This window comes from Paraburkholderia sp. Tr-20389 (assembly GCF_017104565.1).
In the GTDB taxonomy this organism is placed as follows: domain Bacteria; phylum Pseudomonadota; class Gammaproteobacteria; order Burkholderiales; family Burkholderiaceae; genus Paraburkholderia.
In genome coordinates, this window is record NZ_JAAGPD010000022.1 from 1 (window position 1) to 115,343 (window position 115,343).

Below are 115,343 nucleotides of genomic sequence, written 5' to 3' on the forward strand. Positions count from 1 at the left end.
GCAGCGCGGCTTCGAAGGGCTTGCGGTCCATCACGAACAGCACCTGGCCTTCCTTGACCAGCGAGCCTTCGTCGTACAGGCGCCGTTCGAGAAAGCCGTCGACGCGCGCGCGGATTTCCACTTCGCGCGAACTCTGCGTCTGCGCGGTGAACTCGAAGTCGACGGGGGTTTCCTTCTGCGCGACGGTGACCACCGTCACTTCGACGGTGGGCCGTGGGGGTTCGGTGGGGGCTTTTTTACAGGCGGTGAGGGACAAGGCGGACACGAACACCGCCGCCACCGCAAAGCGTGATGCCAGCGGCCGCGCGGCAAGTATCGACGGGTGTCGAAATGTCCATCCCATGACAAATCTCCGCAACTCGAAACGATTGCGTCCGCCAGCGCTTGCACGGCGCGGCGGACTAACGGGTGGCGCGCCAGGCGAACTGGCGAGTCCAATGCAATCCAGTGTGGAATCGGGACAAGTCAAAGACAATTGGACCTTGGTCCAATACCCCGTTTGGCGACGATGGTCTTGCGCATAAGCGCCTGCGCACCGGTGTCCAGGACCGTTCGCGCGTAAGGGCAACGCGCTCATAGCGGCGCAGCGATGCCGAGCACGGCACACACTGTCCTGATGAACAGCACGTCGTTGAAGGGCTTGCGCAGATAGGCACGTGCGCCCGCCGCAAGCGCGGCTTCTCGCACGCCAGCGTCGTCGTGGGCCGTGATGAAAATGACGGGCGCGCCGCTCCCCGCCAGCCGGCGCTGCACCTCGATGCCGTTCGAGCCTGGCATCTGCACGTCGAGGATCACGCAGTCGGGACGATACGAAGGAGTGGCCGACAGCACGTCGAGAAACTCGTCGCCACTCGTGTACGTATCGGCTGCAATCCCGACTGAACGCAACAGACGCCTGATTGCCCTGCCCACCGACGCATCGTCGTCGACCACGACGACGAATGATTTGTCTGTGCCCATTCCGATTAGCCCATTGAGCCGCCACGTCCACGCGGACGATGCGTGGGCGTCTCAGCAATAGACTATGAGACTGCGGGCGTCGGTGGTATTGGACCTTGGTCTCGTATCCGCTGGGCTGCGGGCTGGCACGCGACAGCGGATGCATCCGCGTGCGGCCCGACGGCACGGTGCGCGTTGCTCGCGACGGCCACCTTGTCGGCGATACGCACCAGTTCGGCAAGCGAGCCGACTTCCATCTTCTGCATCACGCGCGCGCGATGCGCCTTGACGGTTTTTTCGACGGTGCCCAGTTCGCACGCCACCTGCTTGTTCAGAAGACCGAGCACGATCAGATTCATCACTTCGCGCTCGCGCACCGTCAGGCGTCCGACGCGGCTGCGCAACTCATCCAGTTCGTGCATCGACTTCGATACTTCGGCGGAGCGCACGAGCGCCTGATCGATGGCGCGCAGCAGGTCGTCGTCGCGCACCGGCTTCGTGAGGAAATCGGTCGCGCCGGCCTTGATTGCACCGACCGTCATTGCGATGTCGCCGTGTCCCGTCAGGAAGATGATGGGCAAACGGGCATCGAGTTCACGCTGCAGTTCGAGTCCGCTCAGATCCGGCAACTGCACGTCGAGCACCACGCACGCCGGCGTGCGCTCGACACACCAATGCGCGAGGAATTCACGTGCCGAACCATAGGCCTCGACCTCGTGCCCCGCCGATCTGACGAGCCGCGTGAGTGCGCGGCGCACCGAGGCGTCGTCGTCGACGACATAGACGAGCGCGGCAGACGGGTTCATGACGCCGCCTGCGCAGCGCACGCGCTGCCCGCTTCGCGCGCTGCGGGCAGCGCGACATAGAACGTCAAGCCCTGATCCGGGTTGTTCTCGGCCCACAGGCGACCGCCATGCATCTGCACGATCGAACGGCTGATCGACAGCCCGAGACCCAGGCCCTGCGGCTTCGACGTGACGAACGGCTTGAAGATGCATTCGAGCCTGTCGTGCGTCAGACCATGTCCGCGATCGCGCACGGCAATGCGTACCATGCCTTCACGGTCGGGTTGCGCAAAGAGCGCCACCACGCGATCGCGCGAGCCGCATTCGCTTACGGCATCGAACGCGTTGAGCAGCAGATTGAGTAGCACCTGCTGCAGTTGCACCTTGTCGCCGCGCACGGGCGGCAGGCCGTCGTCGATCACCTGCGACACATGGATGCCGCGCGCGACGGCATCGCCATGCACGAGCAGCGCGACGTCGCGCAACAAGCCGCCTGCATCCAGACTGACGAGTTGCTGCTGCTCGTCCTTCTTCACGAACGCGCGCATCCTGCGGATCACTTCGCTTGCGCGGCCGCTGTCGTCGACGATGTCCTTCAGGATGTCGCGCACTTCGGCGAGATCGCTCGGCTCCTGATCCATGAAGCGCTGCGCGGCCTGGCCGTTGCTGAGAATCGCCGTCAGCGGCTGGTTCAGTTCATGCGCGAGCGACGCGGCGAGTTCGCCCATCGTCGACACGCGCGTCAGATGCGCCAGTTCCCGACGATTGCGTTCGAGTTCAAAGCGCTCGGTCATATCGGTGATGAAGGCGACTGTCGCGATGCGCCCTTCGTAGCGGATCGCACTCGTCGCGATTTCGACGGGAAACTCACTGCCGTCGCGGCGCCGCGCGCGCAAGCTGTGTGTGCGTGTCGACACGGGACGGCCCGCGTGCTGCGACGTGCCGCCAGACGCACTGTTTTGCTGCGAAAGCGCGGGCGCGACCATGCCGACGCATGCACCAGCCAGCACGCCGCGGCGGTAGTCGAAGAGCCGTTCGGCTTGCGCATTGGCGAGAACGATCACGCCATGCTCGTCGAACACGACTGACGCGACAGGCAAGCATTCGAATACATCGGCCAGGTCATTCATCGTGCCTGGCTGCCGACGCGGAAAGCTGAAGAATCCGTTTGCGCTCTGCATCCTGCTCACGCGCGCAAGCGGATTCGTGATGCGCAACAGCATAGGCAATACGGATACGCCGTTGCGCATGGGCATAGAGCCTGCGGTGCGTTCGGGCGCGATGCGGCGCGGATGCAGCGACCACCAGACAGCGATTGCAGCCACCGCGACTGTCAGAGCAGAAATAGCGATGTGCATGACTTACCGTTCCTCAAGACGTTCGCACTCGAACTGTCGCGACCACGTGCGCACGCCTTCGTTGTTGTTAGCAACTCAACCGGGGGCGACGGCGCGGGAATGGGGCGCGCGACGCCTCTGCCATTACGCGTGAAACCGTGACAACGTCTTGTACTGATGCACTGGTTGGTCGCCGAGGTCAATGACTATGACGGAAAATGACCGATAAAGCGGAGACTGGCCAATCTTCATATGGACTGCGAAGTTCGACCAAGGTCTTTTTTATCAACAATTACTGGCGACTTTTTACTTGTTCGCACCATGCGAGGAGGAAAAAAGTGCAACTCCATCCTATGCACAAAGTAAGGCTTAGTAAAGCTTCAAGTCGACCGGCGACGAGAAACTGATGGAGGCGTTCATGTCTGGTGAAGTACTGGTATGAGACAACGCTTGTTCACGTAAGCGTTTTAATGACGGAGTTCGAGGCGAGACCCGAAACGATCGTTCGCTTGAATCTTGAATGATCGCCCCGGGCGTTTGGTGAGATGGTGAAGTGCTACCTCATGCGAAATCCGATGGCCCTTGTGATGGCACGCCTGGCGGCGGATCGTCGTCGCCTATCGGATCGTCTGGAGCTTTATCGTCCGTTTTGGGTTTTTCCGGCAATGGCTGATCCAGGCCCGGTTCGACAGGCGTTGGGATAGCGTCGCCGATCGGTTTATTGAGCTCGTTCGGCGGGATCTCAGCCGGATCTTTCGGTTGTGTGCTTTCCTCGCGATTGGGGTTCGTCATCGTGACTCCAATTGTGGTTGGGCAGACGCAACGAGTCACGCAACGACCGTACCAATGCATTTTGTGCAGCTGCGTTCAGCGACGCGCGGAATGCGCGCTGCGCCTCTATGACATGCGATGTGCGAACGAACATCCGCTCAGCGCTTGCGAGGATGAGGTAGAGGAAAAGCTGGAGCGTGGCACACACGCCTTGTAAATTGCGACACCGAGAGGGCTTGTGCCGAACGCGAGCGAATACCTGCGCGGGAAAAAGCAGCACAAACGAAAACAGGCCCCGAAGGGCCTGTTTCGCTTGCATCTGGCGGAAAGGGTGGGATTCGAACCCACGATACGGTATAACCGTATACCGGATTTCGAGTCCGGCGCATTCGACCTCTCTGCCACCTTTCCAGATTCTTTGACTTCCCACCAAGGTGGTCTTGTCGCGTCACACTAAGCGGGTCGTTGCTTGCGTGAGACGAAGATTATAGAACACCTGTTTTCGATTTCCAAGTCCTTTTTCGAAGAAACTTCAAAAGGACTTGGAAGGCCCGAAAGCCGATCAGTCGGCAGCCTTCACTTCCAGACGTTCGACGCCGCCCAGATACGGACGCAGCGCGGCCGGAACCGTCACCGAGCCATCGGCGTTCTGGAAATTCTCCAGCACGGCGACGAGCGTACGGCCGACAGCCAGCCCCGAACCGTTGAGCGTATGAACGAGTTCAGGCTTGCCCTGCGCGTTGCGGAAGCGCGCCTGCATCCGGCGCGCCTGGAACGCTTCCGTGTTGGAGCAGCTCGAGATCTCGCGATAGGTGTTCTGCGCGGGCACCCACACTTCGAGGTCGTAGGTCTTCGCCGCCGAAAAGCCCATATCGCCCGTGCACAGCGTGATCACGCGATACGGCAGTTCGAGCTTCTGCAAGATCGTCTCCGCGTGCGTGACCATCTGCTCGAGCGCGTCGTACGACGTGTCGGGCGAAACGATCTGCACCATCTCGACCTTGTCGAACTGATGCTGGCGGATCATGCCGCGCGTGTCGCGGCCGTACGAGCCCGCTTCCGAGCGGAAGCACGGCGAATGCGCCGTCAGCTTGATGGGTAGCTCGTTCGCATCGACGATGCTGTCGCGCACCGTGTTCGTCAGCGAAATCTCCGACGTCGAGATCAGGTATTGCGTGACGGTATTCTCGCCGCCGCCCTTCTCGACACGGAACATGTCGTCGGCAAACTTGGGCAACTGGCCCGTGCCGAACAGGATCTCAGGATTGACGATGTACGGCGTATAGACTTCCGTGTAGCCGTGCTGCTGCGTGTGCGTGTCGATCATGAACTGCGCGAGTGCGCGGTGCAGGCGCGCGATCTGTCCACGCAGCATCGTGAAGCGCGCGCCCGACAGCTTCGCGCCCGTTTCGAAATCGAGCCCGAGCGGCGTGCCGACGTCGACGTGATCCTTCACCTCGAAGTCGAACTGGCGCGGCGTGCCCCAGCGGCGCACTTCGACGTTGCCGGCTTCGTCGTTGCCGACGGGCACACTTTCGTGCGCGAGGTTCGGCACGCCGAGCAGCAGATCCGACAGGCGCTTCTGAATGTCTTCGAGCTGCACCGCCGACGCCTTCATCTCGTCGCCGATACCACCTACCTCGGCCATCACCGCCGACGTGTCCTCGCCCCGCCCTTTCATCGCGCCGATCTGCTTCGACAGACTGTTGCGCTTTGCCTGCAACTCTTCGGTACGGGTCTGGATGGCGCGGCGTTCGGCTTCGAGCGCGGAGAAAGCCGCGACGTCGAGGATATAGCCGCGATCGGCGAGGCGTTTCGCGACGCCGTCGATGTCTTTGCGCAGCAGCTGGATGTCAAGCATGGGTGGGGGCGACAGTTCGTTGGTTGAATGGGCGATTTTAGCGCACCGGCGCGGCTGGCCGGCTGCATTGTCGGGTCGGGCGCAACGTGCGCGTCAGCTTTTCTTGCGGTTCTCGCTGCGCCATTGCGCATCGAGGTCGGCGAGGCGCGCGAGCTTCTCGCCGATCTTGCCTTCGAGCCCGCGCGGCGTCGGCTGATACCAGCGCGGCTCGCGCATGCCATCGGGCAGATAGGTTTCGCCTGCGGCGTACGCGTCCGGCTCGTCGTGCGCATAGCGATACTCGTGGCCGTAGCCGAGTTCCTTCATCAGCTTGGTCGGCGCGTTGCGCAGATGGATCGGCACCGCACGCGACTGGTCCTTGCCGACAAAACTGCGCGCCGCGTTGTACGCGTTGTAGCCCGCGTTCGACTTCGGCGCGACGGCCAGATAGATCACCGCCTGCGCGAGCGCCAGCTCGCCTTCGGGCGTGCCGAGGCGCTCGTAGGTTTCGGCAGCGTCGAGCGCGATGCGCGCGGCGCGCGGATCGGCGAGACCGATGTCTTCCCACGCCATGCGGACGAGACGCCGCGACAGGTAGCGCGCATCCGCGCCGCCGTCGAGCATCCGGCAGAACCAGTACAGCGCGCCGTCCGGGTTGCTGCCGCGCACCGACTTGTGGAGCGCGCTGATCTGGTCGTAGAACGCGTCGCCGCCTTTATCGAAGCGGCGCAGGTTTTCGGAGAGCGCGCTCGCGAGCAGCTCGCCGTCGATCTCCGTTTTCTTCTGCTGGGCCGCCGCGCGCGCAACGATCTCCATGTTGTTCAGCAGCTTGCGGCCGTCGCCGTCGGCGGAACCGATCAGCGCGTCGCGCGCTTCGTCCGTGAACGTGAGGCCGCCCAGTTCCTGCTGCGCGCGAGCCAGCAGTTCGCGCTGCTCGTCGGCATCGAGACTTCTGAGCACGTAGACGGCCGCGCGCGACAGCAACGCGCTGTTCACCTCGAACGACGGGTTTTCCGTCGTCGCGCCGACGAACACGAACAGCCCCGACTCGACGTGCGGCAAGAATGCGTCTTGCTGGCTCTTGTTGAAGCGATGCACTTCGTCGACGAACACGAGCGTCTGGTGACCGTTCGCGCGATGGATCTGCGCGGTTTCGACGGCTTCGCGGATGTCCTTCACGCCCGACAGCACCGCCGACAGCGCGATGAACTGTGCATCGAACGCGTCGGCCATCAGGCGCGCGAGCGTGGTCTTGCCGACGCCCGGCGGGCCCCAGAGGATCATCGAATGCGCTTCGCCCGATTCGAACGCGACGCGCAGCGGCTTGTTCGGGCCGAGCAGGTGCTTCTGTCCGATCACTTCGTCGATGGTGCGTGGCCGCAGGCGCTCGGCGAGCGGGACATTGGCGCGGGTTTCTTCAAACATGGCGTTTTGGGGATAATCTCGGCTTTTCGGGTATAAACCGTCACGATGCACAGCATGCACCGCCTTGCACGCGACGGCCTGCCCCGGAACGGCATGCAACCGCGCCAAACCGTCATCCGGCGTGCGGCGGCACATGCAGAGTTGTGCATTATGACAGCCGCCGGGCGGCGAGGCCCGCGGCAGACGTCATAGGCGATATCTGATGGTGCGGTCCGCAAGACGCGTACCGTGCGACATGGCAACAAGACGGCTGAAACGACAGCCGACACGACAACGACAGACAGGAAGCAGATTCGATGGCTCAGGATCCAATCGCCGGCGAGACCGGTTCGACCTACGCGCCGCTCAAGCCGGTGTCGGATGCGCGCCGCGCGTTCAAGACGGGCGACGCATTCGCTCTATGGTTTTCTCTCGGCATCGGCCTGCTGGTCGCGCAGGCAGGTGCGCTGCTCGTGCCCGGCCTCTCGCTGCCGCACGCGCTGCTGGCGATTCTGATCGGCAGCGTGATCGGCGTCGTGCTGCTCGCGCTCGCGGGCGTGATCGGCACGGACACGGGGCTCGCGGCGATGTCGTCGCTGCGACCGACGCTCGGCGTGCGCGGCGCGTCGATTCCCGCCGTGCTGAACATGGTTCAACTGGTCGGCTGGGGCTCGTTCGAAGTGATCGTGATGCGCGATTCCGCCGATGCCCTGTCCAAACAGGCGTTCGGCTTCTCGGCCCCGCTCGTCTGGACGTTGATTTTCGGCGTGCTCGCGACGCTGCTCGCGATCAGCGGTCCGCTGTCGTTCGTGCGGCGCTTTCTGCGCACGTGGGGCATCTGGCTGCTGCTGGCGGGCGCCGCGTGGCTCACTTACAGCCTGCTCGTGCAGCATGATCTGGGCGCGCTGATGCGGCGTCCGGGCAACGGCGAAATGTCGTTCGGCGGCGCGATCGATCTGGTCGTCGCGATGCCGCTGTCGTGGCTGCCGCTGATCGCCGACTACACGCGCTTCGGCCGGAAAGCGGGCGAGACGTTCCGCGGCACGATCCTCGGCTATGGCATTGCGAACATCTGGTTCTACTCACTCGGCGCGGTCTACGGACTGGCTGCGGGCGGCGGCGACGCGCTGCTCACGACGGCGCTCGCACAGGCAGGTGGCGGCCTCGCGCTGCTGCTGGTGCTGATCGACGAAATCGACAACGCATTCGCCGACGTGCACTCGGCGGCGGTGTCGACTGGCACGTTCTGGACGCGTGCGAGCGTCCCGCTGCTGTCGGCCGCGTTCGGCGCGCTGTGCACGCTGATCGCGCTCGCCGTGCCGATGGCGAAGTATCAGAACTTCCTGCTGCTGATCGGCTCGGTGTTCGCGCCGCTGTTCGGCGTCGTGCTGGTCGATCACTTCATCGTGCGCAAGCGCCGTATCGAAGTCGACGCGCTCGCCGATACGCAAGGCCGCTACGGCTACTCGGGCGGCTGGCACATGAGCGCGTTCATCGCGTGGGCGATCGGCATTGCGGCCTATCAGGCGATCAACCAGTGGCTGCCGAATCTCGGTGCGACGCTGCCGGCACTCGTGATCGGCGCGGTGTGCTATCTCGCGTTCGTGTCCGCGCGCAAGCAGGCGTACGCGTAAGCGCTGTTGTGCGAGACCTTCAGGCCGGCGTGCGTTCGTACGCCGGCCATTGTTCGAGCGCGATTCTCACTCGCTCGATCACCCCGTCCCAATCGCCTGGCTGCGTCTGACGGAACAGACGTGTGCGCGGATACCACGGCGTATCGTCGCGATCGTGCAGCCAGCGCCAGCAGCCGTCGTAGCGCGACAGAATCCACGTCGGCGTATTCAACGCACCCGCCAGATGGGCGATCGAGGTATCGACGGTAATCACGAGGTCGAGTTGCTCAATGATCGCGGCGGTGTCCGCGAACTCGTGGACGTCGTGCATCGGATCGAACGGGCGGAATTCCGGCGGCAGTGCGTCGATTTGCGGCTGCGTCAACGCGCCTTTTTGCAGACTGACAAACGTGATGCCCGGCACGCGCAGCAACGGAAGATATGCGCGCGCGTCGAGCGAGCGACGGCGGTCGACAGCGTTGATCGCCGGTTGATCGGGGCGCGGGTCGCCGGCCCAGACAAGGCCTACCCTGCGTTTGCCTTCGGGCAACCGCCCTTTCCATGTGGCCGCGTAAGCCGGCGGCACGCGCAAATAAGGCGTCACGCCCGGAATGCTCGCGAGCGTCGTACCGAGCCGATGCGGCAGGCTCATCGTCAGGCACACATAGTCGTGATCCGGAATGCCGTGTTCGCCGTCGAGCGGTACGCATGCGTCGACGCCCTCGATAGTCTCGAACAGGCTCCGCAGCGCAGGCGAACACGCGACGCTCAGCTTCGCTAGACCCAGCGCCTTGAGCATCGGCAGATAGCGGCAGAATTGCAGACTGTCGCCGTGCCCCTGCTCCGGCCACACGAGCAACGATTTTCCCGTGAGCGGCTCACCGCGCCAGACCGGAAAATCGACAGGCGGCGGTGCAACCTTGCGCGCCGGCCATGTGGGATCGAAGCGTGTTTCGAACAGTGCCCATCCCTCTTCAAGACGCCCCACGTTGAGCAGCAGATGCGCGAGGTTGATCTTCACCTCGAAGTAGTCGGGCCGAAGCGCGAGCGTGTGCCGGTACGACGCTTCCGCTTCGACGAAACGATGCTGCATCTTGAGCACCACACCAAGATTGAAATGCGCCTTGGCGTCGCGCGGATTGAAGGCAATAGCGCTTTTATACGCAGCCTCGGCTTCGGGCAAGCGCATCTGCTCCTGATACAGCACGCCAAGATTCACGTAGAAATCGCCGTCGTCGGGCTGAAGTTCGAGCGCACGCAGATAGGCGGATTCTGCCTCGTCCGAACGGCCGAGTTGCGCATGGAGCCGCCCGAGATTCACGTAAGCGCCTGCGTGCGTCGGCGAAATCGACAGTGCCTTGTGATAGCAGGCCTCGGCTTCCTCCAGACGGCCCGATTCTTTCAGCACGACCCCCAGATTGTTATACGCGTCGCAGTAATCGGGCTTCAGCGCGATTGCGCGCCGCCAGTGGCTTTCCGCATCGTGCGGGCGATCCAGCGACAGGCAGCACGCAGCCGCCAGGTTGAAAACCTGTGCATCCGCGATGTGCCCAGTCAGCAACGGTTCGAGCAATTCGAGCGCTGCATCGAAGCGTGAACTGCCATAAAGGGCGACTGCGGATGAAAAGCGATCGGCTGCGGCCTCGGGATTCTGCAAAGCGCCGTACATGACTTGATCCTGCGGAAACGTATTAGGAAGGAGTGCCGGCGCGCTTTACGATTTATCCAGGAATTCTGGTCAACATCGCGCCGAGGCCTTTGTAGCGTACCGAGGCAAGCAGTCCGTCTCTAGCTCACTATTCTTAAAAATACTGGCGCGGCGGCAATCTCGACCTTCGATGATGAGAAACAAAAACGCCCATAACGGACGTTATGGGCGTTTTCCGAACGATTCTGCGAACCGTCCTTGCAGATGGCGCCACGCAGACGCCAGAGCGAAAAATTACCGCGTCGACGGCCGATACTCGACGCCCGGCAGCACGCACAGCAACTCGAACGCGAGATTCGCTCCGAGCAGCGCCGTCGTGCCGAACGGATCGTACGGCGGCGCCACCTCCACCAGATCGCAACCGACGATATTCAGCCCGTGCGCGCCGCGGATGATTTCGAGCGCCTGCGGCACCGTCAGCCCGGCGATCTCCGGCGTGCCCGTACCCGGCGCGAAGGCCGGATCGATCCCGTCGATATCGAACGTGATGTAGACGGGGCCGTCGCCCATCTGCTCACGCACGCGCGACATCAGCGGCACCAGCGACTGGTTCCAGCACGCCTCCGCCTGCACGACCTGGAAACCCTGATCGCGGCACCAGTCGAAGTCTTCCGCCGCGTAACCCGTGCCGCGCAGACCGATCTGCACGACACGGTCGCAATCCAGCAGGCCTTCTTCGACTGCCCGGCGGAACGGCGTGCCGTGCGCGATCTTCTCGCCCATCATCGTGTCGTTGACGTCCGCGTGCGCGTCGACGTGAATCAGGCCGACCTTGCCGTATTTGCGGTGGATCGCGCGCAGGATCGGCAGCGCGATCGTATGATCGCCGCCCAGCGTGATCGGCTTCGTGCCGTGTTGCAGGATTTCGTCGTAAGCCCGCTCAATGCGGCCGATCGAATCCAGGAGGTTGTACGGATTGATCGCAACATCGCCGATGTCGGCGACACGCAGCGAATCGAACGGTGCGGCGCGGGTTGCCATGTTGTACGGACGCAGCAGCACCGATTCCGCGCGAATCTGACGTGGGCCGAAGCGCGCACCCGTGCGGTTCGAAGTACCCAGATCGAACGGCACGCCGACGAAACAGGCATCGAGCCCCTCCGCCGAGCCGACGTTCGGCAGTCGCATCATGGTGGCGATCCCGCCCGAGCGCGGCATCGCGTTGCCCGACAACGGCTGCGGCCGTTCGGTCAGGTCCGGGGAAACGAAATTCGAGGAAGTATTCATCGTGGTTCGCCAATGAAAAGCACAGCGTCTTAAAAAAGCGTTGGATCCAGCCGCCGCAAAGCGCACGACGCCGGGGCATTTCTTATTTTTGTGCAGTTCCGGCGAAGATAAAATGCCGACAGAAAAAACTTCACATCGATTCGCACCGATGTATCCTGCCGTATGTTCTCGCAACTGACCGATCTCGACCTGCGCCTGATCCGCGTGTTCCTTGCCATCGTGGACGCGGGCGGCGTTTCGCCTGCACAGGCTACCTTGAATGTAGGACAGTCGACCATCAGCACGCAATTGTCGACGCTCGAAACGCGCCTGGGCTATCGGCTGTGCGAGCGCGGCCGCAGCGGCTTTAGCCTGACCGCGCGAGGCGAGCAGTTCGTCGAAGCGGCGCGCGCGCTGCTGTCCGCCGTCGATGCATTCGGCGTGCAGGCGCGAAACGTCGGACGAAAGCTGGTCGGCACGCTCGGAATCGGCATGATCGGGCATACGCCGGTGTCGGAAAGTGCGCGTATCAGCGATGCAATCGCACGGTTTCGCGCCCGAGACGAATCCGTGCGATTCTCGATTCTGGTCCGCTCACCCGGCGAACTCGAAGAATTGCTGCTGAGCGGACGGATTCAGATCGGCATCGGCTATTTCTGGCATCGCGTGCCTTCGCTTGAGTACACCGAGATTTTTTCCGAGGAACAGTTCGCGTATTGCGCGAAAGGGCATCCGCTGTTCGCTGAGGCAGGCAACGTCTCACCCGTCGACGCCGCGCAACATGAATGGGCGTGGCGCAGCTATCCGCTGCCCGAAGCCGAAGCATCGGCGACGCCGCACAACGTCACCGCCGTCGCCGACAACATGGAAGCCGTCGCGATGCTCGTGCTGTCGGGGCATCACCTCGGCTATCTGCCGGGGCACTTCGCCGCGCCGTATGTGAAGGAAGGTTTGCTCGCTGCGGTGAACCCGCAGCAGATGGGCTACCGCGTCGCGTTTCATATGGTCACGCGCACGCGGCAGCATCGGACGGAAATCGTCGACGCGTTTATCGACGATATGAAGGCCGCGCATCCGTCGCCAGGCCTTCAGTCGTGAGAGGCGCTTAGCCGTTGATCACGTCGGCGCCCTTCGGCACCGTGAACTTGAACGCGTCGGCGGGCAGCGACGGGTTCTTCTGGATGTTCGAGAATTTAAGCAGCGTCACGTTGCCGAACACGTCGTGCAACTCCATTGCTTCGAGGTTGCCGTCCTTGAAGCCGATGCCGACGCGCTGAAACTGCGTGTCCTTCGATTTCGGAATCAGTTCGAGCCAGTCGATGCCTGCCTTCACGCCCGCGTCCTTCAGCGTGAAGTTCTTGTCGAGATCGTTGCTGCCGAACAGGATTGCGGCCGGGCTTGCGCCGAGCGCGCCGCCGAGCTTGCGCACCGTCACCTGGTTCAGATCCTTGTCATAGACGTAGAGCTTGTCGCCGTCGGCTTGCAGCAACTGTGCGTACGGCTTCTCGTAAGCCCAGATGAACTTGCCCGGGCGCGCGAACGTGAACGAGCCGCTCGACACCTTGTTCTGCGACGCGTTTTGTGTAGACAGCACGCCGCTCGCCTGTTGCTGCGCGTTGCTCGGCGCGCGCACTTCCGTCTGCACGAACTCGCCGCGCGCGGAATGCACTTGCGAAACAAATTGCTTCAGTTGCTCGGTGCCGCTTGCGAATGCATGCGACGCGAGAAGCATCGTTGCGCCAAAAGCCAGCGCGCGCGTCAGATTGCCAAGACGGATCCTGGACCCAATGATTTGCAGCATGTAGTTTTCTCCCTTGTGGCGTTCGAGCGGCAAGCGTCAATCCGTCTCGCGCGCCGGCACCAGAATTTCGCGGTTGCCGTTCGACGACATCGCCGACACCAGCCCCGACTGCTCCATCTGTTCGAGCAGACGCGCAGCGCGGTTGTAGCCGATTCGCAGATGCCTCTGCACGAGCGAGATCGATGCGCGACGATTCTTGACGACGATTTCGACCGCCTGATCGTAGAGAGGGTCGGACTCGGTGCCGCCCGCTCCGGTTCCCGCGCCCTCGGCGGAACCTTCGTCGCCTTCGCCCGACACGCCGCCTTCCAGCAGCCCTTCGATATAGTTCGGCTCGCCCTGCTCCTTAAGTTTGTCGACCACGCGATGCACTTCGTCGTCGGACACGAATGCGCCGTGCACGCGAACGGGGAGACCGGAGCCAGGCGGCAGATACAGCATATCGCCCATGCCGAGCAGCGATTCCGCGCCCTGCTGGTCGAGAATGGTGCGCGAGTCGATCTTGGACGACACCTGGAATGCCATCCGCGTCGGCACGTTGGCCTTGATGAGGCCGGTGATCACGTCGACGGACGGACGCTGAGTCGCGAGAATCAGATGGATGCCCGCCGCGCGCGCCTTCTGTGCGATTCGCGCGATCAGTTCTTCAACCTTCTTGCCGACCACCATCATCAGGTCAGCCAGTTCGTCGATCACCACGACGATATTCGGAAGACGCGACAGCGGTTCAGGATCGTCCGGTGTCAGGCTGAACGGATTCGGAAGCTTCTCTTCGCGCTTCGCCGCTTCGTCGATCTTGTTGTTGAAGCCCGCGAGGTTACGCACGCCGAGCTTGCTCATCAGCTTGTAGCGGCGCTCCATTTCGGCGACGGTCCAGTTCAGCGCGTGACCGGCCTGGCGCATGTCCGTGACGACAGGACACAGCAGATGCGGAATGCCTTCGTAGACGCTCATTTCGAGCATCTTCGGATCGATCAGGATCATTCGCACCTGATCCGCGCTCGCCTTGTACAAGAGCGAGAGAATCATCGCGTTGATACCGACCGACTTGCCCGAACCCGTCGTGCCCGCGACCAGCAAGTGCGGCATCTTCGCGAGGTCCGCGCACACCGGCTTGCCGCCGATGTCCTTGCCGAGGCCCATCGTCAGCGGCGAACCGGCGTCGGCGTAGACGGCCGAGCCGAGAATCTCCGACAGCCGCACCGTTTGACGACGCTGGTTCGGCAGTTCGAGCGCCATGAAATTCTTGCCCGGAATCGTTTCGACGACGCGGATCGACGTCAGCGACAGCGAGCGCGCGAGGTCTTTCGCCAGATTCACGATCTGACTGCCCTTCACGCCGACTGCCGGTTCGATTTCGTAACGCGTAACGACGGGACCCGGATACGCCGCGACCACGCTCACATCGACGCCGAAATCCTTCAGCTTCTTCTCAATGAGTCGCGAAGTGAATTCGAGCGTGTCGGCGGAAATGGTTTCCTGGGTGGCGGGCGCGGGATCGAGCAGCGAGATCGCGGGCAGCGTGGAATCGCCAGGCAGGCTTTCGAACAGCGGCACCTGACGTTCTTTCTCGACGCGCTCCGACTTCTCCGGCTTCGTCACGGGCGGGACGATCATCACCGGCTCGTGTTCCTCGATCTTCACGCGGCTCTGTTCGACCTTGCCTTCGCGCTTCACGGCGGCGGCTTCGCCGAGCTTGCGGTCACGGCCCGCTTCGCGGCGCAGCTTGGCGAGCGTCACGGCGTTGATGATCGAATCGCCGACCTTCTCGCACACGGAGAGCCACGAAAAACGGAAGTACAGCGACAAGCCGATGCCCAGCGCAATCAGCAGCGCCAGCGTGCCGCCCGTGAAACCCAGCGCGTGCGACACGCCCTTCGCGACCGCCTCGCCGATCACGCCGCCCGGCGCGCGCGGCAACTGCACTTTCAGCGACCACATGCGCAGCGCCTCGATGCCGTCGCACGCGAGCAGCACCAGCACGAACGAGAACACGTCCGCGAGCCAGCTGTTGTCGCGCGGCGCGTCTTCGGCGGGTTCTTCCTGACGCGTGATGCGCTTGTAGTTCGCCGAGATGCGGCGCGCCAGCAGCACGATCCACCACCAGGCGGACAGTCCGAAGAGCAGAAGGAGGATGTCGGAGGTCCAGGCGCCGACGCGGCCGGCCCAGTTCGAGATGTGATCGACGGCTGCCGCGTGCGTCCAGCTCGGGTCGCGGCGGCTGTAGCTGATCAGCGCCATCACAAGGAAAACGCCGAGCGCCACCTGGAGAATCCAGCGGATTTCGGTGAAGAGGCGCGACATGCGGTGAGGCAATGCCTGCGCGTTCGCGGAGTATGGAGCTTTTGCCATTGAGCCTGTTGCGTGTGGCGGCCTGCAGCGGTTTGGGGTGCCGGTTTCAGTTGCCCTTCATTCGCCTTCCGGGACTGACTCAGGTGCCGACGATGTCTGCCGGCAAGCCGCCTGTCGTTCGTTGGCGACTATTGTAAACGCACTGTTGCGCCCAAGGCTGTAAATGACGGTAACGGTGGCCGGACGGCCAGGAATGTCGTAAATCCCATACGTTTTGCGGCCAATCCAGGCCTGTTTCCGGCATTTTCGGCTCCGAACGCTTCTTATCCGTTCGACATCGGCTATCGGGTTGATCGTAAAGCTTCATGAAGCAGCGGTTTGCCCTGCCCTTTATAATACGGCGCTGATACCCAACTAACGTGTCAAGCAGGTTTTCCGGCTCGACGCCAGTACCGCCGGTCATGGCAATTGCTTCCTCGCCGCAGACCGACGCTTTTAACGGATTTCGATCATGCCCGCTTCCTCGACCAAACACGCGAAGGTTCTGATTCTCGGTTCCGGCCCTGCCGGTTACACGGCGGCCGTCTACGCGGCGCGCGCCAACCTGTCGCCGCTGCTCATCACCGGCCTCGCGCAGGGCGGCCAGCTGATGACCACGACGGACGTGGAAAACTGGCCCGCCGATGCCAACGGCGTGCAAGGTCCGGAACTGATGGCGCGCTTTCTCGAGCACGCCGAGCGCTTCAACACCGAGATCGTGTTCGATCACATCCACACGGCCAAGCTGGACGAAAAGCCGATCCGCCTGATCGGCGATTCGGGCGAGTACACGTGCGATTCGCTGATCATCGCGACGGGCGCATCGGCGCAGTATCTCGGCCTGCCGTCGGAAGAACTGTTCATGGGCCGCGGCGTGTCGGCATGCGCGACCTGCGACGGCTTCTTCTACAAGAACCAGCACGTCGCCGTGGTCGGCGGCGGCAATACGGCTGTTGAAGAAGCGCTGTATCTCGCGGGCATCGCGAAGAAGGTCACGGTGATTCACCGCCGCGACAAGTTCCGCGCCGAGCCGATCCTGATCGACCGTCTGCTGGAGAAGGAAAAGGAAGGTGTCGTCGAGATCAAGTGGGATCACACGCTCGACGAAGTGCAAGGCAATGACGGCGGTGTGAACGGTCTGCGCATCAAGAATGTGAAGACGGGCGCGACCACCGATATCGAACTGCAAGGCCTGTTCGTCGCGATCGGCCACAAGCCGAACACGGATCTGTTCGAAGGCCAGCTGGAGATGAAGAACGGCTACATCATCACGAACGGCGGCCTGAACGGCAACGCGACGGGCACGAGCGTGCCGGGCGTGTTCGCAGCCGGCGACGTGCAAGATCACGTGTACCGTCAGGCGATCACGAGCGCGGGCACGGGCTGTATGGCTGCGCTGGATGCTCAGCGTTATCTGGAAAGCATCCATGAGTCGATCGGCGAGCGCGCGATGAGCGCTGAAGCGGATCGTTGATTTCTGCTTTCCGTGGGCTTGGCTCGTTGGGTGTGTCTTAGGGCGTTTGTGTAAAACGAAGTCCACGGATCGGTAGAATAGCGGCATGCAGAACGCTTGCCGCGCTTGTTGAGATTCTCGATGTTCGTAAGGGCCGCGGCGTGATGCCGGCGGCCCTTTTTGTTTTCAGCTTCGATTGCCATGCCCAAGAATCTTCCCCATCCGAGCGAACCGAAACGGCCGCGTAATGCGGCTTCTAGTCCTGCTGATGCTGCGGGTTCTTCTTCCGTGGCGTCCGCGTCTTCGTCGAAGAAGCCTTTGGTGGAGACTGGCGCTGGGTTGGCCGGACTCGGTGGTTTGCGCGATGCGTTGAAAGGCGCGTCGCAACGCGTGCAGCGTGAGAAGGCTGCGGCGGCGCAAGCGTCGCGTGAAGCCGCAGCCGATGCCGATATGTTCCGCCGTGAAATCGGCGAAGTCGCGCCGCTGGGCGCGAAGCCTCGCGCATCGGTCACGCGCACGCCGCCCGCGCCCGTTCCCCTTCAGACGAAACTCGACGAAGAAGCCGTGCTCCACGAAGCGATCTCCGATGAGTTCGATCCCGAAGTGCTGCTCGATACCGATGAGTCGCTTTCCTACTGTCGGCCCGGTGTGAGCCAGGAGATCGTTAAGAAGCTCCGACGCGGTGCGTGGATCGTGCAGGCGCAGCTTGATCTGCATGGGATGCGTCGTGAGGAAGCGCGCGAGGCTTTATCCGAGTTCATCCGCGAGGCGAGTAAGAAAGGTCTCCGCTGCCTGCGCGTGATTCATGGGAAAGGGCTGGGGTCGATCGGAAAAGAGCCGGTGCTGAAAGGCAAGGTCCGCGCGTGGCTCGTTCAGAAGGAAGAAGTCATCGCGTTTTCGCAGGCTCGTGCGCACGATGGCGGAGCCGGGGCTGTGCTGGTTTTGTTGCAGCCTGGATCGGTTGGTCCTGGGTCTTCGTCTTCTTCCTCTGGCAAAGTCTAAGAAGGCTATCCAACGATGCATCCTCGCCTCTCTCTCGCGCTCGTCATCATGGAAGCGCTGGCTATTCTTGCCTACGCGATCTCAGGATTTATCGAGGCTCGTACGAAACGGCTCGATGCTGTTGGGACTTTTCTTGTGGCGATGGCGACTGCTTTCGGCGGCGGGACGGTTCGAGATATTTTGCTCGATCGGAGGCCGTTCTATTGGGTCGAGCATCAGTGGTACGCGATTCTGATTTTCGTCCTGTCGTTTTTCGCGCCGTTTGTGTTGAAGGCTTATACGCGGGTTTTTAACGAGCGCGTGTTGCTGGTGGCGGATGCTGTTGGGCTGGGGCTGTTTAGCATCTCGGGGACTTCTTTAGCGCTCGATGCGCAGATGCCGTGGTTCGTGGCTTCAATGATGGGCGTCGCGACCGGCGTGTTCGGCGGGATTATTCGCGATGTGATCTGCAATGAGGTCCCGCTGATTCTGCGGGACTCTCGGCCGTATGCTACTTGTGCGCTTGTTGGATGCTGGCTGTACCTGCTGCTCGATCACTTTAACTTCGATACCGTCTACAGCGTGCTGATTGCTACGGGGTTTATTCTTGTGGCGCGGCTGGTGACGTTTAAGTGGGATGTCAGGTTGCCGCATTAACGAGCCAACGAGGACGGTATCTCCATACGCCACGCCATCCACTCATATCTCGGAATCGCATTCGAACGCTTCTGCCCCTGCTTCCGGTTCGTCGTCGGAAACCTCAAGTACATCTGGAATGAACTTTGCGTGCGTCAATCGAAGATAGTCTTTCGCGCTCTCAGCATCTGCTTCGTATGAAAGTTGCTGATTGATAAAGCGCAGTTTGGCGCGTGCATCATTTATCACGTCTGCCCAACTCCGCACCCAGACAGTAATGTTTTGGTCCGCATCGTCGTAAACTTGTCCTTTTGGGCGGTCGCGCTGATTCGCTTCCTTCTTCGCAAATGCGTCTAGGTCGTTCGAAACCGCCACAAAGGTCCACTTAGCCGGCACATCCCGAAATCGCTCATCGTTGGACACAGCAATTGCATATTTTTTTACCTGAGTAATCACCTCGTCGTCTATCTTCTTCGACGGTCGCTTAAGCTCAACAACAAGATACTCGTACTCACCCGTTCGAGGCTGTATGGCCTTGTGAAGCATGAGATCGATGCGCCCACGCTTGCCATTTCCCAAATCTACCGGCGCGTCCAGATTCAGCTCTTCTTCTCGATGTCCCAGTTTCGCGATGTGCTTTTGCAGAACCTCTTCAAGACGCTGCTCGCTTCCCGCGAGCGCATACTCTTCGTGAAACAGCCATGACTCATTTTCCAGCATTTTGTGAAGTTGATCCCTCTCAAGAAGAGCCTCCTTGCTCTCCTTGTCAAAAATCAAGGTTTCAAGGCCATTCAAGAAGTCGAGTCGATTCGCGACGATCTTTGCTGAACTGATGATCGACGAGAGACTCGTCTTCTTCAAGAGAGCGGCGAGTTCATTCTGAGCTTCTTCCTTGAGTCCAAGTACTTCACTAATAATTACTTGGACAGAATCCGGATTTTGCCGAATTGCCTGCGCCAAAAGCTTAAAAGTGAACTTCTTCGACTTTGCATCAGCTTCTTCGAAGGAAGGAAGATAACTTTGAACGTTCACCGCCAAAATATCAAAAACCTGCCGCTCCGCAGCTTCGACCGGGCCAATGTCAGCCTTTTCGTCGTACGGGTAAATCTGCTCCTCTTTCCATTTAGCTACAACTTCACTCTGATTCTCGGCGAGGCGCCTTCTAAAATGATCCTTAGTCTTGCTCCTCGCAGCTCTCATTATCACTTGCACGTCAGGATGAATATCTGACAATACAAGCTCACCAGTCTTGTCCAGCTCGCGGAATAGGTCTGCCTTGACATAGACTGTAAAATTGAATCCTGGCGCACGCACCTGTTGACCGACCGGCAGTTCGTGGAGGGTCACACCATTAGCATCACAAAGATGTAGCACACGCTCCGTCGACATTCTCCACTCTACGATCGTGAGTGAGACCTGCACCCGCCTTCCGTCCGACAGTTGAACATCCCGTAGCCGATAATCGACTTTGTCCTGTTGAACATCTGCGGGGTTGACGACATTACCATCGAACTCAAGACGAAGCTCGGGATACTCTGTCAAATATGCAGCAAAGATCTTTGCCAGTTCTACGAGTGCTGAGCCATCCTTGAACGATCGGAAGTCGTGAGTAACGTTTTCAATCACGACCTCTGTCCCTGTTGACTGAGAGACATCAAGATCAATCGGGTCGCTAACGTCGAAATCGTCTATCGCGCTGGCATGACCAACGATATGGTATGTGCGGCGCCCTTCCCCTTCAGAATAGATGGTGTTCCATTCAATCCGTTCACCTAGCGAAAACGCCTTGAAACGCCCCTTGCCATTCTTTCCGTGCAGGGCGCGCCCGAATTGCTTGCCCTGCTGCTTCTTCCATGAATCGCCGAGGCCGCCGAACAAAGAGGTGATCCGATTATGATTGATCCCATAGCCATCGTCCCGCACCCTTATGCAATCCAATCCACCCATCTCGTTATATTCGGGAATGATGCGCACACGAGACGCGCCAGCATCAAAACCATTCCAGATAAGCTCGGATAGCGCCAGAATCGGCTTTGCTGAAACGAGTGATTGAATAAAATCACGCTTCGCGGTCACGTGTACTTTTGCCATGGGTCTCTCTCGGGCAAGCTTACTATGCGGAGGTTCCTGCAGTGCTACATCGCACCTTGCAAACTTTATCCGTATGATTATGACACGGTCCTGCCAAATCGCTGTTGCCAATGCAACGGTGTATCTGACTTAGATTCGATCAACTGCCAAGCGATACAATGATCATTCGGCATTCAATGCTAATCGCTAACACGGGCCAACTGCCGTTTCATCAATTGCCCGGCGAGAAGGCTTTGAAATACCTCCAAGTCGAATCGCGCGTTCGTTTCGGCTTCATTTGCCAATGCTTCCAGAGCAGACAGTAGTTTGACTCTATCTGACCTTCGCACGCGAGATGTTTCGATGGTCCGAATCAATACCGCACATTGCGCAAATTGCCGTACGTGCCGCTCTCCGGCGACTACGGCCTCTTGTAACAGTGCTTCCAGCAAATGAATGCGCCTGTCCAGAAATGATGATTTTGCGGCGAAATTTGAAGATGAAGTCATGGTGCGATTTCCCTAACAAAAAAACAAGACAATCGCCCGACACTCGCTTCCAAACGGGTGAGCGGGCACATGACAAGGTTGGAAGACCGGAATCGCACACCGGCGAGCCTTACGGCTCCCCTGCCACGGCCCGCCCGTAGACGTGCTGAGGCAACTGCATCGCCCGCTTGCGCGGGGTCAATGCAATGGTGCGATTAGCAGGCTTCCAAACCCGGCCACCTTTGTTTAGGTAGCAATCCAAAGTATATGGCTACGCACCAACCGCCCTTTCGCCCGCACAAGCGAAACCTGGAGCCCAAAAACCAGAAAGCCCCGAGCGAATCTTATCCGCTCGGGGCCTTCCTAAAACCAACTCAACAACAGTAATTAACCTTTAAGCAATCCGCTCTTCCGACTTCGGATCAAACAGAACTGCCTTAGAAACATCGAACATCAACGACATGTTCTGATCCGGTTGCGGGTTAGCGCCCGGGTGAACGCGGCTGACGATGCGCTTGCCATTCACCTGCGCGAACACCAAAGTATCCGGACCCGTAGGCTCGATCACGTCGACCTTAACTTCGATCGGCTGAAGCTTGCCGTCTTCGACGTTGTGAGCATTACGCGTATCGGTGATACGTTCAGGACGCAGGCCAAGAATCACTTCCTTGCCGACATGCCCCTTCACGGCGCCATCGAACGGCAGATTCAGCACGCTACGTTTCACGCCAGTATCCAGCTCAAGCCCAACCCCAGAACCCTGCTCGACAACCTTACCTTGAATGAAGTTCATCGGCGGCGCACCGATAAACCCAGCCACGAACAGGTTCGAAGGCGAATCATAAATCTCTTGCGGCGCACCGAACTGCTGAACGATCCCGTCCTTCATGACGGCAATCCGATCGCCCAAAGTCATAGCCTCGATCTGATCGTGCGTCACATAAACGATCGTCGTGCCAAGACGCTGATGCAGCAGCTTGATCTCCGACCGCATCTCAATACGCAACTTGGCGTCGAGGTTCGACAAAGGCTCATCGAACAGGAACATCGCCGGATCACGCGCCAGAGCACGCCCCATCGCCACCCGCTGACGCTGACCGCCGGAAAGCTGACCCGGCTTGCGATCCAGCAGATGCTCGATCTGCAGCAGCTTCGACACGCGCGAAACGATCTGATCCTGCTCGCCCTTCGGCACCTTGCGAATGTTCAGGCCGAAAGAGATGTTGTCGCGCACCGTCATCGACGGATACAGCGCATACGACTGGAACACCATCGCGATATCGCGATCCTTCGGCGACAGGTCGTTGACCGTCTTGCCGCCGATCTGAATCTCGCCCTTCGTCACGGTCTCGAGACCGGCGATCATGTTGAGCAGCGTCGACTTACCGCAGCCCGAGCCGCCGACGAGAATCAGGAACTGACCGTCTTCGATGTCGATGTTGACACCCTTCAGGACAGGCACCCCGTTCGGGTAGGTCTTGTACACGTCACGGATGGAAAGGCTTGCCATGCTGTGAATCCTCTAGTCTCTGTACTGCTGATGCGTCGCTAGCTGGCGACGCGAGCCGAATACCGTTCAAGCCGCCACCCGTTTCATCGAACGAAGCGGGCAGCACGCCAAAGAAAAATTAGCCTTTCACCGCGCCCGCCGTCAGGCCGCGCACGAAGTAGCGGCCGGCGATCACGTAGACGAGCAGCGTCGGCAGTGCCGCGATGATCGCGCCCGCCATGTCGACGTTGTATTCCTTCACGCCCGTCGACGTATTCACGAGGTTGTTCAGCGCCACGGTGATCGGCATCGAATCGACACCGGAGAACACGATACCGAACAGGAAGTCATTCCAGATCTGCGTGAATTGCCAGATCAGGCACACCATGAAGATCGGCAGCGAGATCGGCATCATGATCTTCGTGAAGATCATGAAGAACCCTGCCCCGTCGATCCGCGCCGCCTTCACGAGTTCCGCCGGCACGCTCACGTAGAAGTTGCGGAAGAACATCGTCGTGAACGCGATACCGTAGACCACGTGCACCAGCACCAGCCCGCCGATCGTGTTCGACAGGCCGAAGAAGCCTTGCAGACGCGCCATCGGCAGCAGGATTGCCTGGAACGGAATGAAGCAGCCGACCAGCAGCATCGTGAACAGCGCGTCCGCGCCGCGGAAGCGCCAGTGCGTGAGCACATAACCGTTGAACGCGCCGATGATCGACGAGATCAGCACGGCGGGAATCACCATCTTCACCGAGTTGAAGAAGAACGGCTGCATCCCGTCGCAACGCACGCCCGTACACGCCTCGCTCCACGCCTTCACCCACGGCGCGAACGTCCAGTGCGACGGCGGCGTCAACAGGTTGCCCGTGCGCAACTGGTCAATGTCCTTGAACGACGTCGACAGCATCACGTACAGCGGGAACAGGAAGTACAGCGCAAACAGGATCAGCGCCGCGTAGATGACAGCGCGGCTGATGTTCATCTTAGGCTGCATTGCGCGTGCTCCTCGATTCCAGGTACATCAGCGGCACGAGCACGGCCACGACGGTTGCGAGCATCATCATCGACGACGCAGCGCCGACGCCCAGTTGCCCGCGGTTGAACGAAAACGTGTACATGAACATCGCGGGCAGCGACGACGACGTGCCCGGACCGCCCGCCGTCAACGCGACGACGAGGTCGAAGGTCTTGATCGTGATGTGGCAGAGAATCAGCAGCACCGAGAAAAACACGGGGCGCATGCTCGGAATCACGATCTTGCGGTAGATGGTCGGCAGCGTCGCGCCGTCCACTTGCGCGGCCTTGAAGATTTCGCTGTCGACACCGCGCAAACCGGCGAGGAACAGCGCCATCACGAAGCCCGTCGACTGCCACACGGCCGCGATCACGACGCAGAAAATCGCCTTGTCGGGGTCGCCCAGCCAGCCGAACGAGAAACTCGTCCAGCCCCAGTCGTTCAGCACCTTCTGGAAGCCGAGATCGGGGTTCAGAATCCACTGCCACGCCGTGCCCGTCACGATGAACGACAGCGCCATCGGATACAGGAACACCGCGCGCAATGCGCCTTCATTGCGGATCTTCTGGTCGAGGAGGATCGCGAGAAACAGACCCAGGCCGACGCAGATCGCAATGAACGGAATGCCGAACCAGCCGAGGTTCTTCGCCGACGTCCACCAGACGTCGTTATCGAACAGCTCGGCATAGCGTTCGAAACCGGCGAAGTCGTAACGTGGCATCAGTCGCGACGTAGACAGCGACAGATAACCCGTGATGAGAATGAAACCGTAGACAAAGACAAGGCTGATCACGACGCTGGGAGACAACACCAGCTTCGGAATCCAGCGGTCGGCCATTGCCGCCATCGGCGACACGCGGCGTGCTGCGGACGCCGTGCCTTTTGCGTTTCCGCTAATAGAAGCAGTCACAACTCGACTCCTGGAACTGTACCGTCAGGCATCAGGGAGACGCCGGAACGGCAGAGGCGCGGTGATGCATTGCACCATCGTCGTCCGGCGCGCATGAATCCATTAAAGGCGATGCGCGCCGGGCGTTCTGCTACAACTGTGCTACGACTGCTTTACTTCGTCTTCGCAGCCTTCGCGAGAGCGGCAACCGCGCTCTTGGAGTCCTGATTCGAGTTCATGAACTTCGTCACGACGTCCGAGATTGCGCCTGCTGCTGCGTCCGGCTGAGCCATGCCGTGAGCCAGCGACGGCACATAGCCGCCCGACTTGATGGCCACCTGTTCATCAGCGTAGGACTTCTTCGCGCAGTCGTCGAATTTATCCATCGACACGCCGAGACGAACCGGAATCGAACCCTTGTACAGGCTGAACTGCTCTTGGAATTCGGGGCTCATGATCGTCTTCGCGAGCGCCAACTGGCCCGGCGTTGCCGCCTTTTGGCCCTTCTGCTGGAAGAACACGAACGAGTCGACGTTGAACGTGTACGACTTTTCCGTACCCGGAACGGCCGCGCAGATGTAGTCCGAGCCGGACTTCTTGTTCGCGTTCGCGAACTCGCCCTTCGCCCAGTCACCCATGAACTGCATGCCGGCCTTGCCGTTGATGACCATCGCCGTCGCCAGGTTCCAGTCGCGACCCGTGCGGCCGCTGTCGAAGTAACCCTGGATCTTGCGGACCGTGTCGAACACGCCGAGCATCTTGTCCGACGTCAGCGTCTTCTGGTCGAGGTCGACCAGCGCCTTCTTGTAGAAATCCGCGCCTTGCGACAGCACGACGTCTTCCCACAGCGTCAGGTCTTGCCACGGCTGGCCGCCCATGGCGATCGGCTGGATGCCGGCTGCCTTCATCTTGTCGGCGACAGCGAAGAACTCAGGCCACGTCGTCGGGACCTTGCCGCCTGCCTTGTCGAGCGCCGCCTTGTTGATGTACAGCCAGTTGACGCGGTGCACCGAGAACGGCGCTGCGACGTAGTGGCCGTCCGCATGCATGATCTTGTCGATTTCGGGCGGCAGGTTCTTCTTCCAGTCGCCGGCGACGGAATCGATGTTCACCAGCACGCCTTGCGATGCCCAGTCCTGGATCAGCGGGCCCTTGATCTGAGCCGCGGTCGGCGCGTTGCCCGAGATCACCTGGGTCTTCAGTGCCGTCATGGCCGCTGCACCCGCGCCGCCTGCCACCGCGAAGTCCTTCCACGTGTAACCCTGCTTCTGCAGGTCGTCCTTCAGCACGCCGACGGCCTTCGACTCGCCGCCCGACGTCCACCAGTGCAGCACTTCGACAGACTCGGCCGCCTGTGCCGTGGCGACGCCACACATCAGACCTGCGGCGCAAAGGGCGCCCATGATCGCACGGAATTTCATTGCTTATCTCCTCCAGACACCTGAACTAAAAACGAGTGGCCCCTGATGTCACCAGGGTGTGATGGTTGGTCAAACAGGCAATACGCTGGACGGTCGAGCGTCGGACAGGCACACGTTGAATGGATGTGCCAGCGCGCCGAGGTTCGGCCGCATGACGCTCAAGAGATGAGTGATGTGCAGTGCAAGAACTGTCTCCTCTTTTGATTTTTGCCTGCTCCGCCTTCTGACTGCGGCGCGTTGCAGACTCGAGGTGTTCCACGCAGGTCGTTCGCTGGAAAACGCCCGCTTCCGCCATGCTGCGCCGCGCTCAAAGGCACTCTGGCGCATGCCGGTACGCGTTGTCCGTTAACATGCAGGGAAGCTACGTGCACCCGCGAAAACGCGCTAGTTCACAAGCCCCGCACGCTTTTTTCATCGAATTCACGTTACCTCTTGATTTGGATTGTAGTTAAACTACAATTCAGTGTCAAAAAAAATTTTATCGGACTACGGGCGCCTTACAGGCCCATCGGATATCCCACGGAGACGCATGCAAACCGACTCTAGCTTCACCTTCGTTCTCTTCGGCGGAACTGGCGATCTGTCGATGCGCAAGATCCTCCCTGCACTGTATGAAGCACACCGTGCAGGCATGCTCGCGGCGAGCGGCAAGATCGTGGCGGTCGCGCGTCATGAGGAAGACCGTGACGGTTATTTGCGATGGGTCAATGAGCACGTGAAGGCGCACGTCGCGAAGAGCGGCGTCGACGAAAACGCGTGGGCGAGCTTTATCGATCGCATCGAGTATGTGAAGCTCGACCTCGGCAACGCGGAAGACTTCGTGAAGCTGCGCGATGCGGTGCAGGATCTGCCCGGTACGCGCGTGTTCTATCTGGCGACGGGTCCGTCGCTGTTCGTGCCGATCTGCCGCGCACTCGCGTCCGTCGGTCTGAACGAGAACGCGCGCATCGTGCTCGAAAAGCCGCTCGGCTACGACCTCCGTTCGTCGAATGCGATCAACGACGCCGTCGGCGAAATCTTCGCGGAAGAGCAGATCTACCGTATCGACCACTACCTCGGCAAAGAGCCCGTGCAGAACCTGCTGGCACTGCGCTTCGGCAATGCGCTGTTCGAGCCGCTGTGGCGCCGCGAGTGGGTCGAGAGCATCCAGATCACGATTGCGGAAGAGCTCGGCGTCGAAGCACGCGGCGACTTCTACGACAATACGGGCGCGCTGCGCGACATGGTGCAGAACCATTTGCTGCAACTGCTCTCGATCGTCGCAATGGAACCGCCGCATTCGATGGATTCCGATTCCGTCCGCGATGAAAAGCTGCGCGTGCTGCGCGCGCTGAAGCCGATCGAACCGCGCGACATCAGCAGGGTCGCCGTGCGCGGCCAGTATCACGCGGGCGTCATTCGCGGCACGTCGGTGCCCGCGTATGCAACCGAGCCCGGCGTCAAGCAGGACAGCGCGACGGAAACGTTCGTCGCGCTGAAGGTCGAGATCGACAACTGGCGCTGGGCGGGCGTGCCGTTCTTCTTGCGTACGGGCAAACGTCTCGCCGATCGCATTGCGGAAATCGTCGTGAACTTCCGGCCGGTGCCGCATTCGGCACTGGGTGCGTCGGCGTTGCGCGCGGGCGCGAACCGGCTGGTGATCCGCCTGCAGCCGAACGAAACCATTCGCCTCTATTGCCTCGCGAAGAAGCCGGGCGAAGGGATGAACCTGTCGAGCGTGCACCTCGACCTCGCCTTCGACCAGTTCTTCAAGGAAGGCCAGATGGAGGCGTACCAGCGCCTGCTGCTCGACGTGATCAACGGTCGTCTCGCGCTCTTTGTGCGTCGCGACGAACAGGAAGCGGCGTGGAAGTGGGTCGAGCCGATCCTCAACGAATGGGCCGCGTCGGGCAAACCGAAGCCTTATGCGGCAGGCACGTGGGGCCCGGCTGCCGCGAGCGCGATGCTCGCGCAGCACGGCACCTGCTGGCTCGAAGAAGAAAACTGAGGTAAGTGATTTTCCACGGCGCGTTTTGTTTTGACCTGCGATGATCGACGTCTTTCGTGACTTTCAGGCAGCGCGCCGTATGCAGCACAGCATGATCAAGCAACACTTCAGATCAAACAAAGAAAGCAGCATGGAGGAGAAGTGATCGAGCTTCACGCTTTCGACGACCCGCGCGCCCAATCCGACGCGCTGGCGAAGGCGGTCGGCGACGCGTTACATGCGTCGCTCGCCGCCCGTGCGAGCGCGACCCGCGCCCGCCCGACGACGCTTGCCGTGTCCGGCGGCACGAGTCCGCGTCCGTTTCTGCAGACGCTATCCACGCAACCGTTCGACTGGAAGCGCATTGCCGTGACGCTCGTCGACGACCGCTGGGTGCCCGAATCGGATGACGCCAGCAACGCCCGCCTCGCGCGCGAGACGCTGTTGCAGCATGCTGCGCGTGATGCCGCCTTCCTTCCGCTCGTCGATACGGCGCAATCGCTTGATGACTATGTCGCCGGATTGAACGGTGAAGTCGCAAGCGGTTCGCGTCATCTGCCTGACGTCGCCGTGCTCGGCATGGGCGAAGACGGTCACACGGCCTCCATTTTCGCGGACGCGCCCGAATGGGAGCACGCCGTCTCGACGGCCGAACCGTTCGTCGCCGTTCATCCCGGCGCCGCGCCGCATGCGCGCGTGAGCTGGTCGATGTCCGCCTTGAAGAAGATCGACCGGCTATTCCTGCTGATCGCCGGTCAGAAAAAGCTCGACGTGCTCAATGCCGCCGCAGCCGCCCCACAAAAAAATGCCATCTCGACGCTGGCGAACGACAAGGGAGTGAGACTCGATGTCTACTGGTGTGCAAACTAAGGCTGCCCCCGGCGCGGGCCAGCACGCCGACGGACCGAGGCTGCTCGCCGACATCGGCGGCACCAACGCGCGCTTCGCGCTCGAAACGGGTCCAGGCGAAATCACGCAGGTTCTGGTCTATCCGTGCGCTGACTATCCGGGCGTCGCAGATGTCATCAAGAAGTATCTGAAGGACACGAAGATCGGCCGCGTGAATCATGCGGCGATTGCGATCGCGAATCCTGTCGATGGCGATCAGGTCAGCATGACCAATCACGACTGGACGTTCTCGATCGAAGCAACGCGCCGCGCGCTCGGTTTCGATACGCTGCTCGTCGTCAACGACTTCACCGCGCTCGCGATGGCGTTGCCGGGCCTCACCGATTCGCAGCGCGTGCAGGTGGGCGGCGGCTCGCGCCGGCAGAACAGCGTGATCGGCCTGCTCGGTCCGGGCACTGGCATGGGCGTGTCGGGTCTGATTCCCGCCGACGACCGCTGGATCGCGCTCGGCAGCGAAGGCGGCCACGCGACCTTCGCGCCGATGGACGAACGCGAAGACCTGGTTCTGCAGTACGCGCGCAAGAAGTGGTCGCACGTGTCGTTCGAACGTGTGGCGGCCGGCCCCGGCATCGAAGTGATCTACCGCGCGCTCGCGGGCCGCGACAAGAAGCGCGTGCCGGCGACGATCGAGGTGTCGGAGATCGTCAAGAAGGGACTCGACGGAGATTCGCTCGCGGCTGAAACAATCGATGTGTTCTGCGGCATTCTCGGCACGTTCGCGGGCAATATCGCGGTGACGCTCGGCGCGCTGGGCGGCATCTATATCGGCGGCGGCGTCGTGCCGCGTCTGGGCGAAGTGTTTGCCCGCTCGTCGTTCCGTCAGCGCTTCGAGGCGAAGGGCCGTTTCGAGGCGTATCTGAAGAACGTGCCGACGTACGTGATCACGGCGGAGTATCCGGCGTTCCTGGGCGTGTCGGCGATTCTCGCTGAGCAGCTGTCGAATCGCGCGGGCGGCAGTTCGTCGGCGGTGTTCGAGCGTATTCGCCAGATGCGCGATGCGCTGACGCCTGCCGAGCGGCGCGTCGCGGATCTCGCGTTGAATCATCCGCGTTCGATCATCAACGATCCGATCGTCGATATCGCGCGCAAGGCCGATGTGAGCCAGCCGACGGTGATCCGTTTCTGCCGTTCACTGGGCTGCCAGGGTCTTTCCGATTTCAAGCTGAAGCTGGCGACGGGTTTGACGGGCACGATTCCCGTGTCGCATAGCCAGGTGCATCTTGGCGATACGGCGACGGATTTCGGCGCGAAGGTGCTGGACAATACCGTCTCCGCAATCTTGCAACTGCGCGAGCATCTGAACTTCGAGCACGTCGAGTCGGCGATCGATTTGCTGAACGGCGCACGACGTATCGAGTTCTATGGTCTCGGCAACTCGAACATCGTCGCGCAGGATGCGCACTACAAGTTCTTCCGCTTTGGCATTCCGACTATTGCGTATGGCGATCTGTACATGCAGGCGGCGTCGGCAGCGTTGCTCGGCAAGGGCGATGTGATCGTTGCTGTTTCGAAATCCGGGCGCGCGCCGGAATTGCTGCGCGTGCTGGAAGTGGCGATGCAGGCGGGTGCGAAGGTGATCGCTATCACGTCGAGTAATACGCCGCTGGCTAAACGCGCGACGGTCGCGCTGGAGACCGATCACATCGAGATTCGCGAATCGCAGTTGTCGATGATTTCGCGGATTTTGCATCTGCTGATGATCGATATTCTGGCTGTCGGGGTTGCGATTCGGCGTGCTGCGCCGGCTTCTTCTGAAGTTAGCGCTGCTGTTACCAAAGCCCGTAAAGGTGCCGATGTTGATACGTCGGCCGTGCTTGACTGGCTTAGTCATGGGGCGGCTGCGTCGCCGAAGGATTAGCGTTTTTTTTGTCTGCGACGCAGTCACCATTCTTGCCTGCGGCGCGGCGTTGCCAGTTTTTTTTCGCTGGCATCCGCGCTGTTTCTCTGGTTTGCTGGCGTTGCCCCTGTGCGGGGCGGCACCTACTTTTCTTTGCAGCGGCAAAGAAAAGTAGGCAAAAGAAAGCCGCTCACACCGCTAGCTTGTGTACTTGCCTGCGGGCCCCCTACGGGTCCCGCACTCCACACGGCAACACTTTGTTTTGCGCCCGTTGCCAGCGCCTCGAACAGGCGCATCACCCACTCCAGTCACTCGTACCTCAGCCAGCGGCAGCGACTCGTCTGCGCCGCCCAGGTGGCAAACGGTGTGTAGGTTGTCGCACCATACGCGTTGGCGTTCTTACGACACCGATCCGCTTTTCAGTCCGGAGTGGTGCACCTCCAGCGCGACGGCCTACACACAGTTTGCCACCTGGGCGGCCGCGAACGCCTGGTAACGCGGCCCGTGACGCGAGAGTGTGAAGTGGGTGATGCGTGAGTTAGCACGCTGGCAACGGGCGCAAATAAGCGCGTTGCCACGTGGAGCGTAAGAACTGGTGGGGGCCCGCAGGCAAGAACAAGGATTGGCGGTGTGAGCCCGCTTTCTTTGCTTACTTTCTTTGCGGCGGCAAAGAAAGTAAGTGCCGCCCCGCACAGGGGCAACGCCAGCAAACCAGAAGCAAAACGCGGATGCCAGCGAAACCGAAAGCGCGGAGCAAAACCCAAAAGGCAAAGCCCGCGCCGAGAAGGCAAGAATGGCGACTGCGTCGCAGACAACAACAGCACCAACAACTACGACAAAGCCGGCCTCCCATGCCACCGCACGACCAAAAACCTTCCAACAAAACACAAAGACCCAGCAACAGCGATGGTAACGCCCATGCCTTGCGGCGACCCATCATGCCAAAGCCCGACGGCGAACGAAGACAGCGCCCCTAACGCCAGCTGCACAGCACCAAAAACAGCCGCAGCCGCGCCAGCATTGCGCGGATACCGATGCATCAAATCCGTCGTGCAATTCGCCGACAGCACCCCCACCACACCGACTACGAAAAACAAACCGGCCACGATCGACCACAAGCCGCCCCACCCAGTCAAACACATCAACGCGACGAACAGCGAAGCGACAAAGCTGATGGTCGCAGCGACGGAAATCACCGGCAACGGACCACTGCGTCCAACCACTCGAGTGTTGATGAAATTGCCGAGCATGATGCCGACGATGTTCATCCCGAACAAAAAGCCATAGTGCTGCGCGGACACATGGAAGTACTCGATATAGACGAACGGCGTCGCCGTGATGTACGCGAACATCGACGCGAACGCCATGCCGCCGCACAGCATGTGCCCCCACGTGACAGGATCCTTCAGCAATGTGCCGTACGCGGCAAACGACTGAAACACCGCACCGTGCGCGCGCTTCTCCCGCGGCCAGGTCTCCGGCACTCGCATGAACGCAGTCACCGCGCAAATCGCGCCGAAAATCGTCAGCGCGATGAAGACAACGCGCCAGCCACCAAGCAATAGCAACTGCCCGCCAATCAAAGGCGCAAGCAACGGCCCGATCGACGTGACGATGGCAAGCATCGACAGCACACGCGCTGCATCGGCAGGACCGTGCGCGTCGCGGGCAATCGCACGCGCCAGCACCGACGCCGCGCCTGCGCCCAGCGCCTGCACGAAGCGGAACGTGATGAGCGAACCGATCGTCGGCGACAACGAGCAGACGATCGTCGCGAGCGTGTACATCACAATGCCGCCGAGCAGCACGGGACGCCGACCATACGCATCCGACATCGGCCCGTACAGCAACATGCCGATCGAGAAGCCGAGCATGAAGCTCGTCAGCGTGCTCTGCGCGGCGCCCGCGCTGACGCTGAATGCCTGCGTGATCGACGGCAGGCTGGGCAGGTACATATCGATCGAAATCGGCCCGCACGCGGCGAGCGCGCCGAGCAGCAGAATCAGCCGCGCGTCGGGCCGGGATCTGACGTCGTGAGACATGGAATTCCAGTGAGAAGCAGCGCGCAAGGAACGGCCGATGCTGGACCCAGCGGACCGTGCGGCACTGCGGATACGGCCCCCGATTGTAACCGACGCCCCATCCCGCCCTCCCCACCAACCTTCATCGGCGGCCCTGATCCGGCTTATCGGTTAAGCTGACCGTCCATCCTTTCGACGCCGACATCCGACCCAGATGACCGCCTTTCTGCTGATCTGGAGCCCCAGGAAATGGCCATGGCCGGAACTGCCCGACGTGGCAAAACGCGTCGCGGCAGGCGAAGCCGTCACCGATGTCTGGGGCTGCGGCCACTCGCGCAGCATCCTGCCTGGCGATCGCGTGTTCGTTCATCGCGTGACGCTCGAACCCAAAGGCGTGTTCGCGTCGGGCTACGTGACGCGCGCGCCGTACGAAGTGCCTGACGCGACAAAGAAGCGCGGCTATCGGCTGTGCGTCGACTTCGTGTACGACTATCTGGTCGATGCGCATCATGAAGTCGTGATTACCCGCGACGAACTGCGCAAGCATCCGTTCTCCGTGCAGACCTGGGACGCGCAGACCTCGGGCATTTCGATCAAGCCGATGGCCGAAGGCGCGCTCGAGAAGCTGTGGATCGAACGAACCGGCAAGCGGGCGCGACCCGCTACCGCGCTCACGCCGCAGTGCGACGCACCGGCGGCCTCGACGAAAGAGCAGGCGACGCAAGCGTGGAGCGCCGCGAACAAGGCCGCAGCCGGGAAACGCGCGGCGCGGGTCGCGATGTACTTCAGTGCACGCAAACGCCCGGACAGCACACCCGGCGGAGGCGAAGGCGGAGAAGGCGGCACCGGTAGTGATGGCAACCCCTCCGGCAACAGCTGAACGCAACGGTCCGCGCGTGAGTCCGCGGCTAACCGCACCGCCCCGCTCGCGGCCGACTCGACCCGACTCCGGTACAATTTCGTGAGGTCATCCTGACGGTCGTGTGGCCGCTCTGCGTCAGTGCGCGAGCGTTCGGACCACACGCAAACCGCCCTTGTACTGCACTCGCGCAGGTCGCAGCCGTTCGACGCGCGAGCCCAACCCAAGCAGGTCCAACGCCCATGCCCAGCAATCAAGAACTCTTCGACCGCGCCCAGAAAACCATTCCGGGCGGCGTGAACTCGCCCGTGCGCGCCTTCCGTTCCGTCGGCGGCACGCCGCGTTTCATCGAACGCGCACAAGGCGCGTACTTCTGGGATGCCGAGGGCAAGCGCTACATCGACTACATCGGTTCGTGGGGACCGATGATCGTCGGCCACGTGCATCCCGAAGTGCTCGAAGCCGTGCAGCGCGTGCTGTCGAACGGCTTCTCGTTCGGCGCACCGACGGAAGCGGAGATCGAGATCGCCGAGGAAATCTGCAAGCTCGTGCCTTCGATGGAACAGGTGCGGATGGTGTCGAGCGGAACGGAAGCAACCATGAGCGCGCTGCGTCTCGCGCGCGGCTTCACGAACCGCAGCCGCATCGTCAAGTTCGAAGGCTGCTATCACGGCCACGCCGACAGCCTGCTCGTGAAGGCCGGCTCGGGCCTGCTGACTTTCGGCAACCCGACTTCGGCGGGCGTACCCGTCGATATCGCGAAGCACACCACCGTGCTCGAATACAACAACGTTGCTGCGCTCGAAGAAGCGTTCAAGGCGTTCGGCAATGAAATCGCGTCGGTGATCGTCGAGCCGGTGGCGGGCAATATGAATCTCGTGCGCGCGACGCCGGAATTCCTTGGCGCGCTGCGGCGCCTGTGTACCGAGTACGGCTCGGTGCTGATCTTCGACGAAGTGATGTGCGGATTCCGTGTCGCGCTAGGCGGCGCGCAGCAGTTGTATGGCATCACGCCGGACCTCACGTGTCTGGGCAAGGTGATCGGCGGCGGCATGCCGGCGGCCGCGTTCGGCGGACGGCGCGACATCATGGCCCATCTCGCGCCGCTCGGCGGCGTGTATCAGGCGGGCACGCTGTCGGGCAATCCGATCGCGGTCGCAGCCGGTCTGAAGACGCTGCAACTGATCCAGGCGCCGGGCTTCTACGATGCGCTGTCGCGTCAGACTACCCGCCTCGTGCAAGGCCTGACGGAAGCGGCGCGCGAAGCGAAGATTCCGTTCGCGGCGGATTCCGTCGGCGGCATGTTCGGCCTGTACTTCTCGGAGTCGGTGCCGGGCAGCTTCGCCGAAATCTCGCGCTGCGACGTGCCGCGCTTCAACACGTTCTTCCACAAGATGCTCGATGCAGGCGTGTACTTCGCGCCGTCCGCGTACGAGGCAGGCTTCGTGTCGAGCGCGCACGACGACGCGATCGTCGACGCCACCATCGAAGCAGCGCGCGGCGCATTCAAGTCGCTCGCCTGATCCCCGTCGACGAAACACTGAACGGATAACCCGAACCCGATGTTCTCGCAGACCGATTTCGTCCACATGGAGCGCGCGCTGGCCCTCGCCTGGCGCGGCCTGTACACCACCGACCCGAATCCGCGCGTCGGTTGCGTGCTGGTGAAGAACGGCGAGGTGATCGGCGAAGGCTTCACGCAGCCGGCCGGTCACGATCACGCGGAAATCCAGGCGCTCAAGGACGCGCGCAAGCGCGGCCACGACCCGCAGGGTGCGACGGCGTACGTGACGCTGGAGCCGTGCAGCCATTTCGGCCGCACGCCGCCGTGCGCGAACGCGCTGATCGAAGCGAAGCTCGCACGCGTGGTCGCCGCGATGGAAGACCCGAACCCGCGCGTGTCGGGACGCGGTCTGTCGATGCTGCGCGAAGCGGGCATCGAAGTGCGCTGCGGCCTGCTCGAAAACGACGCGCGCGAACTGAACATCGGCTTCGTGTCGCGGATGACGCGCGGCCGGCCCTGGGTGCGGATGAAAGTGGCGGCCTCGCTGGATGGCCGTACGGGCCTGCCGTCGGGCGAAAGCCAGTGGATCACGAGCGAAGCGGCGCGCAATGACGGGCATGCGTGGCGCGCCCGCGCGTCGGCGATCCTGACGGGCATCGGCACAGTGAAAGAGGACAACCCGCGCATGACGGTGCGCGCCGTCGATACGCCGCGTCAGCCGCGTCGCGTGCTGATCGACAGCCAGCTCGAGGTTCCGCCCGAAGCGCAGATACTCGCAGGCGCGCCCACGCTGATCTTCTGCAGCACGCTCACGCCGCTGCTCGCGGAGCGCGCCGCCGTGCTGCACGATCGCGGCGCGGAGATCGTGCCGCTCGCGAACGAAAGCGGCAAAGTCGATTTGCCGCGCATGCTCGAAGAACTCGGCAAGCGCGAAGTCAACGAACTGCACGTCGAAGCGGGCTACAAGCTGAACGGGTCGCTCCTGCGCGAAGGCTGCGTCGACGAACTGCTCGTCTACCTCGCACCGAGCCTGCTCGGCAACGACTCGATGAGCATGTTCAACCTCGCCGCGCCAGGCTCGCTGGACGCGCGCACGCAACTCGAATTTCATGCCGTGGACCGGATCGGCAGCGACGTGCGGATTCTCGCGCGGCTGATGCCCAAGGTGCCCACGCATTGACCGATAGATAAAGGACACGACACGATGTTTACGGGAATCGTCGCGGCTGTCGGCCGCATTGCATCGATCACGCCGCTGGGCAACGAACCGGATTCGGGCGTCCGCCTTCATGTGGAAGCGGGCGGCCTCGACATGGACGACGTGCAACTGGGCGACAGCATCGCCATTCAGGGCGCGTGCATGACCGTGATCGAGAAGTCGGCGGCTTCGTTCGACGTCGACGTATCGCGCGAAAGCCTGAACCGCACGGTGGGCCTCGGCGAAACGCGCGAAGTCAACCTCGAAAAGGCGCTGCGCTCGCATGACCGGCTGGGCGGCCATATCGTCTCGGGCCACGTGGACGGCCTCGGCACGGTGACGCGTTTTGCGCGCGTGGGCGAGTCGCACGAATTGCGCGTGCTCGCGCCGCGCGACATCGGCAAGTATCTGGCGTACAAGGGCTCGGTTACCGTGAACGGCGTGAGCCTCACCGTGAACTCGGTGGAGGACCGCGACGACGGCTGCGAGTTTTCGATCAATCTGATTCCGCATACGGTTGAAGTCACTACGCTCAAGGCTTTGAAGGAAGGCACGCAGGTCAATCTGGAGATCGACCTGATCGCGCGGTACGTCGAGCGGATGCTCAACGCACCGAAGTAGTCTCGCCTTCCTCTTTGCAGCCGAACATTCGTCCGAATGGCATATGCCGTTCGGACGGGCGACTTGGCGGGCGGCGTGGCGTAAAATACGCGCTTTCCCAAACTTCTCGCCAACATGACCCTCGCCTCCACCCTTGAAATCATCGCCGAGCTCAAAGCTGGCCGGATGGTGATTCTTGTCGACGAAGAAGACCGCGAAAACGAGGGTGACCTCGTCATCGCAGCGGAATTCATCACGCCGGAAGCGATCAACTTCATGGCGCGCTACGGCCGTGGTCTGATCTGCCTGACGCTCACGCAGGAACGCTGCCGGACGCTCAATCTGCCGCTGATGACGCACCGCAACGGCACGCAGTACGGCACGGCGTTCACGGTCAGCATCGAAGCAGCCGAAGGCGTCACCACGGGCATTTCGGCGGCGGACCGCGCGCATACCATCGCCACGGCGGTCGCGGCCAACGCGCGCGCCGAGGACATCGTCCAGCCGGGCCACGTGTTTCCGATCATGGCGCAGCCGGGCGGCGTGCTGGTGCGAGCCGGCCACACGGAAGCCGGTTGCGATTTCACGGCCCTCGCGGGCCTGACACCCGCTGCCGTGATCTGCGAAATCATCAAGGACGACGGCACGATGGCGCGTCTGCCCGACCTGCTGACGTTCGCCGAGGAACACGGCCTGAAGATCGGCACGATCGCCGACCTGATCCACTACCGCAGCCGCACGGAATCGATCGTCGAGCGCGTGTGCGAACGTACGATGCAGACCGTGCACGGTCCGTTCCGCGCCGTCATGTATCTCGACCAGCCGAGCGGCCAGCCACACATGGCGCTGGTGCGCGGCACGCCGACACCGGATCGCGAAACGATGGTGCGCGTGCATGAGCCGCTGTCGGTGCTGGATCTGCTGGAAGTCGGCACGTCCACGCACTCGTGGACGCTCGACGCCGCGATGAAAGAAATTGCCGCACGCGATCACGGCGTGATCGTGCTGCTGAACTGCGGCGACTCGAAGGAACACATGATCGACGTGTTCAAGGCATTCGACGAAAAGAGCCGGGCCGAGGTGCTCAAGCGCCGCCCGGTGGACTTCAAGACGTATGGCATCGGCGCGCAGATTCTGCGCGAACTCGGCGTCGGCAAGATGCAGGTGCTGTCGAACCCGCGCAAGCTGGGCAGCATGTCCGGCTATGGGCTCGAAGTGACCGGCTTCGTGCCGATGCCAGGCAGCGCGGCCGAGAAGCCGCAGAACTGCTGAACGCATCAACTGCTTTCACGACCAGTTTTTGCTCAGTTGTCGCTTAGTTTCTGCTTGTCTGCGCTCAACCAACACTCTACGGATCTCATATGGAAATCGGACAATACCAACCGAATCTCGACGGCGACGGCCTGCGCATCGGCATCGTCCAATCGCGCTTTAACGAACCTGTTTGCAATGGCCTCGCGGACGCCTGCATCGAAGAACTCGAACGCCTCGGCGTGACGGGCGAAGACGTGCTGCTCGTCACCGTGCCGGGCGCGCTGGAAATCCCCCTCGCGCTGCAAAAGCTCGCCGAAAGCGGTCAGTTCGACGCGCTGATCGCGCTCGGCGCGGTCATTCGCGGCGAGACGTATCACTTCGAACTCGTGTCGAACGAAAGCGGCTCGGGCATCTCGCGCATCGCGCTCGACTTCGGCATTCCCGTCGCGAATGCCGTGTTGACCACGGAAAACGACGAGCAGGCCGTCGCACGCATGACCGAGAAGGGTCGTGATGCGGCCCGCACGGCCGTCGAAATGGCGAACCTCGCCGTCGCGCTGGAACAGCTGGACGGCGACGAGGACGACGAAGGCGAAGACGAGGACGAAGAAGAGGAACGGGCATGAAGAGCGCACGCCGACGCTCCCGCGAACTGGCCACGCAGGGGCTTTATCAGTGGCTGCTGTCGGGTTCGCCGGCAGGTGAGATCGACGCGCAGTTGCGTGGCGCCCAAGGTTACGACAAGGCCGACCACGAACATCTGGACGCCATCCTGCACGGCGTGATCCGCGATTCGGAGGCACTGTCCACCGATCTCACGCCTTGCCTCGACCGCCCCATCGAGCAGTTGTCGCCCGTCGAGCGCGCGGTGCTGCTGGTGGCCGCGTACGAGCTGAAGAATCACGTCGACATTCCGTATCGAGTCGTGATCAACGAGGCGGTCGAACTGGCGAAGACCTTCGGCGGCGCGGACGGCTACAAGTACGTGAACGGCGTGCTGGACAAGCTGTCGGCGAAGCTGCGCGTCGACGAGACGCAGGCCGCGGCCCGCAAGCAGTAAGCGTTCTCGACGAGCGTAGGCGCCTTCAACTGTTGGCGATGCAGGCGGGTCCGGCGTTACGCTGGCCCGCCTTTGTTGTTTGCGCGGCGATGACCGCGCGTTTTGCATTGAACTGGATTGATCGAATGAACAGCGTGACCGAACCCCTCGTGAAACTCGCCGCCCGCGTCGACGCCATCCAGCCGTTCTACGTAATGGAACTGGCGAAGGAAGCGGCGCTGCTGGAGCGCGCCGGGCGCGACATCATCCACATGGGAATCGGCGAACCCGACTTCACCGCGCCCGAACCCGTCATCGAGGCGGCGACGCGCGCGCTGCGCAGCGGCGTCACGCAGTACACGAGCGCGCTCGGTATTCACCCGCTGCGCGAGGCAATCGCCGGGCACTACAAACACGCGTACGGCCTCGATATCGACCCGGCGCGCATCGTCGTGACGGCGGGTGCGTCGGCGGCGCTGCTGCTGGCTTGCGCGGCACTCGTCGATCGCGACGACGAAGTGCTGATGCCCGACCCCAGCTATCCGTGCAACCGTCATTTCGTCGCTGCCGCCGAAGGCAAACCCGTGCTGGTCCCAAGCGGCCCGGCCGAGCGCTTCCAGCTGACGGCGAGCGACGTCGAGCGTCTGTGGAACGCGAACACGCGCGGCGTGCTGCTCGCTTCGCCGTCCAATCCGACGGGCACGTCGATCGAGCCGGCCGAACTCAAGCGCATCGTCGAAGCGGTCCGTGCGCGCGGGGGCTTCACGATCGTCGACGAAATCTACCAGGGTCTGAGCTATGACGCGCCGCCCGTGTCCGCGCTGTCGTTCGGCGAGGATGTGGTCACCGTCAACAGCTTTTCGAAGTACTTCAACATGACGGGCTGGCGTCTGGGCTGGCTCGTGGTGCCGCCCGCCCTCGTCGGCGCGTTCGAAAAGCTCGCGCAGAACCTGTTCATCTGCGCGTCGGCGCTCGCGCAGCATGCGGCGCTCGCCTGCTTCGAGCCGGATACCCTGTCGATCTACGAAGGCCGCCGGCTCGAATTCAAGCGCCGCCGCGATTTCATTGCGCCCGCGCTCGAATCGCTCGGCTTCTCGGTGCCCGTCATGCCGGACGGCGCGTTCTACGTCTATGCGGACTGCCGCAGCGTCGCGCATCCGGCCGCCGGCGACAGTGCCGCGCTGACCCGGGCGATGCTGCACGATGCGGGCGTCGTGCTCGTGCCGGGCATGGATTTCGGTTCGTATCAGCCGCGCGAGTACATTCGCCTCTCGTATGCGACGGCTTATTCGAAGCTGGAAGAGGCCGTCGAGCGCCTGCGCAAGCTGTTCGGCGGCTGAGCGCAACCGGCCGACCAATGAAAAAGGGCACCGCGAGGTGCCCTTTTTCATTGGTCGGAACAGCGAAGCCCGAATCCGCGTTCAGGCGCCCAGTTCAGGCTGCTGCGTCGGATGCTTTGCCGCGTTCGCGCTCGCGTCGTCCTGCTCCACACCCTTCACCGGCGTCGCCGCCGTCAGCGGATGCCCTTCCAGGGTCACCTGGACGCGCTTGTTCGCGCCATTCGAGGCCGCGGTGGACGTCGGCGTCGAAGCCTGCACCGTCGCCGGCGCCTGCGGAGAGTTGATCGGCACCTTTCGGCCACGCGCCACGTCACGCAGACGCGTGCGCTCGGCCATCACCTTCGCGCCGTAGCCGCCATCGTCCGGCGAGGTCGAACCGACGTACAGGCGCAGGCCACCCGGCAGCGAACCGCCGCGCGCGATGCAATCCTTCAGTACGATCGCGCCGACCTTGATGTTCGCCAGCGGCTCGAGCGCTGCGCTCTGACCGCCGAAGTAGCGGAATTTGTCCGAATGCACCGTCGACATGACCTGCATCAGGCCTTTCGCGCCGACGCCGCTTTCCGCGTACGGGTTGAAGCCCGACTCGATCGCCATCACGGCGAGCAGCAGCAGCGGGTCGAGGCCAACTTCACGGCCTGTGTCGAAAGCGGCTTTCACAAGCTCGCTGACGGGCTCCTGGGCAACGCGATAGCGCCGCGCGATAAAGGTGGCAACCAGATCCTGCTCGCGGGTGGAGACCAGCACGCGGTCATCGCGTGCATCGGGCGACACGCGTTGCGACGGGATCATCGACGCGATCGTGCCGACGCTCGGCAGCGTACGCGGATCAAGGCCGTTGAGGGCTGCGGAGGAAAGGCCCGTGCTGACGCCCGCGCCTGACGGAGCCGTGAAGCTGCTGTTGTCGCTGGCGACGTTGTAGCCGGCGTCAGCGGCGGCCGCCGCGGTGTTGGGCGTGTCGGCCGGTTTCGAAGAGCTGGAAGAGCCAGACGTGCTCGACAGCGTATCGTCCTGCGGCGCCGGGTTGCTGCGCTGTTGAGGCGCGAACGACGGCAGCGGATTGCCCTGCAGCAGACGTGCGGGACCAGCCTGCACGGCGGCCGAAATGAAGGGCATCAGCCGCGTTGCCAGCGTCAGGCGCCAGCCGGGCATCAGCCAAAGCGTGAGCGCGAACAGGACAGCAGCTCCGCCGACCATGCTGAAAAGATGATGACTCAAACGCGTCCCTTGACGCAGCGCGCCGCGCATGACCTGCGCGAGCCGCTCGTTGGGACGCCACGATAACCAGGCGTTCATTCAGATCTCCCATGTTGCTGGCTCCGCGAACACCGTAAAAACGAACGGTTGGACTGCTGGTTCGCAAAAGCCAAGACGACGCGCGCTCTGGTTAAGGCGCTAACGACGTCGGGAAAACGGCAAAAAGTACCGTTGAGGAGCCAAAATCTCGAAAAGGGCCGCCTGCATGCCGAAAAGCACGCATTCGGTGGCTCCCACGCGAAAAACCAGCGTCGAAGTGCGCTGGTGAAGACTACATATGACCGTCAATACCGTGCAGGGGCGGTAAGAGCGACGCGTTGCGTCTGAAGGACCGGGGGACGGTGGTAAAAACTATCAAATCCCTGCAACCGATGTGACCGGATTTTATCAGGGTTTTATAGATCGTCAACACTATAAACTGTCAAAACCATAACCAATTGTAATAATGAACAGTGTTCAGGAGCGCCAGGCGCCCTGCATACGGGCGTTCCAGCCGATTGGCATTTTCCGTATTCAACGTGCGCTTCCTAACGCAGGTAAAATCGACAATCCATTCGGCGCGGTCGTTCGTCATCAGTTGGTCACCGCGCCGCCTGCATTCCTAGCTCCTGCATCGCAGCCAGAACAGACCGATGAAATACAAAGACCTGCGTGACTTCGCGAGCCGCCTCGAATCGCTCGGTGAGTTGCGCCGCATCCCGCAACCGGTGTCGCCTGTCCTGGAAATGACGGAACTGTGCGACCGTGTGCTGCGCGCAGCCGGCCCGGCGCTGCTGTTCGAGTCGAAAGAAACACACGCGTTCCCGGTGCTCGGCAATCTGTTCGGCACGCCGCGGCGGGTCGCGCTCGGTATGGGCATCGATACGGCTACGCCAGGCGACGCCGGAGGCGATCAGGCCGCGCTCGAGTCGCTGCGCGACGTCGGGCGTCTGCTGTCCGCGCTGAAGGAGCCGGAGCCGCCCAAGGGCCTCAAAGACGCGGGCAAGCTGCTGTCGCTGGCGAAGGCGGTCTGGGACATGGCGCCGAAGACGGTGAGCGCCCCGCCCTGCCAGGAAATCGTCTGGGAAGGCAACGACGTCGATCTCGCAAAGCTGCCCATCCAGACCTGCTGGCCCGGCGACGCTGGTCCGCTGATCACCTGGGGCCTCACGGTCACGCGTGGGCCGAACAAGACGCGGCAGAATCTGGGTATCTACCGGCAGCAGGTGATTGGACGCAACAAGGTCATCATGCGCTGGCTCGCGCATCGCGGCGGCGCGCTCGACTTCCGCGAGTTCGCGTTGAAGAACCCGGGCAAACCGTATCCCGTCGCAGTCGTTCTGGGCGCCGATCCGGCAACAATCCTCGGCGCCGTGACGCCCGTGCCCGACACGCTGTCCGAATACCAGTTCGCGGGCCTGCTGCGCGGCGGCCGCACGGAGCTCGCGAAGTGCATCACGCCGGGCGTCGACACGCTGCAGGTGCCCGCGCGCGCGGAGATCGTGCTGGAAGGCTTCATTTACCCGCAGGAAGGCACGTTGGCGCCCGCGCCCGAAGGTGCGCCGCCGCGTCCGTCGAAAGGCGCGAGCGCAGCCTATGAGCACGCGCTCGAAGGTCCGTACGGCGACCACACCGGCTACTACAACGAGCAGGAATGGTTTCCCGTGTTCACGATCGAGCGCATCACGATGCGCCGCGACGCGATCTATCACTCCACCTACACGGGCAAACCGCCCGACGAGCCGGCCGTGCTGGGCGTCGCGCTGAATGAGGTATTCGTGCCGCTGCTGCAGAAGCAGTTCACCGAAATCACCGACTTTTATCTGCCGCCCGAAGGCTGCAGTTACCGGATGGCCATCGTGCAGATGAAGAAGAGCTATCCCGGCCATGCGAAGCGCGTCATGTTCGGCGTGTGGAGCTTTCTGCGGCAGTTCATGTACACGAAGTTCATCGTCGTGGTCGACGAAGACGTGAACATCCGCGACTGGAAGGAAGTGATCTGGGCGATCACGACGCGTATCGACCCGTCGCGCGACACCGTGCTGGTCGATCGCACGCCCATCGACTATCTGGATTTTGCGTCGCCCGTTGCCGGACTCGGTTCGAAGATGGGACTCGACGCAACCAACAAATGGCCCGGCGAAACCGACCGCGAATGGGGCCGGCCGATCGTGATGGATGACGCCGTCAAGGCACGCATCGACGGTCTGTGGAACGAACTCGGCCTGTAAGCCGAGGCGGGGTTGCAGGCGACGCAACCGCCGCCCTCTCAACAATAACAATCATCAAAGCGGTCGAACGGATGCATAGCTTGTCGATGTTGTCGGACGGTTTTTTTCTCTCGCTGTCGTTGTGCCTCGATATCGGCCTCGTCAACGTCGCGATCATTTCGCTGACGTTGTCGCACGGCTTCAAGCCCGGCTTCTGGCTCGGCCTCGGTTCCTGTTTCGGCGATCTGATTTACGCGGCGCTCGCGCTCGCGGGCATGGCCGCGCTGCTGCAGTTCGAGTCGGTGCGCTGGGTCGTGTGGATCGGCGGCGCGGCAATTCTGCTTTTTTTGACATGGAAGATGGCGCGCGAGGCGCTGTTTCCGGCATCGGCGCCACCCGTCGAAGGCGAAGCCGACGCGTCGACGCCGCATCTCGATCCGAAGCGCGGCTTCCTGCGCGGCGTACTGCTCGCGATCTCTTCACCTAGCGCCATCCTGTGGTTCGCGGCCGTCGGCGGCGCGCTGATCGCCAAGGCAGGCGCGACGTCGGCGACGACGGCGCCCGTGTTTCTAGGCGGCTTCTTCCTCGGTGGGCTGTGCTGGACGCTCTTCATCTGCGGACTGGCGAGCCACGGACGCAAGCGTGCGGGCACTGGACTGCTGCGCATCTGTCACGTGCTGTCGGCGCTGTTGTTCGCTTATTTCTCGTACAGCGTGATCGTCAACGGCTACCACGAACTGATCGTGCCGACGGCGCACGCTGCGGCTAGCTGAGCGACGGCGCAGCAGTTTCGTGGCGACACAATGCAAACGGCGCAATGCGGCATCGAGCCGGCATTGCGCCGTTTTTCATTCGACTCGCGCAGCGCCAGGCGCTACGCAGCCGGAAAATCAATAACGATAATACGGGCGGCCGTAATAGCCGTGATGGTAGTAAGGCCGGTGATAACCGTAACCATAGTAACCACCGCCGACCACCACAGGCGCGACCACCACGGGCGGCGGCGGTGCGTAGACCACGGGAGGCGGCGCATAGTAAGCGGGCGGCGGCGCCGCGTAGACGGGATAGGCCGGCGCAACAGGGACACCGATCCCGATACCGACGGACACATGAGCCTGCGCTGCAGTGCTCAGTCCAACCCCGAGTGCGGCAGCAGCGATAAACGGAACGATCTTCTTCACTTGTATTTCTCCTGGCGGCTCGGCCTTTGTGACCGGTCGCATGACGGACATGCTGTGAGTTCAATGTATCGAAAAAGTCTGCATGCCGTTGTCTGCATTTGTTGCAAATTGCAATTGCGGGAAAGCGGTTCGTCAGCCAGCGCGATCTCACCATTAGTTAGATGATGCAGATGGTGTCGAAAATCAAGGGTTTGCCCGCGCTTCCGACGTGGATCGGGCATCCTGACCGGCCTGGTCGGAAGCGCACGCGGCACGTCGGTAATCTTTATTTACAAATTCGCCTAATAGCCGTTGCGGACGCGCATCACACCGTCCCGCAAGCGATGCAGGCGCAAACGAAAAACGCCCGGCCGACTGGCCGGGCGTTTTGCATGATCCGATTCGAATGAGCGTCAACCGACTTTCACATACGTGAACTCGCGCGTGACATTGGGTGGCACATAGGCACCGCTAATCTTCACCCGAGGGGTAAGCCGCTTCTTCTGATCCCACCAGCGACGACGCTGAGAGTGCGTGAGGAACCGCAAGTGCTTTCGGTAAGCAAAGATGCTCATCGTAACCTCCCGAATCTGACTGCGAGACATAGAAAACCACGGTGACTGCCTATCCACTCCTACGGAAATCCTGAAAGCAGTATTCGCGCCTGCTCGCACGACTACCTGCTGTCGTGCGCCAGCGAGCGGTCCTGAAAGCATCAGTTGACCGCGAAATACGCGTCGGCGTGCGCCCAAACCACCTGCCGAAGCCGCCAGTTCGCGCCGCCAATTTATTGGAGCGCGATACTCCAGCTTCCTTCTTCAGTCCCGTCGGGAGCAGGAACCATGTCCCAGCCCTCCTTGCCGCGCCTGGGCTTCATCGGCGCGGGCCGGATTGCGCGCTGCCTTGCGCCCGGTTTCGCACGCGCCGGATATCCCGTCACGGCCATCGCGAGCCGCACGCCCGAATCGGCACGACGGCTCGCCAGTCAGATCGAATTCTGCGCCGCGTATGACGACCCTCAGCGGGCCGTCGAGTCGGCGGACATACTCTTTTTAACCGTCCCCGATGACAGCATCGGTACGACAGCGAACACACTCGCCTTTCCCGCCCGCGCAGCGCCCGGCAAGGAAGCCTGGGCCGTCGTGCATTGCAGCGGTGCGTCGCCCGTCGAACTGCTTGCCCCGGCTCGGGACCAGGGCGCGTCGATCGGCGGTTTTCATCCACTTTACCTGTTCAGCGGCGATTTGACAGATGTCGATCGAATCGCCGGCTGCTCGGTGACGATCGAGGCGGACGGCGCGCTCAAGGACGCGCTGGTGGCGCTCGCCGCCGCGCTGCACTGCCATCCGCTGTCGATTCCCGCCGACGGCCGCCTGCTGTATCACGCGGCAGCGCACTACGCGGCGGGATTCGCGTTATGCAGTCTGGCTGAAAACGTGGCCTTGTGGCGCGAACTCGGGTTCGACGAACATGACGCGTTGCGCGCCCTGCTGCCGATGATGACGCGCACGCTCGAAACAGCTCACGACCGCGGCCTCGCCAATGCGTTGGCGGGACCGGTTTCACGCGGCGACGTCGGCGTGGTGGAAAAGCAACTGTCGCTGCTGGAAGGACTGGGCGGCGATCACGGCGCGCTGTTCGGCCTGATGTCGCGCCGGGCGGTTGCACTCGCGCGCCAGCGTACGACGCCGCCCGCCGCGATCGATGCGATCGCGGCAGTCGTCGAACAGTCGCTCAGCCGCACGCTCAAAGGCGCAGCGAAAGGTGCAAGCGTGGAGTAAGCCGTGATAATGTGACGTCCGGCATGAGCGGGGCCATCATGACCACCGTCCGCGACGGGATGGGCGGCAAGGACAGAGTCCCGTCAGCACTGCCGGCCACCACGCGGGCAACGACACGCAGCGGGCGCATGAGATGCACGGCACCCGCCGGCGCTTCGTGACCAACCGACGAGAACGCACAATGATCAAGGTCAGCATCCTCTATCCGTATCGAGAAGGCGGACGTTTCGACGTCGACTATTACTGCGGTACGCACATGCCGCTTGCCGCGAAACTGTTTGGCGCGGCGCTGAAGGGCTGGTCGGTCGACATCGGCATCAACGCCGGGCCGCCGGGCTCGCCGCCGCCGTTCGTCGCGGCGGGTCACTTTCTGTTCGACACGGTCGAGGCGTTTTACGAAGTCTTCAAACCCGCCAGCGACACATTGCTCGCCGACATTCCCAATTACACGGACGGCGGCAACGGCAAGATCCTGATCAGCGAAGTCAAGGTCGCCGTCTAGTCCGGCGATCCGCGCGCAAGCGTGCTGTGGCGAACTGCGCAGTGTCTGTTCTGCGCGCCATAGTGTCAGCCGTCCGCCGGCCTCCCGGCGCCATGCGTCCCGCCCGCCGGGGCGTTTTCTGAAGGAAAGGATCCACGATGTTCGGCGATATCGCCCGTTTTCTGCTCAATACCATCTTCACGCTGTTCGGCGCGGCGCTGCTGCTGCGCGCCTGGCTCCAGTTCATCCGCATGCAGCCGTACAACCCGGTGTCGAGCGCCGTCATGCAGGCGACCAACTGGCTCGTGCTGCCTCTGCGCAAGATCATTCCGGGCACGCGCGGCATCGATTGGGCGAGTGTCGTCGCGGCGCTGCTCACATCGCTTGTCTACGTCGTGCTGATGGTCGCGATCGTCGGCGTCGATCCGCTCGGGCTGATGCCGTCGCTGCTGATCGTCGCGCTGTTGACGGTCGTCAAATGGGCGCTGAACCTGCTGATCTGGCTGACGATCCTGATGGCGCTGCTGTCGTGGCTCAATCCGCGTTCGCCCGCCATGCCGATCCTGTATCAGCTGACGGCGCCGTTTCTCGACCCGCTGCGCAAGATCATGCCGCGCCTCGGCGGCATCGATCTGTCGCCGATCCTGCTGTTCGTGATCGTCCAGGTGCTGCTGATGGTCGTGACGCGCGCGGCCGTGTCGCTGACACTGTTCGGCATCTGACACGGCTTGCGATGCCGGATGCCCGGCGCCTCCGGCGATTTGCCCAAAGCAGCCGAATCCGCGTAAAATGGCGCGCTCTGCGGGCGTCGTATAATGGTTATTACCCTAGCTTCCCAAGCTAGAGACGTGGGTTCGATTCCCATCGCCCGCTCCAATTTCAGCCGCTCCCTCCGCCGCGCAACGCACGGGCGGAGAAACCAGGCGGAAAATCCAGCGTGAGAGCCGCCTCCCTGAAGGCGGCTTTTTTGTAGCGTGTTTCCTGTAGCGTGCTTCTGCGTACCACCGGCCGCGAACACCGAACGACGCGCCTCACGCTCTGTCAATTCAGTGATTTCCGCCGCCACTCAAGTCTTCATCACGATGATTCACGATCCGAACGAAGCCGGTCTGCCGCGCGACCTTTCCCAGCTTACGGGCAACGAAGCGCCGGACAGCGAACCACCTGAATCCGTCGAAACCGCCGACGTCGCAGCGCCGGAAAGCGCACTGCACCTGCGCCGCATCCGCAGCTTCGTGACGCGCGCGGGCCGCGTATCGACGGGACAGCGTCGCGCGATGGACGAACTCGGCCCCCGTTTCGTCGTGCCCTATACGCCCGAGCAGCCGGATTGGGAAACCGTCTTTGGACGCCGCGCGCCGCGCATTCTGGAAATCGGCTTCGGCATGGGCGCGACGACGGCCGAGATCGCGTCGCATCGTCGCGACGACGATTTTCTCGGCGTCGAAGTCCACGAGCCGGGCGTCGGCGCGCTGCTCAAGCTGATGGGCGAGCAGAATCTGTCGAACATCCGCATCATCCAGCACGACGCCGTTGAAGTGCTCGAAAACATGATCGCGCCGGAGAGTCTGGACGGCGTGCATATCTTCTTCCCCGATCCGTGGCACAAGGCGCGTCATCACAAGCGCCGCCTGATCCAGCCGAAGTTCGTCGCGCTGCTGGTGTCGCGGATGAAGCCCGGCGCGTACATTCATTGCGCAACCGACTGGCAGAACTATGCGGAACAGATGCTCGAAGTGCTCGGCGCGGAAACCGCGCTCGAGAACACCGCCGACGATTACGCGCCGCGTCCCGACTATCGTCCCGTGACGAAGTTCGAGAAGCGCGGTCTGCGCCTCGGGCACGGCGTGTGGGATCTGATCTACAAGCGTCGTCCGAACAGCTGACGCACGTTTGCTTCAACTGAAACAAAAAAGGCCCGCGATTTTCATACCGCGGGCCTTTTTCACATTCGGAACGTCGAAACGGGCGAAACGGGCGAAACGTCAGTCCGCCCAGCTCAGGCCGCCGCTATAGCCGATCAGCAGAATCAGCAAGCCGAAGCCGATCCGATACCAGGCGAACGCGCTGAAATCGTGTGCGGCGATGTAGCGCAGCAGCCAGCGCACGCACGCGAACGCACTGACGAACGCCGCCAGAAAGCCGATCGAGAAGAGCCCGAGCGCATCGGACGACAGTTCGTGCCAGCCCTTGTGCAGCTCGTAGACGGTCGCGCCGAAGATGATGGGTATTGCGAGGAAGAACGAGAACTCGGTCGCAACGCGCCGGTCGAGCCCGAACAGCATGCCGCCGATGATCGTCGAGCCGGAGCGCGACATGCCCGGAATCAGCGCGAAGCATTGCGCGAGACCGACCTTGAGCGCGTCGAGCGGACTCAGGTCGTCGATCGAATGGACGCGCGCGCGTACCTCGGGCCGGTTGCGTTGCCGGGCCTCGACCCAGAGGATCAGCACGCCGCCCACCACCAGCGCAAACGCGACGGGCACGGGCGAGAACAGCACCGCCTTGATCGATTTCTCGAGCAGCAAGCCCAGCACGATCGCCGGAATCGTCGCGATGATCACGTTCAGCGTGAAGCGCCGCGACTCGATGCGCGTCGCGAGCCCCGCCACGACGTCGATGATGCGCTGCCGGAATTCCCAGCACACGGCGAGAATCGCGCCGAGCTGGATCACGACGTCGAATGTCTTTTCCTGCGGAACGTCGAAATTCAGCAGACTGCCGGCCACGATCAGGTGACCCGTGCTCGACACCGGCAAAAATTCAGTCAAGCCTTCCACGACGCCGAGAATCAGCGCCTTCAACGTGATGATCCAGTCCATCCGTGGCCTTTTCGCTTGGAGTTGGTGGGCGATGCGGCCGCGTCAGCAAGGTTGGCGCGGCCGCCCGGCCGCGCATGCGTCACTTTTCGACGATCTGCACGCGTATGCCGTTTGTAAGGACCGTGATTGTACCGGGTTCGTAATTCACTCCGGCAAATTGCAGCTGCTCGGGCTTGAACGTGTAGACGGGATAGTTGGTCAGCAGCTGGGTCGCGAGCACGGCGGCGGCCGCGTTGATCTGCTGCGTGTAGGCCTGCGCGTTGCCGTCGACGCTGACGTTCTCGACATTCGGCGCGCGCAGCACGACCGAACGGCTTTGCGGATCGTATTCGAGCTGGCTCGACAGCGTGAACACGCCGTTCACCGGCTGCTGCAGGAACGGACTGGCGAGTCGCGCGTCGAGCCGCACCGAGACGCGGTTCGTATCGGGCAACAAGCCAACGACGGGATTGGCCAGCGCGACATCGAACACCTGCGACACCGTGCGCTGATACGGAAACTTGCGCTGGACCGCATCCTGAACCTGCTTTTGCGAAAACGTGTAGTGATCCGGAATAAACGGAAACGTCGACGTTGCGCACGCGACGAGCGGCGCCGTCACGCCTGCGGTAACACAGGCGGACAGCGCGGAAATCAGAAAGCGGCGCCGTGCGGGCGCAGCGGATTGGGTCATGCACATTCTCCTGTGGCACGGCGGGCGCCGCGCCGGTATTGCTTTCGATGGGTTGTCGTTCGTGTTTCGGGGCAGACCGCCGGCGATCACGGCCGCGTCTCGGCTTCGAGACGCGTGAGCCAGACCAGCGCTTCATCGCGCGAGCTGCCGCACATGTCCGCCTGCGGCTGTAGACCCGAACAACAGGCCGGACGTTCCGGCTGACCGAAGATCGCACAGCGCAGATCGTCGCCGAGTTGCACACAGCGCACGCCGGCTGGCTTGCCGTGCGGCATGCCGGGAATCGGACTGGAAATCGACGGCGCGATGCAGCACGCGCCGCATTTCGGCCGGCACGCATGATCCGCCGTAGCGGACGAAGTTTGAGACGGATGGAGAGACACGACACACTTCCTGGTACAGGAACACACGAGCACATCAAACGGCGGTGCAATCCGTCGAAACCTTGATGTTGATCAACCGACATTGTGCCATCTAGCGCGTTGCGACCTTTTTACCCAATGTCTCGCGTGCGCGCGCCCTTACACTCGTTCGAGCTCAACCCACGCTCGCACGGCGACATTCCACTTCAGCCGGGCATCAGAACGAGTCGCATCCGAAGCGGCTTGCGCATCGTCAGGCGGGCGTCTGGAGACCGATCCGATGAACACCGCTCCTTCCGCCCCATCCTTCCCTTCCGCGGATTCGCTTTTCCGCCCCGACCTGCTCGCTAAGTACAGCGCGAATGGTCCGCGCTATACGTCGTACCCGACAGCGCTCCAGTTCCGCGACGACTTCTCGCCCGACCACTACCGCCACGCCGCCGCCGACCAAGGCGCAGCCGAGACCGATCTCTCCCTGTACTTTCACATTCCGTTTTGCGACACCGTCTGCTTCTATTGCGGTTGCAACAAGGTGGTGACGAAGAACCGCGCGCGCTCGACGCCGTATCTCCAACGCCTCAAGCGCGAAATCGCACTGCAGGCCGAACTCTTCGATACGGCGCGCCCCGTGTCGCAACTACATTGGGGTGGCGGCACGCCGACTTTTCTGTCGCATGACGAAATGACAGAGCTGATGGCAGCGACGCGCGAGCATTTTCTGCTGCGCAGCGATACGGAAGGCGAATTCTCGATCGAAGTCGATCCGCGCGAGGCGCCGCCGAAAACCATCGTGCATTTGCGCAACCTCGGCTTCAACCGCTTGAGCCTTGGCGTGCAGGACTTCGATCCCGTCGTGCAGCGCGCGATCAACCGCATCCAGCCGCTCGAAATGACAGCGGGCGTGATGCGCGCCGCGCGCGCAACGGGCTTTCATTCGATCGGCGTCGACCTGATCTACGGTCTGCCGTATCAGACGGTGAGCAGCTTCAGCAAGACGCTCGATACGATGCTCGAACTCGCGCCCGACCGCCTTTCCGTGTTCGGCTACGCGCACATGCCGCAACTCTTCAAGATGCAGCGGCAGATGGACGCGTCCACGCTGCCCTCGCCCGCCGAGCGGCTCGCGATCCTGCAACGGGTCGTCGAGCGGCTGACGGATGCGGGCTATGTCTACATCGGCATGGATCACTTCGCGCTGCCAACCGACGAACTCGCACGCGCCCAGGCGCAGCGCACGCTGCATCGCAACTTCCAGGGCTACAGTACGCGCGCCGAGTGCGATCTGATCGGCTTTGGCGCGTCGTCGATCGGTAAGGTCGGCGACGTGTATGCGCAGAACGCGAAAGACCTGACGGGCTATGCGGCCGCCATCGACAAGGGCGAACTGGCGATCACGCGCGGCGTTCGCCTGACCGCCGACGACCGGCTGCGGCGTGACATCATCACCCAGCTGATGTGCAACCTGGAGTTGCGCTTCGACGAATTCGAGGCTGTGTACGGCATCCGCTTCCAGGACGCGTTCGCGCCGGAACTGGAGCGCCTCCGCGCATTCGAGGACGACGGGCTCGTGAAGATCGGCACCAGGCGGCTCGACGTGCAGGTGGCCGGGCGGATGCTCGTGCGCAATATCGCATTGGTGTTCGACCGCTACTTGGGGCAGCAGTCGATGCAGCGCTTTTCCCGGACCGTATAGCGGTAGCAGCGAACGCGGCGAAAGGGTTCGGCTTGCCCGCGAGCGGGTTTTCGGCCATAATCTCCGTCTTCGCCCGGCGTCAAGCTGGCGCGAAGTCAGTCTGCAAGACATGCCCAGGTGGTGAAACAGGTAGACGCAGGGGACTCAAAATCCCCCGCCGCAAGGCGTGCCGGTTCGAGTCCGGCCCTGGGCACCAGAATTCAGCTTCACCGCAGCGTCACCAACCGAACCCGCGTTCATCCATCGGATGCCGCGGGTTTTGTGTTTTCTGGCCGAAGCCAAATGGCACCCGGCGAATGCGAGCACACACTACAAAAAAACAAAAGCCGGATCGACTCACGGCCAATCCGGCTTCGCTGCATCAAACGGATCGGATCTACACGAGACTCAACGCCCGCCCGCCGCCGCCAACTGATGCGCAGCCGCGCGCCGGCGCTTCACCACATAGCCGATCCACATCACGAAGAGCCATACAGGCACCAGCAGCACCGACACGTTGAGTCCTGGCGTCAGCGCAAGAATCACGAGAATCAGCGCCATGAACGCCAGACAAATCCAGTTCCCGAGCGGGAACCACAGCGACTTGAAGACAAGCTTCTCGCCCTGGGCAAGCATCGCGCGACGCGACTTCAGATGCGTCAGGCTGATCAACGACCAGTTCAGCACCAGCGCAGCGACGACGAGCGCCATCAGCACGTCGAGCGCCTTCGCGGGGATCAGGTAATTGATGATCACGCAAGCGAACGTCGCGACCGCCGACAGACCGATCGCCATATACGGCACACCGCGTCGATCCACCTTCAGCAGCGCGCGCGGCGCATTGCCCTGCTCCGCGAGACCGTAGAGCATGCGGCTATTCGCATAGACACCGCTGTTGTACACCGAGAGAGCCGCAGTCAACACGACGACGTTAAGAACATTCGCCGTCAGCCCTGCGCCGATCTGCGAAAAGATCATCACGAACGGGCTGCCGCCCTCCGCGACCTGATTCCACGGATACAGCGACAACAGCACGATCAGCGAGCAGATGTAGAAAATCAGGATCCGGTAGATCACCTGGTTCACGGCCTTCGGAATGCTCTTCTGCGGATCGTCGGCTTCGGCAGCCGTGATACCGATCAGCTCCAGCCCGCCGAACGAGAACATGATCACGGCGAGCATCATGAATAGACCGTTGACGCCATGCGGAAAGAAGCCGCCATGGCTCCACAGGTTCGAGATCGACGCCTGCGGACCGCCGTGGCCGCTCAGCAGCAGGTAGCCGCCGAACAGGATCATGCCGATCACGGCCACGACCTTGATGATCGCGAACCAGAACTCGGTCTCGCCGTACGCCTTCACGTTCGCGAGGTTGATCGCGTTGATCGCGACGAAGCACACGAGCGCCGACAGCCAAGCCGGCACGTCCGGCCACCAGAAGTGCACATAGGTGCCGACAGCCGTCAGTTCGGCCATGCTCACGAGCACGTACAGCACCCAGTAGTTCCAGCCCGACAGAAAGCCCGGGAAATCGCCCCAGTACTTGTACGCGAAGTGGCTGAACGAACCCGCGACGGGCTCCTGTGCCACCATTTCGCCGAGCTGCCGCATGATCAGAAATGCGATGAAGCCGCCGATCGCGTAGCCGAGAATCATCGACGGTCCCGCCGCCTTCAATACCCCCGCGGATCCAAGAAAGAGGCCCGTGCCGATCGCGCCGCCCAGCGCGATCAGCTGGATATGGCGGTTCTTCAGCCCACGCTTCAGGCCGTCATGCTGCTGTCCGTTGTTCCCTGCGTTACTCAAGATGTCTCACTCCACTTCACTGCATTGCACTCAACCGAAGACGCGCCGCGCAGCGAGTATCCGCGCGGAAAAACCCTAAATTGTACCCTTCGGCAGCGCGCTCGCCTGCGGTGCTTGCCAGGACGTGGCTCAGGCGGCGTCCGTGCCGCCGCACCCGACGCATCAGTCGAAGCAGGCGCAACGGAATCCCACGCACCCGCCAAATCGTCGCGCAACGTGTCCGAAAACTGCGTGTGATTGCGGTTGTCACCCTGGCTTGCGTTCGGTATGTTCGCAGAATCCCGTCCAGCCGATGGAGTCGCCATGTCGCCGAAACATCTGCTCTATGCCGTTCTCCTTGGCGCTTGCGTCGCCACAACCGGCGTCCTCGCCCAGACGGGTCAGCCCGCGGCGCAGCCCGAGCCATCGGCGGCCGATACACCGCCCGCGCCCTCCGCCGCCGAACCCGCGCCTCCTCCCGCTGCAGCACCGGCTCCCGCGCCTCGCCCCGCCGCGGCTTCCACGCCGCCGGGCGGTCCCGTGCAGAACATCGTGCTGGTGCACGGCGCGTTCGTCGACGGATCGAGCTGGAACGGCGTGATCGCCCGCTTGCAGAAGAAGGGCTATCGCGTCGCGTCGGTGCAGATCCCGCTGACATCGCTCGCCGACGACATCGCCGCCACCCGACGCGTGCTCGCCCAGTTGTCCGGTCCGACCGTGCTGGTCGGGCATTCGTGGGGCGGCTTCGTGATCACGGAGGCGGGGTCGGGCGCGGACGCATCGAAGGTCGTCGGCCTCGTCTATGTGGCCGCGATCGCGCCGGACGTCGGCGAATCGTCGGTTGATATTCTCAAGCGCGGCCCGCAGATGCCCGCCGGCTCGGGGATGACGAAGGACAGCTCCGGCTTTATCTGGTTCGATCCCGCCAGATATCACAACGACATCGCCGCCGACGTCCCCGAGAACCTGACCCGCGTGCTCGTCGCCGCGCAGCAACCGATCGCGGCCAAATCGTTCGAAGAGCGCGCGACGCAGGCCGCGTGGCGCTACAAGCCGTCGTGGTACATCGTGACGACGCGCGATCGCGCCGTGTCGCCGGAAATCCAGCGCTGGATGGCGCATCGGATCGGCGCGACCATCGTCGAGACGCCGTCTAGCCATCTGATGCCCGTCGCCCACGCAGGCGCGACGGCGGATGCGATCGACCGGGCGGCGAAGGAATTCGGCAAGGAGTGAGGGCTGCGCGGTGCGTAAGGCATCATGAGGACGGCACCGCGCCGCCATCTGGAATCCGCGCGAGCCGCGCCGCCGGCGACATCACGATGATCCACGCCTGCGCGGCAAAGCCGAGCGCGGCCACGACCAGACAAGCGTCCATGCCGTAGCGTGCGCTGATTGCAGCGCCCAGCAGCGCGCCCACTGGCCGCGCGCCGTAAGTCGCCGTGCTGTTGAGCGCCGACACGCGGCCCATCATGCCCACGGGCGTGATCGCCTGACGCAGCGTCGTCGAGCCGACCGTCCACAGGATCGGCCCCGCGCCGAGCAGAAAGAAGCTCGCCGCTGCCAGCCAGAACGACGGCACGGCAAGCGTCGCGACCATCATCAGCGAAGCGCCGAGACCGCAAAACGGCCCGACGATCAGCGTGCGCCCGAACGTCACCCGCCGCGCGACGGAAGGCGCGGCCAGCGCGCCGCACACCATGCCGATGCCGTACGCGCCGAGCGTCGCGCCGACGGCCGACGCGCCCAGTCCCAGCCGATGCACCGCATAAGGCACATACACCGCCTGCAGCGTGAAGAAACCGAGATTGAAAAACACGGCGGTCGCGAGCATGGGACGCAGCAACGCATCGCCGAATACGAAGCGCGCGCCGTCGCGCAGTTCGAGCATGAAGTGCCGGGCGGGCGCGGAAGCGCGCTGCGGCTCGTGCAAGCCCGCCAACAGCGCCGCCGCCAGCGCCGACAGCGTCGCCGCGCAGCCATACGCCCACCCCGCGCCGATCCAGCCGACCAGCAGTCCGCCCAGCGCCGGCCCCGCCGAATACGCGACGCTGCGTGCAAGTTCGATGCGCCCGTTGGCAACGGAAAGCGCATCGCGCGCGACGAGAGCGGGCACGAGCGCAGGCGCGGCGACGCTGTACGCCACTGTGCCCGTCGCGCCGAAAAAGCCGAGCACGGCGAGCAGCGGCAGCGTCAACGCGTGCGACAGCACGAGCAGCAGCACAGTCGCCATCGCCAGCGCGCGCACGCCCTCCGACACAGCCATCAGCGCGCGGCGCGAACGGCGGTCGGCGTAGACGCCGAGGGGAATCGACAGCAGCAGGAACGGCAAGGTCTGCGCCGTCTGCAACAGCCCGGTATCGCGAGCGCTGGCGCCCAGCGTGAACACGGCGACGAGCGGCGCGGCGGCAAGACTGATCTGCTCAGCCGACTGTGCGATCAGGTTCGACCACGCAAGCCGCTGAAACGCCGCGGGCAACGCCGCGCGAGCACGAGGGAAAAGACAGTGAGGGAAAGAAAAGCGCATCGGCGGCCTCCGTAACGCGATGACGAAAATGCCATCGTCACGGTTACGGTCGGCCGTTGCGCTCCGCTTCTTGCTCTGTGATTCCGTCAGACGACAAGGTGCGGCCGGCGCGCGCCACGGGCCTCAAGGCGCGTACGACGACGCCATGCCGCTTTCCAGCCCGTGGTCGAGCGTCGTGCGAATCAGCGCGAGGCCGCGCGCGAGTGCATCGAGCGAGGCCGCGCCGCTCATGCAGATGCGGATCGCGTGCGGTGCGGCATTGCGGCCGATTACGAAGCTATCCGCCGTCTTCACGAGCACGCCTTCCTGACGCAGCGCCGCCGCGAATTCCGCCGCGCGCCACGGCTCGGGCAGCGGCAGCCACAGATGCGAACTGGTCGGTGCCTGCCGGTACGCGACGCCGTCGAGCGCGTCGTTCGCGACCGCATGCTCGGCGTCGATGCGCGCGCGCTGCAGCGCATTGAGCCGGTCCATCTCGCCGCTCTCGATCCAGCGCGACACGATCTCGGCCATCAGCGGCGCCGTCATCCAGCAGTCGCTGCGGATCACGGCGGCGATCTTCGAGCACCACGCGCTCGGCGCCTGCAGATAGCCGACCCGCAGCCCCGGCGCGACCGACTTCGACAGGCCCGCGATCAGAAACGCCTGCTCGGGCATGCGCACCGCGAGAGGCTCGGGCGGCGTTTCCAAAAGCATCGCCGGCACGATGTCCTCGATCAGCAGCACGCCATGCCGCTGCAGAATGTCCGCGACGGCGTCCCGCCGTTCGGCCGGCATGGTCGCCGTGGTCGGATTGTGGATGGTCGGCACGCAAAAGATCGCGCGCGGATGCAGCGACTTGCACGCGAGTTCGAGCGCGGCGGGCACGAGCCCGTCCTGGTCGATCTCCACGCCGACCAGATGCAGGCGCAGTTGCCGCGCGAGCGCGATGATGCCCGGATAGCTGACCACTTCGGCGAGCACGGTGTCGCCCGGACGCGTGACGGCGCGCAGCACCGACGCGAGCGCATGCTGCGCGCCCTGCGTGACGAGCACGCGCGACGCGCTCGCCGGGCTGCCCGCGCGGCCGAGCCATGCAGCGCCTGCAAGGCGATGGCGCATCGAGCCGGCCTCGGGCGCGTATTGCAGCAATTCGGCCGCGAGGCGCTGGTCGGTGGCGATCTCCGCGAGCGTCGTGCAAAGAGCCGCCGCTTCTTCCGTCGACTGCGGCACGTTCTGGCCGAGGTCGATCAGCGGCGGCGCGCTGGCCGCGCCGGGGCGCAGCATCGTCGCGTAGCCGCTGGCCGCTGACGGCAATTCGCGCGAGCGCGCCTGCGCGACATAGGTGCCGTCGCCGACGCGCGCGTTCGCAAGCCCCTGGCGCTCGAGTTCGGCATAGGCGCGGCTGATCGTGCCCGTCGTCACCCGCAATTCCGTTGCGAGCGAACGGTGCGGCGGCAGCTTCTCGCCGGCAGGCAGTTGTCCGTTGAGGATGGCCTGCGCGAACGCGCGTGCAATGACCTGATATTTCGGTTCGCTGCCCGCCTCGATTCTCGGCAGCCAGGCATTCATCGCCATGATGCGACGGTCTCCGGAGGTTTGTTGAGTTGTGTCATTCGGATGATACGCACTGCATATCCCAGAATTGGATGCAGTCATTTACTTTTATTGAAGCGATTGAGTTGCCTGCTTCAGCTTCATAGCATGGCGTCATTCTTATCCCATCCGCTATGCATCGCTCGTGAATTGAATGCGGCACCGCATCAATCGATCGACGACGCAGCGGCATGGGACCCAGGCAAGGCGCTCAGGCGCCGACGCCGGTCAACAGGAGGAGACGCCTGATGGATCGTGAAGCAAGCCAGGCCGCGAATCAGATTGCGCACAGCGCACAAGCGGCCCGGATCACCCGGATCGAGATAACGCACCATCAGCTGGTGCTCGATCCGCCCTTCCCCGCTTCCTGGGATAGCCAGCCGCGCCGCAAATTTCCCGCGACGATCGTGCGCGTACACGATGACGCGGGCCGCGTCGGCTTCGGCTCCGGCGACGCGATGTACGGCTTCGCGGACTACCAGCATCTGTTCATCGGCACCGATCCCCTCGACCTTGCGCGCCACAGCGCCGTGCTCGACAACATCGGTTTTCACGCGGGCCGTCCGTGGCCGCTCGATATCGCGCTGTGGGATCTCGCCGGAAAGATTCGCGGCGAGCCGTGCTGGCAAATGGCAGGTGGCCGCAGCAAGCGGATTCGCGCGTACGCGTCGAGCGGCGTGCACCGCCGCCCCGACGAGATGGCGCGCATGGCGCTGCATGTCGCAGATCGTGGCTTTCCCGCGCTCAAGATCCGCTTCGGGCGTCCGCAACTGAAGGACGATTTCGCCGTGCTTGCCGCCGTGCGCGAAGCCGCCGGCGACCGGCTCGAATTGATGGTCGACTGCAATCAGGGCTGGCGCATGCCGTGGGATACGGCCGCGCCGTGGACTTTCGACGAAGCGCTCGGCGTCGCGCGCGAGCTTGAAAAGCACCGCGTCTACTGGATGGAAGAGCCGCTGCATCGCGGCGATTACGACGGCATGGCGCGGCTGCGCCAGGCCGCGTCGCCGCAGTTGCGCATCGCGGGCGGCGAAATGACGCGCGAGCGCTACGAGTTCGACCAGCTGCTCGCACGCAATTGCCTCGACGTGTATCAGCCGGACGTCGCGTGCTCGCTCGGCATGGAAGGCCTGCGCAAGCTCGCGCAAGCCGTCGAGGCGCACGGCAAGGTCTTCACGCCGCACACGTGGGGCAACGGCATCGGGCTCGCCGCGAACCTGCATCTGACGGCGGGCGCCGCGAGCGCGCCGTTCATCGAATTTCCGTACGACCCGCCCGAATGGTCGATCGAACGCCGCGACTTCATGCTGAAGAACCCGATCGATATCGACAGCGACGGCTGGATCACGTTGCCGGACGCGCCGGGCCTCGGCCTCGCTATCGATGAGGACATCCTCGCCGCGACGCTCAGTTCCAGCAGCACCTACGGTTAAGGCAAGACCTGCAAGGCGCCCTGCGATGGCGCCTATGCATCCAATCACAATCGGAGACAAAACCATGCAGATCAGATCCCTGATGCGCGCCGCCACGGTCGCGCTCGCCGCCGGCGCCTTATGGCCAGCCGCCGCTCACGCCGGCAGCTGGTGCTCGGCCGGCAAGCCCGTGCGGTTCGCGGGCGTCACGTGGGAAAGCGGCGCGTTCACGTCGGAAGTCCTGCGCTTCATCACCGAAAAAGGCTACGGCTGCAAGACGGACACGGTGCCGGGCAACACGGCCGCGACGGAAACGGCGCTGTCGCGCGACGATCTGCAGGTCTGGTCCGAACAGTGGACGGGCCGCTCGGAAATCATCGCGAAGGCGGTCTCCGACGGTCACGTGAAGTTGCTCGGCGACACGCTGCCGGGCGGCACGAACGAAGGCTGGTTCGTGCCCGAGTACGTCGTGAAGGGCGATGCAAAGCGCAACATCAAGCCCGTCGCGCCGAACCTGGTGTCGGTGACCGATCTGCCGAAATACAAGAACGTCTTCGAAGACGACGAAGAGCCCGGCAAGGGCCGCTTCCTGAACTGCCCGTCGGGCTGGGACTGCGAGCGCGTGAACCGGCGCCTCCTGAAGACGCTCAACCTCGACGATTCGTACACCGACTTCCGCCCCGGCACGGGCGCGGCGCTCGATGCCGCGATCGAATCGGCTTATGCGCGCGGCAAGCCGATCCTCTTCTACTACTGGGAACCCGCTGCGCTGATGGCGAAGTACAAGTTCGTCCAGCTGAAGATGCCGCCGTTCAACCAGAAGTGCTGGGACACGCTGCGCGCGGACAACAGCGCATCGCAGTGCGCGTCGTCGTATCTCGTGTCGCATCTGAAGGTCGGCGTGTCGACGCCGTTCTATCAGGCCGAGCCGCAACTGATGGACACCTACTCGAAGATCAGCTTTCCGATGGACTTCCTGAACAAGACCATCCTCGACATGACGACCAAGAAGATCGACGGTCAGACGATGGCAAAGCAGTTCCTGCGCGAACATCCGGAAATGTGGAAGGCGTGGGTGCCGACTGACGTCGCGCAAAAGGTTCAAGCTGCGCTGGCAGGCTGAGATCGGCAGTAACGCGTCATGACGCACCGGAGGGTTTCAACATGAATTCAATCTTCCTGCATCTGTCGATCGCCGACTGGGTGAACGACCATGTGCAATCGTTCGTCGCCGCTTACGGCGACAGCTTCCACGACTTCAGCACCGCCCTGCTGCGCTACGTGCTGGTGCCGCTCGAAGGCGCGCTGCGCGCGACGCCGCCCTGGGCGATCCTGATCGCAGTCGGGCTGCTCACGCTGAACGCGACGCGGCGCATCGGCATCGCCGGTTTCTTCGTGCTGCTGCTGTATGTGATCGGCTGCTTCGGGCTGTGGGACAAGCTGATGCAGACGCTCGCGCTGATGCTCGTCGCAACCGTGCTGTCCGTCGTGCTCGGCGTGCCGCTCGGCATCTGGGCGTCGCGCAGCCCGTGGATGCGGCGCGTGCTGCTGCCCGTGCTCGACATCATGCAGACGCTGCCGAGCTTCGTGTATCTGATCCCCGTGCTGATGCTGTTCGGCCTCGGCAAGGTGCCCGCGATCCTCGCGACGATCATCTACGCGCTGCCGCCGCTGATCCGCCTGACCGATCTCGGCATTCGCCACGTCGACGCCGACGTCGTCGAAGCGGCGCGCGCGTTCGGCACGACGCGCTGGCAGTTGCTCGTCAACGTGCAGTTGCCGCTCGCGCGGCCGAGCATCATGGCGGGCATCAACCAGACGACGATGATGGCGCTGTCGATGGTCGTGATCGCGTCGATGATCGGCTCGCGCGGACTCGGCGAAGACGTGCTCGCCGGCATCCAGACGCTCGACATCGGCAAGGGTATGCAGGCGGGCATTGCGATCGTGATTCTCGCGATCGTCATCGACCGGATCAGCCAGGGCTACGGGCAGGATCGCCGCACGCGACGCCTCGTCGCGCAACGCCGCAAGGCGAAGGCAGCATCGCGCATTCCCTATCGCAATGCAGGCACGGCGCGCGACGAAGAGCCGGCGGCAGCAGGCACCGGAAACGCAACGCAGAGCGGCCTCGAAACCCGCACGGCGGACTGACGGAGGGCATGGACATGTCATCGATCGAAGTCAAGAACGTGTACAAGCTGTTCGGCCCGGAGGCCGGCCACCGCCGCGTGCTCGACCTGCTGAAGAGCGGCAGAAGCAAGGCCGAAGTGCTCGCCCAGACGGGCTGCAACGTCGGCCTGAACAACGTGAGCCTGCACATCGGCTCGGGCGAAATCTACGTGATCATGGGCCTGTCGGGCTCGGGCAAGTCGACGCTCGTGCGTCACTTCAACCGGCTGATCGAGCCGACGGCGGGCGAGATCGTCATCGACGGCTCGGACGTCATCAAGCTCGACGCGCATGGTCTGCGCGAGTTGCGCCGCTACAAGGTGAGCATGGTATTCCAGAACTTCGGACTGCTGCCGCATCAGACCGTGCTCGACAACACCGCGTATGCGCTGCGCACGCGCGGCGAAGGCAAGGCCGAAGCCAACGAGAAAGCACGCACCTGGCTCGGCAAGGTCGGGCTCGACGGCTATGGCGATCACTATCCCGACGAACTCTCGGGCGGCATGCGTCAGCGCGTCGGCCTTGCCCGCGCGCTCGCCGCCGACACCGACGTGCTGCTGATGGACGAAGCGTTCTCCGCGCTCGATCCATTGATCCGCACGGAAATGCAGGACCAGCTGCTGCAGCTGCAGGCGACGCTCAACAAGACCATCGTGTTCATCACGCACGATCTGGACGAGGCGCTGCGCATCGGCAACCGCATTGCGATCCTGCGCGACGGCACGCTGGTCCAGGAAGGCACGCCGGACGAAATTCTCACGAAGCCCGCCGACGATTACGTCGCGCGTTTCGTCGAGCGGCGCTCCGGCGCGCACTGAGCCTGGGCGGACAGGTCCGCGCGGCAGGTAAAATGCAGGCGATGAAGGCGTTCTTCGGAGTATCGGAGAACGCCTTCAACGTTTTGATGCCGCTTGCTTGCGGCTTGCCTTCCGCTCCCAATGAATCTCGAAAGCGTTCTCTTCTCTCAAGGCTTCGGATCGCGCCGCCAGTGCCGCGCGATGATCGCGGACGGCCGCGTGTCGATCGACGGCGCAACCTTCAACGACGCCGACACCGATGTCGATACGAAGGCGCTGGTGTTCGAAGTCGACGGCACGGCCTGGCCGTATCACGAGCGTGCATATGTGCTGCTCAACAAGCCTGCCGGCTATGAATGCTCGCGCGATCCGCAGCATCATCTGAGCGTCTTCAACCTGCTGCCGGCGCAGTTCGCGACGCGCGGCATCCAGTGCGTCGGCCGACTCGATCAGGATACGACGGGCCTGCTGCTCCTTTCCGACGACGGCCAGTTCGTCCACGCGTACACCTCGCCGAAGCGCAAGGTGCCGAAGCTTTACGTGGCGACGACCCGCCATCCGCTCGACGACGCGCAACTCGCCGCGTTGCGCGAAGGCGTGCTGCTGCATGGCGAACCCAAGCCGATTGCCGCCGTCGCCGCTATTGCGCGCAGCGCTCACGAACTCGAACTGACCGTGCTCGAAGGCAAATACCATCAGGTGAAGCGGATGGTGGCGGCGGCGGGCAATCGCGTCGAAGCGCTGCACCGCGAGCGGGTCGGCGGGCTCGCATTGCCGGCGGCACTCGCCGAGGGCGCGTGGCAATGGCTCGATGAAGCCGACCTGGGCGCACTACGGAGCGGGTAAACGACGAGCGCGACGCCCTGCCCGTCTCAAGTCTTTGAGACTACGTTGGATTCCGAACAAAAGCGCGACAAAAACCTTTCGAAACGCTGCGACGCAGCATGCTTGCCCCGAACGCCCGTCCTATACTCGTATTAACAAAGATTACAAAGCAGGCAAGGAGGCGCCATGTTCACCTACGGCAACCTGGCGATGTCATACGGCATGATTGCGTTCATCGGTCTCTCGCTTCTGCTGATCGGCGGCGTCGTGGCCATCATGCACCTTCGGCACCGATACGAGCCGAACCTGATCGCTGCATTGATCGGCGCGTTCTGCTGCTTCCTGCTGCTGGAAGCGCTACCGGCCCTTACCTGATCACCTGCTAGTTTCGCTTTCCGTCACGGCTTGCTCGCGCCCGGTTGCATCCTGGGCTGGGTTGTCGCTGTGCGCAGAAAGTCGTCGACGTGCGGATAGCGCAACTGCATCCGCAGTTCGCGCTTCAGACGCGTGTTGATCAGACGCCGCGATTCGCGCATGAACGACAGCATCATCTCGCCGAGCTGCTGTTCGGCTTCGTCGCGCGAGATGCGCGGCGCGCGTTCGACGCCGAACGCATCCGCCACGCGATCGAAGTACTCGCCCATTTTCAGCGTCGTGTCGTCGGACGCGTGGATCACACGCGACGGCCGACCATGCCTCGCCATCCGCAGCAGGATCGCGGCGAGGTCGTCGGCATGGATGTGATTCGTGTAGACGTCGTCTTCGTCGACGAGTGCGGGCGTGCGCTTCTCCAGCCGCGCGAGGGGCAGCCGGTTGCCCGCATAGATGCCCGGAATGCGCGCGATGCTCGCGGTGAGCATCCGACGCGCCGCCGCGCGCCGCAATTGGGTTTCGGCCGATACGCGACGTTTCGCGCGCTCATTGGCGGGCGCGACGGGACGCGTTTCATCGAGCCATGCGCCGCCGCAATCGCCATACACGCCTGTCGTGCTCGCATAGACGACCCGCAAACGCCTGCCCGCGTCATGGCCAGCCCGGAGAGACGGGCTAACCCCGTCGGGTACAATACCGGATGTTTTGCGGGCACGAATGGCGTGCTGCGCGCGTCTGAGACGCGACGTCGCAACATGACGGGCATGGCGGATGCGCGGCGCCGTCAACGTGGCGATCAGCGAACGCGTGCGCGTGTCCGCGTCGCCGTTTTTTTGCGGAGGCGCGAGATGCAGCACGGTCGGCGCGAGACGGGCAATGCGCAAGAGGCTCGCGCGCACGTCGAGATCGCCGACGATCGGCGTGACGCCCGCCGCGCGCAGTTCGTCGCGGCGCCCGGCGTGACTCGTGAGCGCATAGAGGCGCGCGCGTCGTTGCAGTTGCCGCACGCAGCGCATGCCGACATCGCCGCAACCGACGATCAGCACGCGCGGCCTGCGCAAATTTCGTGTCGCTTTCATCGTGGACGCATTGTAGCTGCGATCCACGACACGCATTGGTTACCGACTCCTTGTATTCGAAGATTGAACGCATATGGCATTTAACGTAACGCTCCGGCAAAGCGGCCGGCAGTTTCAGGTGGAACCCGACGAACCCGTGCTGACGGCCGCCCTTCGCCAGGGCATCGGCCTGCCGTATGGCTGCAAGAACGGCGCATGCGGCTCGTGCAAGGGCAAGGTCGTCGGCGGAGAAGTCGAGCAGCGTGCGCATTCGTCGTCGGCGCTGTCGAACGACGAAAAAACGCGCGGCATGGCGCTGCTGTGCTGCGCGACTGCGTGCACCGACCTCGAAATCGAGATCCGCGAAGTGACGGGCATCGGCGACGTGCAGATCAAGAAGCTGCCGTGCCGCGTGAATGCGATCGAGCGCATGGCCGACGACGTCGTCGTGCTCAAGCTGCAACTGCCCGCGAACGAGCGTCTGCAATACATGGCGGGCCAGTACCTCGAGTTCATCCTGAAGGACGGCAAGCGCCGCAGCTATTCGATGGCGAATGCGCCGCACACGGAAGGCCCGATCGAACTGCACATCCGCCACATGCCGGGCGGCGCGTTCACGGACCACGTCTTCAACACGATGAAGGAGCGCGACATCCTGCGCTTCGAGGCGCCCCTCGGCACCTTCTTCCTGCGCGAAGAATCGGACAAGCCGATCGTGCTGCTCGCATCGGGCACGGGCTTCGCGCCGCTGAAGGCGATCGTCGAGCATGCCGCGTTCAAGAACATCACGCGTCCGATGACGCTCTACTGGGGTGCGCGTCGCAAGAAGGATCTGTACATGATGGAGCTCGCCGAGCAATGGGCGCGCGAGATCCCGAACTTCAAGTTCGTGCCCGTGCTGTCCGAGCCTGACGCGGACGACGCATGGACGGGCCGCACGGGCTTCGTTCATCGGGCCGTCATCGAAGATCTGCCAGACTTGTCGGCGTATCAGGTGTATGCGTGCGGCGCTCCTGTGATGGTCGAGTCGGCGCAGCGCGATTTCACGCAGCATCATCGCCTGCCGGAAGATGAGTTCTATGCGGATTCGTTCACGAGCGCGGCCGATCTCGCGAATCCCGTCTGATCGTTGCGCAGTCATCCGCATCGACTGGAGAATGTGAAACCGACCGGCGAGCATGAGAAAGCGTGAAGACATGCAAATTGCAGGTTTACACGGGCGCCGGCATTGTCGTATTCTTTCGCGCATGAACCGCATCCTGTCCGAACTTCGACGTCGCCGCTCGCCGCTCCCCTAGGGGCGCCGCTGGCTTCGTCACGGATTCGCGCGAACAACGCGCACGCAGTTCGAATCATGAAAGCCACGGCATGCCGTGGCTTTTTGTATTTCTGGCGTTCTCTTTCTTTCCGTTGCTGGGCCATGTTGTCCGAGGCGGTTTTTTATCCCTGTTTGCCTGGAGCCTGTAGCCATGAACTTCAATGAGTATCCGATCGATTCGCTGATGTACATCACGAACCGGCCCGAAATCGTTTTCACGCACGGCAAGGGCTCGTGGCTCTACGACAACACCGGCAAGCGATATCTGGATTTCATTCAGGGCTGGGCCGTGAACAGCCTCGGTCATTGCAACGACGGCGTGATCGAAGCGATGGCGCAGCAGGCGCGCACGCTGATCAACCCGTCGCCGGCGTTCTATAACGAGCCGATGGCGAAACTCGCCGGCCTGCTCACGCAGCATAGCTGCTTCGACAAGGTGTTCTTCACGAACAGCGGCGCCGAAGCGAACGAAGGCGCGATCAAGCTCGCGCGCAAGTACGGCAAGAAGTTCAAGAACGGTGCGTACGAGATCATCACGTTCGATCACGGCTTCCATGGCCGCACGCTGGCGACGATGTCGGCAAGCGGCAAGCCGGGCTGGGATACGATCTATGCACCGCAAGTGCCGGGCTTCCCGAAAGCTGAACTGAACGACATCGCGTCCGTCGAGAAGCTGATCACCGACAAGACCATTGCCGTGATGCTCGAGCCGATCCAGGGCGAAGGCGGCGTGATTCCCGCCACGCGCGAATTCATGCAGCAGCTGCGCGAACTGACGACGAAGCACAACCTGCTGCTGATCGTCGACGAAGTGCAAAGCGGCTGCGGCCGTGCGGGGACGCTGTTCGCGTACGAGTTGTCGGGCATCGAGCCGGACGTGATGACGCTGGCGAAGGGTATCGGCAGCGGCGTGCCGCTTGGCGCGCTGTTGTGCAAGAAGCATGTCGAGGTGTTCGAGGCGGGCGACCAGGGCGGCACGTACAACGGCAATCCGCTGATGACGGCAGCCGGCTATTCGGTGATCTCGCAACTGACGGCACCGGGGTTTCTCGAAGGCGTGCGGGCGCGTGGCGACTATCTGCGCACGAAGCTGCTCGAGCTGTCGGCGGAGCGCGGCTTCGAGGGCGAGCGTGGCGAAGGTCTGCTGCGTGCGCTGCTGCTCGGCAAGGACATCGGCAACCAGATCGTCGAGAAGGCTCGGCTGATGCAACCGGACGGCCTGCTGCTTAACGCTGCGCGTCCGAACCTGCTGCGCTTCATGCCTGCGTTGAACGTGACGACGGAAGAGATCGACCAGATGATGTCGATGCTGCGTTCGATTCTGGACACGCTGTGATCGACTTTTCTTCCGTATCGATTCGCGTGTTCGACGCGGCCGATACCGATGCCGTGATTGCGTTGTGGCTCGAAGCGTTTCCTGAGTATGGGGACGCTAGCAGGCCGCAGCGCAATCCGCGTCTTTCCATTGCCAACAAGCTAGCGACGCAGCCTGAGCTTTTCTTTGTCGCTGTGCGGGAGGGGCGCATCGTTGGCACGGTGATGGCTGGTTATGACGGGCATCGGGGATGGATGTATTCGCTCGCCGTCGATCTTGCTTGCCGGCGGCATGGAATTGGGACACGGCTCGTGAAGCACGCCGAGGCCGCGCTCGCGGCGCGCGGTTGTCCGAAGGTCAATCTTCAGGTGCTCAGCGCTAAAGTCGATGTGCGTGGCTTTTATGAGGCGCTTGGGTATCGGGTCGATGAGGTTGTGAGTCTGGGGAAGCGGTTGGATTTTGTCTGCGACGCTGGGTGAAGGTTTGGTTTGGTTTGGTTTTGTTTTGTTGCTGTCGCTATTGCTGGCATCCGCGATTTGCCTTCGTAGTTCAGGCGTTGCCCCTGTGCGGGGCGGCACTTACTTTCTTTGCCGCCGCAAAGAAAGTAAGCAAAGAAAGCGGGCTCACACCGCCAGTGCTAGTGCTTGCCTGCGGGCCCCCAACGGGTCCCGCACTCCAAGCGGCAATCTTCTATTTCAGGCGCGTTGCCAGCTTGCTAACTCACGCATCACCCACGTCAAATTCCCGCGTCACGGTTTGCGTTACCAGACGTTCACCGCCGCCCAGGTGGCAAACTATATGTAGGCTGTCTCGGCGTCAATGCACCACTCCGGACTAAAAAGCGGATCGGTGTCGTAGGATCGCCAACGCGTACGGCGCGACAAGATACACACAGTTTGCCACCTGGGCGGCGCAGACGATTCGCTGCCGCCGGCTGCACTACGGGTGACTGGAGCGGGTAATGCGCCTGTTCAACGCGCTGGCAACGGGCGCAAAACAATGTGTTGCCGTATGGAGTGCGGGACCCGTTGGGGGCCCGCAGGCAAGAACACGGGCTGGCGGTGTGAGCCCGCTTTCTTTGCTTACTTTCTTTGCGGCGGCAAAGAAAGTAAGTGCCGCCCCGCACAGGGGCAACGCATGAACTACGAAGGCAAATCGCGGATGCCAGCAACAACAACAGCAACAGCACCCCCACCACCAACCCAAAAAGCAAAAAAGGCCACATGTTCATCACATGCAGCCTTCGCTCCCAGACGAGAGCGGCGAAAAAATAAGCCGCCCTGCAAGGGCAAATTACTCACCCAGATAAGCAGCCCGCACCTTCGGATCATCAAGCATCTGCTTGGCGTCGCCAGACATCGTAACCGTACCCGAATCCATCACGTAACCACGGTCAGCAGCCTGCAAGGCAAGTCGAGCATTCTGCTCAACCAGCATCACGGTAATGCCTTCCTTCGAGATCTCCCGCACCACTTCGAAGATCTTCTCGACCATGATCGGCGACAAACCCATCGACGGCTCGTCGAGCAGCAACAGCTTCGGCTTCGAAATAACAGCACGCGCCATCGCCAGCATCTGCTGTTCGCCGCCCGAGAGCGTGCCGGCGAGCTGCGTTGCACGTTCCTTCAGACGCGGGAAGAAGCCGAACATGCGCTCAACGTCTTTCTTGATGCCTTCGTTATCGCTGCGCAGATACGCACCCATCTGCATGTTCTCGACGATCGACATGCGCGCAAAAATGCCGCGCCCTTCCGGCACCATCGCGAGACCGCGCTTGAGCAGTTCATGCGGCGGCACGCCCTTGATCGACTGGCCCATGTACTCGATGTCGCCCGCCGAGTACGGCTTCAGACCCGTGATCGCCTTCATCGTCGTGGTCTTGCCCGCGCCGTTCGCGCCGATCAGCGTGACCAGTTCGCCCTGCGCGATCTCGAGGTCGACACCCTTCACGGCCTGAATGCCGCCGTAGTTGACCTGAAGGCCCTTGATTTTCAACATTGCCGTAGCCATCAGTGAACCCCCGCGCCCAGATAAGCCTCGATCACCTTCGGGTCCTTCTGCACGTCCTGCGGCAGACCTTCGGCGATCACCTTGCCATAGTCGAGCACTGTCATCCGGTTGCACAGGCCCATCACCAGTTTCACGTCGTGCTCGATCAGCAGGATCGTCTTGCCGTCCGCGCGGATCTTGTCGAGCAGCTTCGTCAGTTCGACCTTCTCCGTCGCGTTCATGCCCGCTGCCGGTTCATCGAGTGCGAGCAGCTTCGGATCGGTTGCCAGTGCACGAGCGATCTCCAGACGACGCTGGTGACCGTACGACAGGTTGCGCGACGTGTAGTCCGCGTACTGCAGCACGCCGACGTATTCGAGCAGTTCCAGCGCGCGCTCCTTGATCTCACGCTCTTCCTGACGCTCAGCCGGCGTCTGGAACACCGCGCCCAGCAGCCCGTGCTTCGTGCGCACATGACGGCCGACCATCACGTTTTCCAGCGCGGTCATGCCGCCGAACAGACGGATGTTCTGGAACGTACGCGCGATGCCAGCCTTCGCCACCTGATACACCGCCGTCGGCGTATAAGGCGTGCCGTCGAGCTTGAACTCGCCCGAGTCCGGCGTGTACAGACCAGTAATCACGTTGAAGAACGTCGTCTTGCCGGCGCCGTTCGGGCCGATCAGACCGTAGATCGTGCCTTCCTCGATCTGGAGGCCGACATCCGACAGCGCCTGCAGACCGCCGAAGCGCTTGTTCACGCCCTTCACGGACAGACGGATTTTCTTGTCGCTCATGTTTTCTGCTCCCTGTCCGTTACGCACGCACCGGCTTCTTGCCGTTACGCTTCGCAAGCTTCGCGATCTTGTCTTCGTGCTTCGGCGACGGCCACAAGCCTTCCGAGCGGTACAGCATGATCAGCACCATCGCGAGTGCGTACACGAGCTGACGGATCACTTCCGTATCGACGATTTCATGACCGAAGATCATGTGTTGCAGCGGACCCATCGTCGAACGCAGGAATTCGGGCAGCACGGCGAGCAGCACCGCGCCGAGAATCACGCCCGGGATGTGGCCCATGCCGCCCAGCACCACGCAGGCCAGCACGACGATCGATTCCGGCAGCGTGAACGATTCCGGCGACACGAAGCCCTGGAACGCACCGAACATCGCGCCCGACAGGCCGCCGAACGACGCGCCCATCGCGAACGCCAGCAGCTTCACGTCACGCGTGTTGATGCCCATTGCCTTCGCGGCGATTTCGTCTTCGCGGATCGCGGCCCATGCACGGCCGATACGCGAGTGCTGCAGACGCGTACACACCCAGATCACGAACAGCGCGCACAGCACGAACACGTAGTAGTACGAGTACACCGACGGAAACGTGAGGCCGAACAGCGAGTGCGTCTGCGCGAGGCTGAAGTCGCCGACGTGGATCGGATCGATACCCGTGATGCCCTTCGGGCCGTTCGTGATGTTCACCGGACGGTCGAGGTTGTTCAGGAAGATCCGGACGATTTCCCCGAAGCCCAAGGTCACGATCGCGAGGTAGTCGCCGCGCAGACGCAACGTCGGTGCACCGAGAATCACGCCGCAGATCGCCGCGATCGCCATCGCACACGGGATGATGAGGAGGAACGGCACGTGCAGCCCGTTCGGCGCGAAATGCGCGATCCATTCGAACTGCGACGACAGGTGCGGCGAGCTAAGCAAGGCTGCCGTATAGGCGCCCACCGCGTAGAACGCGATGTAGCCCAGGTCCAGCAGGCCGGCGAAACCGACCACCACATTGAGACCCAGCGCGAGCATCACATACAGCATCGCGAAGTCGAGCACGCGGACCCAGTAGTTGCCGCCTGCAGCACCGATGATCATCGGCGCAGCGATCACGAACACGGCGGTGATGATGCCCACCGTCAGCGTCTTCGTCAGGTTGCGTTCGGGGATGAGCGTCGTGGACGGCTCGATCGGTTGAATTGAGGTCATTGTATTTGCTCCTTTCCCTTACGCACGGTCCGCGACACGTTCGCCCAGCAGGCCCGACGGACGGAACACCAGCACGATGATCAGCACGATGAACGCGAACACGTCCTGGTAGTTACTGCCGAACACGCCACCCGTGAGGTTGCCGATGTAGCCGGCACCCAGCTGTTCGATCAGACCGAGAATCACGCCGCCGACCATCGCGCCGCCGAGATTGCCGATACCGCCCAGCACAGCTGCCGTGAATGCCTTCAGACCAGGGATGAAGCCCATGTAGAAGTGCGCGTTACCGTACTCCGACGCGATCATCACGCCCGCCAGCGCTGCCAGCGCCGAGCCGATCATGAAAGTCGCCGAAATCACGAAGTTCGGGTTCACGCCCATCAGGGAAGCGACGCCCGGGTTCTCCGCGATCGCGCGCATTGCGCGGCCGAGCTTCGTCTTGTGCACGAGGAGCAGCAGGCCCGCCATCACGAGGAACGCGACGACGATGATCACGATTTCCGTCATCGAGATCACGGCGCCCGGCGTCGTGTCAGTGGCCTTGATCACGTTGAGCGGATCGGTCGGCAGAAGCTGCGGGAACGGCAGCGGGTTACGCGACCAGATCATCATCGCGAGGGTCTGCAGCAGGATCGACACGCCGATTGCGGTAATCAGCGGGGCGAGACGCGGAGCCTTGCGCAGCGGCCGGTAGGCGACGCGCTCGATGGTATAGCCCACCACCGCGCAAACAACAGCGGCAATCACCAGCGCTATACACAATGTCGGCACGTTGCCGAGTCCGGGGAAATGGTTCTGCAATACCCCTATGGCCGAGAGCGCAACCATCGCGCCCACCATCAGCACGTCGCCGTGCGCGAAGTTGATGATGCCGAGAATGCCGTACACCATCGTGTAGCCCAGTGCGATGATGGCGTAGACACTGCCAAGCACCAGTCCGTTGATCACCTGCTGGATGAAAATATCCATTTAATGCTCCTTAGCCCGTGCGACTGGATTCGCGCTCTTCATCTGCCGGTTGGCGCTGATGCTTTACGGAATCGCAACGGCACTGCGGGTACTGATATAAAAGACCGGTAAGGGTTATCTTCGTCGAGCGCTCGTGGCCGCCGGGTTGCAGCGGCCCGCGCGCTCGACGCGGATGCAAAAACGGCACCGTCGGATGGTCCGGTGCCGTCAGGCTGTACGTCCCGTCATTACATCTTCACGACGTCGAGGACCGCTTTCTTGCCGTCCTTGAAGTCGTAAAGCGTAATGGCGCCTTCTTTCAGGTCACCCTTGTCGTCGAATGCGATGTGGCCGATCACACCTGTGTAATCGGTCGAAGGCATCGCAGCGAGTACCTTGGGCGGCTCGATCGAATTGGCGCGCTTCATTGCATCGACGATCACGTATACAGCGTCATACGTGAACGGCGCATAAATCTGCACCGGCGTGTGGAAGCGTGCGTCGTACTTCTTTTCGAAGTCCGCTCCCCTTTCCATCTTCGAAAGCGCAAGGCCTGCTTCCGAACACACGAGGTTCTGGACGGCACTGCCCGCCAGCTCCCCTACCTTGTCGGTGCACACGCCGTCGCCGCCAAGGATTTTTGCCCTGATTCCGAGCGCCGCTGCCTGTTTCGTAAACGGCCCGCCCGTTGCATCCATGCCGCCGAACATGATGGCGTCCGGCTGGGCACTTTTAATCTTTGTGAGGATGGCCCGGAAATCCGTGGCCCGGTCATTGGTCGCCTCGCGCGCAACGATCTTCGCGCCGCCCGCTTCCGCCGTCTTCGCGAATTCGTCAGCAAGACCCTTGCCATAGGCAGTTGCGTCGTCGACGACGGCGATCCGTTTCGCGCCGAGTGCTTTCGTCGCGTAGTTCGCCAGTGCCGGACCCTGCTGCGCATCGGTCGCGACGACCCGGTAGGTCGTCTTGAAACCTTGCTGCGTATAGGCCGGATTCGTCGAGGACGGCGAGATCTGCACAATGCCCGCGTCGCTGTATATCTTCGAGGCCGGGATCGATACACCCGAATTCAGGTGCCCGACCACGGCCACCACACGATCGTCCACCAGCTTCTGCGCGACCTGCGTGCCCGTTTTCGGATCGCCCGCATCATCCTGTGCGTCGAGTTCCAGCTGGATCTTGCGGCCGTCGATGGTCAACCCCTGCGCGTTGATCTCTTCAATAGCGAGACGCGCCCCGTTTTCATTGTCCTTTCCCAGATGCGCAATGCCGCCCGTCAATGGGGCCGCATGACCGATCTTCACGACCGTCACTTCGCTTGCGGGCGCAGCCGACGCTGCCACTGCAGCCGACGCGCTCTTGTCCGCTTCGCCATCGTTCTTTTTGCCGCACGCGGTCAGCGCAACCGCGGCCGCGATAGACACGGCACAAGCAAACTTGACTCGCATTAAATAGGTCTCCTGCGCCTTGCAAAATCTGGCGTTCCAAGGCGCTCAAGCCCTGAGAACGCGCGCATTGTAACTCCAATTCTGCGACGGGCAATATTGTTGAATGCGCAGGGTTTTCCTGCATTGCAACCGCCTCCCGAGACCTTTAGCGCACATTTGTTGCAACCGGGTTGCGCCAGATTTTCGTGCATCAGTTGCACCATCGATGACTGCTCGCAACACCAGTTGTTGCAGCGACTTCCGCGACAGGCCGATGCTACGGACGTCGACACACTTTCCTATCCCAATAATGCGCTGTACCGCTAATGCACCGACTTTGTGCGCCCGAATCGCCGTTCCGGAGATCGTCTGACGAAAAACGGGGCGCGATCGATCACTTCAAGCCAAATTACGCTGCGAAAAACAAAAAGAATATTCGCCTCGACACCGTCACTTTCTAATTTTTATGTGATGTGGCACCGTTTTTCCAGCGTTTTACGGCGTGTCGAGGCAATAAAAAAGCGCGCCGGCGGCGCGCTTTTTTCGATGGGGACAGTTCGTCAGGCCGGCAAACCCAGCCCGCGTGGCAACGGAAACGCGATGTTTTCCTCGATGCCTTCGAGCGCGCGCACGTTGCGCACGCCGAGTTCGCGCAGACGGCCGATGACCGCCTGAGCCAGCGCCTCGGGCGCCGATGCGCCCGCCGTCACGCCGATGCGGCGCTTGTCGGCGACCCATGCGGGATCGATCTGATCCGGCGAGTCCACCATATAGGAAGGCACGCCCAGCTTTTCGGCCAGTTCGCGCAGACGGTTCGAATTCGAGCTGTTCGGGCTGCCGACGACGATCACCACGTCGCATTGCGGCGCCATGAACTTGACGGCGTCCTGGCGGTTTTGCGTCGCGTAGCAGATGTCCTGCTTCTTCGGTTCCTTGATGTTCGGATACTTCGCTTTCAGCGCGCCGATGATCTGCGCGGCGTCGTCGACGGAAAGCGTGGTTTGCGTCACGTACGCGATGCGGTCCGGGTCGGCGAGCTGCAGCGCCTTCACGTCGTCGATGTCTTCGACGAGATACATGCCTTCGGCCGTCTGCCCCATCGTGCCTTCCACTTCAGGGTGACCCTTGTGACCGATCATCACGATGTCGAAGCCGTCCGCGCGCATCTTCGCGACTTCGATATGCACCTTGGTGACGAGAGGACACGTCGCGTCGTACACGCGCAGCCCGCGCTCATCGGCTTCGGCGCGCACGGCCTTCGACACACCGTGCGCACTGAAGATCACCGTGCTGCCCGACGGCACTTCATCCAGTTGCTCGATGAAGATCGCGCCCTTCTTGCGCAGGTCTTCGACGACATACGCGTTATGAACGATTTCGTGACGCACGTAGATCGGCGAACCGTACAGCTTGATGGCGCGTTCGACGATCTCGATCGCCCGATCGACGCCGGCGCAAAATCCGCGCGGCTGCGCAAGCAGGATTTCAGCTTCCGCGAAAGTCGTATCCGTGATGCTCATGTTTACAGGATCCCGATGATTTTTACTTCGAACGTCAGCGCCTGGCCGGCGAGCGGATGATTGAAATCGAAGAGAGCCGAGGTTTCGCCAACCTCTTTCAGCACGCCGGCGTAGCGACCGCCGCCCGGCGCATTGAATTCGACGAGATCGCCGGGAGAAAAATCCTCGCCGATCATGCTGTTTTCACGCAAGGTGGCGAGCGACACGCGCTGGATCAGCTCCGGATTGCGCGGGCCGAATGCCTGACCCGGTTCTAGCTGAAAGGTCGAGTGGTGACCCACCTTCAGTCCCAGCAGAATGTCTTCCAGCGGCGGCGCCAATTGGCCCGCGCCCAGCAACAGCGTGGCGGGCTTGTCGTTGAAGGTGCTGACGATCTCGGCGCCATCGGCAAGCGAAAGCCGGTAGTGAAGCGTGACGTGCGAACCGGGTTTCACTTCGGAGATGTCGATGATGCTCATGCGGTACTCGTTCGGTCGTGGCGCGCGGCGCATGGATGCGGCGGCGCGGGTCGCGCGCATGGCGGGCTTGTGCGAAGCCGGAGATGCCGTGCGCAAAGGCCCTATTGTAAGCCACATATCCCGAGCCGGCTGGAACGTTGCTGCGCGGCGCCTCGTCGCCGCCTCATCTGGATTTCGAAGGACGTTGCCATGAACGACACGATAGTCATCCCGCTTACCGACGCGGGAAAATCCCCGATACGCCGTGCTCCGCCGTCGTGGCCGACGCGCGACATGCCACGCGAGCGACTGCTCGACGCGGGTCCCGCGGCGCTTTCGGACACCGAACTGGTCGCGCTCGTGCTCGGCTCGGGGCTGCCAGGACACAATGTGTTCGACGTCGCGCGCTCGCTGTTGCAGCGCTTCGGCTCGCTGCGCGCGATGCTCGACCGAACGCCCGAAGATTTCGACGGCGTGCGCGGCGTCGGCCCGGCCAAGCGCGCGCAATTGCTCGCGATTATGGAAATGGCGCGGCGCGCCCTCGCGGAGAAGATGCGCGAGCGGCCGCTGATCGATTCGCCCGAAGCCGTCGAAGATTACCTGCGGCTGCTGATCGGCTCGCGGCCCTACGAGGTGTTTATCTGTCTGTTTCTGGATACGCGGCACCGGCTGATCCGCTCCGAGGAAAACTCGCGCGGCTCGCTCACACGGATGGCCGTGTATCCGCGCGAGATCGTGCGGCGCGCGCTATCCGTCAACGCGGCCAGCCTGATCGTGGCGCACAACCATCCGTCCGGCGCCGTGAAGCCGAGCGCCAGCGACCGCCAACTGACGCGCGTGCTGCGCGATACCCTCGCCCTGATCGACGTGAAGCTGATCGATCATCTGGTGATTGGCGGAAACGAGACGTTTTCGTTCGCACGCGCCGGCTGGCCTTGAACCGCGACCGTCTTGGCCGGGAGCGCGTTGCACGCGCAGCCGGCCGCGCTGCTTGCTCCGCCGTCGCAAATAAGGTTTGATTTTTCGGCTCTTTTTCTGCTACTATTTCGGTTTGCCTCTTTCCAACCCCTGTTCCGAAGCCACAAGGCCTTCTCGGAAAGCACGCGATTCAAGTCGGCTACGGCTCGGTCCTCATGTTTTCCCGGGAAACTTCACGGCGTTCGAACTCAGAATTAGCGTATTAGGAGTGCTCTCATGGCACGCGTATGCCAAGTAACTGGGAAAGCGCCGATGAGCGGCAACAACGTTTCCCACGCGAACAACAAGACCAAGCGTCGTTTTCTCCCGAATCTGCAAAACCGCCGTTTCTGGGTTGAAAGCGAAAACCGTTGGGTGCGCCTGCGCGTTTCGAACGCCGGCCTGCGCCTGATCGACAAGAACGGTATCGACTCCGTGCTCGCAGACCTGCGCGCACGTGGCGAAGCCTAAGGAGTAAATCATGGCCAAGGGCGCACGCGACAAGATCAAGCTGGAATCGACCGCAGGTACGGGTCACTTCTACACGACCACGAAGAACAAGCGCAACATGCCGGAAAAGATGGAGATCATGAAGTTCGATCCCGTCGCTCGCAAGCATGTGGCGTACAAGGAAACGAAGATCAAGTAATCTCGTTTTCGGCCGTTTGACGATGAAAAGCCCCGCTTCTGCGGGGCTTTTTGTTTTTGACGCCGCCCCTGTTTCGCGTCGACCCGGCCGCCCTTGCCTTTTTCCTCATTCTTTCCCCGCGCAAAACTGACTGCGCCGTTCGGCCAGCTTTTCCTCGCAGGCTGCAGCGCGTATGCTCTTCGGTTTCCCAATCAAAAGGCTGTGGCGGCGTTCACCGCACCAGCCGCGCAATACGACGGAGAGAGGAGATGAATTTCGACGTAGCGATTGTCGGCAGCGGGCTGGCTGGTTTGAGTGTCGCGCTGAATCTCGCGCAGACGCGGCGCGTCGCCGTGATCGCCAAACGCTCGCTGACCGAAGGCGCCAGCGACTGGGCACAAGGCGGCATTGCAGCCGTGCTCGACTCGGCGGATAGCGTCGAGAATCATGTCGACGACACGCTGGTCGCCGGCGGCGGCTTGTGCGATGAAGCCGCAACACGCTTCATCGTCGAACACGGCCGTGAAGCGATCCAGTGGCTGATCGACCAAGGCGTGCCGTTCACGAAAGACGATGCTGCTGAGCTTGGCTTCCATCTGACACGTGAAGGCGGTCATAGCCATCGGCGCATCATTCACGCGGCCGACGCGACCGGACACGCCGTCGTTGCGACGCTGAGCGAGCGCGTGCGGCAGCATCCGAACATCACGCTGCTCGAAGATCACTACGCGATCGACCTGATCACCTCCGACCGTCTCGGGCTGCCAGGCCGTCGTTGTCACGGGCTGTACGCGCTCGATCTGGCGAGCGGGCGTACCGTCACGATCGAGGCGCCGCACACGGTTCTGGCCACAGGTGGCGCGGGCAAGGTCTACCTCTACACGACGAACCCCGATACCGCGACGGGCGACGGTATCGCGATGGCCTGGCGGGCTGGCTGCCGGGTGTCGAACATGGAGTTCATCCAGTTTCATCCGACTTGTCTGTTCCACCCCTACGCCAAGTCCTTTCTGATCTCGGAAGCAGTGAGAGGCGAAGGCGGCATTCTGAAGCTGCCTGACGGCACGCGCTTTATGCCCGCGCACGACGAACGCGCCGAACTGGCGCCGCGCGATATCGTCGCCCGTGCGATCGACTTCGAGATCAAGAAGCGCGGAATCGATTGCGTGTATCTGGACATCAGCCATCAATCCCCTGAGTTCCTGCGGGAACATTTCCCAACCATTCTTGCGCGCTGCCTGGAGTTCGGCATCGACATCACGAAAGAGCCGATTCCCGTCGTGCCTGCCGCGCACTACACGTGCGGCGGCGTCGTCACGGATCTCGCAGGGCGTACCGATCTGGCCGGGCTTTACGCCGTCGGCGAAACGTCGTGCACGGGCCTGCACGGCGCGAACCGGCTCGCGAGTAACTCGCTACTGGAGTGTCTGGTGATCGGGCGGTCGGCGGCGCAGGCGATCGAAGAGGAAGGTTTCGGCGCCGCGGTGCATGCGCCGCTGCCTGACTGGGATGAGAGCCGCGTGTCGGATCCTGACGAGGAAGTGGTCGTCGCGCACAACTGGGACGAACTGCGTCGCCTGATGTGGAATTACGTCGGCATCGTACGCACGGACAAGCGGCTCGCGCGTGCGAAGCATCGGCTCGCGCTGCTGCGCGACGAAATCCACGAGTACTACGCGAACTTCAAGGTGAGCCGCGATCTGCTCGAGTTGCGCAATCTCGTCGATGTGGCTTCGCTGATCGTCGAAGGTGCGCGCTCGCGGCGTGAGAGCCGCGGCCTGCACTACAGTCGCGACTGGCCGAATCCGTTGCCGAAGGCGCTGCCGACCGTGCTGTCGCCGGAACGCGTGCCGAACCGGAACGTGTAGCCTTTCAGCGTTGCGGATTGAAAAAGGCCATCGCCAGTCAGACTGGCGATGGCCTTTTCCTTGACCGGCTACGTGATTCGATCAGACGATGCGCATCGAAAAATCGGTCGCGCGCACGTCCTTGGTCAGCGAACCAACCGAGACGCGATCGACGCCCGTCTCAGCAATCTGCCGGATCGTATCGAAGTTCACGCCGCCGGACACTTCGAGCACCGCCCGCCCGGCCGTGATGCGCACCGCGTCGCGCATCATGTCGAACGAGAAATTGTCTAGCAGCACCGACTGCGCGCCATGAGCAAGCGCCGACTCGAGCTGTTCGAGCGTTTCGACCTCGATCTGGATCGACACACCCGCGTTCAGCGCAAGCGCCGCCTGCATCGCCGGGCCGACGCCGCCTGCCGCGGCGATGTGGTTCTCCTTGATGAGGATGCCGTCATAGAGCGCTAGGCGCTGATTCGCGCCGCCGCCCACGCGCACTGCGTACTTCTGCGCGAGTCGCAAGCCCGGCAGCGTCTTGCGCGTATCGAGCACGCGTGCGCGGGTATGTGCGATGGCATCGGCGAACTTGCGCGTCGCGCTCGCGACACCCGACAGCAATTGCAGGAAATTGAGCCCATTGCGCTCGGCCGTCAGCAGTGCGCGCGCGGGACCACGCAGCGTGCACACTACCGAATCCGCCGCCATACGATCGCCTTCGCGATAACGCCATTGCACCTCGATACGTTGATCGACCCGACGCATCACTTCGTTGAACCAAGGCACACCGCACAGCACCGCCTCCTCCCGCACGATGATGCGCGCGTCGCGCATCTCGTCGGCGGGGACCAGAAGGCCTGTGAGATCGCCGCTGCCTACGTCTTCCGCGAGCGCATCCGCGACGTTCCGTGTGATCGCCGCAACGAACGCGTCGCCGTACTGTTCCCGTATTTCCGCGAAAAGGGGCGACACAGCGTCCTTCAAATCCAGCGGTTCATTCGCACCCATCAGGCCGCTCCAACGTTCGAGAACAGCGCGGTGTCGCGCGCCAGATCGCCGCTCGCCTGCACGCGCGTCTTGTGACGCGCGGCGAAATCCAGCATACGGTCGATCGGAAGACGTGCGCGCTCGCCGATCGCCGGATCGACGAAGATTTCGTTGTGCCCGCGCTCCAGAACTTCGGCAAGATTGCGCAGCCCGTTCATCGCCATCCACGGACAATGCGCGCAGCTCTTGCACGTCGCGCTGTTGCCGGCCGTGGGCGCTTCGATGAACGTCTTGCCGGGCGCCGCGAGTCGCATCTTGTGCAGGATGCCGAGATCGGTCGCGACAATGAAGTGCGTCGCGCTGCTGTTCTTCGCCGCGTCGATCAGTTGCGTCGTCGAGCCAACCACATCGGCCTGTGCAACCACGCTTTCCGGTGACTCCGGATGCACGAGCACTTTTGCGTCCGGATATTCGACGCGTAGCAAATCGAGTTCGACGCCTTTGAATTCGTCGTGGACAAGACACGAGCCCTGCCATAGCAGCATGTCGGCGCCCGTCTTCTTCTGGATGTAACCGCCGAGATGACGGTCCGGCGCCCAGATGATCTTTTCGCCACGTGCATGAAGATCGGCGACGATTTCCAGCCCGATCGACGACGTCACCATCCAGTCGGCTCGCGCCTTCACTGCCGCACTCGTATTCGCATAGACAACGACCGTGCGATCCGGATGCGCGTCGCAGAAAGCAGAGAACTCGTCGACGGGACAGCCAAGATCGAGCGAACAGGTCGCGTCCAGATCAGGCATCAGAATGCGCTTGTTCGGACTAAGAATTTTCGCCGTCTCACCCATGAAGCGCACCCCGGCGACCACCAGCGTCTGCGCGTCGTGATCGCGTCCGAACCGTGCCATCTCAAGCGAATCGGCCACGCAGCCGCCCGTCTCGTCCGCCAGTTCCTGCAACTCAGCGTCGACGTAGTAATGCGCGACTAGCACTGCTTTTTCGCGCTTGAGCAAGCCGCGAATACGCTCCTTCAACGCGAGCCGTTCCTGCGTTGACGGCGCGTCGGGCACTTTCGCCCAAGCGTGGCCGATGCTACAGGCCGTGCCTTGCGGACGGTCGTACTCGACGCTCCTGATCGCCTGATTCATGATCTCCTCTGCCCTGCTGATTCCGCCGCCCACAGCCGATACCGCGACCCGATTCGGCGGCCCAAAAAAGCAAAACCCCGCCAACGCGGGGTTTTGTGACGTAACGAAAGTTTAATAGATTTCGTCGAGGATCAGGCGTAGCGCCGCAGGCGCATCGCAAATTCCTGCAGGGCTTTGATGCCACTTTGTTCAGCGCGGTGACACCAATCTTGCAACTGCACCAGCAGTTGCTCGCGAGATGCATTGGAACGCTCCCACATCGCCGCGAGTTCATTGCGCAACTCGATATAAGTGCGCAACTTCTGACTGTTCGCAAAAATCTGCGGCAACTGACGACGCTGCGGCTCGTCGAGACCGGCTTCTTCCTTGTGGAACCACGTGCGCGCGCCGCGCATCACCTGATATTTCTCGCGTGCACCGACTTCCTTCAGATGCGCCAGTTCCTGACGGTAGGCACGCTTGATCGCCTTCGCGTAACGCGCCATCACTTCATAGCGATTCGCGAGAACAGCCTGCAGCGTGTCCTGATCGAGCACCAGTTTGCCCGTGGTCAGACGCGGCGTCGGTGCGATCTTCTTCACCTTGGCGAGACGGAACGCCGACATGATGCGGATGTACATCCAGCCGATGTCGAACTCGTACCACTTGTTCGAGAGCTTCGCGGACGTCGCGTACGTGTGGTGATTGTTGTGCAGCTCTTCACCGCCGATGATGATGCCCCACGGGAACAGGTTCGTGCTCGCATCCGACGAGTTGAAGTTGCGATAGCCCCAGAAGTGTCCGAGACCGTTGACGACGCCTGCCGCCCAGAACGGAATCCAGATCATCTGCACGGCCCATACGGTCAGGCCGACGATGCCGAACAGCGCGACGTCGATGACCATCATCAGGCTCACGCCGAGAATCGGGTACTTCGTATAAACGTTGCGCTCGAGCCAGTCATTCGGCGTGCCGTGGCTGAACTTGCGCATCGTTTCTTCGTTCTTCGCTTCGGTGCGGTAGAGTTCCGCGCCTTCGAGCAGCACCTTCCAGATGCCGCGCGTCTGCGGGCTGTGCGGATCTTCTTCGGTCTCGCACTTCGCGTGGTGCTTGCGGTGAATCGCGGCCCACTGCCCCGTCAGCATGCCCGTGCTCATCCACAGCCAGAAGCGGAAGAAGTGGCTTGCGATGGGATGCAGATCCAGTGCGCGGTGCGCCTGGCAGCGATGCAGATAGACAGTGACGCCGATAATGGTCACGTGCGTGACGGCGAGCGTCCACAACACGATTTGCCACCACGAAAAACGCAATGCGCCGTGAGCAAGGAAATCAAGCAGGGAATTCAACAAGGCCATTTACCTACGAACGGAAAGACATTCGCGCAAGGATACAACGGCGGATGTCAAGAAAGTGAAAGCAATTGGAGATTTAGGACATTATTTTACTCGAACGGTTCCAAGTGTCTGTAACAAAAAAGAAAATTGTTGTGTTGCATCAACCGGATATGCTCTTGATTGAGGGTCGAAACATCCATTTTCGGCACGCGGAGGCCCGTTTCAGGCGGCGCTGCCCGGTTCGTTCGCAGCCCGTCCGGTCACAGTTACCGACTGCGACATGATGTCGCCATTGCCCGCGACAAGGCGCACTTCGCGTTGCGCATAAGGAATCGCGATGCCGTGTTCCCTGAAGAGCCGCCAGATGTTACGGTTCACGTTCGAGCGCACGCCGGACGTGCCCATCGCCGCGTCTTCGATCCAGTAACCGAGTTCGAGATTGATGCCGTCAGGCCCGAAGCCCGCCAGATAAGGCGTCGGCGCCGGCTCCTGCAGCACGCGCTCGACGCCCGCCGTCGCCTCGACCAGCAGCGCCATCGCCTGTTCGACGTCCGTCGAATAGGCAATCTGGACCGTCGCCTTAGCGTTGCCGCGCGTCAGATACGACGACTGGTTCTGTACGACGTCGGTGATCAGCTTTTCGTTCGGAATCAGCGTTTCGATTCCGTCGAGTCCTCGCACGACGGTATAACGCGTGCGGATCTGCGTAACCTTGCCCTGCAACCCGCTCACGTTGATCGTGTCGCCGATGCGCAGCGACCGGTCAATCAGAATGATGAAGCCCGACACGTAGTTGCTCGCAATCTTCTGCAAGCCGAAGCCGAGACCCACGCCGAGCGCCCCGCCGAACACGCCGAGCACCGTGATGTCGATGCCGACCAGCGACAGACTGATCAGTACGGCCCCGAGTATCAGCAGTGCGCGGCCGACGCGCGACAGCACCACTTTCAGGTTCGCGTCGAGCGCGCCCGAGCGCATTAGCCGGTCTTCGAGCGCCGCGCCGAGCCACATCGCGACGATCATCGTCACGCACACCCACAGCAGGCCCGACAGCAGCGACAGCAGCGTCACGTGCGTGTTGGCGATGCGGAACTGCACGCTCGCCATCCACTTGAGCACGTCGTTCTGGATGCCCATCACGGTCAGCACCATGCCGACCCAGACGACCAGCGACACAACCTTTTCGACCAGCGATAACCACGTGTGCGCGCTGCCATCGCGCCCGAACACGCGCCGCGCGAGATAGAACACGATGTAGATCAGCCCGATCCCGAACAGCGGCACCAAAGCGAGATCGAGCAGCGACGTGTGGATGAACTGTCCGGCGATCGCCCGCGCAATCCACACCAGCACGCCGCCGAGTAGCGGAAAGAGCGCGCGATTGAGCGCCTCGGCGCCGAAACGCAGCGCGCCGTAACGGGTTTCGCGCTGCGCATCGAGCGCGCGCCGCGCGAGACGCGCGAGCAGCCACGCGAACGCCAGCGTGCCGAGCAGCACGCCGACCTGCCAGAGAATCACGGGCTGGCCGAAGTCGCGCACGACATCGCCCAGCATGTGGAAGAAAAGATGGTTTTGCATGATGTTTCCAGCAGCCGGCGCCGGCGCGCCACTCACGCAGTGTGCGCCGGCCAGACCGCACGAAGCCCGGCCGATGCCGGGCCGCTTCTAGCCGCGGCGCTCCAGCACGGCTGCGAAGAAGCCGTCCGTCGAATGACGGTGCGGCCACAGCGACAGGAAGTCGCCCATTTCCAGATCGATGCGCTGCTCGGCGAGCACGTCGCGCGCGGGCACGAGTTGGAAATCGGCATGCGCGGCGAGAAACTGCTGCACGACGCCTTCGTTTTCGGCGTCGAGAATGCTGCAGGTCGCGTACACGAGCCGTCCGCCCTTCTTCACGAGACGCGCGGCGCTTGTCAGGATCGACAGTTGCTTCGGCGTCAGTTCGGCGATCGACTCAGGCGACTGGCGCCATTTCAGATCGGGATTGCGGCGCAGCGTGCCGAGGCCGCTGCACGGCGCGTCGACCAGCACGCGGTCGATCTTGCCCGCGAGCCGCTTGATCTTCGCGTCGTGTTCGCTGTCGATCAGCACCGGATTCACGTTCGACAGACCGCTGCGCGCCAGGCGCGGCTTGAGCTTGGCGAGGCGCCGGTCGGAGATGTCGAACGCGTACAGGCGGCCCGTCGAGCGCATCATCGCGCCGAGCGCCAGCGTCTTGCCGCCCGCGCCCGCGCAGAAATCGACGACCATCTCGCCGCGCTTGGGCGCGACCAGCGAACACAGCAACTGGCTGCCCTCGTCCTGCACTTCGAGCCAGCCGTCCTGAAACGCGTCGAGCTTCGTGAGCGGCGGCTTGCCGACCACGCGGATGCCGAACGGCGCGTAAGGCGTCGCACCCGCCTCGATCGCTGCCTTCGACAGCGCGCCCAGCACGTCGTCGCGGCTCGCCTTGATCGGGTTCGCGCGCAGGTCCAAAGGCGCCGGATAGTTCAGCGAGGCGGCCAGGCGCGCCAATTCCTCGGCTTCGAAGCGGCTGCTGAGCGCCTGATAGATCCAGTCGGGCAGATTCATACGGATCCGCAGCGGCAGGCTCTGCGGATCGATCTTCGCGACATGCTCGAGCCACGAGTTTTCCGCTTCCGACACGAACGGCTTCAGCGCCGTACGCCCCGCCGTCTGCATCAGTCCGAGCAGCGCAAGGCGGCGGTTCGGACTACCGGTGCCGCTTTCCGCCAGATGTGCAAATTCCATCCGGCGACGTAGCACCGCGAACACTGCTTCCGCGATCACGCCGCGCTCGCCGTGGCCGAGCTTCGGATGCGCACGGAAAAAACGGCTGGTCGCAGCATCGGCGGGGCCGGTGAACTTAAGGACGTCCGCGAGCAGCGTCTCGGTTTGTCCGATCAAAAATCCATGCAGTCTCATGCGCCCTCCCCGGCGGTGTACTTGCTTGTTGTATCAAGGAAGAGCCACTGAGGCTCGGGCGGCGTCACCGTGACGCGCAGACCGTCGACGGCAAGGCGCCCTTCGACGAACCAGCGCACTGCGCGCGGATAAATGACGTGTTCGGTTTCGAGGACGCGCGCCGCGAGCATCGTGGCGTCGTCGCCTTGCAGCACGGGCACGGCGGATTGCAGCACGAGCGGGCCGTGATCGAGCGTCGGCGTGACGAAATGCACGGACGCGCCATGCAGCCGCACGCCCGCGTCGAGCGCCGCCTGATGCGTCTTGAGGCCCGGAAAGCTCGGCAGCAGCGACGGATGCACGTTGATCATGCGTCCCGTATAACGGTTGACGAAAGCGTCGGTCAGCACGCGCATGAAGCCGGCCAGCACGACGAGGTCCGGCGCAAAGCCGTCGATCTCGCGGGCGAGCGCGGCGTCGAAGGTTTCGCGATCCGGAAACTGGCGGTGGTCGACGACCGCCGTAGCAATGCCTTGCGACGCTGCAAACGCAAGCCCGGCGGCGTCGGGACGGTTGGCAATCACGGCGGCGACACGCGCCGGCCAGCCTTCGCTCGCGCACGCGCGCACAATGGCTTCCATGTTGCTGCCCCGTCCGGAAATCAGAATGACGAGATTTTTCATGCGCGGATTTTATCATTCGGCCACGCCCAATCCGCGTGCCGGCGCCGTCTAAGGCCCTGTGCGTTTATAATCGATTGTTTTGCGGCATCCGGCCCGCTCAAATCCTTCGCCCGCTATCGTGAGAGTCTTCCGCGGTCTTCCCAATGCCGAGAGCCGTGCGCCCTGCGCGCTGACCATCGGCAACTTCGACGGTGTCCACCGCGGGCATCAGGCATTGCTCGCCCGTGTCCGCGCCGCCGCAGACGCGCGCGGCCTGCCCGTCTGCGTGATGACCTTCGAGCCGCACCCGCGCGAGTTCTTCAATCCCGCCGGCGCGCCGCCGCGCATCGCCATGTTGCGCGACAAGCTCGAAGCGTTGCGCATGAACGGCGTCGACCGCGTGGTCGTCGAGCATTTCAATCACACGTTCGCGAGCCAGTCGCCGGATGCATTCGTCGAGCGGATCATCGTGAACGGCCTGCACGCGCGCTGGGTGATGATCGGCGACGACTTCCGCTACGGCGCGAAGCGCGTGGGCGACTTCAATTCGCTGAAAACGGCGGGCATGGAATACGGCTTCGAAGTCGAGCAGATGGCGACAGTCGCCGATCCTTCCGGCGCGCGCATCTCCAGTTCGGGCGTGCGCACGTCGCTGATCGCGGGCGATCTGGACTCGGCTCGCGCCGCGCTCGGCCGCGACTATCTGATCAGCGGCCACGTCGTGCACGGCCTGAAGCTGGGTCGCGATCTCGGTTTTCCCACGCTGAATCTGCCCATTGCGCACAAGCGTCCCGCGCTGTCGGGCATTTTCATCGTGCAGGTGCACGGCATCGCCGACAAACCGCTGCCGGGCGTCGCGAGCCTCGGCTTGCGTCCCACCGTCGACGATTCCGGCCGCGTGCTGCTCGAAGTGCATCTGCTCGACTGGCACGGCGATGCGTACGGCAAGCTGGTGCGCGTCGAGTTTCTCAAGAAGCTGCGCGACGAGGAAAAGTTCGTCGATCTCGAAACGCTGACGGCCGCGATCGCGCGCGACGTCGCGAACGCCCGCGCCTGGTTCGAAGCAGTCGGCGACGCGCCGGGCGGCCGTTCCACCGGATTCGCCACGTCGGCCACCGACCGAATTAGATGACCGCCGCGGTGCGTGCAGGCACTTTGGCGAAGCACGTACCGTCCGCCGCGTATCGACGGGCGCCGCATGCAGCATCTGCAACGGCCTCGGATCGTGCGCGACGCCGGGCGCATCGCCAGACGCCTCGCCCGGCGCCACCCAGGCCTTCGCGCATGCCGCGTCCCAACATCGTATTCACCGCTACTTCATCATGAGCAACAAGAAAGCCGATTCGAAACCGCAGGCCCGATATCCCGTCAACCTGCTGGACACGCCCTTCCCGATGCGCGGCGACCTGCCCAAGCGCGAGCCGCAATGGGTCAAGGACTGGCAGGAACGCAAGATCTACGAACAGATCCGCGCCGCCTCGAAGGGCCGCAAGAAGTTCATCCTGCACGACGGCCCGCCGTATGCGAACGGCGACATCCACCTCGGCCACGCGGTGAACAAGATCCTGAAGGACATGATCGTCAAGGCGCGCAACCTGGCGGGCTTCGACGCCGTCTACGTGCCCGGCTGGGACTGCCACGGCATGCCGATCGAAATCCAGATCGAGAAGCAGTTCGGCAAGTCGCTGCCCGCCGCGGAGGTGATGCAGAAGGCGCGTGCCTACGCGACCGAGCAGATCGAGAAGCAGAAGGCCGGCTTCCGCCGTCTGGGCGTGCTCGGCGACTGGGACAATCCGTACAAGACAATGAACTTCGCGAACGAAGCCGGCGAAATCCGCGCGCTCGCGAAGATCATGGAGAAGGGCTATGTGTTCCGCGGCCTGAAGCCGGTGAACTGGTGTTTCGACTGCGGCTCGGCGCTGGCCGAAGCGGAAGTCGAGTACAAGGACAAGACCGATCCGACCATCGACGTGATGTTCACGTTCGCCGAGCCGGAGAAAACGGCGCACGCGTTCGGCCTTGCCGCGCTGCCGCGCAACGAAGGCGGCGTCGTGATCTGGACGACCACGCCCTGGACGATCCCCGCCAACCAGGCGCTGAACCTGCATCCGGAAATCGTCTACGCGCTCGTCGATACGCCGCGCGGCCTGCTGATTCTCGCCGAAGAACGTGTCGAGGCCTGCCTGAAGTCGTACGGCATCGAAGGCACGGTCATCGCGACGGCGCCCGGCGCGAAGCTCGTGAACCTGCGCTTCAACCATCCGCTCGCGTCCGCGCATCCGTCCTACAAGCGCACGTCACCCGTCTACCTCGGCGACTACGTCACGACGGAAACGGGTACGGGCATCGTGCACTCGTCGCCGGCGTACGGCGTCGAAGACTTTGTCTCGTGCAAGGCGCACGGTATGGCCGACTCCGACATCATCAGCCCGGTGATGGGCGACGGACGCTACATCGAATCGCTCGCGCTGTTCGGCGGCCTGTCGATCTGGGACGCAAACCCGAAGATCGTCGAAGCCCTCGACGAAGCAGGCACGCTGCTGCGCACCGAAAAGTACCTGCACAGCTACATGCACTGCTGGCGTCACAAAACGCCGATCATCTATCGCGCTACTTCGCAGTGGTTCGCCGGCATGGACGTCAAGCCGAACGACAGCGACAAGACGCTGCGCGAGACGGCGCTCGAAGGCATCGAGGCGACGGCGTTCTATCCGTCGTGGGGCAAGCAGCGCCTGTTCGCGATGATCGCGAACCGCCCCGACTGGACGCTGTCGCGTCAACGTCAGTGGGGCGTGCCGATGGCGTTCTTCGTGCACAAGGAAACGGGCGAGCTGCATCCGCGTACGCCCGAACTGCTCGAAGAAGTCGCGAAGCGCGTCGAAGTGTCGGGCATCGAGGCATGGCAGACGCTCGATCCGCGCGAGCTGATCGGCGACGACGCGAACCTGTACGAGAAGAACCGCGACACGCTCGACGTGTGGTTCGATTCGGGCACGACGCACTGGCACGTGCTGCGCGGCTCGCACAAGGACGAACTGCAGTTCCCGGCCGACCTGTATCTGGAAGGCTCGGACCAGCATCGCGGCTGGTTCCACTCGTCGCTGCTGACCGCGTCGATGCTCGATGGCCGCCCGCCGTACAACGCGCTGCTGACGCACGGTTTCACCGTCGACGGCGAAGGCCGCAAGATGTCGAAGTCGCTCGGCAACGGTATCGACCCGCATGAGGTGTCGAACCGTCTGGGCGCGGAGATCATCCGCCTGTGGATCGCGTCGACCGACTACTCGGGCGAGCTGGCCATCTCCGAGGAAATTCTCAAGCGCGTGACGGAAAGCTATCGACGCATCCGCAACACGCTGCGCTTCCTGCTCGCGAACCTGTCGGACTTCGATTTCGGGAAGCATGCGCGCCCCGTCAGCGAGTGGCTGGAGATCGACCGTTATGCCGTCGCGCTGACCGCGAATCTGCAAGCGGACATCCTGTCGCACTACGACCGCTACGAGTTCCACCCGGTCGTCGCGAAGCTGCAGACGTTCTGCTCGGAAGACCTGGGCGGCTTCTATCTCGACGTGCTGAAAGACCGCCTGTACACGACGGCGCCCGACTCGAACGCGCGCCGGTCGGCCCAGACCGCGCTGTATCACATCGCGCACGGCCTGCTGCGCCTGATGGCGCCGTTCCTGTCGTTCACGGCGGAAGAAGCGTGGAAGGTGTTCCAGCCGAACAACGAAACCATCTACACCGAGACGTACCACGCCTATCCGGAAGTGCCGGAAGCATCGACGCTGCTCGACAAGTGGACGCTGTTGCGCGCGGTGCGCAGCGACGTGACGAAGGCGCTGGAAGAAGCGCGCGTCGCGAACCAGATCGGTTCGTCGCTGCAGGCGGAAGTCGAGATCCGCGCAGCCGGCGCGCGTCACGATGCGCTCGCGAGCCTCGGCGCCGATCTCAAGTTCGTGCTGATCACGTCGGGCGCGACGGTCGTGAAGGTGGACAACGTCGAGGAAGAAGGCGTCGACGTGATCACGTCGAAGTATCTGAAGTGCGAGCGCTGCTGGCACTATCGCAAGGAAGTGGGCGAAAACGCCGAGCATCCCACGCTCTGCGGCCGCTGCATCAGCAATCTGTTCGGCAACGGCGAAACGAGGAGCGCGGCATAATGTCCAGAACGCTGTCGAAAACGGCGGGCGGCTCGCTCGCGCCGTGGCTGGGCGTTGCGGTTATCGTGATCCTGTTCGACCAGTTGACGAAGATCGCGGTGGCGAAGGTGTTCGCGTATGGCTCGTCCCACGCCATCGCGCCGTTCTTCAACCTCGTGCTCGTCTACAACCGCGGCGCCGCGTTCAGCTTCCTCGCGATGGCGGGCGGCTGGCAGCGCTGGGTGTTCACGGCACTGGGCGTTGCGGCGGCCATTCTGATCTGCTACCTGCTCAAGCGCCACGGCACGCAGAAGATGTTCTGTGCGGCACTCGCGCTGATCATGGGCGGCGCAATCGGCAACGTGATCGACCGCCTGCTGTACGGCCACGTGATCGACTTCCTCGATTTCCACGTCGGCGCGTGGCATTGGCCGGCGTTCAATCTCGCGGACAGCGCGATCACTGTCGGCGCGGCGCTGCTGGTGTTCGACGAACTGCGGCGCGTGCGCGGCGCGCGCTGACATAACAACTCACGCGGCGCATTCAGGGCCGTATTTGCAGCGCGGGTGACAGCGGCGACGAAGCCGCGCCGCCCGCGCCCTCGCAGTCTTGCAGCACGAAGCCGGCGCGCTTCACGATGCGCCGGCCATCACGTCTCGTCGGAGGCATCAGTTGGCCACAGAACTCGCCGGAAAACACATCGTACTCGGCATGACGGGCGGGATCGCCTGCTACAAGATCGCTGAACTCACGCGCCTTCTCGTCAAGGCAGGCGCGACCGTGCAGGTCGCGATGACGGAAGCCGCGACGCAGTTCATCACGCCCGTCACGATGCAGGCGCTCTCCGGCCGCACCGTCTACACGAGCCAGTGGGACGCGCGCATCGCGAACAACATGCCGCACATCGATCTGTCGCGCGAAGCCGACGCGATCGTGATCGCCCCCGCCTCCACCGATTTCCTCGCCAAACTCGCGCACGGCCTGTGCGACGATCTGCTGTCCACGCTGTGCATCGCGCGCGACTGTCCGCTGCTGGTCGTACCGGCGATGAACCGGCAGATGTGGATGAACCCGGCGACGCAGCGCAACGTCGCGCAGTTGCGCGCAGACGGCATCGAACTGCTCGGCCCCGATTCGGGCGCGCAGGCGTGCGGCGAAGTCGGCGACGGGCGCATGCTCGAACCGGAAGCCGTCTACGAAGCGATTGCGGCTTTCTTCACGCCGAAGATGCTGGCCGGCCGCCGCGTGCTGTTGACGGCCGGTCCGACCTTCGAGCCGCTCGACCCCGTGCGCGGCATCACGAACCGTTCGAGCGGCAAGATGGGCTTCGCGCTCGCGCGCGCGGCGCAGCAGGCAGGCGCCGATGTGCATCTCGTCGCCGGCCCCGTCGGGCTCGAGACGCCGTGGGGCGTCTACCGCGAAGACGTGCAGACGGCGCAGCAGATGCACGACGCCGTGATGCGCGCGGTGCCCGGCTACGACATCTTCATCGGCGTCGCGGCCGTCGCGGACTGGCGCGTCGACCATGTCGCCGAACACAAGATCAAGAAGACGGCCGATCACACGATCCCGTCGTTTTCGTTCGTCGAGAATCCGGACATTCTGGCTGCCGTCGCCAGGCTGCCGCGCGCGCCGTTCTGCGTCGGCTTCGCGGCGGAAAGCGGCGATCTCGACGTGCACGGCGAAGAGAAGCGCAAGCGCAAGAACGTGCCGCTTCTGATCGGCAACCTGGGCCCGCAAACCTTCGGGCTCGACGACAACGAAGTCGTGCTGTTCGAAGCCGCCGGCACGACGCGGCTGCCGCGCGCGGACAAGCAGACGCTCGCGCGCGCGCTCATCGCCGAGATCGCCAAGCGCCTGCCGGATGCGAGCGTGACGGGTTGAGCGCGCCGCGCTCGCCTTCCTCGGGAACGATCACGCTCGAATGGTTTTCATCAGCTAACGCTCTGGTGCTGTCATGACCCTGCTCTCCGTGCTCGACCAGACGCCCGTGATCGACGGGCATAAGGTGGCCGACGCGATCGCCGCGACGGTCGAACTCGCGCAACTCGCCGACGACCTCGGCTATACGCGTTATTGGTGCGCCGAACATCACGGGCTGTACGGCGTGTCGAATCCCTGCCCGGAAGTGATGCTCGCGCGCCTCGGCAGCGTCACCCGACGCATCCGCATCGGCTCGGGCGGCATCATGCTGCCGTACTACAGCCCATTCAAGGTTGCCGAGCAGTTCATGATGCTCGAGGCGCTGTTCCCTAACCGCGTCGATCTGGGCGTCGGGCGCGCGCCGGGCGGCGACATGCGCACGGCGCAGGCCGTCGCGGCAGGCGCCTACAATCGCGGCGAACTGTTCCCGCAACAGGTGACCGAACTGGTCGCGCTGATGAGCGGCACGCTGCCCTCCGATCACCTTGCGCACGGCGTGCTGCTTCAACCTCAGATCGACACGCGTCCGCAACTGTGGGTGCTCGGTTCCAGCGATTTCGGCGGCATGCTGGCGGCGCAACTGGGCATTCGCTTTTCATTCGCGCATTTCATCAATGCGCATTTCGGGCATGCCGTCGCACAGGCGTATCGCGAGCGCTTCAAGCCTGGTCACGAACAAAAGCCGTACCTCGCGGCGGCCGTTTTCGTGATCTGCGCGGACACAGAGCGCGAAGCCGCCGAACTCGAAAAAGCCGTCGATCTACGCCGCGTGCAGATGGCGTATGGACTGAACGCGCCGATTCCATCCGTCGCGCAAGGGCTCGCACAGGAATATGGCGAGCGCGAGCAGCTGATCATCGACCGGGAAAAGCCGCGCAGCATCGTCGGCACGCCGGAGTCCGTGACGGAGCGGCTGCATGCGCTGCAGGAACAGTTCGACGCGGACGAACTGATCGTGCTCACCGTGGCGGGCAGTTATCGCGCGCGTTTGCGTTCTTATGAATTGCTGGCCAGCGCGTTCGATCTCGGCAAGTCATGAATCGATCACGGCGCTCCGTTGCAATGACAGGCGCCGCCATTTCTTCAACCTCTCACCGAACTGCATGAAACTCGACATCAAGATTCTCGACCCGCGCATGCGCGAACAACTCCCCGCCTACGCCACGACGGGCAGCGCGGGCCTCGACCTGCGCGCGTGCCTCGACGCGCCGCTGACGCTGGAACCCGGTCAAACGGTTCTGGTGCCGACCGGCCTCGCGATCCATCTCGCCGATCCCGGCTATGCGGCGCTGATCCTGCCGCGCTCGGGCATGGGCCACAAGCACGGCATCGTGCTGGGCAACCTCGTCGGTTTGATCGACTCGGACTACCAGGGCCAGCTGATGATCTCGACGTGGAACCGCGGCACGACCACGTTCACGCTGAATCCGATGGAACGGCTCGCGCAGTTGGTGATCGTCCCCGTCGTGCAGGCGACGTTCAATATCGTCGACGAGTTCGACACGAGCGAGCGCGGCGAAGGCGGCTTCGGCAGCACCGGCAAACACTGAGGCATTGCTCGGCTTTTTATGGCCGCTTGCTGAAGGCCAAATGAAAACGGCGTGGGTTTTGCAACCCACGCCGTTCTTTTATGCTTTGGATGATTCGACGCTTAGTCGACTTCCACCGCTTCCGGATTCGGATTGCGCGGCGGCGCCGAATTCTCGTCAAACGTCAGCAGCACCTTGTCGTCTGCATCGACGTCGACCGTCACGCGGCCGCCGTTCATCAGCTTGCCGAACAGCAGTTCGTCGGCCAGCGCACGACGGATCGTGTCCTGGATCAGACGCTGCATCGGACGCGCGCCCATGAGCGGATCGAAACCGTGCTTCGCGAGATGCTTGCGCAGCGCGTCGGTGAAGAGCGCGTCGACCTTCTTCTCGTGCAGTTGATCTTCCAGCTGCATCAGGAACTTGTCGACCACGCGCATGATGATTTCTTCATCGAGCGAGCGGAAGCTGATCGTCGCGTCCAGACGGTTGCGGAACTCAGGCGTGAACATACGCTTGATGTCGGCCATCTCGTCGCCCGTTTCGCGGCGCGTCGTGAAACCGATCGTCGACTTCTGCATCGACTCTGCGCCCGCATTCGTCGTCATGATGATGATGACGTTGCGGAAGTCCGCCTTGCGACCGTTGTTGTCCGTCAACGTGCCGTGGTCCATCACCTGCAGCAGCACGTTGTAGATGTCCGGATGCGCCTTCTCGATTTCGTCGAGCAGCAGCACGCAATGCGGCTTCTTCGTCACGGCTTCCGTCAGCAAACCACCCTGATCGAAACCGACGTATCCCGGCGGCGCGCCGATCAGACGGCTCACCGCATGACGCTCCATGTACTCCGACATGTCGAAGCGGATCAGCTCGATGCCCAGCGTGAACGCCAGTTGCCGCGCCACTTCCGTCTTGCCGACGCCCGTCGGACCGGAGAACAGGAACGCGCCGATCGGCTTGTCCGTCTTGCCGAGGCCCGCACGCGCCATCTTGATCGATGCCGACAGTGCGTCGATGGCGGGATCCTGGCCGAACACGACTGCCTTCAGATCGCGGTCGAGCGTCTGGAGCTTGCTGCGGTCGTCCTGGGACACGCTTTGCGCCGGCACGCGCGCGATCTTCGAGATGATTTCCTCGATCTCGCTCTTGCCGATGGTCTTCTTCTGCTTCGACTTCGGCAGGATGCGTTGCGCCGCGCCTGCTTCGTCGATCACGTCGATGGCCTTGTCGGGCAAGTGACGATCCGTGATGAAGCGCGCCGACAGCTCAGCCGCCGCCGACAGCGCACCCGACGAATACTTCACGCCATGGTGCTCTTCGAAGCGCGACTTCAGGCCGCGCAGGATCGCCACCGTCTGCTCGACGGTCGGCTCGGTCACGTCGATCTTCTGGAAACGACGCGACAATGCCGCGTCCTTTTCGAAGATGCCGCGGAATTCCGTGAATGTGGTCGCGCCGATGCACTTGAGCGTGCCCGACGACAGCGCCGGCTTCAGCAGATTCGACGCGTCCAGCGTGCCGCCCGATGCGGCGCCCGCGCCGATCAGCGTATGAATTTCGTCGATGAACAGAATCGCGTTCGGACGTTCCTTCAGTTCCTTCAGGACCGTCTTCAGGCGCTGTTCGAAATCGCCGCGATACTTCGTGCCCGCGAGCAGCGCGCCCATGTCGAGCGAATAGACCTGCGCATCCACGAGGATGTCGGGCACTTCGCCGCGCGTGATGCGCCACGCGAGACCTTCCGCGATCGCAGTTTTGCCGACGCCGGCCTCGCCGACCAGCAGCGGATTGTTCTTGCGGCGGCGGCACAGCACCTGCACGACGCGCTCGACTTCCGCTTCGCGTCCGATCAACGGATCGATGCGGCCGTCCTTCGCCATCTGGTTCAGGTTCTGCGTGAATTGCGCAAGCGGTGTTTCCTTTTGCGCAGCGGCTTCGTCCGATTCCGCATTCGCATCCGTCGACTTCGCAGCTTCCGAGCTGTTCGTCTTCGCGATGCCGTGCGAAATGAAATTGACGACGTCGAGACGCGTCACGCCCTGCTGCTGCAGGTAATACACCGCGTGAGAATCTTTCTCGCCGAAGATCGCCACGAGCACGTTCGCGCCCGTCACTTCCTTCTTGCCGTTCGACGTGGACTGGACGTGCATGATCGCGCGCTGGATCACACGCTGGAAACCCAGCGTGGGCTGCGTATCGACGTCGTCAGTGCCCGGAACGGTCGGCGTATTGTCGTGAATGAAGTTGCGCAGGTTCTGACGCAGGTCTTCGATGTTGGCCGCGCACGCGCGCAGCACTTCGGCCGCCGTCGGGTTGTCCAACAGCGCCAGCAAAAGATGTTCGACCGTGATGAACTCATGCCGCGCCTGGCGCGCTTCCATGAACGCCATGTGCAGGCTGACTTCCAGTTCCTGGGCAATCATGCTTCCTCCATCACGCACTGCAGCGGATGCCCTGCCTGCCGCGCGTGGGTAACGACTTGCTCGACTTTGGTCGACGCGATGTCCCGCGTGTAGACCCCACAAACTCCCCTGCCTTCGCGATGGACCTTCAACATGATCTGTGTTGCGGTCTCTCGATCTTTATTGAAATACTCTTGCACGATCATCACGACGAATTCCATCGGCGTGAAATCGTCGTTCAACAACACCACCTTGAACATGGCAGGCGGTTTCAGCTTTTGTTCCTGCCGCTCCAGTACGGTGTTGTCCTGCTTGTCCGGGATAATCGCCATACACCCATTCTAAACAACTCGGACAGGCCCGCAATCCTGTCAAAACCCGACCGGCTGGCCGGACATCGGTTCCCTCCGGCCCTGTGGAGCGGCCTCTCGCGGGTGCGCTCTCTGCGCCGGGCCGCGTGCGGTTGGCGGCCCTCCGGTCAATCTGTGTTGCAGCATGATGACTGCAGTCGGATCGAGTATCGCACAACCCGGGCCAGCAGGCTGATGACTCGCCATCGCGCCATCCGCTTCTCACCACTGCACTGCATGTGAGTCGATTATGCGACTTTTCAAGACGCGCCGCTTGCGCCACCGCACATAAGAAAAGCGGGAAAAACCCTGGAAATTGGTTCTTTACAACGAAGAAATGGGCGTCTCAAAATTTTCTTGACACTCGAATAAAGAGACTCAACAATCAAGCTGGCACTTTTTTCAATAAGCGGTCTATACGAAAAAATGCCGTTGGTGAGCTTGTGAGGAGGGACGACTGCATCCCGTGGTCGTTGAGCTTTTCGAGGGCTCGTGGCAGCTTTTGAGTTACAGGGGAAGTTGGTATGGCAACTGGTACGGTCAAGTGGTTCAACGACGCGAAAGGTTTCGGATTCATTACGCCCGACGAAGGCGGTGAGGATCTGTTTGCACACTTTTCGGCTATCCAGATGAACGGTTTCAAGACCCTCAAGGAAGGCCAGAAAGTTAGCTTCGAGGTCGTTCAAGGCCCGAAGGGCAAACAGGCATCGAACATTCAGTCCGCAGCCTGATACGTTCGGTCCGCAGCCTTGAAAACCCGGCTTCATGCCGGGTTTTTTCGTTTCTGGCGTCGGCAATGCCTCTAACGATAACTACGGCAGCAATCAGACAACCTTGAGGGTTGCCATCATGCCGAGATCCTCGTGTTCCAGTATGTGGCAATGGAACATCCGCTCGCCCGCGTCGCGCTGCACCGTCGCGATGCGCACCGTCTCGCCGGGCTGCACGTTGACGGTATCGCGCCATGCTAGATACCGCTCAGGTGCCGCGACGCCGCCCCGCTCCCGTCCGATCACCTGGAACTGCGTGCCGTGCAGATGGAAAGGATGATCCATGTCGGTGCGGTTTTCGATCGACCAGACTTCGACTTCGCCGCGCCGGCTGGTCAACGCGATGCGCGCCGGGTCGAAACTCGCGCCGTTGATCATGAATTGCATGCCGGCCGGCAACGACATCGTCGCGCCAGGACGGTGCATGGCCGTCATGTCCATTGCTTCGGAGAAAACGACGGATTTTCGCGGCGCTTTGTCCGCTGCGTTGTCAGTGGATGACAGCAGCGGCGCGATGGGCCGCAGCGCCGGCGGCACGGCTCGGCTCGCGGACGGCGACGCCGGCGCGAAGTGCACGTCGGCGAGGGCCTTCGACGGATCGGCGGGCAGGCTCTTGCCCTCGGTCATCGTCATCTTGCGGCGGTCGTACGCGGCGGCGGTGAGAATCGCCGTCGTGGCCTGCTCACCGGCGCGCACGATGATCTCCGCCCGCTCGCCCGGCGCGAGCAGCAGTTCCGTCAGGCCGTCGCGCGGCTTGTCGAGCAGGCCGCCATCCGTGCCGACCTGCGTGAAGATCCGGTTGCCGCCCAGCGACAATCTCAGATAGCGGGCATTGCAACCATTCCACAGACGCCAGCGCTCGTCCTGCGCGACCTCGATGCGCGGCCGGCGTGCGCCGTTCACCAGCACGAACTGGCCTTCGCGGCCGTTCATCCAGTCCATCATGTCGTTCGGCGCGATGGACGCGTCGCTTGCCAGCTTCAGATCCGAGAAGAACAGATGACGCTCCGGAAACGCGGCGATCGGATCGTCGGCGGCTCGCACGACGATCGGCCCGGCCAGGCCGCGAAACACCTGCTCCGCCGACATCATGTGCGGATGCGGGTGATACCAGTACGTGCCCGCGCTGCCGGGCGGCAAGGTGAAGCGGTAGACCTGGGTCGCGCCGGGCGCGACGGGGTTCATTGGATTGCCGTCCTGATCGGGCGGCACGGGCAGGCCGTGCCAGTGGATCGTCGACGGCTGCGGTAGATGGTTGACGAAGCGGATCTCGACGGTGTCGCCTTCGCGCACGTCGATGAGCGGACCGACGATGGGCCCCTGCGCGGCATCGCCGTACAGCCACAGCGCGGTCGAATGCCCGGACATCAGCTGGCGGCGCACGGGTTGCGCGACGAGCGTCGCGCGGAACACGCCCGGCTCCTTGCTTTCGTTCGGCAGTTTGCGCAACGCGGCGAGCGGCGCGCCGGCCGGTATCGCCGTTTCGGGCGCGAGCTTCGGAGCGGCCTGCGCGGCATGCTTGCTGTCGGCAGCATGCATCGACGACATGCCGGGCATGTCTTCCATATCGCTCATGCCGGACATGTCGTGCGTGCCGTGCATCGAATGCTGCGCGAACACATTGCGCGTGAAGAGCGACGCAACGGCAACGCTCAACGTACGGGCGAGAAAATCCCTGCGAATCATGGGTCAACCCCTTGTTGATGCGGCGCGGCGAGCCCGTTGCTCGCCACGCGCATGAAACGTGTAATGGCGCGAGCGTGAAGGTTGTTTCACGCATCGGCTTGCTATGCGCGCCACGAGGCGCGCAGACGCGAAACGGTCACACGATCGGGGGACGCACAGGCGGGGCGCGCGTGACACTCGCGCGCGCAGGGTCGCTATCGATGCCCGGCAAGTCGGATGACGCAATGCGTGCCGACATGCCCATGCTCGACAGCAAAGCACTGCAATGCGCACCGCACAGGGTCAGGCAGCAAAGCGAATGCGTTCGATGACAAGGCGCCGTGGGGTCGCTCGTATCCGTCGACGTAACGCAGTGAACGACAGGTGCGGGAGCCGACGCATGCATGCTCATCGCGCGCGGCGAAACATCATGACGATGCTCGCACGCCGACGCGCCCTGCATGCCAAGCAGTGCAAGCGTCAACACGATAAGAATGCGCCACAACGATTTCATGCCTGTCTGTCGATGCCGAAGCGAACGATTGCGAAATGCAGCGGAAGAAAGATCATTCGATGATAACGCAGCCGCGCTGCTGCATCGATGACGCGAAGCTCGAAAACAAAACCCCGATGGGCTCGCGCTCACCGGGGTTTCGTCACGACACACCGAACGCTCAAGCGGCGCTCACATGTTGTCGATCATCACCTGACCGAAGCCCGAGCACGACACCTGCGTCGCGCCTTCCATCAAACGCGCGAAGTCATACGTAACGCGCTTCGACAGAATCGACTTTTCCATCGATGCCAGGATCGTGTCCGCCGCTTCCGTCCAGCCGAGATGCCGCAGCATCATTTCCGCCGAGAGAATCTCCGAACCCGGATTCACATAGTCCTTGCCCGCATACTTCGGCGCCGTGCCGTGCGTCGCTTCGAACATCGCAACGGAGTCCGACATGTTCGCGCCCGGCGCAATGCCGATGCCACCGACCTGCGCGGCGAGCGCGTCGGAGATGTAATCGCCATTCAGGTTCAGCGTCGCAATGACGTCGTATTCGGCGGGACGCAGCAGGATCTGCTGCAGGAATGCATCGGCGATCACGTCCTTCACGACGACATCGTTGCCCGTCTTCGGATTCTTCACCTTCATCCACGGACCGCCGTCGATCAGTTCCGCGTTGAACTCCTTCTGCGCGAGGGCATAGCCGTAATCACGGAAAGCGCCTTCCGTGTACTTCATGATGTTGCCCTTGTGCACGAGCGTGACCGTGCGTCGATCGTGGTCGAGCGCGTACTGGATCGCCTTGCGCACCAGACGCTCCGTGCCTTCGCGCGACACCGGTTTTACGCCGATACCCGACGACTCCGGGAAGCGGATCTTCTTCACGCCCATTTCGTCACGCAGGAACTGGATGACCTTCTTCGCTTCGGGCGAACCCGCCGGCCATTCGATGCCCGCATAGATGTCTTCCGAGTTCTCGCGGAAGATCACCATGTTGACCTTCTCCGGCTCGCGCAGCGGCGACGGCACGCCCTTGAAATACTGCACGGGACGCAGGCACACGTAGAGGTCGAGTTCCTGGCGCAGCGTGACGTTCAGCGAACGGATGCCGCCTCCGACGGGCGTCGTGAGCGGCCCCTTGATCGACACGATGTATTCCTTCACGACTTCCAGCGTCTCATCCGGCAGCCACACGTCGGGACCGTACACCCGCGTCGCCTTCTCGCCCGCGAAGATTTCCATCCAGTGGATCTTCTTCTTGCCGCCGTATGCCTTCTCGACGGCTGCATCGACGACCTTGATCATCACGGGCGTGATGTCGACACCCGTACCGTCGCCTTCGATGTAAGGAATGATCGGCTGATCGGAAACGTTGAGCGAGAAATCCGCGTTGACAGTGATCTTGTCACCGTCAGCAGGAACCGTGATGTGCTGATACGCCATGATCGGACTCCAGTGATAGCTGTACTGTGAGAACAGGTTGGAAATGCGAAACCGGGGCGCTTCTCTTGCGTGCGACGCAGCGCCACGCCGATGCAAATGCTGATGCCAGATACCGATGCAACAAGCGGCCAGGCGGGTATTCTAGCCCACGTCGGCACCTGGCCGCGCTCGGGACGTGCACGGACACGGACTCGACCGCCGCACGTCGCATGAACCTGTTTTATGTCCTATGTCTTATATAAGACTTGCGGCGTGACCGAGAGCGTTATGCTTTAAGATCTCGCCGTTCGCTATCGACGGTCCCGCTCTTCGCCCTTTTCACGCATGACTCTGCTCGCACTCAACAAACCCTTCGGCACGATCTGCCAGTTTTCGCCGCACGAAACGCGCGCGTCGCTGGCCGACTGGGTGAAGGTGCCCGGCGTTTATCCTGCTGGCAGGCTCGACTCCGATAGCGAAGGTCTGCTGCTGCTCACCGACGATGGCGCGCTGCAAGCGCGCATCGCGGAGCCCCGGCACAAGCTGGTGAAGCGGTATTGGGCGCAAGTGGAAGGCGCGCCCACGGAACAGCATCTGAAGGCGCTTGCGCGCGGCGTCGATCTCGGCGATTACGTCACGCGGCCCTGCCGCGCCGAATTCGTCGAACCGGATGACGCGCTATGGGATCGCACGCCGCCCATTCGATATCGTGCGGCGATTCCCACGACATGGATCGAACTGTCGATCACCGAAGGCAAGAACCGCCAGGTGCGCCGCATGACGGCGGCCGTCGGCTTTCCGACACTGCGTCTCGTGCGTGTCGGCGTCGGTGCGCTCGATATTTTTTCGCTGGGGCTGCAGCCCGGCGAGAGCATCGGGCTATCTCCGCGCGCGCCGTGGGATCGCATCGCGTAGCAACTCGCGCTCCTGCAAAATGGCTGTCGATAAATCGCTAAGCCGTTGTATCGACATGCGTTTCTGCTTCGATTGCATCATTTGAAAAACGCTGCGAATGAAGCGCAAATACTCTACAAAAGCGACGTTAAAGCGGCGCTAAATCGCGTACTCTGCGACGCGTTATCACGTTCGAAAAAATTCCTGAAAATTTTCGTCAACCGCGTCGCGCGTTCATGCGTTAGTCCACGCAGATGCCGCTAAAGCTGTCCGGCATTCAGCCTCAAGAGCCTTTGCACAAGCCGCTCCAACGACGTGTATGAAGGTGTCTGAACGCTCGCAGCCGCAAAGAAAATTTTCTTCGATGCGGATGTCAACCGAAAGGTGGATGGCACGTTTAACGACATGACTCAATCTAACCGGGTCATTTGGTTATTTATCTAAAGCTGAGGATTCGCAAAATGAACAAACTGATCGCCGCTCTGGTCGCTGGCCTCTTCGCAACGGCAGCATTCGCACAAGCTTCGGCACCGGAAGCAGCTTCGGCAGCTCCGGCAGCAGCAGCTTCGTCGCACAAGGCAACGAAGAAGGTTTCGCACAAGAAGTCGCACAAGAAGGCAGCTCCGGCAGCAGCAGCTTCGGCAGCGTCGGAATAAGTTTGTTGCAATAACGCAGTCAAGAACAAGCTGGTTTGCCGTTCTTACGGCGTTGAAAGGCAGAAGGCCGCAAGGCTCTCTGCCTTTTTGTTTTTGACGCGCTCGCGTAACATTCGCGGTTCATATTCACCCAGGAGCTACGCCGTGCGATTTTCATTGCGCTCGTTGATCGCGCGCTTCGCGATTGCAGTTGTATTGCCTGTTGCCGCATTGTCGGCTGTGTCGTTCGCGACGATGTCTGTGCAAGATGCACGCGCGCAGCAGATGCCGCAGGGCGCGAAACAGCCCGGCGATTTCCCGCGCGCGAAACTCACGGCAGGCATGTTCGTGATCGACGCTGCCGTTGCCGCCAACGATGCGGATCGCGAGCAAGGCCTGATGTACCGTACGCAACTCGCGCCGAACGAAGGCATGCTGTTCGTGTTCGGCGAGAACGCCGTGCATTGCTTCTGGATGAAGAACACGTTGATCCCGCTGTCGATCGCATTCATGCGCGCGGACGGCACGATCACCGACATCGACGAAATGCAGGCGGAAACCACCAACAACCATTGCCCGAAAAACAATGGCGTCTACGCGCTCGAAATGAGCAAGGGCTGGTTCACGTCGAAGGGCATCAAGCCCGGCATGAAGATTCAGGGGCTGCCGGCGCCGCAGTAGGCGCAGGCGAGTCTCGAGGCGACAACCGCCAGGGCGGCAAAGAAGCCGGCGCAGCCGCAAGGCGCGCCGGCTTCTTTGCGTCCGCTGCACTGCAACGCCCGGCGTGTGCCTCGCCGAGGCGCTTTCTGGCAGGACGCCTGCAAAAGCGGGGCCGACACGCTATCCTTATAGTCTCACCCGCAGCACCGAGATCGTCCGGACCGCGCAGCAGCGAACCGCGGCAGGCCCGGCGCCATTCACCGGCGCGCCAACTCATGGAGGTTCACGTGCCCCGCAAGACTCCTATCGAGCGATATCGGAACATCGGTATCAGTGCTCACATCGATGCCGGCAAGACCACCACCACCGAACGCATTCTTTTCTACACCGGCGTGACTCACAAGATCGGCGAGGTTCACGACGGCGCGGCGACGATGGACTGGATGGAACAGGAGCAGGAGCGCGGCATCACGATCACGTCGGCGGCCACGACGGCCTTCTGGAAAGGCATGGCCGGCAACTATCCGGAGCACCGCATCAACATCATCGACACGCCGGGACACGTCGACTTCACGATCGAAGTCGAACGCTCGATGCGTGTGCTCGATGGCGCGTGCATGGTCTATGACTCGGTCGGCGGCGTGCAGCCGCAGTCCGAAACCGTGTGGCGCCAGGCGAACAAGTACAAGGTGCCGCGCATCGCGTTCGTCAACAAGATGGACCGTGTCGGTGCGGACTTCTTCCGCGTGCAGAAGCAGATCGGCGAGCGCCTGAAAGGCGTGGCCGTGCCGATCCAGATTCCCATCGGTGCGGAAGAGCACTTCCAGGGCGTCGTCGATCTCGTGAAGATGAAGGCGATCGTGTGGGACGACGAGAGCCAGGGCATCAAGTTCACGTACGAAGAGATCCCCGACAACCTGAAGGAACTCGCGCACGAGTGGCGCGAAAAGATGGTCGAGGCAGCGGCGGAAGCGAGCGAAGAGATGCTCGAAAAGTACCTGACCGACCACGAGAGCCTGACGGAAGAAGAGATCAAGACGGGCCTGCGCAAGCGCACCATCGCGAACGAGATCGTGCCGATGCTGTGCGGCAGCGCGTTCAAGAACAAGGGCGTGCAGGCGATGCTCGACGCCGTGATCGACTATCTTCCCTCGCCTGTCGACGTGCCCGCGATTCTCGGCCACACGGAAGACGACAAGGAAGCGGAGCGTCATCCGAGCGACGACGAGCCGTTCTCGGCGCTCGCGTTCAAGATCATGACGGACCCGTTCGTCGGCCAGTTGATCTTTTTCCGCGTGTACTCGGGCGTCGTCGAATCGGGCGACACCGTCTACAACCCGGTGAAGGAAAAGAAAGAGCGCCTCGGCCGTATTCTTCAGATGCACGCGAACGAGCGCAAAGAAATCAAGGAAGTGCGCGCGGGCGATATCGCGGCCGCGGTCGGTCTGAAGGAAGCGACCACGGGCGACACGTTGTGCGACCCGAACAACATCATCATTCTCGAGCGGATGATCTTCCCTGAGCCGGTGATCTCGCAGGCCGTCGAGCCGAAGACGAAGGTCGACCAGGAGAAGATGGGCATCGCGTTGAACCGTCTTGCACAGGAAGACCCGTCGTTCCGCGTGCAAACGGATGAAGAATCCGGCCAGACGATCATCTCGGGCATGGGCGAGTTGCACCTGGAAATTCTCGTCGACCGGATGAAGCGCGAGTTCGGTGTCGAGGCGACGGTGGGCAAGCCGCAGGTGGCGTATCGCGAGACTGTGCGCACGAAGGTCGAAGACATCGAAGGCAAGTTCGTCAAGCAGTCGGGCGGACGCGGTCAGTACGGTCACGCTGTGATCTCGCTCGAACCCGATCCGGGCAAGGGCTACGAGTTCATCGACGCGATCAAGGGCGGCGTGATTCCACGCGAATTCATTCCTGCCGTCGACAAGGGCATTCAGGAAACGCTCAAGGCTGGAGTGCTGGCTGGGTATCCTGTCGTGGACGTGAAGGTGACGCTGACCTTCGGGTCGTACCACGATGTCGACTCGAATGAAAACGCGTTCCGCATGGCTGGATCGATGGCGTTCAAGGAGGCAATGCGCAAGGCGAAGCCGGTGCTGCTCGAGCCGATGATGGCCGTCGAAGTGGAAACGCCCGAAGACTTCATGGGCAATGTCATGGGCGATTTGTCGGGACGACGTGGGATCGTGCAGGGCATGGAGGATATCGCCGGCGGCGGCGGCAAGCTCGTTCGGGCTGAAGTGCCGCTGTCCGAGATGTTCGGATACTCCACCTCGCTACGCTCGTTGACGCAGGGGCGTGCGACCTACACCATGGAGTTCAAGCAGTACGCCGAGACACCGAACAACGTGTCCGAGGCGATTATTAATTCGAAGTCCAAGTAAGTTTTTTTTATCGCTCTTCGAGAGCAGGGGCCCGTTCTTTTGGACGGGCCTTTTTTGTTTTTTGCGGGTTGCTGTGAGGTGGCGTCTGCGGTTTGGCTTTTCGCTGGCATTCGCGGGTTGGCTTTTCGCTGGCATCCGCGGTTTGGCTTTTCGCTGGCATTCGCGGTTTGGCTTTTCGCTGGCATTCGCGGTTTGGCTTTTCGCTGGCATTCGCGGTTTGGCTTTTCGCTGGCATTCGCGGTTTGCTTCTGGTTTGCTGGCGTTGCCCCTGTGCGGGGCGGCACTTACTTTCTTTGCCGCCGCAAAGAAAGTAAGCAAAGAAAGCGGGCTCACACCGCCAGCCCGTGTGATTGCCTGCGGGCCCCCAACGGGTCCCGCACTCCACACGGCAACACTTTGTTTTGCGCCCGTTACAGGCGCCTTGAACAGGCGCATCACCCACTCCACTCACCCGCAGGCAGCCAGCGGCAGTGACTCGTCTGCGCCGCCCAGGTGGCAAACTGTGTGTCGGTTGTCGCGCCGTATGCGTTGGCGATCCTACGACACCGATCCCGCTTTTCCGTCCGGAGTGGTGCACTTCCATCGCGACGGCCTACACACAGTTTGCCACCTGGGCGGCCGCGAACGCCTGGTAACGCGGCCCGTGACGCGAGAGTGTGAAGTGGGTGATGCGTGAGTTAGCACGCTGGCAACGGGCGGAAAGTAGCGTGTTGCCGCGTGGAGCGTAAGAACCGTCGGGGGCCCGCAGGCAACAACACGGGCTGGCGGTGTGAGCCCGCTTTCTTTGCTTACTTTCTTTGCGGCGGCAAAGAAAGTAAGTGCCGCCCCGCACAGGGGCAACGCCAGCAAACCAGAAGCAAAACGCGGATGCCACTCCCGGCAATTAAAACATCAAATTTTTGACCATGCCAGAATGGCAAAGCAAACCGCGAGAGCAAGGAGCAAAGGAGACAAGCCATGTCACACGACGACCAGCGAGCCAGCACCGACTGGCGCACCAACGGCGTCAAGGTCATCAAAGCCGACCAGCTGGACACGAACACACCGCAAACGCCCGGCATGAACCGCGCAGCAGCAATCAACGCCGCCCGCGCGGGAGCGCAAAAGCTATGGGCCGGCACGGTAACCATCCACCCAAATGCAAAAACAGGCGCGCACCACCACGGCGCGCTAGAAAGCGTGATTTACGTCGTGCGCGGACATGCCCGCATGCGCTGGGGCGAACATCTGGAATTCACCGCCGAAGCCGGCCCCGGCGACTTCATCTTCGTGCCGCCCTATGTGCCGCATCAAGAAATCAACGCGAGCACCGACGATCCGCTCGAATGCGTGCTCGTGCGCAGCGACAACGAAGCCGTCGTCGTGAATCTCAACATCGATGCCGTCGAACAACCCGAGACCGTCTACTGGGTCGACCCCATCCACAAGCATCCACACGATCACTGACGCCCTCACCGTCCCTCACCACGCCCACATGACGCCGACTCTCTCCCTGCGCCCTCGCCTCGTCACGCTGTACGCCGGACTGATCGCCGCCAATCTCGCCGCGTGGGGGTGGGCGCTGATCGCGTTTCGCCACTATCCGCTGCTGCTCGGCACCGCGCTGCTCGCCTATGGATTCGGTCTGCGCCACGCCGTCGACGCCGATCACATCGCCGCGATCGACGCCGTCACGCGCAAGCTGATGCAGGAAGGCAAACGCCCGCTCGGCGTCGGGCTCGCGTTCTCGCTCGGACACTCGACCATCGTGCTCGCGGCCACGGTCGGCATCGCGTTGACGGCGCTCTCGCTGCATGGGCGCTTCGAGGCATTTCATGCCGTCGGCGGCACCATCGGCACGATCGTGTCGTCCGTCTTTCTGCTCGTGCTCGCAGGCGTGAACCTCGTCATCCTGCGCGACGTGTGGCGACGCTACCGGCACGTGCAACAAGGCGGACAACTGACGCACGACGACGCCGCGCGCAGTGCGCCCGCCGGCCTCCTGTCGCGTGCGCTCAAGCCGCTCTTCAGGCTCGTGACGAAAAGCTGGCATATGTACCCCGTCGGCGTGCTGTTCGGCCTCGGCTTCGACACGGCAACGGAAATCGGCCTGCTCGCGATCGCCGCGGCCGAAGCCGGCAAGGGTCTGCCGCTCTATTCGATCCTCGTGTTTCCCGCGCTCTTCACGGCAGGCATGACCCTGGTCGATTCCACCGATAACGTGCTGATGGTTCACGCATACAGTTGGGCAATGGACGACCCCAAGCGCAAGCTCTACTACAACGCCAGCATCACGTTCGTGTCGGCCATCGTCGCGATCGCGATCGGCGGCATCGAGGCACTCGGTTTGCTAGCAGACAAACTGGGACTCAGCGGCAGCGCGTGGGACGCAGTGGCGGCCGTCAACGAGCGCTTCGGGATGCTGGGCTACGGCATCGTCAGCGTGTTCATGCTGTGCTGGATCGGCTCGATCCTGTTTCATCGCTGGCGCAAGCCCGCAGCGGCCAGCCATTAGCATACCGACGCCCAGGCGCCGCAAAAGGCGCCGCAGCGCGCCACCCGACGGGCTTCGCGCGCCGCGCCGTTGTGCGTACGACACAACTCTCGCCCCGGATTCGTCTGAAGGGAACCGTGCGCCGTAGCGAATGCTCCCAATAAGGAGGCAATCGCTTACACTGAACCCGCATCGTGATCGCAGTACCACCGCAGCGCCCGCGCCTTTGCGCACGGCGTCCCAACAGAACGGATCGGACCCACCATCGATGAAGAATTCCGCGGACCCGCGTTTTGCGCCTCGCCTGGCAGAATCAGTTGACCTGGAGGCGACGCGCGTCGGCGCCGACGCTCACGGCAACCACGCCATCGACGAATTCCTCGCAGGCCGTCTCACGCGGCGCGAACTGCTGCGCTATGCCAGCGTGATCGGGATGTCGCTCGCGGGCGGCAGTCTGCTCACGCCACGCAGCGCGCGCGCCCAGGGCGCTGCCGGCGCCAACGCGACGATCCGCGTCGCGCATCTGACGCCCGCGGGCGCCGTCGATCCGATGACCGTCACCGATGCCGCGAGTCTCTGCCTGCTCAATCAGACGGGCGAATTCCTGATCGACGACGACGGCGAAAAGCAGACGCTCAAGCCCGCACTCGCGCTGTCGTGGAAGCCCAACGACAAGGGCGACGTGTGGACCTTCAAGCTGCGCGAGAACGTGAAATTCCACGATGGCCAGACCTTCACCGCGAAGGACGTCGCCGCGACGTTCGACCGGCTCGCCGATCCCGCCGCCGGCTCGGCTGCGCTGTCGACCTTGAAGGGCGTGCTGTCGAAGGGCAACACGAAGGTCGTCGACGATCACACCGTCGCGTTCCATCTCGACGCGCCCAACGGCAATTTCCCGTACTACGTCTCGTCGGACAACTACAACGCGGTGATCCTGCCCGCGAACTACACGGGCAACTACGAGAAGACCTTCATCGGTACGGGTCCGTTCAAGCTCGAAAAGTATCAGGCGAAAGTAGGCGCGTCGTTCGTGCGCAATCCCGACTACTGGGGCGACAAGGCCTTGCCGCAGCGCGTGCAGTTCACCTTCTATGCGGACCAGCAGGCGCAGATTCTCGCGCTGCAAGGCCATCAGGCCGACGTGATGGGCACCTTCACCGTGCAGGGCGGACAGGGCCTGATGAACAACCCCGAGTTCAAGGTGATCGGCGTGAAGTCGAGTGCCCATCGGCAGATACACATGCGCGTCGACAGCCCGCAGTTCAAGGACAAGCGCGTGCGCCAGGCGCTCGCGCTGTCGCTCGATCGCGAGGTGATCGTCAAAGGTCTCTTCAAGGGCCGCGCGCAGGTCGGCAACGACAGCCCGTTCGCGCCCGCGTTTCCGTCGTCGGATGCCGGCGTGCCGCAGCGCAGGATCGATGTCGCGAAGGCGAAGCAGTTGCTCGCGCAGGCGGGCGTGCCGAACGGCTTCGACGTGACGCTCACCACCGAAAAATACATGGAGATTCCCGACCTTGCCGTCGTCGTGCAGAACTACGCGAAGGCCGTCGGCATCCGCATCAATCTGAAGGTCGAAAGCCAGTCGCAGTACTACGGCTCGGGCACGCCGGGCAAATCGGACTGGCTCGATTCGCCGCTCGGCATCACCGACTACGGCAGCCGCGGCGTGCCGAACGTGTTCCTGAGCGCGCCTTTGACGAGCGGCGGCACGTGGAACGCCGCGCACTTCAAGAACCCGCAATACGACAAGCTGGTTGCCGACTACGTCGCGGCGCTCGATGTCGCCGGGCAAAAGAAAGTGTCCGCGCAGATCCAGACGCTGCTGCTCGACGAAACGCCCGTGATCTTCCCGTTCTTCTACGATCAGCTGATCGCCGCGCGCAAGCAGTTGAACGGCGTGCGCTTCACGGCGATCGCGCAGTTGTATTTCGATCGCGCGACGCTCGCGGCCTGATTGCGCGCGACGCGGCGAGCAAGGGATAGCGATGTCGACGACGGTTTCCTCATCCGTGGCTCGCGGCTCAGGCGGCAGCGCAGCGCGTATCGCGCGCTTCGTCGCGACGCGCGTCGGCCTGTCGCTGATCACGTTGTGGCTGCTGTCGGTGATCGTGTTCGCGGGCGGCCAGTTGCTGCCGGGCGACATCGGCCGCGCGATTCTCGGCCCCCTCGCCGATGCGCGAGCCGTCGCTGCGCTCAATCATCAGCTAGGCGCGGACCGGCCGCTCCTCACGCAGTACACGCAGTGGATCACCCATTTCGTGCAGGGCGACATGGGCGTGTCGTACGTGTTCCGAGAACCCGTTGCGCAGTTCGTCGGCAGCGCGCTCGCGAACTCGGCGAAGCTCGGCCTGCTCGCGTTCGTGGTGGTCGTGCCGCTCGGCATCGCGGGCGGCGTGTGGGCCGCGATGCACGCGGGACGCTGGCTGGATCGCACGATCAGCATCGCCGGATTGTCGGCGACCGTCGTGCCCGAGTTCGTGTCGTCGATCGTGCTGATTCTCGTGTTCGGCGTGTGGCTGCAATGGCTGCCCATCGATGCATCGTATCCGCCCGGCGCAGGCATCTTCACGCAACTGAAGCATCTGGTTCTGCCCGTGCTTCCGCTCGTGCTCGTGTTCTTCGGCTATATCGCGCGGATGGCGCGCGCCGGCACCGTCGAAGCGCTCGACGCCGACTACACGCGCACTGCGATCCTCAAGGGACTGCCGCCGCATATCGTCATCTTCCGGCACGTGCTGCGCAATGCACTGCTGCCGACCATCACCGTCGCCGCGACGCAGCTCGGCTACATGATCGGCGGCCTCGTCGTCGTGGAGACGCTGTTCCACTATCAGGGGATCGGCTCGCTGATCTACAACGCCGCGAAGGCTAAGGACTTTCCGATGCTCGAAGCCGGCGTACTGACGATCGGCGTCGTCTACACGCTCGCCAATCTCGTCGCCGATGGACTGTACGTGCTGCTCAATCCGCGTCTGCGCGTGAGGAGCGCCGAATGAGCACGAGCACGCCTTCGACGCAGCAGACACCACAGACGCCCGCCAAGCCGTCGCCGCCGCGAGCGCATGACAGCCGCCATGACGTGCTGCGCGCGTTGCTGCGCTCGCCGACCTTCGTCGTCGGCGCGCTGATCGTGCTGTGGTGGATCGTGTGCGCGATTGCCGGCGTGTGGATCGCGCCGCTCGACCCCTATGCATCCGATCCTTTGAACTCGCTCACGCCGCCCGCGCACGACCACTGGTTCGGCACCGATCAGCTGGGCCGCGACGTACTCTCGCGCGTGATCGTCGGCGCTCGCGACATCCTGACGATCGCCCCGCTCGCGACCTTGCTCGGCACACTCGCGGGCACGGCGCTCGGTCTCGTGGTCGGCTACTTCGACGGCTGGGTCGACAACGTGGTCGGACGCGCGATCGATGCCGTGCTCGCGCTGCCCCTCGTGATCGTCGCGCTGCTTGCGCTCGCTGCGGTGGGCGCGTCGAACTTCACGGTGATTCTCGTGATCGGCATCACGTTCACACCGATTACGGCCCGCACGGTGCGCGCCGCCGTGTTCGCGGAACGGCATCTCGACTACGTGGCTGCTGCGCAATTGCGCGGCGAGAACGCGCTCTACATCATGTTCGCCGAGATTCTGCCGAACGTACTGCCGCCCATCATCGTCGAAGCGACGGTGCGGCTCGGTTACGCGATCTTCGCTGTCGCGACGCTGTCGTTTCTCGGCTTCGGTATCCAGCCGCCGTCCGCCGACTGGGGCCTCGCGCTGTCCGAGTCGTACACGCTGATGGCAGGTGGCGCGTGGTGGACGGTCGTGTTCGATGCCGCCGCCATTGCTTCGCTGGTGGTTGGCGTGAACCTGATCGCGGATGCCGTGCAGGGAGCCGTCGACGCATGAACGGCCCTTCTCCACCTCCGCCGCCCGCCTCGTTTCCGGCCTTCGACGTGTCGAAGAGCGAGCAGTCGGACGCGCTCACCATCGTCGGACTCACGGTTGCGTATCGCACGCGCGGACGCGAACGCGAAGTGCTGCAGGACGTGTCGTTTCGCATCAGACGCGGCGAATCGTATGGACTCGTCGGCGAATCGGGCTGCGGCAAGTCGACGGTCGCGATGGCGACGCTTCGCTATCTGGCGCGCAACGGCCGCGTGAAGGCGGGCCGCATTTCGATCGCGGGCAAGGACGTGAATGCGCTCGATGCGGGCGCGTTGCGGGCGCTGCGGGCGAACAGCATATCGATGGTGTATCAGGATCCGTCGCGCGCACTCAATCCATCGCTGACGGTTGCGCGCCAGGTCGCCGAAGCATTCGAGGCAGCGGGCGCCGCACACGAAGACGCGCTGCGGCAAACGGCGGAGATCCTGCGCAAGGTGCGCATCGCCGAACCCGAACGCGTGATGGACAGTTATCCGCATCAGCTGTCGGGCGGCATGCAGCAGCGCGTCGTGATCGCGATGGCGCTCGCGTCGAAACCCGCGCTGCTGATTCTCGACGAACCGACTACCGGGCTCGACGCGACCGTCGAAGCGGAAGTGCTCGATCTCGTCGCGCAACTGCGCGAGGAATTCCACACGGCCGTGCTGTTCATCAGCCACAACCTCGCGGTGATCGGCAGGATGTGCGAGCGCGTCGGCGTGCTGTATGCGGGCAAGCTCGTCGAAGAAGGCGCGACGCAGGATGTGTTCGCGCGTCCACGGCATCCGTACACGGTCGGCCTGCTGCGCTGCCTGCCGACGGTCGGCCGCAGCAAGGACACCGACCGGCTCGACACGATCGCAGGCAGTCTGCCTCAGCCTGGTACCGTCACGCAGGGCTGTGTGTATCTGGAACGCTGCCGGCTCGCCGACGACCGTTGCCGGCGTGAAGCGCCGCCGCCGTATCGCGTGAGTGCGCAGCATGGCGATCAGATGTCGCGCTGCCACTATCACGAACGCGCCATCGAGTTGCCGCGCATGACGCCCGTCGAAGCGTCGGCGAACGGGCGCATGACGTACGACGCATCGCCCGTGCTGCGCGCGGAGTACGTGTCGAAGACTTTTCACGTCAATGGCTCTGCGCTGCGCGCCGTCGACGATGTCTCGCTCGAACTCGCGAAGGGGGAAACACTCGGCCTCGTCGGCGAATCGGGCAGCGGCAAGACGACGCTCGCGAAGCTGCTGCTCGGCCTCGTGTCGCCCGACGCGGGCAGCGTGCTCGAACTCGACGGCGCGCCGCTGCCGCCGCGCGTCACGCATCGCAACGACGATCAGGTGAAGTCGCTGCAGATCGTGTTCCAGAACCCTGATTCGGCGCTCAATCGCGCGCATTCCGTGCGGCGGCTGATCGGGCGCGCGCTGTCGCGTCTGTCCTCGCTGCGCGGCGACGCACGCGAGGCTCGGCTGGCGTCGCTGGCGCAAGCCGTGCGGCTGCCCGACCGCTATCTGACCTCGCGCACGCGGCAACTGTCGGGGGGCCTGAAGCAGCGCGTCGCGATTGCGCGCGCATTCGCGGGCGATCCGCGTATCGTCGTGTGCGACGAACCGACCTCGGCGCTCGACGTGTCGGTGCAGGCCGCGATCCTCAATCTGCTTGCCGATCTGCAACGCGATCGGGGCGTGAGCTATGTGTTCATCTCGCACGATCTGAATGTCGTGCGCTATCTGTCCGATCGCATCGCGGTGCTGTACGTGGGCCGCCTGCTGGAGATCGGGCCCGCGGCGGCCGTGTTCGACGGACCGCATCATCCGTATACGGAAGCACTGCTGTCGTCGGTGCCGACGCTCGATTTGCACGACGGCGAAACGCCCGGCAACGCGCGGACGCAGCGCATCCACCTCTCCGGCGAACTGCCCAGTCCCGCCGCGCCTCCCTCGGGCTGCGTGTTTCAGACGCGCTGTCCGCGCAAGCTCGGCGCGATCTGCGAGCAACAGGATCCGCCCTACACCGATGCCGGCGACGGCCATCGCATCCGCTGCCATATCCCCGTCGACGAATTGCGCGAGCTTCAACGTCGCAACTGATTCCCGCTTGCCGGACCGCTCGTCCATCGCGCGTTGAAACGAAAAACGCCGCGTTTCGACGCGTGCGTTTCAGGTCCGAAACGTTTTCATCGCGTTTCGCCGTGCGCGCAATCGGGCTGTCATGCGCATGCCATGTGCGACGGGCGTCTGCGGCCAATGGCATGTTTATCGCTAAATGACGCTCACGCATGGGGTTGCGTCGGGATCGACAAACCCTCGGACAACGCGAATTCGCGCCGGTACACGAACGACGCAACGGCGCACAGAAAGGACAGTCGATCCGGCGTTCGACGGATGAACGTCACGCAGAAACGAGAAGCCGCAGGCAGCGGAATGGGAGGCAGGAGCGCGCGACGTGCCACGGATAACGGCACGCGCCGCTGCTCCGGAGAACAGAAAAAGCGCGCCCGCTGCCGATCGGCCCGACACGCGCATTTACGAACGAACAGAACACGCCAATAAGCGGTGAACAAGGAATGACGGGCGCGGGGGCGTCGTTTCCTCGGGAGAGGTGCGATGAAGACCAGCACAATTGATACGTACTACTACAAGACAAGACGGGGTGCGGCGATCCTCGTGGTC

At 62.8% G+C, this 115,343-nt stretch carries 100 protein-coding genes and 3 tRNA genes (1 of these 103 running past the window's edge); 57 read left to right on the forward strand and 46 right to left on the reverse strand.

The window, feature by feature from the left end; translation table 11 throughout:
• The 8 genes from G3N95_RS20470 to G3N95_RS20505 all read right to left on the reverse strand — a co-directional run.
• Nucleotides 1-343: biotin/lipoyl-binding protein (locus tag G3N95_RS20470; RefSeq protein ID WP_205971894.1), on the reverse strand; the 343-nt coding region annotated here is incomplete at its 3' end.
• A 230-nt stretch (nt 344-573) separates the two neighbouring features.
• Complete coding sequence (locus G3N95_RS20475) at nt 574-960, reverse strand: response regulator (protein WP_205971895.1); 387 nt, start codon at nt 958-960, stop codon at nt 574-576.
• Nucleotides 961-1,022: 62 nt separating this feature from the next.
• Nucleotides 1,023-1,745 carry a response regulator gene (locus tag G3N95_RS20480; RefSeq protein ID WP_205971896.1) on the reverse strand — a complete coding sequence of 241 codons (723 nt, stop codon included), beginning with the start codon at nt 1,743-1,745 and terminating at the stop codon, nt 1,023-1,025.
• Nucleotides 1,742-3,082, reverse strand: a complete 1,341-nt coding sequence (locus G3N95_RS20485; RefSeq protein ID WP_205971897.1) for an ATP-binding protein — start codon at nt 3,080-3,082, stop codon at nt 1,742-1,744. Before G3N95_RS20485 ends, G3N95_RS20480 begins: the two co-directional genes overlap by 4 nt.
• A 540-nt stretch (nt 3,083-3,622) precedes the next feature.
• A complete protein-coding gene (locus tag G3N95_RS20490) occupies nt 3,623-3,853 on the reverse strand; it encodes a hypothetical protein (protein WP_205971898.1) in 231 nt (76 codons plus the stop codon).
• A gap of 299 nt (nt 3,854-4,152) precedes the next feature.
• Nucleotides 4,153-4,243, reverse strand: a tRNA-Ser gene (locus G3N95_RS20495).
• A gap of 151 nt (nt 4,244-4,394) precedes the next feature.
• Nucleotides 4,395-5,693, reverse strand: coding sequence for a serine--tRNA ligase (gene serS, locus G3N95_RS20500; protein WP_205971899.1), 1,299 nt, complete (start codon nt 5,691-5,693; stop codon nt 4,395-4,397).
• Nucleotides 5,694-5,786: 93 nt separating this feature from the next.
• Nucleotides 5,787-7,097: a replication-associated recombination protein A gene (locus tag G3N95_RS20505; RefSeq protein WP_205971900.1), complete on the reverse strand. Its 1,311-nt coding sequence runs from the start codon at nt 7,095-7,097 to the stop codon at nt 5,787-5,789.
• Nucleotides 7,098-7,393: 296 nt separating this feature from the next.
• Here G3N95_RS20505 and cytX point away from each other — a divergent pair, with 296 nt between their 5' ends.
• The gene (cytX, locus tag G3N95_RS20510) at nt 7,394-8,710 is read left to right on the forward strand and encodes a putative hydroxymethylpyrimidine transporter CytX (RefSeq protein WP_205971901.1); all 1,317 of its coding nucleotides are present in this window, start codon (nt 7,394-7,396) and stop codon (nt 8,708-8,710) included.
• A 19-nt stretch (nt 8,711-8,729) separates the two neighbouring features.
• Here the strand turns inward: cytX and G3N95_RS20515 are convergent, their stop codons facing one another.
• Together G3N95_RS20515 and speB are read right to left on the reverse strand one after the other, a co-directional pair.
• Nucleotides 8,730-10,358: a tetratricopeptide repeat-containing glycosyltransferase family protein gene (locus tag G3N95_RS20515; protein WP_205971902.1), complete on the reverse strand. Its 1,629-nt coding sequence runs from the start codon at nt 10,356-10,358 to the stop codon at nt 8,730-8,732.
• A gap of 273 nt (nt 10,359-10,631) precedes the next feature.
• Entirely contained in the window at nt 10,632-11,624 is a 993-nt protein-coding gene (gene speB / locus G3N95_RS20520; RefSeq protein ID WP_205971903.1) for an agmatinase, read from the reverse strand.
• Between the two features lie 162 nt (nt 11,625-11,786).
• On the opposite strand from speB, the gene G3N95_RS20525 reads away from it, so the two are divergent.
• Complete coding sequence (locus G3N95_RS20525) at nt 11,787-12,701, forward strand: LysR family transcriptional regulator (RefSeq protein ID WP_205971904.1); 915 nt, start codon at nt 11,787-11,789, stop codon at nt 12,699-12,701.
• 7 nt (nt 12,702-12,708) lie between these two features.
• Here the strand turns inward: G3N95_RS20525 and lolA are convergent, their stop codons facing one another.
• The 3 genes from lolA to G3N95_RS20540 form a co-directional block, all read right to left on the reverse strand.
• Nucleotides 12,709-13,404 (reverse strand): outer membrane lipoprotein chaperone LolA, encoded by a 696-nt coding sequence (lolA, locus tag G3N95_RS20530; protein ID WP_205971905.1) that lies wholly within the window; start codon nt 13,402-13,404, stop codon nt 12,709-12,711.
• A 36-nt stretch (nt 13,405-13,440) separates the two neighbouring features.
• Nucleotides 13,441-15,756, reverse strand: coding sequence for a DNA translocase FtsK (locus tag G3N95_RS20535; RefSeq protein WP_205971906.1), 2,316 nt, complete (start codon nt 15,754-15,756; stop codon nt 13,441-13,443).
• Nucleotides 15,757-15,835: 79 nt separating this feature from the next.
• On the reverse strand, nt 15,836-16,159 hold the full coding sequence (locus G3N95_RS20540) for a hypothetical protein (RefSeq protein ID WP_205971907.1): 324 nt from the start codon (nt 16,157-16,159) through the stop codon (nt 15,836-15,838).
• A gap of 48 nt (nt 16,160-16,207) precedes the next feature.
• Here G3N95_RS20540 and trxB point away from each other — a divergent pair, with 48 nt between their 5' ends.
• The 3 genes from trxB to G3N95_RS20555 all read left to right on the forward strand — a co-directional run bounded on the left by trxB (nt 16,208) and on the right by G3N95_RS20555 (nt 18,826).
• A complete protein-coding gene (trxB, locus tag G3N95_RS20545; protein ID WP_205971908.1) occupies nt 16,208-17,209 on the forward strand; it encodes a thioredoxin-disulfide reductase in 1,002 nt (333 codons plus the stop codon).
• Nucleotides 17,210-17,389: 180 nt separating this feature from the next.
• Entirely contained in the window at nt 17,390-18,190 is an 801-nt protein-coding gene (locus G3N95_RS20550) for a Smr/MutS family protein (protein WP_205971909.1), read from the forward strand.
• A gap of 15 nt (nt 18,191-18,205) precedes the next feature.
• A complete protein-coding gene (locus tag G3N95_RS20555) occupies nt 18,206-18,826 on the forward strand; it encodes a trimeric intracellular cation channel family protein (protein ID WP_205971910.1) in 621 nt (206 codons plus the stop codon).
• 42 nt (nt 18,827-18,868) lie between these two features.
• On the opposite strand, the gene G3N95_RS20560 is transcribed toward G3N95_RS20555, so the two are convergent.
• From G3N95_RS20560 to G3N95_RS20585, 6 genes are all read right to left on the reverse strand, one after another.
• Nucleotides 18,869-20,896, reverse strand: a complete 2,028-nt coding sequence (locus tag G3N95_RS20560) for an ATP-binding protein (RefSeq protein WP_205971911.1) — start codon at nt 20,894-20,896, stop codon at nt 18,869-18,871.
• A gap of 179 nt (nt 20,897-21,075) precedes the next feature.
• Entirely contained in the window at nt 21,076-21,384 is a 309-nt protein-coding gene (locus G3N95_RS20565) for a hypothetical protein (RefSeq protein WP_205971912.1), read from the reverse strand.
• 373 nt (nt 21,385-21,757) lie between these two features.
• Nucleotides 21,758-22,873, reverse strand: a complete 1,116-nt coding sequence (gene ugpC, locus G3N95_RS20570) for a sn-glycerol-3-phosphate ABC transporter ATP-binding protein UgpC (protein ID WP_205971913.1) — start codon at nt 22,871-22,873, stop codon at nt 21,758-21,760.
• Nucleotides 22,874-22,991: 118 nt separating this feature from the next.
• A complete protein-coding gene (locus tag G3N95_RS20575; protein ID WP_205971914.1) occupies nt 22,992-23,849 on the reverse strand; it encodes a carbohydrate ABC transporter permease in 858 nt (285 codons plus the stop codon).
• Nucleotides 23,839-24,780, reverse strand: coding sequence for a sugar ABC transporter permease (locus tag G3N95_RS20580; protein WP_205971915.1), 942 nt, complete (start codon nt 24,778-24,780; stop codon nt 23,839-23,841). The genes G3N95_RS20575 and G3N95_RS20580 overlap by 11 nt, the downstream gene beginning before the upstream one ends.
• A 152-nt stretch (nt 24,781-24,932) precedes the next feature.
• Entirely contained in the window at nt 24,933-26,180 is a 1,248-nt protein-coding gene (locus G3N95_RS20585) for an ABC transporter substrate-binding protein (protein WP_205971916.1), read from the reverse strand.
• A gap of 529 nt (nt 26,181-26,709) precedes the next feature.
• On the opposite strand from G3N95_RS20585, the gene zwf reads away from it, so the two are divergent.
• The 3 genes from zwf (at nt 26,710) to G3N95_RS20600 (ending at nt 30,913) form a co-directional block, all read left to right on the forward strand.
• On the forward strand, nt 26,710-28,167 hold the full coding sequence (gene zwf, locus G3N95_RS20590) for a glucose-6-phosphate dehydrogenase (RefSeq protein ID WP_205971917.1): 1,458 nt from the start codon (nt 26,710-26,712) through the stop codon (nt 28,165-28,167).
• 141 nt (nt 28,168-28,308) lie between these two features.
• Nucleotides 28,309-29,016 (forward strand): 6-phosphogluconolactonase, encoded by a 708-nt coding sequence (gene pgl, locus G3N95_RS20595; RefSeq protein ID WP_205971918.1) that lies wholly within the window; start codon nt 28,309-28,311, stop codon nt 29,014-29,016.
• Entirely contained in the window at nt 28,994-30,913 is a 1,920-nt protein-coding gene (locus tag G3N95_RS20600; protein WP_205971919.1) for a bifunctional transcriptional regulator/glucokinase, read from the forward strand. Before pgl ends, G3N95_RS20600 begins: the two co-directional genes overlap by 23 nt.
• An 809-nt stretch (nt 30,914-31,722) precedes the next feature.
• Here G3N95_RS20600 and G3N95_RS20605 read toward each other — a convergent pair.
• Nucleotides 31,723-32,934: a Bcr/CflA family multidrug efflux MFS transporter gene (locus G3N95_RS20605; protein WP_205971920.1), complete on the reverse strand. Its 1,212-nt coding sequence runs from the start codon at nt 32,932-32,934 to the stop codon at nt 31,723-31,725.
• Nucleotides 32,935-33,127: 193 nt separating this feature from the next.
• Here G3N95_RS20605 and G3N95_RS20610 point away from each other — a divergent pair, with 193 nt between their 5' ends.
• From G3N95_RS20610 to G3N95_RS20645, 8 genes are all read left to right on the forward strand, one after another.
• A complete protein-coding gene (locus tag G3N95_RS20610; protein WP_205971921.1) occupies nt 33,128-33,793 on the forward strand; it encodes a hypothetical protein in 666 nt (221 codons plus the stop codon).
• Nucleotides 33,794-34,014: 221 nt separating this feature from the next.
• The gene (hemL, locus tag G3N95_RS20615; RefSeq protein WP_205971922.1) at nt 34,015-35,295 is read left to right on the forward strand and encodes a glutamate-1-semialdehyde 2,1-aminomutase; all 1,281 of its coding nucleotides are present in this window, start codon (nt 34,015-34,017) and stop codon (nt 35,293-35,295) included.
• Between the two features lie 39 nt (nt 35,296-35,334).
• Entirely contained in the window at nt 35,335-36,456 is a 1,122-nt protein-coding gene (ribD, locus tag G3N95_RS20620) for a bifunctional diaminohydroxyphosphoribosylaminopyrimidine deaminase/5-amino-6-(5-phosphoribosylamino)uracil reductase RibD (RefSeq protein ID WP_205971923.1), read from the forward strand.
• Between the two features lie 24 nt (nt 36,457-36,480).
• Nucleotides 36,481-37,095, forward strand: a complete 615-nt coding sequence (locus G3N95_RS20625) for a riboflavin synthase (protein ID WP_205971924.1) — start codon at nt 36,481-36,483, stop codon at nt 37,093-37,095.
• A gap of 114 nt (nt 37,096-37,209) precedes the next feature.
• Nucleotides 37,210-38,346 carry a bifunctional 3,4-dihydroxy-2-butanone-4-phosphate synthase/GTP cyclohydrolase II gene (ribBA, locus tag G3N95_RS20630; RefSeq protein ID WP_205971925.1) on the forward strand — a complete coding sequence of 379 codons (1,137 nt, stop codon included), beginning with the start codon at nt 37,210-37,212 and terminating at the stop codon, nt 38,344-38,346.
• Nucleotides 38,347-38,435: 89 nt separating this feature from the next.
• Nucleotides 38,436-38,954 carry a 6,7-dimethyl-8-ribityllumazine synthase gene (gene ribH, locus G3N95_RS20635; protein WP_205971926.1) on the forward strand — a complete coding sequence of 173 codons (519 nt, stop codon included), beginning with the start codon at nt 38,436-38,438 and terminating at the stop codon, nt 38,952-38,954.
• Complete coding sequence (gene nusB / locus G3N95_RS20640; RefSeq protein ID WP_205971927.1) at nt 38,951-39,388, forward strand: transcription antitermination factor NusB; 438 nt, start codon at nt 38,951-38,953, stop codon at nt 39,386-39,388. The genes ribH and nusB overlap by 4 nt, the downstream gene beginning before the upstream one ends.
• A 125-nt stretch (nt 39,389-39,513) precedes the next feature.
• Complete coding sequence (locus G3N95_RS20645) at nt 39,514-40,707, forward strand: pyridoxal phosphate-dependent aminotransferase (RefSeq protein ID WP_205971928.1); 1,194 nt, start codon at nt 39,514-39,516, stop codon at nt 40,705-40,707.
• An 81-nt stretch (nt 40,708-40,788) separates the two neighbouring features.
• Here G3N95_RS20645 and G3N95_RS20650 read toward each other — a convergent pair whose 3' ends face one another.
• On the reverse strand, nt 40,789-42,003 hold the full coding sequence (locus tag G3N95_RS20650) for a transglycosylase SLT domain-containing protein (protein WP_205971929.1): 1,215 nt from the start codon (nt 42,001-42,003) through the stop codon (nt 40,789-40,791).
• A gap of 593 nt (nt 42,004-42,596) precedes the next feature.
• On the opposite strand from G3N95_RS20650, the gene G3N95_RS20655 reads away from it, so the two are divergent.
• Both G3N95_RS20655 and G3N95_RS20660 read left to right on the forward strand, forming a co-directional pair.
• Nucleotides 42,597-44,174 (forward strand): UbiD family decarboxylase, encoded by a 1,578-nt coding sequence (locus G3N95_RS20655; RefSeq protein WP_205971930.1) that lies wholly within the window; start codon nt 42,597-42,599, stop codon nt 44,172-44,174.
• Nucleotides 44,175-44,245: 71 nt separating this feature from the next.
• Entirely contained in the window at nt 44,246-44,926 is a 681-nt protein-coding gene (locus G3N95_RS20660) for a LysE family transporter (RefSeq protein ID WP_205971931.1), read from the forward strand.
• A 117-nt stretch (nt 44,927-45,043) separates the two neighbouring features.
• Here the strand turns inward: G3N95_RS20660 and G3N95_RS20665 are convergent, their stop codons facing one another.
• Nucleotides 45,044-45,334 carry a hypothetical protein gene (locus G3N95_RS20665; protein WP_205971932.1) on the reverse strand — a complete coding sequence of 97 codons (291 nt, stop codon included), beginning with the start codon at nt 45,332-45,334 and terminating at the stop codon, nt 45,044-45,046.
• A gap of 821 nt (nt 45,335-46,155) precedes the next feature.
• Between G3N95_RS20665 and G3N95_RS20670 the strand changes: the two genes are divergently transcribed.
• The 5 genes from G3N95_RS20670 (at nt 46,156) to trmB (ending at nt 49,461) form a co-directional block, all read left to right on the forward strand.
• Entirely contained in the window at nt 46,156-47,094 is a 939-nt protein-coding gene (locus G3N95_RS20670; RefSeq protein ID WP_205971933.1) for a DUF2520 domain-containing protein, read from the forward strand.
• A 181-nt stretch (nt 47,095-47,275) separates the two neighbouring features.
• Entirely contained in the window at nt 47,276-47,596 is a 321-nt protein-coding gene (locus tag G3N95_RS20675; RefSeq protein WP_205971934.1) for an EthD family reductase, read from the forward strand.
• A gap of 137 nt (nt 47,597-47,733) precedes the next feature.
• Nucleotides 47,734-48,297 (forward strand): YggT family protein, encoded by a 564-nt coding sequence (locus G3N95_RS20680; RefSeq protein ID WP_205971935.1) that lies wholly within the window; start codon nt 47,734-47,736, stop codon nt 48,295-48,297.
• A 79-nt stretch (nt 48,298-48,376) separates the two neighbouring features.
• Nucleotides 48,377-48,451: transfer RNA gene (locus G3N95_RS20685), tRNA-Gly, on the forward strand.
• A 206-nt stretch (nt 48,452-48,657) separates the two neighbouring features.
• Nucleotides 48,658-49,461 carry a tRNA (guanosine(46)-N7)-methyltransferase TrmB gene (gene trmB / locus G3N95_RS20690; RefSeq protein ID WP_205971936.1) on the forward strand — a complete coding sequence of 268 codons (804 nt, stop codon included), beginning with the start codon at nt 48,658-48,660 and terminating at the stop codon, nt 49,459-49,461.
• 99 nt (nt 49,462-49,560) lie between these two features.
• On the opposite strand, the gene G3N95_RS20695 is transcribed toward trmB, so the two are convergent.
• From G3N95_RS20695 to G3N95_RS20705, 3 genes are all read right to left on the reverse strand, one after another.
• The gene (locus G3N95_RS20695) at nt 49,561-50,397 is read right to left on the reverse strand and encodes an undecaprenyl-diphosphate phosphatase (RefSeq protein WP_205971937.1); all 837 of its coding nucleotides are present in this window, start codon (nt 50,395-50,397) and stop codon (nt 49,561-49,563) included.
• A 79-nt stretch (nt 50,398-50,476) separates the two neighbouring features.
• The gene (locus G3N95_RS20700) at nt 50,477-51,070 is read right to left on the reverse strand and encodes a DUF1439 domain-containing protein (RefSeq protein WP_205971938.1); all 594 of its coding nucleotides are present in this window, start codon (nt 51,068-51,070) and stop codon (nt 50,477-50,479) included.
• 86 nt (nt 51,071-51,156) lie between these two features.
• The gene (locus tag G3N95_RS20705) at nt 51,157-51,453 is read right to left on the reverse strand and encodes a YkgJ family cysteine cluster protein (RefSeq protein ID WP_205971939.1); all 297 of its coding nucleotides are present in this window, start codon (nt 51,451-51,453) and stop codon (nt 51,157-51,159) included.
• A 259-nt stretch (nt 51,454-51,712) separates the two neighbouring features.
• Between G3N95_RS20705 and hemN the strand changes: the two genes are divergently transcribed.
• On the forward strand, nt 51,713-53,125 hold the full coding sequence (gene hemN, locus G3N95_RS20710; RefSeq protein WP_205971940.1) for an oxygen-independent coproporphyrinogen III oxidase: 1,413 nt from the start codon (nt 51,713-51,715) through the stop codon (nt 53,123-53,125).
• Between the two features lie 111 nt (nt 53,126-53,236).
• Nucleotides 53,237-53,321 (forward strand) — tRNA-Leu (locus G3N95_RS20715).
• Nucleotides 53,322-53,512: 191 nt separating this feature from the next.
• On the opposite strand, the gene G3N95_RS20720 is transcribed toward G3N95_RS20715, so the two are convergent.
• A complete protein-coding gene (locus tag G3N95_RS20720; RefSeq protein ID WP_205971941.1) occupies nt 53,513-54,910 on the reverse strand; it encodes an amino acid permease in 1,398 nt (465 codons plus the stop codon).
• Between the two features lie 303 nt (nt 54,911-55,213).
• Here G3N95_RS20720 and G3N95_RS20725 point away from each other — a divergent pair, with 303 nt between their 5' ends.
• Nucleotides 55,214-56,125 (forward strand): alpha/beta hydrolase, encoded by a 912-nt coding sequence (locus G3N95_RS20725; RefSeq protein WP_205971942.1) that lies wholly within the window; start codon nt 55,214-55,216, stop codon nt 56,123-56,125.
• Nucleotides 56,126-56,147: 22 nt separating this feature from the next.
• On the opposite strand, the gene G3N95_RS20730 is transcribed toward G3N95_RS20725, so the two are convergent.
• Together G3N95_RS20730 and G3N95_RS20735 are read right to left on the reverse strand one after the other, a co-directional pair.
• Nucleotides 56,148-57,416: an MFS transporter gene (locus G3N95_RS20730; protein WP_205971943.1), complete on the reverse strand. Its 1,269-nt coding sequence runs from the start codon at nt 57,414-57,416 to the stop codon at nt 56,148-56,150.
• A gap of 123 nt (nt 57,417-57,539) precedes the next feature.
• Complete coding sequence (locus tag G3N95_RS20735) at nt 57,540-58,973, reverse strand: PLP-dependent aminotransferase family protein (protein ID WP_205971944.1); 1,434 nt, start codon at nt 58,971-58,973, stop codon at nt 57,540-57,542.
• 266 nt (nt 58,974-59,239) lie between these two features.
• Between G3N95_RS20735 and G3N95_RS20740 the strand changes: the two genes are divergently transcribed.
• The 6 genes from G3N95_RS20740 to G3N95_RS20765 all read left to right on the forward strand — a co-directional run bounded on the left by G3N95_RS20740 (nt 59,240) and on the right by G3N95_RS20765 (nt 64,572).
• Nucleotides 59,240-60,424 carry a mandelate racemase/muconate lactonizing enzyme family protein gene (locus G3N95_RS20740; protein WP_205971945.1) on the forward strand — a complete coding sequence of 395 codons (1,185 nt, stop codon included), beginning with the start codon at nt 59,240-59,242 and terminating at the stop codon, nt 60,422-60,424.
• 64 nt (nt 60,425-60,488) lie between these two features.
• On the forward strand, nt 60,489-61,526 hold the full coding sequence (locus tag G3N95_RS20745; RefSeq protein WP_205971946.1) for an ABC transporter substrate-binding protein: 1,038 nt from the start codon (nt 60,489-60,491) through the stop codon (nt 61,524-61,526).
• 41 nt (nt 61,527-61,567) lie between these two features.
• Nucleotides 61,568-62,557 carry a proline/glycine betaine ABC transporter permease gene (locus G3N95_RS20750; protein WP_205971947.1) on the forward strand — a complete coding sequence of 330 codons (990 nt, stop codon included), beginning with the start codon at nt 61,568-61,570 and terminating at the stop codon, nt 62,555-62,557.
• A gap of 14 nt (nt 62,558-62,571) precedes the next feature.
• Entirely contained in the window at nt 62,572-63,393 is an 822-nt protein-coding gene (locus G3N95_RS20755) for a glycine betaine/L-proline ABC transporter ATP-binding protein (protein ID WP_205971948.1), read from the forward strand.
• Nucleotides 63,394-63,513: 120 nt separating this feature from the next.
• Nucleotides 63,514-64,218, forward strand: coding sequence for a 16S rRNA pseudouridine(516) synthase (locus G3N95_RS20760; protein WP_205971949.1), 705 nt, complete (start codon nt 63,514-63,516; stop codon nt 64,216-64,218).
• 165 nt (nt 64,219-64,383) lie between these two features.
• Nucleotides 64,384-64,572, forward strand: a complete 189-nt coding sequence (locus tag G3N95_RS20765) for a hypothetical protein (RefSeq protein WP_205971950.1) — start codon at nt 64,384-64,386, stop codon at nt 64,570-64,572.
• A 23-nt stretch (nt 64,573-64,595) separates the two neighbouring features.
• On the opposite strand, the gene G3N95_RS20770 is transcribed toward G3N95_RS20765, so the two are convergent.
• On the reverse strand, nt 64,596-65,648 hold the full coding sequence (locus G3N95_RS20770; protein ID WP_205971951.1) for an NAD-dependent epimerase/dehydratase family protein: 1,053 nt from the start codon (nt 65,646-65,648) through the stop codon (nt 64,596-64,598).
• A gap of 73 nt (nt 65,649-65,721) precedes the next feature.
• On the opposite strand from G3N95_RS20770, the gene G3N95_RS20775 reads away from it, so the two are divergent.
• From G3N95_RS20775 to G3N95_RS20785, 3 genes are all read left to right on the forward strand, one after another.
• Complete coding sequence (locus G3N95_RS20775; protein ID WP_205971952.1) at nt 65,722-66,753, forward strand: CDP-6-deoxy-delta-3,4-glucoseen reductase; 1,032 nt, start codon at nt 65,722-65,724, stop codon at nt 66,751-66,753.
• 343 nt (nt 66,754-67,096) lie between these two features.
• Complete coding sequence (locus tag G3N95_RS20780; RefSeq protein WP_205971953.1) at nt 67,097-68,281, forward strand: acetylornithine transaminase; 1,185 nt, start codon at nt 67,097-67,099, stop codon at nt 68,279-68,281.
• A complete protein-coding gene (locus G3N95_RS20785; protein WP_205971954.1) occupies nt 68,278-68,739 on the forward strand; it encodes a GNAT family acetyltransferase in 462 nt (153 codons plus the stop codon). The genes G3N95_RS20780 and G3N95_RS20785 overlap by 4 nt, the downstream gene beginning before the upstream one ends.
• A gap of 814 nt (nt 68,740-69,553) precedes the next feature.
• Here G3N95_RS20785 and G3N95_RS20790 read toward each other — a convergent pair.
• From G3N95_RS20790 to G3N95_RS20820, 7 genes are all read right to left on the reverse strand, one after another.
• A complete protein-coding gene (locus tag G3N95_RS20790) occupies nt 69,554-70,270 on the reverse strand; it encodes an ABC transporter ATP-binding protein (RefSeq protein ID WP_205971955.1) in 717 nt (238 codons plus the stop codon).
• Nucleotides 70,270-71,046 (reverse strand): ABC transporter ATP-binding protein, encoded by a 777-nt coding sequence (locus tag G3N95_RS20795; RefSeq protein ID WP_205971956.1) that lies wholly within the window; start codon nt 71,044-71,046, stop codon nt 70,270-70,272. The genes G3N95_RS20790 and G3N95_RS20795 overlap by 1 nt, the downstream gene beginning before the upstream one ends.
• Nucleotides 71,047-71,065: 19 nt before the next feature.
• On the reverse strand, nt 71,066-72,235 hold the full coding sequence (locus G3N95_RS20800; RefSeq protein WP_205971957.1) for an ABC transporter ATP-binding protein: 1,170 nt from the start codon (nt 72,233-72,235) through the stop codon (nt 71,066-71,068).
• An 18-nt stretch (nt 72,236-72,253) separates the two neighbouring features.
• Nucleotides 72,254-73,204 carry a branched-chain amino acid ABC transporter permease gene (locus tag G3N95_RS20805; protein WP_205971958.1) on the reverse strand — a complete coding sequence of 317 codons (951 nt, stop codon included), beginning with the start codon at nt 73,202-73,204 and terminating at the stop codon, nt 72,254-72,256.
• Between the two features lie 227 nt (nt 73,205-73,431).
• Nucleotides 73,432-74,631 (reverse strand): branched-chain amino acid ABC transporter substrate-binding protein, encoded by a 1,200-nt coding sequence (locus tag G3N95_RS20810; RefSeq protein ID WP_205971959.1) that lies wholly within the window; start codon nt 74,629-74,631, stop codon nt 73,432-73,434.
• 539 nt (nt 74,632-75,170) lie between these two features.
• Entirely contained in the window at nt 75,171-76,130 is a 960-nt protein-coding gene (gene ispH / locus G3N95_RS20815) for a 4-hydroxy-3-methylbut-2-enyl diphosphate reductase (protein WP_205971960.1), read from the reverse strand.
• Between the two features lie 2 nt (nt 76,131-76,132).
• A complete protein-coding gene (locus tag G3N95_RS20820; RefSeq protein ID WP_205971961.1) occupies nt 76,133-76,588 on the reverse strand; it encodes a peptidylprolyl isomerase in 456 nt (151 codons plus the stop codon).
• Between the two features lie 189 nt (nt 76,589-76,777).
• On the opposite strand from G3N95_RS20820, the gene radC reads away from it, so the two are divergent.
• The 4 genes from radC to nadB all read left to right on the forward strand — a co-directional run bounded on the left by radC (nt 76,778) and on the right by nadB (nt 80,020).
• On the forward strand, nt 76,778-77,506 hold the full coding sequence (gene radC, locus G3N95_RS20825) for a DNA repair protein RadC (protein WP_205971962.1): 729 nt from the start codon (nt 76,778-76,780) through the stop codon (nt 77,504-77,506).
• Between the two features lie 255 nt (nt 77,507-77,761).
• Complete coding sequence (gene rpmB, locus G3N95_RS20830; protein WP_004186391.1) at nt 77,762-77,995, forward strand: 50S ribosomal protein L28; 234 nt, start codon at nt 77,762-77,764, stop codon at nt 77,993-77,995.
• A 10-nt stretch (nt 77,996-78,005) separates the two neighbouring features.
• Entirely contained in the window at nt 78,006-78,173 is a 168-nt protein-coding gene (gene rpmG / locus G3N95_RS20835) for a 50S ribosomal protein L33 (RefSeq protein ID WP_004185395.1), read from the forward strand.
• A 248-nt stretch (nt 78,174-78,421) separates the two neighbouring features.
• A complete protein-coding gene (gene nadB / locus G3N95_RS20840; protein ID WP_205971963.1) occupies nt 78,422-80,020 on the forward strand; it encodes an L-aspartate oxidase in 1,599 nt (532 codons plus the stop codon).
• 81 nt (nt 80,021-80,101) lie between these two features.
• Here the strand turns inward: nadB and nadC are convergent, their stop codons facing one another.
• The 6 genes from nadC to purN all read right to left on the reverse strand — a co-directional run bounded on the left by nadC (nt 80,102) and on the right by purN (nt 87,034).
• Nucleotides 80,102-81,004: a carboxylating nicotinate-nucleotide diphosphorylase gene (gene nadC / locus G3N95_RS20845; RefSeq protein ID WP_205971964.1), complete on the reverse strand. Its 903-nt coding sequence runs from the start codon at nt 81,002-81,004 to the stop codon at nt 80,102-80,104.
• Nucleotides 81,004-82,134: a quinolinate synthase NadA gene (gene nadA / locus G3N95_RS20850; protein ID WP_205971965.1), complete on the reverse strand. Its 1,131-nt coding sequence runs from the start codon at nt 82,132-82,134 to the stop codon at nt 81,004-81,006. Before nadA ends, nadC begins: the two co-directional genes overlap by 1 nt.
• Nucleotides 82,135-82,265: 131 nt before the next feature.
• Nucleotides 82,266-83,462 (reverse strand): acyl-CoA desaturase, encoded by a 1,197-nt coding sequence (locus G3N95_RS20855; protein WP_205971966.1) that lies wholly within the window; start codon nt 83,460-83,462, stop codon nt 82,266-82,268.
• A 207-nt stretch (nt 83,463-83,669) separates the two neighbouring features.
• Nucleotides 83,670-85,025, reverse strand: a complete 1,356-nt coding sequence (locus G3N95_RS20860; RefSeq protein WP_205971967.1) for a mechanosensitive ion channel domain-containing protein — start codon at nt 85,023-85,025, stop codon at nt 83,670-83,672.
• 87 nt (nt 85,026-85,112) lie between these two features.
• Nucleotides 85,113-86,372 carry an RsmB/NOP family class I SAM-dependent RNA methyltransferase gene (locus tag G3N95_RS20865; protein WP_205971968.1) on the reverse strand — a complete coding sequence of 420 codons (1,260 nt, stop codon included), beginning with the start codon at nt 86,370-86,372 and terminating at the stop codon, nt 85,113-85,115.
• On the reverse strand, nt 86,369-87,034 hold the full coding sequence (gene purN / locus G3N95_RS20870; RefSeq protein WP_205971969.1) for a phosphoribosylglycinamide formyltransferase: 666 nt from the start codon (nt 87,032-87,034) through the stop codon (nt 86,369-86,371). Before purN ends, G3N95_RS20865 begins: the two co-directional genes overlap by 4 nt.
• Before the next feature lie 118 nt (nt 87,035-87,152).
• On the opposite strand from purN, the gene G3N95_RS20875 reads away from it, so the two are divergent.
• The 6 genes from G3N95_RS20875 to dut all read left to right on the forward strand — a co-directional run bounded on the left by G3N95_RS20875 (nt 87,153) and on the right by dut (nt 94,625).
• Nucleotides 87,153-88,145, forward strand: a complete 993-nt coding sequence (locus tag G3N95_RS20875) for a bifunctional riboflavin kinase/FAD synthetase (RefSeq protein ID WP_205971970.1) — start codon at nt 87,153-87,155, stop codon at nt 88,143-88,145.
• 190 nt (nt 88,146-88,335) lie between these two features.
• The gene (gene ileS, locus G3N95_RS20880) at nt 88,336-91,173 is read left to right on the forward strand and encodes an isoleucine--tRNA ligase (RefSeq protein ID WP_205971971.1); all 2,838 of its coding nucleotides are present in this window, start codon (nt 88,336-88,338) and stop codon (nt 91,171-91,173) included.
• Nucleotides 91,173-91,673, forward strand: coding sequence for a signal peptidase II (gene lspA, locus G3N95_RS20885; protein ID WP_205971972.1), 501 nt, complete (start codon nt 91,173-91,175; stop codon nt 91,671-91,673). The genes ileS and lspA overlap by 1 nt, the downstream gene beginning before the upstream one ends.
• Nucleotides 91,674-91,824: 151 nt before the next feature.
• On the forward strand, nt 91,825-93,036 hold the full coding sequence (gene coaBC, locus G3N95_RS20890) for a bifunctional phosphopantothenoylcysteine decarboxylase/phosphopantothenate--cysteine ligase CoaBC (RefSeq protein WP_205971973.1): 1,212 nt from the start codon (nt 91,825-91,827) through the stop codon (nt 93,034-93,036).
• Between the two features lie 73 nt (nt 93,037-93,109).
• Nucleotides 93,110-94,114: an LLM class flavin-dependent oxidoreductase gene (locus G3N95_RS20895; protein WP_205971974.1), complete on the forward strand. Its 1,005-nt coding sequence runs from the start codon at nt 93,110-93,112 to the stop codon at nt 94,112-94,114.
• Between the two features lie 64 nt (nt 94,115-94,178).
• Complete coding sequence (gene dut, locus G3N95_RS20900; RefSeq protein WP_012399984.1) at nt 94,179-94,625, forward strand: dUTP diphosphatase; 447 nt, start codon at nt 94,179-94,181, stop codon at nt 94,623-94,625.
• Between the two features lie 101 nt (nt 94,626-94,726).
• Here dut and clpA read toward each other — a convergent pair whose 3' ends face one another.
• Together clpA and clpS are read right to left on the reverse strand one after the other, a co-directional pair.
• A complete protein-coding gene (gene clpA, locus G3N95_RS20905; protein WP_205971975.1) occupies nt 94,727-97,027 on the reverse strand; it encodes an ATP-dependent Clp protease ATP-binding subunit ClpA in 2,301 nt (766 codons plus the stop codon).
• Nucleotides 97,024-97,338, reverse strand: coding sequence for an ATP-dependent Clp protease adapter ClpS (gene clpS / locus G3N95_RS20910; protein ID WP_012399982.1), 315 nt, complete (start codon nt 97,336-97,338; stop codon nt 97,024-97,026). The genes clpA and clpS overlap by 4 nt, the downstream gene beginning before the upstream one ends.
• 542 nt (nt 97,339-97,880) lie before the next feature.
• Here clpS and cspD point away from each other — a divergent pair.
• Entirely contained in the window at nt 97,881-98,087 is a 207-nt protein-coding gene (cspD, locus tag G3N95_RS20915) for a cold shock domain-containing protein CspD (protein ID WP_007586257.1), read from the forward strand.
• 93 nt (nt 98,088-98,180) lie between these two features.
• Here the strand turns inward: cspD and G3N95_RS20920 are convergent, their stop codons facing one another.
• Nucleotides 98,181-99,812: a multicopper oxidase family protein gene (locus tag G3N95_RS20920; RefSeq protein WP_205971976.1), complete on the reverse strand. Its 1,632-nt coding sequence runs from the start codon at nt 99,810-99,812 to the stop codon at nt 98,181-98,183.
• Nucleotides 99,813-100,476: 664 nt separating this feature from the next.
• Nucleotides 100,477-101,733, reverse strand: a complete 1,257-nt coding sequence (gene icd / locus G3N95_RS20925; RefSeq protein WP_205971977.1) for an NADP-dependent isocitrate dehydrogenase — start codon at nt 101,731-101,733, stop codon at nt 100,477-100,479.
• A gap of 324 nt (nt 101,734-102,057) precedes the next feature.
• On the opposite strand from icd, the gene G3N95_RS20930 reads away from it, so the two are divergent.
• The 11 genes from G3N95_RS20930 to G3N95_RS20980 form a co-directional block, all read left to right on the forward strand.
• The gene (locus G3N95_RS20930; protein ID WP_205971978.1) at nt 102,058-102,627 is read left to right on the forward strand and encodes a pseudouridine synthase; all 570 of its coding nucleotides are present in this window, start codon (nt 102,058-102,060) and stop codon (nt 102,625-102,627) included.
• A gap of 440 nt (nt 102,628-103,067) precedes the next feature.
• Nucleotides 103,068-103,262 carry a hypothetical protein gene (locus tag G3N95_RS20935; RefSeq protein ID WP_028370957.1) on the forward strand — a complete coding sequence of 65 codons (195 nt, stop codon included), beginning with the start codon at nt 103,068-103,070 and terminating at the stop codon, nt 103,260-103,262.
• A 144-nt stretch (nt 103,263-103,406) separates the two neighbouring features.
• Entirely contained in the window at nt 103,407-103,922 is a 516-nt protein-coding gene (locus tag G3N95_RS20940; protein WP_205971979.1) for a DUF192 domain-containing protein, read from the forward strand.
• A gap of 266 nt (nt 103,923-104,188) precedes the next feature.
• Nucleotides 104,189-106,294 (forward strand): elongation factor G, encoded by a 2,106-nt coding sequence (fusA, locus tag G3N95_RS20945; protein WP_205971980.1) that lies wholly within the window; start codon nt 104,189-104,191, stop codon nt 106,292-106,294.
• 957 nt (nt 106,295-107,251) lie between these two features.
• The gene (locus tag G3N95_RS20950) at nt 107,252-107,740 is read left to right on the forward strand and encodes a cupin domain-containing protein (RefSeq protein WP_205971981.1); all 489 of its coding nucleotides are present in this window, start codon (nt 107,252-107,254) and stop codon (nt 107,738-107,740) included.
• 28 nt (nt 107,741-107,768) lie between these two features.
• A complete protein-coding gene (locus tag G3N95_RS20955) occupies nt 107,769-108,788 on the forward strand; it encodes a HoxN/HupN/NixA family nickel/cobalt transporter (protein ID WP_205971982.1) in 1,020 nt (339 codons plus the stop codon).
• Between the two features lie 247 nt (nt 108,789-109,035).
• Nucleotides 109,036-110,721, forward strand: a complete 1,686-nt coding sequence (locus tag G3N95_RS20960) for an ABC transporter substrate-binding protein (protein ID WP_205971983.1) — start codon at nt 109,036-109,038, stop codon at nt 110,719-110,721.
• Nucleotides 110,722-110,752: 31 nt separating this feature from the next.
• Nucleotides 110,753-111,763, forward strand: a complete 1,011-nt coding sequence (locus G3N95_RS20965; RefSeq protein ID WP_205971984.1) for an ABC transporter permease — start codon at nt 110,753-110,755, stop codon at nt 111,761-111,763.
• A complete protein-coding gene (locus tag G3N95_RS20970; protein ID WP_205971985.1) occupies nt 111,760-112,659 on the forward strand; it encodes an ABC transporter permease in 900 nt (299 codons plus the stop codon). The genes G3N95_RS20965 and G3N95_RS20970 overlap by 4 nt, the downstream gene beginning before the upstream one ends.
• Nucleotides 112,656-114,761, forward strand: coding sequence for an ABC transporter ATP-binding protein (locus G3N95_RS20975; RefSeq protein WP_205971986.1), 2,106 nt, complete (start codon nt 112,656-112,658; stop codon nt 114,759-114,761). The genes G3N95_RS20970 and G3N95_RS20975 overlap by 4 nt, the downstream gene beginning before the upstream one ends.
• Nucleotides 114,762-115,277: 516 nt before the next feature.
• Nucleotides 115,278-115,343 carry the beginning of a hypothetical protein gene (locus G3N95_RS20980; protein WP_205971987.1) on the forward strand. The gene runs 738 nt beyond the window's last position, so the window shows 66 of its 804 coding nt (coding positions 1-66); it begins with the start codon at nt 115,278-115,280; its stop codon lies beyond the right edge, outside the window.

What these genes read in the sequence shown, in the direction of transcription:
- G3N95_RS20965 (WP_205971984.1), top strand. Translation starts at nt 110,753, where the DNA reads ATGTCGACGACGGTTTCCTCATCCGTGGCTCGCGGCTCAGGCGGCAGC.
- G3N95_RS20920 (WP_205971976.1), bottom strand. Translation starts at nt 99,812, where the DNA reads ATGATTCGCAGGGATTTTCTCGCCCGTACGTTGAGCGTTGCCGTTGCG.
- G3N95_RS20805 (WP_205971958.1), bottom strand. Translation starts at nt 73,204, where the DNA reads ATGGATATTTTCATCCAGCAGGTGATCAACGGACTGGTGCTTGGCAGT.
- zwf (WP_205971917.1), top strand. Translation starts at nt 26,710, where the DNA reads ATGCAAACCGACTCTAGCTTCACCTTCGTTCTCTTCGGCGGAACTGGC.
- G3N95_RS20680 (WP_205971935.1), top strand. Translation starts at nt 47,734, where the DNA reads ATGTTCGGCGATATCGCCCGTTTTCTGCTCAATACCATCTTCACGCTG.
- ileS (WP_205971971.1), top strand. Translation starts at nt 88,336, where the DNA reads ATGAGCAACAAGAAAGCCGATTCGAAACCGCAGGCCCGATATCCCGTC.
- G3N95_RS20935 (WP_028370957.1), top strand. Translation starts at nt 103,068, where the DNA reads ATGAACAAACTGATCGCCGCTCTGGTCGCTGGCCTCTTCGCAACGGCA.
- G3N95_RS20560 (WP_205971911.1), bottom strand. Translation starts at nt 20,896, where the DNA reads ATGGCAAAAGTACACGTGACCGCGAAGCGTGATTTTATTCAATCACTC.
- G3N95_RS20675 (WP_205971934.1), top strand. Translation starts at nt 47,276, where the DNA reads ATGATCAAGGTCAGCATCCTCTATCCGTATCGAGAAGGCGGACGTTTC.
- G3N95_RS20745 (WP_205971946.1), top strand. Translation starts at nt 60,489, where the DNA reads ATGCAGATCAGATCCCTGATGCGCGCCGCCACGGTCGCGCTCGCCGCC.
- G3N95_RS20525 (WP_205971904.1), top strand. Translation starts at nt 11,787, where the DNA reads ATGTTCTCGCAACTGACCGATCTCGACCTGCGCCTGATCCGCGTGTTC.
- G3N95_RS20605 (WP_205971920.1), bottom strand. Translation starts at nt 32,934, where the DNA reads ATGTCTCACGACGTCAGATCCCGGCCCGACGCGCGGCTGATTCTGCTG.
- G3N95_RS20760 (WP_205971949.1), top strand. Translation starts at nt 63,514, where the DNA reads ATGAATCTCGAAAGCGTTCTCTTCTCTCAAGGCTTCGGATCGCGCCGC.
- G3N95_RS20555 (WP_205971910.1), top strand. Translation starts at nt 18,206, where the DNA reads ATGCATCCTCGCCTCTCTCTCGCGCTCGTCATCATGGAAGCGCTGGCT.
- G3N95_RS20600 (WP_205971919.1), top strand. Translation starts at nt 28,994, where the DNA reads ATGTCTACTGGTGTGCAAACTAAGGCTGCCCCCGGCGCGGGCCAGCAC.
- G3N95_RS20585 (WP_205971916.1), bottom strand. Translation starts at nt 26,180, where the DNA reads ATGAAATTCCGTGCGATCATGGGCGCCCTTTGCGCCGCAGGTCTGATG.
- G3N95_RS20780 (WP_205971953.1), top strand. Translation starts at nt 67,097, where the DNA reads ATGAACTTCAATGAGTATCCGATCGATTCGCTGATGTACATCACGAAC.
- G3N95_RS20475 (WP_205971895.1), bottom strand. Translation starts at nt 960, where the DNA reads ATGGGCACAGACAAATCATTCGTCGTCGTGGTCGACGACGATGCGTCG.
- cytX (WP_205971901.1), top strand. Translation starts at nt 7,394, where the DNA reads ATGGCTCAGGATCCAATCGCCGGCGAGACCGGTTCGACCTACGCGCCG.
- G3N95_RS20485 (WP_205971897.1), bottom strand. Translation starts at nt 3,082, where the DNA reads ATGCACATCGCTATTTCTGCTCTGACAGTCGCGGTGGCTGCAATCGCT.
- trmB (WP_205971936.1), top strand. Translation starts at nt 48,658, where the DNA reads ATGATTCACGATCCGAACGAAGCCGGTCTGCCGCGCGACCTTTCCCAG.
- ugpC (WP_205971913.1), bottom strand. Translation starts at nt 22,873, where the DNA reads ATGGCAAGCCTTTCCATCCGTGACGTGTACAAGACCTACCCGAACGGG.
- G3N95_RS20535 (WP_205971906.1), bottom strand. Translation starts at nt 15,756, where the DNA reads ATGGCAAAAGCTCCATACTCCGCGAACGCGCAGGCATTGCCTCACCGC.
- hemL (WP_205971922.1), top strand. Translation starts at nt 34,015, where the DNA reads ATGCCCAGCAATCAAGAACTCTTCGACCGCGCCCAGAAAACCATTCCG.
- G3N95_RS20480 (WP_205971896.1), bottom strand. Translation starts at nt 1,745, where the DNA reads ATGAACCCGTCTGCCGCGCTCGTCTATGTCGTCGACGACGACGCCTCG.
- G3N95_RS20960 (WP_205971983.1), top strand. Translation starts at nt 109,036, where the DNA reads ATGAAGAATTCCGCGGACCCGCGTTTTGCGCCTCGCCTGGCAGAATCA.
- G3N95_RS20660 (WP_205971931.1), top strand. Translation starts at nt 44,246, where the DNA reads ATGCATAGCTTGTCGATGTTGTCGGACGGTTTTTTTCTCTCGCTGTCG.
- G3N95_RS20970 (WP_205971985.1), top strand. Translation starts at nt 111,760, where the DNA reads ATGAGCACGAGCACGCCTTCGACGCAGCAGACACCACAGACGCCCGCC.
- cspD (WP_007586257.1), top strand. Translation starts at nt 97,881, where the DNA reads ATGGCAACTGGTACGGTCAAGTGGTTCAACGACGCGAAAGGTTTCGGA.
- hemN (WP_205971940.1), top strand. Translation starts at nt 51,713, where the DNA reads ATGAACACCGCTCCTTCCGCCCCATCCTTCCCTTCCGCGGATTCGCTT.
- trxB (WP_205971908.1), top strand. Translation starts at nt 16,208, where the DNA reads ATGCCCGCTTCCTCGACCAAACACGCGAAGGTTCTGATTCTCGGTTCC.
- ribBA (WP_205971925.1), top strand. Translation starts at nt 37,210, where the DNA reads ATGACCCTCGCCTCCACCCTTGAAATCATCGCCGAGCTCAAAGCTGGC.
- G3N95_RS20955 (WP_205971982.1), top strand. Translation starts at nt 107,769, where the DNA reads ATGACGCCGACTCTCTCCCTGCGCCCTCGCCTCGTCACGCTGTACGCC.
- G3N95_RS20575 (WP_205971914.1), bottom strand. Translation starts at nt 23,849, where the DNA reads ATGCAGCCTAAGATGAACATCAGCCGCGCTGTCATCTACGCGGCGCTG.
- G3N95_RS20930 (WP_205971978.1), top strand. Translation starts at nt 102,058, where the DNA reads ATGACTCTGCTCGCACTCAACAAACCCTTCGGCACGATCTGCCAGTTT.
- G3N95_RS20625 (WP_205971924.1), top strand. Translation starts at nt 36,481, where the DNA reads ATGTTTACGGGAATCGTCGCGGCTGTCGGCCGCATTGCATCGATCACG.
- G3N95_RS20505 (WP_205971900.1), bottom strand. Translation starts at nt 7,097, where the DNA reads ATGTTTGAAGAAACCCGCGCCAATGTCCCGCTCGCCGAGCGCCTGCGG.
- G3N95_RS20700 (WP_205971938.1), bottom strand. Translation starts at nt 51,070, where the DNA reads ATGACCCAATCCGCTGCGCCCGCACGGCGCCGCTTTCTGATTTCCGCG.
- lspA (WP_205971972.1), top strand. Translation starts at nt 91,173, where the DNA reads ATGTCCAGAACGCTGTCGAAAACGGCGGGCGGCTCGCTCGCGCCGTGG.
- G3N95_RS20695 (WP_205971937.1), bottom strand. Translation starts at nt 50,397, where the DNA reads ATGGACTGGATCATCACGTTGAAGGCGCTGATTCTCGGCGTCGTGGAA.
- speB (WP_205971903.1), bottom strand. Translation starts at nt 11,624, where the DNA reads ATGAATACTTCCTCGAATTTCGTTTCCCCGGACCTGACCGAACGGCCG.
- serS (WP_205971899.1), bottom strand. Translation starts at nt 5,693, where the DNA reads ATGCTTGACATCCAGCTGCTGCGCAAAGACATCGACGGCGTCGCGAAA.
- G3N95_RS20645 (WP_205971928.1), top strand. Translation starts at nt 39,514, where the DNA reads ATGAACAGCGTGACCGAACCCCTCGTGAAACTCGCCGCCCGCGTCGAC.
- ribD (WP_205971923.1), top strand. Translation starts at nt 35,335, where the DNA reads ATGTTCTCGCAGACCGATTTCGTCCACATGGAGCGCGCGCTGGCCCTC.
- G3N95_RS20650 (WP_205971929.1), bottom strand. Translation starts at nt 42,003, where the DNA reads ATGAACGCCTGGTTATCGTGGCGTCCCAACGAGCGGCTCGCGCAGGTC.
- icd (WP_205971977.1), bottom strand. Translation starts at nt 101,733, where the DNA reads ATGGCGTATCAGCACATCACGGTTCCTGCTGACGGTGACAAGATCACT.
- radC (WP_205971962.1), top strand. Translation starts at nt 76,778, where the DNA reads ATGAACGACACGATAGTCATCCCGCTTACCGACGCGGGAAAATCCCCG.
- clpS (WP_012399982.1), bottom strand. Translation starts at nt 97,338, where the DNA reads ATGGCGATTATCCCGGACAAGCAGGACAACACCGTACTGGAGCGGCAG.
- lolA (WP_205971905.1), bottom strand. Translation starts at nt 13,404, where the DNA reads ATGCTGCAAATCATTGGGTCCAGGATCCGTCTTGGCAATCTGACGCGC.
- G3N95_RS20865 (WP_205971968.1), bottom strand. Translation starts at nt 86,372, where the DNA reads ATGAGACTGCATGGATTTTTGATCGGACAAACCGAGACGCTGCTCGCG.
- G3N95_RS20775 (WP_205971952.1), top strand. Translation starts at nt 65,722, where the DNA reads ATGGCATTTAACGTAACGCTCCGGCAAAGCGGCCGGCAGTTTCAGGTG.
- G3N95_RS20540 (WP_205971907.1), bottom strand. Translation starts at nt 16,159, where the DNA reads ATGACCGGCGGTACTGGCGTCGAGCCGGAAAACCTGCTTGACACGTTA.
- G3N95_RS20490 (WP_205971898.1), bottom strand. Translation starts at nt 3,853, where the DNA reads ATGACGAACCCCAATCGCGAGGAAAGCACACAACCGAAAGATCCGGCT.
- purN (WP_205971969.1), bottom strand. Translation starts at nt 87,034, where the DNA reads ATGAAAAATCTCGTCATTCTGATTTCCGGACGGGGCAGCAACATGGAA.
- G3N95_RS20765 (WP_205971950.1), top strand. Translation starts at nt 64,384, where the DNA reads ATGTTCACCTACGGCAACCTGGCGATGTCATACGGCATGATTGCGTTC.
- G3N95_RS20975 (WP_205971986.1), top strand. Translation starts at nt 112,656, where the DNA reads ATGAACGGCCCTTCTCCACCTCCGCCGCCCGCCTCGTTTCCGGCCTTC.
- G3N95_RS20895 (WP_205971974.1), top strand. Translation starts at nt 93,110, where the DNA reads ATGACCCTGCTCTCCGTGCTCGACCAGACGCCCGTGATCGACGGGCAT.
- G3N95_RS20790 (WP_205971955.1), bottom strand. Translation starts at nt 70,270, where the DNA reads ATGGCTACGGCAATGTTGAAAATCAAGGGCCTTCAGGTCAACTACGGC.
- ispH (WP_205971960.1), bottom strand. Translation starts at nt 76,130, where the DNA reads ATGAGCATCACGGATACGACTTTCGCGGAAGCTGAAATCCTGCTTGCG.
- G3N95_RS20950 (WP_205971981.1), top strand. Translation starts at nt 107,252, where the DNA reads ATGTCACACGACGACCAGCGAGCCAGCACCGACTGGCGCACCAACGGC.
- rpmB (WP_004186391.1), top strand. Translation starts at nt 77,762, where the DNA reads ATGGCACGCGTATGCCAAGTAACTGGGAAAGCGCCGATGAGCGGCAAC.
- nadC (WP_205971964.1), bottom strand. Translation starts at nt 81,004, where the DNA reads ATGGGTGCGAATGAACCGCTGGATTTGAAGGACGCTGTGTCGCCCCTT.
- G3N95_RS20730 (WP_205971943.1), bottom strand. Translation starts at nt 57,416, where the DNA reads ATGCGCTTTTCTTTCCCTCACTGTCTTTTCCCTCGTGCTCGCGCGGCG.
- clpA (WP_205971975.1), bottom strand. Translation starts at nt 97,027, where the DNA reads ATGATTGCCCAGGAACTGGAAGTCAGCCTGCACATGGCGTTCATGGAA.
- nadA (WP_205971965.1), bottom strand. Translation starts at nt 82,134, where the DNA reads ATGAATCAGGCGATCAGGAGCGTCGAGTACGACCGTCCGCAAGGCACG.
- G3N95_RS20515 (WP_205971902.1), bottom strand. Translation starts at nt 10,358, where the DNA reads ATGTACGGCGCTTTGCAGAATCCCGAGGCCGCAGCCGATCGCTTTTCA.
- G3N95_RS20610 (WP_205971921.1), top strand. Translation starts at nt 33,128, where the DNA reads ATGACCGCCTTTCTGCTGATCTGGAGCCCCAGGAAATGGCCATGGCCG.
- G3N95_RS20820 (WP_205971961.1), bottom strand. Translation starts at nt 76,588, where the DNA reads ATGAGCATCATCGACATCTCCGAAGTGAAACCCGGTTCGCACGTCACG.
- G3N95_RS20740 (WP_205971945.1), top strand. Translation starts at nt 59,240, where the DNA reads ATGGATCGTGAAGCAAGCCAGGCCGCGAATCAGATTGCGCACAGCGCA.
- G3N95_RS20770 (WP_205971951.1), bottom strand. Translation starts at nt 65,648, where the DNA reads ATGAAAGCGACACGAAATTTGCGCAGGCCGCGCGTGCTGATCGTCGGT.
- G3N95_RS20655 (WP_205971930.1), top strand. Translation starts at nt 42,597, where the DNA reads ATGAAATACAAAGACCTGCGTGACTTCGCGAGCCGCCTCGAATCGCTC.
- G3N95_RS20795 (WP_205971956.1), bottom strand. Translation starts at nt 71,046, where the DNA reads ATGAGCGACAAGAAAATCCGTCTGTCCGTGAAGGGCGTGAACAAGCGC.
- G3N95_RS20800 (WP_205971957.1), bottom strand. Translation starts at nt 72,235, where the DNA reads ATGACCTCAATTCAACCGATCGAGCCGTCCACGACGCTCATCCCCGAA.
- nadB (WP_205971963.1), top strand. Translation starts at nt 78,422, where the DNA reads ATGAATTTCGACGTAGCGATTGTCGGCAGCGGGCTGGCTGGTTTGAGT.
- G3N95_RS20750 (WP_205971947.1), top strand. Translation starts at nt 61,568, where the DNA reads ATGAATTCAATCTTCCTGCATCTGTCGATCGCCGACTGGGTGAACGAC.
- G3N95_RS20565 (WP_205971912.1), bottom strand. Translation starts at nt 21,384, where the DNA reads ATGACTTCATCTTCAAATTTCGCCGCAAAATCATCATTTCTGGACAGG.
- rpmG (WP_004185395.1), top strand. Translation starts at nt 78,006, where the DNA reads ATGGCCAAGGGCGCACGCGACAAGATCAAGCTGGAATCGACCGCAGGT.
- G3N95_RS20550 (WP_205971909.1), top strand. Translation starts at nt 17,390, where the DNA reads ATGCCCAAGAATCTTCCCCATCCGAGCGAACCGAAACGGCCGCGTAAT.
- G3N95_RS20725 (WP_205971942.1), top strand. Translation starts at nt 55,214, where the DNA reads ATGTCGCCGAAACATCTGCTCTATGCCGTTCTCCTTGGCGCTTGCGTC.
- ribH (WP_205971926.1), top strand. Translation starts at nt 38,436, where the DNA reads ATGGAAATCGGACAATACCAACCGAATCTCGACGGCGACGGCCTGCGC.
- nusB (WP_205971927.1), top strand. Translation starts at nt 38,951, where the DNA reads ATGAAGAGCGCACGCCGACGCTCCCGCGAACTGGCCACGCAGGGGCTT.
- dut (WP_012399984.1), top strand. Translation starts at nt 94,179, where the DNA reads ATGAAACTCGACATCAAGATTCTCGACCCGCGCATGCGCGAACAACTC.
- G3N95_RS20755 (WP_205971948.1), top strand. Translation starts at nt 62,572, where the DNA reads ATGTCATCGATCGAAGTCAAGAACGTGTACAAGCTGTTCGGCCCGGAG.
- G3N95_RS20860 (WP_205971967.1), bottom strand. Translation starts at nt 85,025, where the DNA reads ATGCAAAACCATCTTTTCTTCCACATGCTGGGCGATGTCGTGCGCGAC.
- G3N95_RS20670 (WP_205971933.1), top strand. Translation starts at nt 46,156, where the DNA reads ATGTCCCAGCCCTCCTTGCCGCGCCTGGGCTTCATCGGCGCGGGCCGG.
- G3N95_RS20735 (WP_205971944.1), bottom strand. Translation starts at nt 58,973, where the DNA reads ATGGCGATGAATGCCTGGCTGCCGAGAATCGAGGCGGGCAGCGAACCG.
- G3N95_RS20810 (WP_205971959.1), bottom strand. Translation starts at nt 74,631, where the DNA reads ATGCGAGTCAAGTTTGCTTGTGCCGTGTCTATCGCGGCCGCGGTTGCG.